The 107,356-nt window shown below is 70.0% G+C and carries 94 protein-coding genes and 1 pseudogene; 48 read left to right on the top strand and 47 right to left on the bottom strand.

What is annotated here, in order from left to right; all coding sequences use genetic code 11:
- On the top strand, positions 1 to 264 hold a 264-nt coding region (locus ACWGDB_RS32910; RefSeq protein ID WP_453825792.1), incomplete at its 5' end, for a chitinase.
- 13 nt (positions 265 to 277) lie between these two features.
- A complete protein-coding gene (locus ACWGDB_RS32915) occupies positions 278 to 1,045 on the top strand; it encodes an NPP1 family protein (RefSeq protein ID WP_453825793.1) in 768 nt (255 codons plus the stop codon).
- Between the two features lie 65 nt (positions 1,046 to 1,110).
- Here the strand turns inward: ACWGDB_RS32915 and ACWGDB_RS32920 are convergent, their stop codons facing one another.
- From ACWGDB_RS32920 to ACWGDB_RS32930, 3 genes are all read right to left on the bottom strand, one after another.
- A complete protein-coding gene (locus tag ACWGDB_RS32920; RefSeq protein WP_453825794.1) occupies positions 1,111 to 2,466 on the bottom strand; it encodes an MFS transporter in 1,356 nt (451 codons plus the stop codon).
- Between the two features lie 65 nt (positions 2,467 to 2,531).
- A complete protein-coding gene (locus ACWGDB_RS32925) occupies positions 2,532 to 4,007 on the bottom strand; it encodes an NAD-dependent succinate-semialdehyde dehydrogenase (RefSeq protein ID WP_453825795.1) in 1,476 nt (491 codons plus the stop codon).
- 165 nt (positions 4,008 to 4,172) lie between these two features.
- Positions 4,173 to 4,970 (bottom strand): IclR family transcriptional regulator, encoded by a 798-nt coding sequence (locus tag ACWGDB_RS32930; RefSeq protein WP_453825796.1) that lies wholly within the window; start codon positions 4,968 to 4,970, stop codon positions 4,173 to 4,175.
- Positions 4,971 to 5,191: 221 nt separating this feature from the next.
- Between ACWGDB_RS32930 and fae the strand changes: the two genes are divergently transcribed.
- The 5 genes from fae to ACWGDB_RS32955 all read left to right on the top strand — a co-directional run bounded on the left by fae (position 5,192) and on the right by ACWGDB_RS32955 (position 10,683).
- On the top strand, positions 5,192 to 5,731 hold the full coding sequence (gene fae / locus ACWGDB_RS32935; RefSeq protein ID WP_453825797.1) for a formaldehyde-activating enzyme: 540 nt from the start codon (positions 5,192 to 5,194) through the stop codon (positions 5,729 to 5,731).
- Positions 5,728 to 6,840: a mandelate racemase/muconate lactonizing enzyme family protein gene (locus ACWGDB_RS32940; RefSeq protein WP_453825798.1), complete on the top strand. Its 1,113-nt coding sequence runs from the start codon at positions 5,728 to 5,730 to the stop codon at positions 6,838 to 6,840. Before fae ends, ACWGDB_RS32940 begins: the two co-directional genes overlap by 4 nt.
- Positions 6,837 to 8,357, top strand: a complete 1,521-nt coding sequence (locus tag ACWGDB_RS32945) for an aldehyde dehydrogenase (RefSeq protein WP_453825799.1) — start codon at positions 6,837 to 6,839, stop codon at positions 8,355 to 8,357. The genes ACWGDB_RS32940 and ACWGDB_RS32945 overlap by 4 nt, the downstream gene beginning before the upstream one ends.
- A gap of 80 nt (positions 8,358 to 8,437) precedes the next feature.
- Positions 8,438 to 9,376 carry an NAD(P)-dependent oxidoreductase gene (locus ACWGDB_RS32950; protein ID WP_453825800.1) on the top strand — a complete coding sequence of 313 codons (939 nt, stop codon included), beginning with the start codon at positions 8,438 to 8,440 and terminating at the stop codon, positions 9,374 to 9,376.
- A 146-nt stretch (positions 9,377 to 9,522) separates the two neighbouring features.
- Complete coding sequence (locus ACWGDB_RS32955) at positions 9,523 to 10,683, top strand: iron-containing alcohol dehydrogenase family protein (protein ID WP_453825801.1); 1,161 nt, start codon at positions 9,523 to 9,525, stop codon at positions 10,681 to 10,683.
- A 45-nt stretch (positions 10,684 to 10,728) separates the two neighbouring features.
- On the opposite strand, the gene rph is transcribed toward ACWGDB_RS32955, so the two are convergent.
- The 4 genes from rph to ACWGDB_RS32975 form a co-directional block, all read right to left on the bottom strand.
- Positions 10,729 to 13,332 carry a rifamycin-inactivating phosphotransferase gene (gene rph / locus ACWGDB_RS32960; protein WP_453825802.1) on the bottom strand — a complete coding sequence of 868 codons (2,604 nt, stop codon included), beginning with the start codon at positions 13,330 to 13,332 and terminating at the stop codon, positions 10,729 to 10,731.
- A gap of 203 nt (positions 13,333 to 13,535) precedes the next feature.
- Positions 13,536 to 14,144: an exonuclease domain-containing protein gene (locus ACWGDB_RS32965; protein WP_453825803.1), complete on the bottom strand. Its 609-nt coding sequence runs from the start codon at positions 14,142 to 14,144 to the stop codon at positions 13,536 to 13,538.
- Positions 14,145 to 14,243: 99 nt separating this feature from the next.
- Positions 14,244 to 14,693 carry an SRPBCC family protein gene (locus tag ACWGDB_RS32970; RefSeq protein WP_453825804.1) on the bottom strand — a complete coding sequence of 150 codons (450 nt, stop codon included), beginning with the start codon at positions 14,691 to 14,693 and terminating at the stop codon, positions 14,244 to 14,246.
- Positions 14,694 to 14,802: 109 nt separating this feature from the next.
- Positions 14,803 to 15,303: a DinB family protein gene (locus ACWGDB_RS32975; protein ID WP_453825805.1), complete on the bottom strand. Its 501-nt coding sequence runs from the start codon at positions 15,301 to 15,303 to the stop codon at positions 14,803 to 14,805.
- Between the two features lie 166 nt (positions 15,304 to 15,469).
- On the opposite strand from ACWGDB_RS32975, the gene ACWGDB_RS32980 reads away from it, so the two are divergent.
- Positions 15,470 to 16,078 (top strand): helix-turn-helix domain-containing protein, encoded by a 609-nt coding sequence (locus ACWGDB_RS32980; protein WP_453825806.1) that lies wholly within the window; start codon positions 15,470 to 15,472, stop codon positions 16,076 to 16,078.
- 354 nt (positions 16,079 to 16,432) lie between these two features.
- Here ACWGDB_RS32980 and ACWGDB_RS32985 read toward each other — a convergent pair whose 3' ends face one another.
- Together ACWGDB_RS32985 and ACWGDB_RS32990 are read right to left on the bottom strand one after the other, a co-directional pair.
- A complete protein-coding gene (locus ACWGDB_RS32985; protein WP_453825807.1) occupies positions 16,433 to 16,867 on the bottom strand; it encodes a subtilase-type protease inhibitor in 435 nt (144 codons plus the stop codon).
- A gap of 319 nt (positions 16,868 to 17,186) precedes the next feature.
- The gene (locus ACWGDB_RS32990; RefSeq protein ID WP_453825808.1) at positions 17,187 to 18,161 is read right to left on the bottom strand and encodes a helix-turn-helix transcriptional regulator; all 975 of its coding nucleotides are present in this window, start codon (positions 18,159 to 18,161) and stop codon (positions 17,187 to 17,189) included.
- A 136-nt stretch (positions 18,162 to 18,297) separates the two neighbouring features.
- Here ACWGDB_RS32990 and ACWGDB_RS32995 point away from each other — a divergent pair, with 136 nt between their 5' ends.
- The 4 genes from ACWGDB_RS32995 to ACWGDB_RS33010 all read left to right on the top strand — a co-directional run bounded on the left by ACWGDB_RS32995 (position 18,298) and on the right by ACWGDB_RS33010 (position 22,913).
- Entirely contained in the window at positions 18,298 to 18,693 is a 396-nt protein-coding gene (locus tag ACWGDB_RS32995) for a RidA family protein (protein ID WP_453825877.1), read from the top strand.
- A 220-nt stretch (positions 18,694 to 18,913) separates the two neighbouring features.
- Positions 18,914 to 19,630, top strand: coding sequence for a FadR/GntR family transcriptional regulator (locus tag ACWGDB_RS33000; protein WP_453825809.1), 717 nt, complete (start codon positions 18,914 to 18,916; stop codon positions 19,628 to 19,630).
- Between the two features lie 23 nt (positions 19,631 to 19,653).
- The gene (locus tag ACWGDB_RS33005; protein ID WP_453825810.1) at positions 19,654 to 21,060 is read left to right on the top strand and encodes a hypothetical protein; all 1,407 of its coding nucleotides are present in this window, start codon (positions 19,654 to 19,656) and stop codon (positions 21,058 to 21,060) included.
- Positions 21,061 to 21,173: 113 nt separating this feature from the next.
- The gene (locus ACWGDB_RS33010; protein WP_453825811.1) at positions 21,174 to 22,913 is read left to right on the top strand and encodes a GMC family oxidoreductase N-terminal domain-containing protein; all 1,740 of its coding nucleotides are present in this window, start codon (positions 21,174 to 21,176) and stop codon (positions 22,911 to 22,913) included.
- 49 nt (positions 22,914 to 22,962) lie between these two features.
- Here the strand turns inward: ACWGDB_RS33010 and ACWGDB_RS33015 are convergent, their stop codons facing one another.
- The 3 genes from ACWGDB_RS33015 to ACWGDB_RS33025 all read right to left on the bottom strand — a co-directional run bounded on the left by ACWGDB_RS33015 (position 22,963) and on the right by ACWGDB_RS33025 (position 24,268).
- Positions 22,963 to 23,277 (bottom strand): DUF4326 domain-containing protein, encoded by a 315-nt coding sequence (locus ACWGDB_RS33015; protein WP_453825878.1) that lies wholly within the window; start codon positions 23,275 to 23,277, stop codon positions 22,963 to 22,965.
- A 17-nt stretch (positions 23,278 to 23,294) separates the two neighbouring features.
- Positions 23,295 to 23,849 carry a PaaI family thioesterase gene (locus ACWGDB_RS33020; RefSeq protein ID WP_453825812.1) on the bottom strand — a complete coding sequence of 185 codons (555 nt, stop codon included), beginning with the start codon at positions 23,847 to 23,849 and terminating at the stop codon, positions 23,295 to 23,297.
- Positions 23,850 to 23,968: 119 nt separating this feature from the next.
- On the bottom strand, positions 23,969 to 24,268 hold the full coding sequence (locus tag ACWGDB_RS33025; RefSeq protein ID WP_383605677.1) for a putative quinol monooxygenase: 300 nt from the start codon (positions 24,266 to 24,268) through the stop codon (positions 23,969 to 23,971).
- 167 nt (positions 24,269 to 24,435) lie between these two features.
- Here ACWGDB_RS33025 and ACWGDB_RS33030 point away from each other — a divergent pair, with 167 nt between their 5' ends.
- Positions 24,436 to 25,395 (top strand): GlxA family transcriptional regulator, encoded by a 960-nt coding sequence (locus tag ACWGDB_RS33030; RefSeq protein ID WP_453825813.1) that lies wholly within the window; start codon positions 24,436 to 24,438, stop codon positions 25,393 to 25,395.
- Positions 25,396 to 25,523: 128 nt separating this feature from the next.
- Here ACWGDB_RS33030 and ACWGDB_RS33035 read toward each other — a convergent pair whose 3' ends face one another.
- The 6 genes from ACWGDB_RS33035 to ACWGDB_RS33060 all read right to left on the bottom strand — a co-directional run bounded on the left by ACWGDB_RS33035 (position 25,524) and on the right by ACWGDB_RS33060 (position 31,790).
- The gene (locus tag ACWGDB_RS33035; protein WP_453825814.1) at positions 25,524 to 26,216 is read right to left on the bottom strand and encodes an LPXTG cell wall anchor domain-containing protein; all 693 of its coding nucleotides are present in this window, start codon (positions 26,214 to 26,216) and stop codon (positions 25,524 to 25,526) included.
- A 265-nt stretch (positions 26,217 to 26,481) separates the two neighbouring features.
- Positions 26,482 to 27,360 (bottom strand): PhzF family phenazine biosynthesis protein, encoded by an 879-nt coding sequence (locus tag ACWGDB_RS33040; RefSeq protein WP_453825815.1) that lies wholly within the window; start codon positions 27,358 to 27,360, stop codon positions 26,482 to 26,484.
- Between the two features lie 71 nt (positions 27,361 to 27,431).
- Entirely contained in the window at positions 27,432 to 28,268 is an 837-nt protein-coding gene (locus ACWGDB_RS33045) for a carbohydrate ABC transporter permease (protein ID WP_453825816.1), read from the bottom strand.
- On the bottom strand, positions 28,265 to 29,248 hold the full coding sequence (locus ACWGDB_RS33050; RefSeq protein ID WP_453825817.1) for a carbohydrate ABC transporter permease: 984 nt from the start codon (positions 29,246 to 29,248) through the stop codon (positions 28,265 to 28,267). Before ACWGDB_RS33050 ends, ACWGDB_RS33045 begins: the two co-directional genes overlap by 4 nt.
- Positions 29,249 to 29,250: 2 nt before the next feature.
- The gene (locus ACWGDB_RS33055; protein WP_453825818.1) at positions 29,251 to 30,552 is read right to left on the bottom strand and encodes an ABC transporter substrate-binding protein; all 1,302 of its coding nucleotides are present in this window, start codon (positions 30,550 to 30,552) and stop codon (positions 29,251 to 29,253) included.
- A gap of 17 nt (positions 30,553 to 30,569) precedes the next feature.
- The gene (locus ACWGDB_RS33060) at positions 30,570 to 31,790 is read right to left on the bottom strand and encodes an aminotransferase class V-fold PLP-dependent enzyme (RefSeq protein ID WP_453825819.1); all 1,221 of its coding nucleotides are present in this window, start codon (positions 31,788 to 31,790) and stop codon (positions 30,570 to 30,572) included.
- Between the two features lie 238 nt (positions 31,791 to 32,028).
- Here ACWGDB_RS33060 and ACWGDB_RS33065 point away from each other — a divergent pair, with 238 nt between their 5' ends.
- The 5 genes from ACWGDB_RS33065 (at position 32,029) to ACWGDB_RS33085 (ending at position 37,633) form a co-directional block, all read left to right on the top strand.
- The gene (locus ACWGDB_RS33065; RefSeq protein ID WP_453825820.1) at positions 32,029 to 32,754 is read left to right on the top strand and encodes a FadR/GntR family transcriptional regulator; all 726 of its coding nucleotides are present in this window, start codon (positions 32,029 to 32,031) and stop codon (positions 32,752 to 32,754) included.
- A gap of 86 nt (positions 32,755 to 32,840) precedes the next feature.
- A complete protein-coding gene (locus ACWGDB_RS33070) occupies positions 32,841 to 33,746 on the top strand; it encodes a hypothetical protein (protein ID WP_453825821.1) in 906 nt (301 codons plus the stop codon).
- Positions 33,747 to 33,798: 52 nt separating this feature from the next.
- Positions 33,799 to 34,212: a hypothetical protein gene (locus ACWGDB_RS33075; RefSeq protein WP_453825822.1), complete on the top strand. Its 414-nt coding sequence runs from the start codon at positions 33,799 to 33,801 to the stop codon at positions 34,210 to 34,212.
- Positions 34,213 to 34,493: 281 nt separating this feature from the next.
- Positions 34,494 to 35,321, top strand: coding sequence for a class I SAM-dependent methyltransferase (locus tag ACWGDB_RS33080; protein WP_453825823.1), 828 nt, complete (start codon positions 34,494 to 34,496; stop codon positions 35,319 to 35,321).
- Positions 35,322 to 35,539: 218 nt separating this feature from the next.
- Positions 35,540 to 37,633: a SpoIIE family protein phosphatase gene (locus ACWGDB_RS33085; RefSeq protein ID WP_453825824.1), complete on the top strand. Its 2,094-nt coding sequence runs from the start codon at positions 35,540 to 35,542 to the stop codon at positions 37,631 to 37,633.
- A gap of 105 nt (positions 37,634 to 37,738) precedes the next feature.
- Here the strand turns inward: ACWGDB_RS33085 and ACWGDB_RS33090 are convergent, their stop codons facing one another.
- Positions 37,739 to 39,163, bottom strand: coding sequence for a Gfo/Idh/MocA family protein (locus ACWGDB_RS33090; RefSeq protein ID WP_453825825.1), 1,425 nt, complete (start codon positions 39,161 to 39,163; stop codon positions 37,739 to 37,741).
- Between the two features lie 366 nt (positions 39,164 to 39,529).
- Between ACWGDB_RS33090 and ACWGDB_RS33095 the strand changes: the two genes are divergently transcribed.
- On the top strand, positions 39,530 to 40,318 hold the full coding sequence (locus tag ACWGDB_RS33095) for an endonuclease/exonuclease/phosphatase family protein (protein ID WP_453825879.1): 789 nt from the start codon (positions 39,530 to 39,532) through the stop codon (positions 40,316 to 40,318).
- A gap of 52 nt (positions 40,319 to 40,370) precedes the next feature.
- Here the strand turns inward: ACWGDB_RS33095 and ACWGDB_RS33100 are convergent, their stop codons facing one another.
- Positions 40,371 to 40,748: a MerR family transcriptional regulator gene (locus ACWGDB_RS33100; protein WP_427843088.1), complete on the bottom strand. Its 378-nt coding sequence runs from the start codon at positions 40,746 to 40,748 to the stop codon at positions 40,371 to 40,373.
- A 116-nt stretch (positions 40,749 to 40,864) separates the two neighbouring features.
- Here ACWGDB_RS33100 and ACWGDB_RS33105 point away from each other — a divergent pair, with 116 nt between their 5' ends.
- Positions 40,865 to 41,938 (top strand): alkene reductase, encoded by a 1,074-nt coding sequence (locus ACWGDB_RS33105; protein ID WP_453825826.1) that lies wholly within the window; start codon positions 40,865 to 40,867, stop codon positions 41,936 to 41,938.
- Between the two features lie 27 nt (positions 41,939 to 41,965).
- Here ACWGDB_RS33105 and ACWGDB_RS33110 read toward each other — a convergent pair whose 3' ends face one another.
- The 3 genes from ACWGDB_RS33110 to ACWGDB_RS33120 form a co-directional block, all read right to left on the bottom strand.
- Entirely contained in the window at positions 41,966 to 42,418 is a 453-nt protein-coding gene (locus ACWGDB_RS33110) for an SRPBCC family protein (RefSeq protein WP_453825827.1), read from the bottom strand.
- A 169-nt stretch (positions 42,419 to 42,587) separates the two neighbouring features.
- Complete coding sequence (locus ACWGDB_RS33115; RefSeq protein WP_453825828.1) at positions 42,588 to 43,931, bottom strand: carotenoid oxygenase family protein; 1,344 nt, start codon at positions 43,929 to 43,931, stop codon at positions 42,588 to 42,590.
- A gap of 38 nt (positions 43,932 to 43,969) precedes the next feature.
- Entirely contained in the window at positions 43,970 to 45,256 is a 1,287-nt protein-coding gene (locus ACWGDB_RS33120) for an MFS transporter (protein WP_453825829.1), read from the bottom strand.
- Positions 45,257 to 45,406: 150 nt separating this feature from the next.
- On the opposite strand from ACWGDB_RS33120, the gene ACWGDB_RS33125 reads away from it, so the two are divergent.
- Positions 45,407 to 48,073: an AAA family ATPase gene (locus ACWGDB_RS33125; protein WP_453825830.1), complete on the top strand. Its 2,667-nt coding sequence runs from the start codon at positions 45,407 to 45,409 to the stop codon at positions 48,071 to 48,073.
- Here the strand turns inward: ACWGDB_RS33125 and ACWGDB_RS33130 are convergent.
- Positions 48,035 to 48,415: a DUF2255 family protein gene (locus ACWGDB_RS33130; protein WP_453825831.1), complete on the bottom strand. Its 381-nt coding sequence runs from the start codon at positions 48,413 to 48,415 to the stop codon at positions 48,035 to 48,037. The two genes, ACWGDB_RS33125 and ACWGDB_RS33130, sit on opposite strands and share 39 nt — an antisense overlap.
- 107 nt (positions 48,416 to 48,522) lie before the next feature.
- Here ACWGDB_RS33130 and ACWGDB_RS33135 point away from each other — a divergent pair, with 107 nt between their 5' ends.
- Positions 48,523 to 48,816 (top strand): hypothetical protein, encoded by a 294-nt coding sequence (locus ACWGDB_RS33135; RefSeq protein ID WP_453825832.1) that lies wholly within the window; start codon positions 48,523 to 48,525, stop codon positions 48,814 to 48,816.
- Positions 48,817 to 48,877: 61 nt separating this feature from the next.
- On the opposite strand, the gene ACWGDB_RS33140 is transcribed toward ACWGDB_RS33135, so the two are convergent.
- Positions 48,878 to 50,605, bottom strand: a complete 1,728-nt coding sequence (locus ACWGDB_RS33140; protein ID WP_453825833.1) for an FAD-dependent monooxygenase — start codon at positions 50,603 to 50,605, stop codon at positions 48,878 to 48,880.
- A 262-nt stretch (positions 50,606 to 50,867) separates the two neighbouring features.
- On the opposite strand from ACWGDB_RS33140, the gene ACWGDB_RS33145 reads away from it, so the two are divergent.
- The 9 genes from ACWGDB_RS33145 to ACWGDB_RS33185 all read left to right on the top strand — a co-directional run bounded on the left by ACWGDB_RS33145 (position 50,868) and on the right by ACWGDB_RS33185 (position 57,883).
- On the top strand, positions 50,868 to 51,290 hold the full coding sequence (locus tag ACWGDB_RS33145; protein WP_453825834.1) for a PPOX class F420-dependent oxidoreductase: 423 nt from the start codon (positions 50,868 to 50,870) through the stop codon (positions 51,288 to 51,290).
- An 85-nt stretch (positions 51,291 to 51,375) separates the two neighbouring features.
- Positions 51,376 to 52,185 carry a MerR family transcriptional regulator gene (locus ACWGDB_RS33150; RefSeq protein ID WP_453825835.1) on the top strand — a complete coding sequence of 270 codons (810 nt, stop codon included), beginning with the start codon at positions 51,376 to 51,378 and terminating at the stop codon, positions 52,183 to 52,185.
- On the top strand, positions 52,182 to 53,186 hold the full coding sequence (locus ACWGDB_RS33155; protein ID WP_453825836.1) for a BtrH N-terminal domain-containing protein: 1,005 nt from the start codon (positions 52,182 to 52,184) through the stop codon (positions 53,184 to 53,186). The genes ACWGDB_RS33150 and ACWGDB_RS33155 overlap by 4 nt, the downstream gene beginning before the upstream one ends.
- A gap of 107 nt (positions 53,187 to 53,293) precedes the next feature.
- Positions 53,294 to 53,803 carry an SRPBCC family protein gene (locus ACWGDB_RS33160; protein ID WP_453825837.1) on the top strand — a complete coding sequence of 170 codons (510 nt, stop codon included), beginning with the start codon at positions 53,294 to 53,296 and terminating at the stop codon, positions 53,801 to 53,803.
- Positions 53,796 to 55,415, top strand: a complete 1,620-nt coding sequence (locus ACWGDB_RS33165; protein ID WP_453825838.1) for a phytoene desaturase family protein — start codon at positions 53,796 to 53,798, stop codon at positions 55,413 to 55,415. The genes ACWGDB_RS33160 and ACWGDB_RS33165 overlap by 8 nt, the downstream gene beginning before the upstream one ends.
- Positions 55,416 to 55,463: 48 nt before the next feature.
- Positions 55,464 to 55,952, top strand: coding sequence for an MSMEG_6728 family protein (locus tag ACWGDB_RS33170; protein ID WP_453825880.1), 489 nt, complete (start codon positions 55,464 to 55,466; stop codon positions 55,950 to 55,952).
- 68 nt (positions 55,953 to 56,020) lie between these two features.
- Positions 56,021 to 56,860 (top strand): oxygenase MpaB family protein, encoded by an 840-nt coding sequence (locus tag ACWGDB_RS33175; protein WP_453825839.1) that lies wholly within the window; start codon positions 56,021 to 56,023, stop codon positions 56,858 to 56,860.
- 331 nt (positions 56,861 to 57,191) lie between these two features.
- Positions 57,192 to 57,614: a CBS domain-containing protein gene (locus ACWGDB_RS33180; RefSeq protein WP_383605589.1), complete on the top strand. Its 423-nt coding sequence runs from the start codon at positions 57,192 to 57,194 to the stop codon at positions 57,612 to 57,614.
- 47 nt (positions 57,615 to 57,661) lie between these two features.
- The gene (locus ACWGDB_RS33185; RefSeq protein WP_453825840.1) at positions 57,662 to 57,883 is read left to right on the top strand and encodes a DUF6480 family protein; all 222 of its coding nucleotides are present in this window, start codon (positions 57,662 to 57,664) and stop codon (positions 57,881 to 57,883) included.
- Between the two features lie 41 nt (positions 57,884 to 57,924).
- On the opposite strand, the gene ACWGDB_RS33190 is transcribed toward ACWGDB_RS33185, so the two are convergent.
- Positions 57,925 to 58,161 carry a hypothetical protein gene (locus ACWGDB_RS33190; RefSeq protein WP_453825881.1) on the bottom strand — a complete coding sequence of 79 codons (237 nt, stop codon included), beginning with the start codon at positions 58,159 to 58,161 and terminating at the stop codon, positions 57,925 to 57,927.
- A gap of 173 nt (positions 58,162 to 58,334) precedes the next feature.
- Here ACWGDB_RS33190 and ACWGDB_RS33195 point away from each other — a divergent pair, with 173 nt between their 5' ends.
- The 3 genes from ACWGDB_RS33195 (at position 58,335) to ACWGDB_RS33205 (ending at position 63,716) form a co-directional block, all read left to right on the top strand.
- Positions 58,335 to 59,540 carry a carboxylate-amine ligase gene (locus ACWGDB_RS33195; protein ID WP_453825882.1) on the top strand — a complete coding sequence of 402 codons (1,206 nt, stop codon included), beginning with the start codon at positions 58,335 to 58,337 and terminating at the stop codon, positions 59,538 to 59,540.
- A 193-nt stretch (positions 59,541 to 59,733) separates the two neighbouring features.
- On the top strand, positions 59,734 to 61,518 hold the full coding sequence (locus ACWGDB_RS33200; RefSeq protein WP_453825841.1) for an N-acetylglutaminylglutamine amidotransferase: 1,785 nt from the start codon (positions 59,734 to 59,736) through the stop codon (positions 61,516 to 61,518).
- On the top strand, positions 61,491 to 63,716 hold the full coding sequence (locus tag ACWGDB_RS33205; protein WP_453825842.1) for a prolyl oligopeptidase family serine peptidase: 2,226 nt from the start codon (positions 61,491 to 61,493) through the stop codon (positions 63,714 to 63,716). Before ACWGDB_RS33200 ends, ACWGDB_RS33205 begins: the two co-directional genes overlap by 28 nt.
- Before the next feature lie 7 nt (positions 63,717 to 63,723).
- Here ACWGDB_RS33205 and ACWGDB_RS33210 read toward each other — a convergent pair whose 3' ends face one another.
- The gene (locus ACWGDB_RS33210) at positions 63,724 to 64,359 is read right to left on the bottom strand and encodes a hypothetical protein (protein WP_453825843.1); all 636 of its coding nucleotides are present in this window, start codon (positions 64,357 to 64,359) and stop codon (positions 63,724 to 63,726) included.
- 216 nt (positions 64,360 to 64,575) lie between these two features.
- Between ACWGDB_RS33210 and ACWGDB_RS33215 the strand changes: the two genes are divergently transcribed.
- Positions 64,576 to 66,696: a SpoIIE family protein phosphatase gene (locus ACWGDB_RS33215; protein WP_453825844.1), complete on the top strand. Its 2,121-nt coding sequence runs from the start codon at positions 64,576 to 64,578 to the stop codon at positions 66,694 to 66,696.
- A 46-nt stretch (positions 66,697 to 66,742) separates the two neighbouring features.
- Here the strand turns inward: ACWGDB_RS33215 and ACWGDB_RS33220 are convergent, their stop codons facing one another.
- From ACWGDB_RS33220 to ACWGDB_RS33240, 5 genes are all read right to left on the bottom strand, one after another.
- Entirely contained in the window at positions 66,743 to 67,276 is a 534-nt protein-coding gene (locus ACWGDB_RS33220; protein WP_453825845.1) for a hypothetical protein, read from the bottom strand.
- 110 nt (positions 67,277 to 67,386) lie between these two features.
- Positions 67,387 to 67,632 (bottom strand): hypothetical protein, encoded by a 246-nt coding sequence (locus ACWGDB_RS33225; protein WP_453825846.1) that lies wholly within the window; start codon positions 67,630 to 67,632, stop codon positions 67,387 to 67,389.
- A gap of 268 nt (positions 67,633 to 67,900) precedes the next feature.
- On the bottom strand, positions 67,901 to 68,458 hold the full coding sequence (locus ACWGDB_RS33230) for a Dps family protein (RefSeq protein WP_453825847.1): 558 nt from the start codon (positions 68,456 to 68,458) through the stop codon (positions 67,901 to 67,903).
- 136 nt (positions 68,459 to 68,594) lie between these two features.
- Positions 68,595 to 71,096, bottom strand: coding sequence for a SpoIIE family protein phosphatase (locus ACWGDB_RS33235; RefSeq protein WP_453825848.1), 2,502 nt, complete (start codon positions 71,094 to 71,096; stop codon positions 68,595 to 68,597).
- A gap of 76 nt (positions 71,097 to 71,172) precedes the next feature.
- A complete protein-coding gene (locus ACWGDB_RS33240) occupies positions 71,173 to 75,441 on the bottom strand; it encodes a HAMP domain-containing protein (protein WP_453825849.1) in 4,269 nt (1,422 codons plus the stop codon).
- A 319-nt stretch (positions 75,442 to 75,760) separates the two neighbouring features.
- Here ACWGDB_RS33240 and ACWGDB_RS33245 point away from each other — a divergent pair, with 319 nt between their 5' ends.
- The gene (locus ACWGDB_RS33245; protein ID WP_453825850.1) at positions 75,761 to 75,991 is read left to right on the top strand and encodes a hypothetical protein; all 231 of its coding nucleotides are present in this window, start codon (positions 75,761 to 75,763) and stop codon (positions 75,989 to 75,991) included.
- Positions 75,992 to 76,064: 73 nt separating this feature from the next.
- On the opposite strand, the gene ACWGDB_RS33250 is transcribed toward ACWGDB_RS33245, so the two are convergent.
- On the bottom strand, positions 76,065 to 77,168 hold the full coding sequence (locus ACWGDB_RS33250; RefSeq protein WP_453825851.1) for a hypothetical protein: 1,104 nt from the start codon (positions 77,166 to 77,168) through the stop codon (positions 76,065 to 76,067).
- 289 nt (positions 77,169 to 77,457) lie between these two features.
- Positions 77,458 to 77,691: a hypothetical protein gene (locus ACWGDB_RS33255; RefSeq protein ID WP_453825852.1), complete on the bottom strand. Its 234-nt coding sequence runs from the start codon at positions 77,689 to 77,691 to the stop codon at positions 77,458 to 77,460.
- A 148-nt stretch (positions 77,692 to 77,839) separates the two neighbouring features.
- On the opposite strand from ACWGDB_RS33255, the gene ACWGDB_RS33260 reads away from it, so the two are divergent.
- Positions 77,840 to 78,583 carry a class I SAM-dependent methyltransferase gene (locus ACWGDB_RS33260; RefSeq protein WP_453825853.1) on the top strand — a complete coding sequence of 248 codons (744 nt, stop codon included), beginning with the start codon at positions 77,840 to 77,842 and terminating at the stop codon, positions 78,581 to 78,583.
- Positions 78,584 to 78,735: 152 nt separating this feature from the next.
- Here ACWGDB_RS33260 and ACWGDB_RS33265 read toward each other — a convergent pair whose 3' ends face one another.
- Positions 78,736 to 79,218, bottom strand: coding sequence for a hypothetical protein (locus ACWGDB_RS33265; RefSeq protein ID WP_453825854.1), 483 nt, complete (start codon positions 79,216 to 79,218; stop codon positions 78,736 to 78,738).
- A gap of 258 nt (positions 79,219 to 79,476) precedes the next feature.
- Here ACWGDB_RS33265 and ACWGDB_RS33270 point away from each other — a divergent pair, with 258 nt between their 5' ends.
- The gene (locus tag ACWGDB_RS33270) at positions 79,477 to 79,959 is read left to right on the top strand and encodes a GNAT family N-acetyltransferase (protein ID WP_453825855.1); all 483 of its coding nucleotides are present in this window, start codon (positions 79,477 to 79,479) and stop codon (positions 79,957 to 79,959) included.
- Between the two features lie 28 nt (positions 79,960 to 79,987).
- On the opposite strand, the gene ACWGDB_RS33275 is transcribed toward ACWGDB_RS33270, so the two are convergent.
- A complete protein-coding gene (locus ACWGDB_RS33275) occupies positions 79,988 to 80,389 on the bottom strand; it encodes a DUF3662 domain-containing protein (protein ID WP_453825856.1) in 402 nt (133 codons plus the stop codon).
- Positions 80,386 to 81,525 carry a YihY/virulence factor BrkB family protein gene (locus ACWGDB_RS33280; RefSeq protein ID WP_453825857.1) on the bottom strand — a complete coding sequence of 380 codons (1,140 nt, stop codon included), beginning with the start codon at positions 81,523 to 81,525 and terminating at the stop codon, positions 80,386 to 80,388. Before ACWGDB_RS33280 ends, ACWGDB_RS33275 begins: the two co-directional genes overlap by 4 nt.
- 181 nt (positions 81,526 to 81,706) lie before the next feature.
- Between ACWGDB_RS33280 and ACWGDB_RS33285 the strand changes: the two genes are divergently transcribed.
- The 3 genes from ACWGDB_RS33285 (at position 81,707) to ACWGDB_RS33295 (ending at position 86,549) form a co-directional block, all read left to right on the top strand.
- Entirely contained in the window at positions 81,707 to 82,273 is a 567-nt protein-coding gene (locus ACWGDB_RS33285; RefSeq protein WP_453825858.1) for a PadR family transcriptional regulator, read from the top strand.
- A gap of 86 nt (positions 82,274 to 82,359) precedes the next feature.
- Positions 82,360 to 84,078: an acyl-CoA dehydrogenase family protein gene (locus ACWGDB_RS33290; protein WP_453825859.1), complete on the top strand. Its 1,719-nt coding sequence runs from the start codon at positions 82,360 to 82,362 to the stop codon at positions 84,076 to 84,078.
- Between the two features lie 305 nt (positions 84,079 to 84,383).
- On the top strand, positions 84,384 to 86,549 hold the full coding sequence (locus tag ACWGDB_RS33295) for a SpoIIE family protein phosphatase (protein ID WP_453825860.1): 2,166 nt from the start codon (positions 84,384 to 84,386) through the stop codon (positions 86,547 to 86,549).
- Between the two features lie 99 nt (positions 86,550 to 86,648).
- Here ACWGDB_RS33295 and ACWGDB_RS33300 read toward each other — a convergent pair whose 3' ends face one another.
- Positions 86,649 to 87,836: a type III polyketide synthase gene (locus ACWGDB_RS33300; RefSeq protein ID WP_453825861.1), complete on the bottom strand. Its 1,188-nt coding sequence runs from the start codon at positions 87,834 to 87,836 to the stop codon at positions 86,649 to 86,651.
- Between the two features lie 468 nt (positions 87,837 to 88,304).
- Between ACWGDB_RS33300 and ACWGDB_RS33305 the strand changes: the two are divergent.
- Positions 88,305 to 88,496, top strand: a pseudogene (locus ACWGDB_RS33305) (transposase); the annotation flags it as partial.
- Positions 88,497 to 88,601: 105 nt separating this feature from the next.
- Here ACWGDB_RS33305 and ACWGDB_RS33310 read toward each other — a convergent pair.
- Positions 88,602 to 89,300 carry a TetR/AcrR family transcriptional regulator gene (locus ACWGDB_RS33310; RefSeq protein ID WP_453825862.1) on the bottom strand — a complete coding sequence of 233 codons (699 nt, stop codon included), beginning with the start codon at positions 89,298 to 89,300 and terminating at the stop codon, positions 88,602 to 88,604.
- A gap of 77 nt (positions 89,301 to 89,377) precedes the next feature.
- On the opposite strand from ACWGDB_RS33310, the gene ACWGDB_RS33315 reads away from it, so the two are divergent.
- Entirely contained in the window at positions 89,378 to 90,619 is a 1,242-nt protein-coding gene (locus ACWGDB_RS33315) for a choice-of-anchor Q domain-containing protein (protein ID WP_453825863.1), read from the top strand.
- Between the two features lie 100 nt (positions 90,620 to 90,719).
- Here ACWGDB_RS33315 and ACWGDB_RS33320 read toward each other — a convergent pair whose 3' ends face one another.
- Positions 90,720 to 92,279 carry a mucoidy inhibitor MuiA family protein gene (locus ACWGDB_RS33320; protein ID WP_453825864.1) on the bottom strand — a complete coding sequence of 520 codons (1,560 nt, stop codon included), beginning with the start codon at positions 92,277 to 92,279 and terminating at the stop codon, positions 90,720 to 90,722.
- A 4-nt stretch (positions 92,280 to 92,283) separates the two neighbouring features.
- Positions 92,284 to 94,458 (bottom strand): DUF4139 domain-containing protein, encoded by a 2,175-nt coding sequence (locus tag ACWGDB_RS33325; RefSeq protein WP_453825865.1) that lies wholly within the window; start codon positions 94,456 to 94,458, stop codon positions 92,284 to 92,286.
- Positions 94,459 to 94,782: 324 nt separating this feature from the next.
- On the opposite strand from ACWGDB_RS33325, the gene ACWGDB_RS33330 reads away from it, so the two are divergent.
- Positions 94,783 to 96,012: an MFS transporter gene (locus ACWGDB_RS33330; RefSeq protein WP_453825866.1), complete on the top strand. Its 1,230-nt coding sequence runs from the start codon at positions 94,783 to 94,785 to the stop codon at positions 96,010 to 96,012.
- A 96-nt stretch (positions 96,013 to 96,108) separates the two neighbouring features.
- Here the strand turns inward: ACWGDB_RS33330 and ACWGDB_RS33335 are convergent, their stop codons facing one another.
- From ACWGDB_RS33335 to ACWGDB_RS33345, 3 genes are all read right to left on the bottom strand, one after another.
- On the bottom strand, positions 96,109 to 97,173 hold the full coding sequence (locus tag ACWGDB_RS33335) for a glycoside hydrolase family 5 protein (protein WP_453825867.1): 1,065 nt from the start codon (positions 97,171 to 97,173) through the stop codon (positions 96,109 to 96,111).
- A gap of 440 nt (positions 97,174 to 97,613) precedes the next feature.
- A complete protein-coding gene (locus tag ACWGDB_RS33340; RefSeq protein ID WP_453825868.1) occupies positions 97,614 to 99,203 on the bottom strand; it encodes a hypothetical protein in 1,590 nt (529 codons plus the stop codon).
- Positions 99,204 to 99,442: 239 nt separating this feature from the next.
- A complete protein-coding gene (locus ACWGDB_RS33345) occupies positions 99,443 to 100,261 on the bottom strand; it encodes an SAM-dependent methyltransferase (RefSeq protein ID WP_453825869.1) in 819 nt (272 codons plus the stop codon).
- 319 nt (positions 100,262 to 100,580) lie between these two features.
- On the opposite strand from ACWGDB_RS33345, the gene ACWGDB_RS33350 reads away from it, so the two are divergent.
- The 4 genes from ACWGDB_RS33350 (at position 100,581) to ACWGDB_RS33365 (ending at position 104,358) form a co-directional block, all read left to right on the top strand.
- Entirely contained in the window at positions 100,581 to 101,921 is a 1,341-nt protein-coding gene (locus tag ACWGDB_RS33350) for a ferredoxin reductase family protein (RefSeq protein WP_453825870.1), read from the top strand.
- A 235-nt stretch (positions 101,922 to 102,156) separates the two neighbouring features.
- A complete protein-coding gene (locus tag ACWGDB_RS33355) occupies positions 102,157 to 102,699 on the top strand; it encodes a DUF4240 domain-containing protein (protein ID WP_453825871.1) in 543 nt (180 codons plus the stop codon).
- 166 nt (positions 102,700 to 102,865) lie between these two features.
- Positions 102,866 to 103,651 (top strand): hypothetical protein, encoded by a 786-nt coding sequence (locus ACWGDB_RS33360; RefSeq protein ID WP_453825872.1) that lies wholly within the window; start codon positions 102,866 to 102,868, stop codon positions 103,649 to 103,651.
- A gap of 365 nt (positions 103,652 to 104,016) precedes the next feature.
- Positions 104,017 to 104,358, top strand: a complete 342-nt coding sequence (locus ACWGDB_RS33365) for a hypothetical protein (RefSeq protein ID WP_453825873.1) — start codon at positions 104,017 to 104,019, stop codon at positions 104,356 to 104,358.
- 389 nt (positions 104,359 to 104,747) lie between these two features.
- Here ACWGDB_RS33365 and ACWGDB_RS33370 read toward each other — a convergent pair whose 3' ends face one another.
- The 3 genes from ACWGDB_RS33370 to ACWGDB_RS33380 form a co-directional block, all read right to left on the bottom strand.
- Positions 104,748 to 105,455: a hypothetical protein gene (locus tag ACWGDB_RS33370; protein WP_453825874.1), complete on the bottom strand. Its 708-nt coding sequence runs from the start codon at positions 105,453 to 105,455 to the stop codon at positions 104,748 to 104,750.
- A gap of 62 nt (positions 105,456 to 105,517) precedes the next feature.
- Entirely contained in the window at positions 105,518 to 106,183 is a 666-nt protein-coding gene (locus ACWGDB_RS33375) for a uridine kinase family protein (protein WP_453825875.1), read from the bottom strand.
- 191 nt (positions 106,184 to 106,374) lie between these two features.
- Positions 106,375 to 106,827: a VOC family protein gene (locus ACWGDB_RS33380; RefSeq protein WP_453825876.1), complete on the bottom strand. Its 453-nt coding sequence runs from the start codon at positions 106,825 to 106,827 to the stop codon at positions 106,375 to 106,377.
- Positions 106,828 to 107,356: the final 529 nt, after the last annotated feature.

Below are 107,356 nucleotides of genomic sequence, written 5' to 3' on the forward strand. Positions count from 1 at the left end.
AACAACCCCTGGCGGGTGCAGAACGAGGCCGCGGTCGCCTGGAAGACGGGTCTTTGGTACTGGAACACCCAGTCCGGCCCGGGCACCATGACCCCGCACAACGCGATGGTGAACCAGGCCGGCTTCGGCCAGACCATCCGCAGCATCAACGGCTCCCTGGAGTGCGACGGCAAGAACCCTGCGCAGGTCCAGAGCCGCGTGGACGCCTACAACCGGTTCACCTCGATCCTCGGCGTCTCGCCGGGCGGCAACCTCTACTGCTGAGCCGGGAGCCGTGATGCGCAAGTTGAGATCCCTCGCCAAGGTCGCCCTCGGCGCCCTCGGCGCGATGACGCTCGTCGTGGCCCTCCCGGCGAGTGCCCACGCCAACGTCCTGACCCTGCTGCCGCAGAACGCCGACGGTCTGGAGCAGACGTTCTCCCCGGCCTACGACTACGACGGCGACGGCTGCTACGCCACGGCCGCCATCGGCGCCGACGGGACCCTCAACCCAGGTCTCAAGCTCGGCGGCGACGTCAACGGCAAGTGCCACGACTACGCGCAGCTCGCGAATGCCAACACCTACTCGCGCGCGAAGTGCAACAACGGCTGGTGCGCGGTGATGTACGCGAGCTACTTCGAGAAGGACCAGATCACCCTCGGTCCGGCGGCCCTCGGGCACACCCACGACTGGGAACACGTCATCGTGTGGATCAGCAACAACCAGGCCGCATACGTGTCCGTGTCCCAGCACAACACCTACCAGGCGGCGGCTCGTTCGGCGATTCGCTTCGACGGCACCCACCCGAAGATCGTCTACCACAAGGACGGCATCTCCAGTCACTGCTTCCGGTTCGCCGACACCAACGACGAACCGGCGGAGAACGCCACCGGCAACTGGTTCTTCCCGCGCCTGGTGGGCTGGGAGGGCTATCCGGCCGGATACCGCGACAAGCTCATGAGCGCCGACTTCGGCTCGGCCACGATCAAGATCGACGACGGCGACTTCCAGTGGGCTCTCAACTACGCGAAGCCCTCCGGAATCCCCTTCGACGCCTACGCGTGACGCTCGACAGTGCACGGCCCCGCAGGCGCTCGCCCGCGGGGCCGTTCCTCTGTGGCGTGCGGTGGCTATGCCCCTCGTGCCTTGCGCGCCGCCCGTGCGAGGTCCATGTCGGTCGTCTCCGGGGCCAGGAACTGCGAGACCAGACCACCGAGGGCGAGCACACCCGCACCGACGAGGAGCACGAACTCCGCCCCGAACCGTTCCAGTCCCATCGGCAGCAGGAAGGTGCCGATGGCCGCGCCGACCCGGCTCATCGCGGTGGCGAAGCCGACGCCCGTGGTGCGCAGGGCGGTCGGGAAGACCTCCAGGGGATAGACAGCGGTCAGTGCGCTCGAAGCGGCGTTGAGGAAGATGAAGAACAGGAATCCGCCGACGATGACCGGCGTCGACGTCGGCCACAACGCGACCAGGGCCAGACAGCCGGCGGTGATCCAGAACGGCGGGATGAGCAGCCTGCGCCGGCCGATCCGGTCGACGACGAGGCAGCCCGCCGTCACGCCGGCCACAGCGGTGAACGAGTAGACGAGCAGCGCCGCGACCGCGTTGTCACCCATGTTGAGGGCCTCGAAGACCTGGGTCCAGAACGTGCCGATGGCGAAGTACGGCAGCACCAGAGCCGCCCAGAAGACGCTCGCGAACACCGTGCTGCGCAGGTGCCGGCGATGGAACAGCGCACCGAACCCCTCCTTCGCGGGGGCATCACGCTCCTCGAGTTCCGCGTCGACGTCGACTTCGATGCCGTACTTCTCGATCAACACCTCCGCTTCCTCGCGGCGCCCCTTGCTCAGCAGCCATCGTGCCGACTCAGGGATGCCGCCACGCAGCGCCACGCACACCACGGCGATGACCGCGCTGCTGGCCAGCGACCAGCGCCAGCCGCCGTCGACCTCGGCGAAGAGAGCGCCGACGACGGTCGCCAGCGCGTAGCCGACGTACCAGCTGATCTCCAGGCTGGCCAGCAGCCGGCCGCGGCCCTGGCGAGGCGCGTACTCGGACAGCAGCGGCGCGCCGATCGCGTACTCGCCGCCGATCGCCACGCCCATCAGCAGGCGGATCAGGAACAGTTGGAGTCCGTCGGCGACGAAGAACTGCAGGACCGAGCCGATCAGGAAGATCAGCATGTCGACGAGGAACACGGGGCGGCGGCCGAACCGGTCCGCGAGCCGCCCGAAGAGAGGCCCGCCGACGAAGATGCCGATCAGTGGGGAGGCGCCGACCAGTCCCTGCATGAGGGGGGAGAGATGGAGGTCGGCGGTCAACGCGGTCATCGCCATGCCGATGCCGCCGATGATGTAGCCGTCGATGCCCTGCCCGATCTGGGTGGCGAGTTTCAACTTGGTGTGCAGACGGCGGCGTTCACGCGTGAAGTCGGGGACTTCCGGGGTGCTGGGCTGGTTCTGGGTCGCAGGCGTCATTGCCATGGGCGGTCCTTGTCCTGAGCGACGTGAGCAGAGGGGAGAGCGGGGGGAGCGGGGAAGGGCAGGGATCAGAGCGGCCAGTCGAGGGCGATGTACTGCGTCTCCAGGAAGGCCTCGATGCCTTCGCGGCCGCCTTCCCGGCCGAGACCGGACTGCTTGACGCCGCCGAACGGGGCCGCGGGGTCGGACAGCAGACCGCGGTTGACGCCGACCATGCCCGCCTCGAGGCGCTCGGCGATCCGCAGGGCGCGGCCGACGTCGCGGGAGTAGACGTACGAGGCGAGACCGTGCACCGTCGCGTTGGCGCGCGTCAGCATCTCGTCCTCGTCGGTGAACGTGGTGAGGGGCGCCACCGGTCCGAAGACCTCCTCGTGGAGGATGCGGGCGTCGTCGGGTACGTCGACGAGCACGGTCGCCGGATGGAAGTGGCCGGGCCCGTCGGGCGTGGTGCCCTGCGCGGCGATCTGCGCGCCGCGCCCGAGCGCGTCGTCGACGAGCGAGCGGATCTTGTCGACGGCCGCCCGGTTGATCATGGGGCCGAGCGTGACGCCCTCCTCCAGGCCGGGGCCCGTCCGTACGGCTGCCATGGCGGCGCCGAACTTCTCGGTGAACTCGGCGGCGGCCGACTCGTGGACGTAGAACCGGTTGGCGGCGATGCAGACTTCGCCGCCGCCGCGCATTTTGGCGTCCATCGCGCCGCTCACCGCCGCGTCGATGTCGGCGTCCTCGCAGACGACGAAGGGGGCGTTGCCACCCAGTTCCATGGTCACGTTGACGACGTTCGCCGCGGCCTGCTCCAGGAGCAGCCTGCCGGTTGCGGTGGAGCCCGTGAACGAGAACTTGCGGACCCGTTCGTCGCCGAGCCAGGCGGACACCACCTCGGGGGCGCGGTCGGTCGGCAGGACGTTCAACAGCCCGTCGGGCAGACCGGCTTCAGCGAGGAGAGCGGCGATGGCGAGAGCGGTGAGCGGGGTCTCCGGCGCGGGCTTGAGCAGGACCGGACAGCCCGCCGCGAGCGCCGGGGCGATCTTCCGGGTGGCCATGGCGGCCGGGAAGTTCCAGGGCGTCACGAAGGCGGTGACGCCGACGGGGTGCTTGCGTACGACATGCCGGAAACCGCCTGCCGGTGCGTCCGCGAACGAGGAGCCGATCCGGACCGCTTCCTCGGCGAACCACCGGAAGAACTCGGCGGCGTAGGCGACTTCGCCGGCCGCGTCACGGTACGCCTTGCCGTTCTCCAGCACGATCAGCCGGGCGAGGGTGTCGGTGTGTTCGCGCATCAGCTCGAAGGCCGTGTGCAGGATCTCGGAACGGCGCCGGGGTGGTGTCGTACGCCAGCCGGCCGCGGCGGACCGGGCCGCCTCGATCGCCGCGCGGGCGTCCTCCGGTCCGGCCGAGGAGACCTCGCGGACCAGGTCGCCGGTGGCCGGGTCGAGGACGGGGTAGGTCCGTCCGTCGGCGGCCGGGAGCCAGCGGCCGCCGAGGAACACATCGCCTTCGGCGAGCGGGGCCTTGGCCAGGAGGTCGATGCCGGCGAGGTTCATGAGCTGCTCTTTTCTCCGTTCCGGACGGGGGCTCGTCCGATGCGCGGTGAATTTACGAGGGCGTCATGGGGCCGACAAGACAACCTCGGCGGATCGCAACCGTGGTTGCTGTGAGGGCAACTCGCTCGCAGCCCTTGCGCGGGGGAACGGAGAGTGGTGGAGCCGTCAGGTCAGCCGGGCCCGCACCTGCGGAGTGCGCCGGGGTTCCCAGCCCAGCAGCGACGACACCCGTCCCGCGGCCCGAGCCGTCGTGCGCCCCGCCACGTCGAGACGGTCGCCGAGCCGGGACTTGGGCGCGGAGATGTTGATGGCCGCGACCACCCGGCCCCGGAAGTCGCGCACCGGCGCCGACACCCCGACCAGGCCCTCCTCGAACTCCTCGCTCACCCGCGCGTAACCCTGCCGTTTGGCGTCCTGGATGAGGGTCCACAGCTCCTGCACCGGCATCTCACCGGTCGTGCCGAAGCGGACGTACAGCTCGTCCGGTGTCGCGTCGGCGAGCAGGACGCGGCCCGCGGACAGCCGCCAGGCGGGCACCCCGCGTCCCTCCCAGCCATGGACGCGGAAGGAGTGCCCGGAGATCGACAGCAGGGTGAGGACCTCACGGTCGCTGAGCACACACAGGTGGCTGGTCTCCTCCAGATCCGCCGACAGGGTGTGCATGACCGGCTCGGCCACCCGCACCAGGCGGCTCTCGGAAGTGCGGGCCACAAGGGAGAACAGCCGCCAGCCCAGCCGGTACTCCAGGGTGTCGGGGTCACGCTCGACGATGCCCTCGGCGGCGAGCGCCTTCAGGGCCCGGGAGACCTGCGTCTTCTCGCGACCCACCAGTTGTGCGAGGCGTACGACGCCGAGCCCGCCGGCGTTCTGCGCCTCGTCGGACGCGAGCGCCTCCAGCAGGTCGATGTCGCGGCGCAGGCCATGTCCGCGGGAAGCCGAGGAAGAGTCGGTCACGGAGGTCATCGTATGCGGGCACACCGGCTGAGGAACCCCCAGGTCAGGCATGAAGTTGTCAGGAGAGCAACCGGCATTTCGATTCCCGCGACCGCCTTGCGGGGGGATGGCGGCCGACCTAGATTCGCCGCATCGAGCCGGATGAACTGCGAGGTATGCGAGCTTTGCTCTCGCTCGTCGGATCCACCGGCCCGCCACAGCTCCCCGCTCCCGGAGATCCAGGAGATCCCATGCCTTCGCCCTTTGCCCCGACCGCGCTCATCGGCGAGTCCTTCGTCGGTGAGGGCGCCAACGCCGCCCACACGAATGTCGTGATCGGACGCAAGGGCGGCCCCGTCGAGACCGCCTGGGCGACGGCGCTGGCCACACCGAGCGCAGGGCACGTCCCGTTCATGACGGTGGTACGGCCGTCCGTCCCCGTGAAGCCGCTGACCCTGTTCGTGGCCAAGGCCGCCGCGGAGGGCGAGCTGCACCAGCGTGCCACCTGGGGTTCCGCCCAGGCCGGACTCGCGCAGGGGATCTCGGACGCGGTCGACGCGGGGCTGATCCCCGCCGAGGAGGCCGACGATCTGCTGATCATCGCCGCGATGTGGATCAATCCCGCGGTCGACGACCTGGACGAGTCCTTCCGCAACCAGCGTGCCGCCGCCCACGACGCGATACGGGCCGCGGTGACCGGCACCCCCACCGTCTCCGACGTACAGACCGCCGCCAAGCAGGGGCCGACGAACCCGTTCTACACGCCGACCGCCGAGGTGCTCGCCCGATGAAGATCACAGACATCACCCTGGACCGGCTGCGCCTCGAACTGGACCCGCCCTTCCGCGCCGCCTGGGACCCCGAGCCGCGTCGGCACTTCGACGCCACGATCGTCCGCGTCCACACCGACGAGGGCGTCACCGGCATCGGCTCCGGCGACCTCATGGACGGCTTCGAGACGTACAAGCACCTGTTCGTCGGCGAGGACCCCCTCGACATCACCCGGCACGTCAAGGCGATCGAGACCGCCAACTTCCACGGCGCCCACTACTGGCCCCTGGAAGCCGCCCTGTGGGACATCATCGGCAAGGTGCACGGCCGCCCGGTGTCGGAGCTCTTCGGCAACGCGGCGAAGCGGCTGCCCGCATACGCCTCCTCCGGCGAGCTCAAGTCACCCGAGGAGCGCGTCGCGACGGCCCTGAAGGTGCGCGAGGCCGGCTTCCGCGCCCTGAAGATCCGTATCGACCGCAACCGGATCGACGAGGGCGTCGCGGCCGTACGTGCCGTGCGCGAGGAACTCGGGGCAGGCTTCGAGATCATGGTCGACCTCAACCAGTCCTGGCGGATGGCCGGCGACACGGCGAACGCCTCCGACCTGGCCAAGACCCGCAGGACCATCGCGCGGCTCGCCGAGCTCGACGTGTTCTGGGTCGAGGAGCCACTGCCGTACGCCGACCTGAACGGCTTCAAGCGGCTGCGCGCCGAGAACCCCGGCGTCCGCATCGCCGCCGGGGAGATGCACCACTCGCCCACCGAGTTGCTGCGCTACCTCGAAGAGGACGCCCTGGACGTCTACCAGATGGACGTGGTGCTCGCGATCGGCATGCACCGCGCCCGCACCCTGGCCGAACTGGCACAGCTGAAGCACCGTCAGTTCACCCCGCACAGCTGGACCAACGGCATCGGCGTGCTCGCCAACCTGCACGTCGCGGCGGGCGTCGGCGGCGGCCCCTTTTTCGAGTTCCCCTACGACCCGCCCGGCTGGACGCCCGAGCGCCGCGACTTCATGCTCGCCGAGCCCGTCCGCGTCAACGCCGAGGGCGACCTCGAGATCCCGGACAAGCCCGGCCTCGGCGTCGAACTGGACGAGGACGCGATCGACCGCTGGAGGATCAAGTGACGTACACCATCGACGAGTTGCTCAAGCGCTCGCACGACGAGTGGCTGACCGCGGCGAGCAAGCTCACCTTCGAGACACGCCCCTTCATCGACGGCGCCTTCACCGACGCCACCTCCGGCGACAGCCTCACCAGCGTCTCGCCGCGCGACGGCGCCGTGCTCGCGGAGGTCCAGGCCGCCGGCGCCGAGGACGTCGACCGGGCGGTACGTTCCGCACGCGCCGCCTTCGAGGACGGCCGCTGGCGCGACCTCGCGCCGAGGGAACGCAAGAGCGTCCTGCTGCGCTGGGCCGACCTGATCCGGGCGAACGCCGAGGAACTGGCGCTGCTGGACACCCTGGAGATGGGCAAGCCCATCACCGAGTCGGTGCGCATCGACGTGGACAAGGCCGCCGAGACCATCGCCTGGTACGCCGAGGCCATCGACAAGACGTACGACGAGGTGGCCCCGACCCCGGGGGACGCGCTGGCGCTGATCACCAGGGAGCCGCTGGGTGTCGTCGGCGCGGTCGTGCCGTGGAACTACGCGCTGCTGATCGCCAGCTGGAAGCTTGCCCCGGCGCTCGCCACCGGCAACAGCGTCGTCCTCAAGCCCGCCGAGCAGACCTCCCTCTCCGCCCTCCGGCTGGCGGCACTGGCCACCGAGGCCGGGCTGCCCGACGGCGTGTTCAACGTGATCCCCGGCCGGGGCGAGGTCGCCGGGCAGGCCCTCGGCCGCCACTGCGAGGTCGACAAGATCGCCTTCACCGGCTCGGCCGAGGTCGCCCGGCTCTTCCAGGTGTACGCGGGCGAGTCCAACGGCAAGCAGGTCGCCGTGGAGGCCGGCGGCAAGTCGCCGCAGCTCGTGCTCGCCGACGCCGACATCGAGGCCGCCGCGTCCGCCGTGGCCTGGGGGATCTTCTACAACGCGGGGCAGACCTGCAACGCCGGTTCGCGTGTCGTGGTCCACGCGTCGGTGAAGGACCAACTCCTGGCCGCTGTACAGCGGATCACCGCCGACACTTTCCGCGTCGGCGACCCGCTCGACCCCGCCACCGTCATGGGCCCCATCGTCGACGAGGCCCAACTGGCCAAGATCCTCGGCTACATCGAGCGCGGCAGGACGGACGGGGCGCAGGTGCTCCTGGGCGGCGGACGCACCCTCACCGAGACCGGCGGCACCTTCGTCGAGCCGACCGTGCTCGACGGCGTGGCGAACACGTCCACCGTCGGCCAGGAGGAGATCTTCGGCCCGGTCCTGGCCGTCGTGTCGTACGACGGCGACGTCGACGAGGGCGTACGGCTGGCCAACCAGAGCGACTTCGGCCTCGTCGCCTCCGTCTGGACCCGGGACATCACGATCGCCCACCGCACCGCCAAGCGGCTGCGGGCCGGCACGGTCTGGATCAACACGTTCGACGCCAGTGACGTCATCACCCCCTTCGGCGGCTTCAAGGCCACCGGCGCGGGACGCGACAAGTCCCTGCACGCGCTGGACGCGTACACGGCGCTGAAGACGACCTGGATCAACCTGGCCTGACCGGCCCACCACCGCACCGCACCCCTTCACCAGAGCACCTTTCACCTGCACATCCCTACAGAGCCGTAGCGAGGACAACGATGAGGATCGGTTTCATCGGACTGGGCAACATGGGAAGCCACATGGCCCGCCACCTGATCCACGCGGGACACCTGGTCACCGTGCACGACACCCGGCCCGAGGCCGCCGCCGAGCACCTGGCGCTCGGCGCACGCTGGGCCGACACCCCGGCGGCGTGCGCCAGCGACGCCGAACTGCTCGTCACGATGCTGCCGAATCCGCGCATCGTCGAGGACGTGCTGCTTCGTGGCCGGGCTGCCGAGGCGCTCCCCGAGGGCGCCCTGTGGATCGACATGTCGACCTCCACGCCGGCCGCCGCGGAACGGGTCGCCGCCGAGGTGCTCGACCGGCGCGGCGTACGCCGTCTGGACGCCCCCGTCAGCGGCATGGCGCGCGGCGCAGAGGCCGGACGGCTGCAGATATTCGTCGGCGGGACGGCGGACGACTTCCGCATGTGCCTGCCGGTGCTCGAAGCCATGGGCGACCCCGACAAGGTGCTGCACGTGGGCCCGCTCGGCGCCGGCTACACCGTCAAGCTGATGATCAATATGCTGTGGTTCAGCCACCTCGTCGCCACGTCCGAGGTGCTGGCCATGGGCGTGAAGGCGGGCGTGGACCTCGGTGTGCTGCGCAGCTCGCTGCTCGCCAGCCCGGCCGCCTCGAACTTCCTCGAGAACGACATCCTGTGCGTCCTTGCCGACGGCGACTACGACGACTCCTTCGCCATGGCCCTCGCCTGCAAGGACCTCGGACTCGCCATCGACCTCGGCCGCGACATCGGCGTCTCCACGGAACTGTCCGCGCTCGTGGAGCAGATCTTCCGCCGCTCCAAGGCGCACCACGGAGACCTGGCCGGCGAGATGAGCCCGGTACGTCTCTACGAAGCCCTGGCCGGAGCGGAGTTCCGCCTCCCGAACCCGGCCGCCGCCCATGACGACGCGGCACTGAGCCCTGTGTGATCCGCTGGATCCGTTAGCGTCCCGCCGGGCCGGTCAGGCCGGCTCGGCGGGACCGGCCCCCACTCCGTCTCCCTCTGCAACACCTCCCTCTTCCCTCTTCCTTCCGAGCACCGCACGTCCCGCCGCGTCTTCAGGAGCCGAACGCCATGGGCGAGTCCCGCACCGACCAGCTGACCATCGACCCGACCTGCCGCATCGAGTTCGGCCCCGGCCGCCTCGCACACCTCCCGGAGCTGGTCTCCTCCCTCGGCATGAACCGCGCGTTCGTCGTCACCGACCGGGGTCTGCGGGCTGCCGGCATCGTCGACCAGGTGCTCAAGGTCCTGGACACGGCGGGCCTGGAGCACGGCGTGTACGACGGCGTCGGCGCCAACCCGTCCACCGGCAACGTCGACGAGGGCGCCGCCCGGGCCCGTGCCTTCGGCCCGTCGGTCGTCGTCGCCCTCGGCGGAGGCTCGGTCCTCGACGCGGCCAAGGGCATCTCGCTGCTCGTCGGCAACACCGACGCGGCGGCGGCCGACGCGGACGCGCTGTGGGATGCGCTCGACGGCCTGCCGCTGATCGCGATCCCCACCACTTCGGGCACGGGCGCGGAGACCAACGGCTTCGGCGTCATCGAGGACGCCGCCGCCTGCCGCAAGGTGTACATCGGCCACGCCTCGGTCAAACCCCGGATCGCGCTCCTCGACCCGGAGCTGACGCTCGGCCTGCCGGCCCGGATCACGGCCGCGACCGGCATCGATGCCCTCGTCCACGGCATCGAGTCCCTGGCCTCGCGCGGCGCCAACCCGGTCTCGGTGGCGTACGCGACCCAGGCCGTGGCCATGGTCGGGCGCCGGCTGCCTGCCGCCCACCGTGACGGCTCGGACCTGGAGGCCCGCGCCCAGCTGATGCTCGGCGCCCACCTGGCCGGCCAGGCACTGACCATCTCCGGCCTGGGCCTGGTCCACGGCATCGGTCACGCTCTCACCGCCCACACCGGCACCCCGCACGGCATCGCCCTCGCCGCCGTCCTGGAGGAGGTCCTGGAGTTCAGCGCCCCGGCCGCCCAGGACGCCTACGAGCAGACCGCCCGCGCACTCCGTCTCGCCCCGCCCGCCGACGGCGACTGGGCCCGCGCCGCGATCGACGCCGTACGCGAGATCTCCGGCGCCCTCGACATCAAGCAGCCCCTGCGCGACCTGGGCGTCCGCCCGGACATGCTGCGCCCGATCGCCTCCGGCGCCCTCGCGGACGCGGTGACCCGCAACGCACCGCGACAGCCGACGGAGGAGGAGATCGTGGGGATCCTCGAAGCGGTGCTTTAGCCTCGGGCTTTCACGAAGGGCGCTGTCCGGGCCCGGAGCGGTCGGTCACGGCAGGATCTCGACGTACCCGTCGGTTCCGTGCACGCGGATCCGCTGCCCGTCACGGATCAGCCGGGTGGCCTGCTCCACGCCCACGACGGCCGGCAAGCCGTACTCCCGGGCGATCACCGCGCCATGGGTCATCAGGCCGCCCACCTCCGTCACCAGGCCCGCGATGCCGACGAACAGCGGCGACCAGCTGGGGTCCGTGAAGGGCGTGACCAGGATGTCGCCCGCTTCGAGATCGGCGTCCGCCATGTCCAGGATGATGCGGGCCCGTCCCTCGACGGTCCCGGCGGAAACCGGCAGGCCGACCAGGGCGCCGGCCGGCACGTCGTCGCGCCGGTACGCCCCGGTGAGGGCCTCACCGTCCGAGGTGAGCACCCGGGGCGGTGTGAGCGCGTGGTACGAGCGGAACGCGTCCTTGCGCTGCTGGACGAGCCGGCCGTCCACCCGGTGCGAGCGCGAGACGTCGCGGAGTTCCTGGAACGTGAGGTAGAAGATGTCGTCCTTCTCAGGCAGCACACCTGCCGCCACGAGGCTCTCGGCCTCTTTCAACAGGGCCTGCTTGTAGACGAAGTAGCGGCTGATGATGCCGTACTTCGGGTACTCCCGGTACCCGATGAAGGCTCGGACCCGGTCGATCATCCGCTTGGCCTCGTCGGCCTTCCGGTCCCCGTCCGGCAGGGCCCGCAGGCGTGACAGCACATCCTGTTCCTTGTGCTGCGCCTTCTGCCGCCCTTGCTCGAAGCGCCGCTCGGCGGCGCCCGGCTCGAAGTTCCTGACGTGGTCGAGGATCACGGGCACGAGCGTGGTGGGGTGCTCGCGCCAACGCGGCCTCGTGATGTCGATCTCGCCGACGCAGCGCATGCCGTACCGGTCGAGGTAGGCCTCGATGGCGTCGCGCGCCTCGGTCCCGCCCGCGAGCTTCGCAAGGTCGTCCAAGAAGCCGTCGTCCTCGACTCCCTGCAGGAACGCCACCACCTCCGCATGCGGGCGGATCACGTCGGCGACATCGAGCAGCGCGAGGCCCATTTCCGAGGTGATGTTGTCGGGGGCGGACAGCGTCAGTGTGTCAGCGACGTTCTTCTCGTCCAGCCACTCCTGCAGCTTGTCGTTGAGCCACCATGTGGCCTCCATCCCCGCCATGATCGCCTGCAGGTTCAGCGGATCGCCGAGGACTCGCTTGTGCTCCTCGAAGGCCTCCAGCAGGAAGTCGAACAGCGCCGGTCCGCTCCTCGTCCGGATGTCGCGCTCCAGGGCGGCGATGGACTCCTGGCTGCGCGTGATCAGCTCGGTGACGATGGCCGGGTCCGGGTCGGTGTCGATCGGGGAGGGCGCACCGCCGGCCGGAGGCCTGCCGGGATCCGCGTCCGGGACCGACGGGACGAAGTCGTCGCGGTCGAGGACGGTCTCCAGGGCGTCCCTGACCAGCGGATCGCCCTTCCCCAGCACGTCCAGGAGGCCGGCGCGGCTCGCGGGCGATGCCAGGCGCCGGGTGACGTCGACGAACAGCCTCCCGCCGGCCTCGTGCATCGGCACCATGGCCGTCAGCTGCCACATGGAGAGCCCCAGGGGCTTCATGGGGTCGGTCATCATCTGCCCATGACCGACGGAGACGTAGACGTGATTCTCCTGGTCGCCGGTCTCGGGGATGGGAAACAGCGTCGTGATCGGTCGGCTCTGAACGATCCGGAAGTCATCGTCGCCCAGGCACCATTCGATGTCCTGCGGGCGGCCGAAGTGCGCTTCGATCCGCCGCCCGAGCTGTACGAGCCGCAGGACCTGAGCATCCGTCAGCGCCGGTTGCTCCTGCTGCTGTGCGTCGATCGCCACTTCCTGCGTACCGCCGGCCGGCAGGGCGTGCACGGCACGGTGTTTGGCGGCGATCGCCCTGGCGACGACTTCGCCGCCCCGCACCGTGAAGACGTCCGGGTTCACCAGGCCGGAGACCAAGGCCTCGCCGAGGCCGAATCCGGCGTCCACGGTGGCGACCTTCCGGTTGCCCGTGACGGGGTCGGCCGTGAACAGGATGCCGGCGGCATGCGGGAGGACCATCCGCTGCACGACCACGGCCATGTGGACCGTACGGTGGTCGATGCCGTTGCGCTGACGGTAGGTCACGGCCCGCTCGGTGAACAGCGAAGCCCAGCACCGGCTGACGTGCTGGAGGATCGCCGTCGGTCCCACGACGTTCAGGTAGGTGTCCTGTTGTCCGGCAAACGAGGCCGTCGGCAGGTCCTCCGCCGTCGCGCTGGACCGGACGGCGTAGGCGGCCTGCTCGCCGAGGCGGCCGAGCGCGCGGGTGATCGCCGCCGCGAGATCGACCGGGATGGCAATCCCCTCGATGGTCCGCCGAATCTGCCCGCTGAGGGTGCGGATCGCCTCCCGGTCGTCCGGGCTCAGTCGCGACAGCTGATCGATCCGCTCGTCGACCGACGGGGCTTGCGCCATGATCCGCCGGAAGGCGTCCGTCGTCACGCAAAAGCCCCCCGGCACACGGATGCCTTCGATCCGCGACAGCCCGCCCAGGTGCGCGCCCTTGCCGCCGACGACCGCGACCTGCTTCTCGTCGACGTCCTGAAGATCCAACACGTACTGCTCGGTCACTTCGCTACCAACTTTGTCGTCGACAACAACACACGCACGTCGTGCCCCGTTTCCGCAGGTTGTGGCATCGGCCGACGATTCTGCGCCGTGACCCCGGTCTTGCGGCAAGCCCCCCGTCGCGCTATAAGTTGAGAGTGGCAAGGAGAGAGCTCTCCTTGCCTTTTCTGTTGGCCCTCCAAGGGAGCCGACACCCAGGCTCCGGCTCAGCTGTAAGGACGCCGCAGACAGCCGTCGGGCAGGGCGGCGCCGGTGCCGCGCAGGTATGCAAGGGCGGCGGCGAAGGAATAGCAGTCGAAAAGCGCGGAGTGCTCTTGACCCGCTGCGGGCTTGGGGAGACCGAGCACCTGCCACAGGCGGCCCACGTTGACCGTCGCCGTCTCCGGCGCGAGAGCATTCAGCCAAGGTCGGATATTCAGGAAATGCGCAGCGAGGTAACCGTTCTTGACCTCTTCGCCCCGCGCTCGCGCCCAGCCCACGTTCTCCCCGAGAACCACCATGTCGTTGCCGTAGGAGAGCACCGACTCGCCCCGGCAGAACCCCAGGAACTCGCCAAGTGCCTCTGCCGGGGAAATCGCCTCGCGATCCAGCGTCTCCTGGTCGATGCCGGTGAGATCGGTGAAGTACGCGGAAAGTCGGGGATTGGCGATGGGCTGCACCAGCGCCTCGAACTCCTCGACGACGGAACAGTCCTCGCGCAGGCGCAGTGCCCCGATCTGCACGATCTCGCGAAGCTGGCCCGGCGCCCCCCAATCCTGCTCAAGTGCCCCCGCCCATGACGTGAATTCAAGATCGAACACAATGAACGTGGACACGATGGGTCTCCCTCTGGCGCAAGTCGCCGTCAGATTACCCCGGCTATGGCATGGCCTATGCGCCGAACAATTGGCTGAATGTGCGCCGCTGCGTAGCCATCACCGAGCCGGCTCGGACTCCTCGGCGTAGCGGGCCAGTCCTTCTGCCATGCCCTGCATGAACTTCTGGAGGTAACGCGGCATGACCCAGCCCATCAGCCAGCTCGTCTCGTATGTGCCGTACCAGTGGATGACCGTGCCCGAGTGTGCTGTCGGCTTCAGTTCGATACGCGCGTGATAGTTGCGCATCGGGGTGTTGAACGCGTCTTCGTAGGCCAAGAGCCGTTGCTCGATCTTTTCGGTCAGCCGCTCCCCGGTCACGGTGCGCCCCGTCCGGAAAGCACGGACAGCACCGACGCCGTCGTCGCCGCCGGGATCGAGGTCGACCGACCGTGCCGTGTCCAGACTGTCCACCTTGGACCACAGCGGCCAGCTTGCCGCGTCGACCAGCAGCTTCCAGACGACATCCGGCGAGGCGCTGGTGGTCACTGTGACGTCGTATTTGTGCATGGTGAAGTTCTCCTGTCGCTGTCACCCGGGCCGGGCAGGTCGACGGCGTAGACGGTGTGGTGTTCGGCGAGTTCCGGCATGATCGGCAGCCGTACCAGAGAAAACTGGATCAGCGGCCCGTCGTGCCGTCGATGAGTTCGCGGAGGATGTCCGCCTGGCCCGCGTGTCGGCCGGTCTCCTCGATCATGTGGGTGAGTGCCCAGCGGATGCTGGGCGCGGGGCGGTTCGGCTGCGGGCGGGGGACCGGGGCGCCGAGATCGGTGCACCCGTCCAGCACGTCGTTCGCGCGCTTGACCGCGTCCTGGTAGCGGGCGACGACATCGGCCACGGTGTCCGCCGGTGCGGCTCGGAACGTCGCTTGCCAGTTGGTGACGTCCTCCCCGAGGAACATCGAGCGCTCGACGAACGTCAGGTGGTTGAGCAGGCCGAGCAGGTTCGTGCCCGACGGCACGGCGGCTGTCCGCACCTGCGGTTCGGGGGCGCCCTCGACCTTCGCGGCGATCGAGGTCCGGAGGTAGTCGAGGAACTTGCGCAGGATCTCGCTCTCGTTGCTTCCGGTGCGAGGCGGCGGGGTGTCGCGGCGGCGGTGGCGGCGCGTGGTGCTGGGCACGGTGCGCTCCTTCCCTGGGGCAGGTCGATACGCGCGGCGACTCTCCGCGCGTCCGGGGCGTGGACGCAGTCCCGGAGCGCGACCGCATCGGTGGTGCGATGCATTCAGTCTTGCCAGGCACCCCTCGACCTGGCACGGAATCTTGCGGTTACGGCAAGATGGCCTGGTGGAACGCAAGACGGACGACGACGTGCTGGACGGGGTGGGGCCGCGCCTTCGTGCGCTGCGTCGGGCCTTCGGCATCACCCTCGCCGAGCTCGCGGCGACGATCGGCGTGTCGGAGAGCACTCTGTCCCGGCTGGAGAGCGGACTGCGCCGGCCGAGCCTGGAATTGCTGCTGCCGCTGGCCCGTACCTATGACGTTCCTTTGGACGAGCTCGTCGGCGCCCCGCGCACCGGCGACCCCCGGATCCACCTCAAGCCGATCAAGCGGTTCGGGATGACGTTCGTGCCCCTGTCCCGGCGACCGGGTGGGGTGCACGCGTTCAAGATGGTCATCCCCGCCTCACCGGAACCATTGGAACCGACCCCGCAGACCCATGAAGGCTTCGAATGGCTCTATGTGCTCAACGGACGCCTGCGGTTGGTGACCGGTGAGCGCGACCTGACGCTGCCGCCCGGTGAGGCAGCCGAGTTCGACACGTCCTTGCCCCACTGGCTGGGCAGCGCCGACGGCGGTGCGGTTGAGCTTCTCATCCTGTTCGGCCTGCAATGGGTGCGCGCGCATGTACGCGCCGACTCTCATAGATCGCCGCAGGACGGGGGCCGGCGGTGACTTACCGATGAGCGGCGTGCACCAGTCAGGCAACGACCGCTGACCGGAAACGGTGGAGCTTGGCCCGAACCCGGGTCTCGGTCCGGCGGCCCCGGTCCCATGCCGGTGTACCCGCAGGTCGAACTCCATTCCGGGCAGGAGTCGTTGACCCGGGTCAACCCTGATGGTTGAGCAGATGGGTCAATAGCCCACGGCACGGATGGAGATGCCGGCATGGAACCACTGCCACGCGAAACCGTCATCGACGTTCTTCAGACACGGTTTGCGCGAGGAGGTTCGCCCGAGCGTGAACTCGCCGACGAGTTCACGGGCTCAAGGGCGAGGGGCCCGTAGACGCCGTGCGGCCGTAGTGGCTCAGAACGCGAATGCCGAAGCGCCCTGCGTTTCCTTGATGCAAGGATTCGCGAAGGTGTGCTCATAGTTCACGCGTATACCGCGCCATACACCTTGAACGGTGACGACAATGGGGCGGTATTCCCTCGTGCAGGCTCGCCCGGTCTCATTTCCGCGGAGTGTGGCCAAGCGGTCGAGGTCGCCGTTCACGCGGTCCAGTTCCCCACATGCCTGTCGCGGGTCGGGGTGAGTACCGGACGTGGTGTACGCACAGTTCAGCGTCACCGCACGCTCGGGTGCTGTCGTGGCCGCACTCTCGCCGTGACCGGTCGTCAGGACCAGGGCCGACGGGGCGTAGAGCGAGGCGGGGGCGCTGTGGGCGGATGTGCTCAGAGGACCCACAAGGGTCGCGGCGAGCAGCGCTCCTGTTCCTGCCCAGCGTGTCATTGGTTGCATGGTGTATCTCCCTTCTGTTTGCGGTGCTCGTGCCCCGAAGTACCCACCTGGTTGCTCTCATCTCAGGGGGGAAGAGTTGCAGCGCTTTCTGTCACTGCAATTCAGACTCAGTTGCTCGGTCAATCAGTGTCTTGATTGACCGGGGTGGCGCACATGATGGAGGAGGTGAGCGGTTCTCCATTCTGAGCGCTGCTTGAATGCGTGGCCGATGTGCCCGGGTGTGAAATGGCCTGAAGTTAGTGAGCAGGTGGGTGGGCGCGATGGTGCACGACACGGCCCCAGTTCGTGTCGGCGGCCGCCCGCAGAAGGGCGGCAACTCTCAGGCCGACTCCCCATAGCGGCCGGCGATCGCGGAGGCGCGGTCGCGCAGGGAGTTGCGCAACCACTGTGGGGCCAGGGCTTCCGCCTGCGTGGCGAGCTGCCACAGCGCCCATTCGGCATGTCGTGAATCCTGGAAGGAAACCTCCAGCCGCAGCCAGCCGTCTGCGTCGGCTTCTTCGGCGTGGACGGCCAGCGCGGTGCCCGCCAGGTCCTTCCGCCGCGCCGGGTCCACCCGTACCAGCACGGTGACTTGGTCGCCGCCGGTCCGAAACTGCGTGCTGCGCTCCTGCCATATTCGGTCCAGGTCGACACGGTCCGGTCGCTGCGCGGGTTCGTCGAGTTCCTCGGCGGCCAACACCCGGGACAGCCGGTAAGTGCGGTCCTCACCAGACCTCGTGGCCAGCAAGTAGCCCTGGTCGCGTACGGTGACCAGGCCGATCGGGTCCACCGTGCGCCACTTCGGGGTCTGGTCCACGGCCGCATAGTGGATGCGCAGCTTGTGTCCGGCGAACACCGCGCGCCGGACCTCGGCCACAACGCTGTCGGGCACCTCCTCAGCGACCGAGCGGCGCGAGAGAAGATCCGTCTCCGGGTCGATGAGCAGGCGCTGCGCGGCGCCTGCCGCGGTGTCCCGATAGCTCTCGGGAAGCGCGTCAACCACCTTGAGCATGGCCGAGGCGAGCGCGGAGCCGAGGCCGAACACCTGGGCGCCGCGCCGTGATCCGGCGACCAGGAGGGCGAGCGCCTCGTCGTGGTTCAGGCCGGTGAGCTCCGTCTGGAATCCCGGCAACAACGCGAAACCGCCGTGCCGGCCGCGTTCGGCGTAGATCGGAACCCCGGCCGCGGACAGCGCCTCCACGTCGCGCAGCACGGTGCGCGTGGACACCTCCAGCTCGCGGGCCAGTGTGGCCGCTGACAGTCGACCGCGTTGGCGCAGCAGCAGCACCAGCGATACCAACCGGTCGGCGCGCATATGAGAAACCCTATCGAATACATGACACAGGGTGTCGTGGTTGGTTGAGAGGCTCTCAACACGACGTCAGGGATGGGCGGCCACGGAGTCGGTGGACGTACTCACTGTCGATGAATCGAGTGGAGCTGATGTGGCTGTGGAGCGCACGACGATCAACCCGTGGACGTGGTCGGTGGAGATGGGTTACAACCAGGGTGAGATCGTCTCTGGGCACACCCGGACCTTGTACTGCTCCGGACAGACAGCGATGAGCGGCGACGGCAAGCCCCAGCATGACGGTGACATGGCGGCGCAGTTGGCGCTGAGCCTCGACAACCTGGAGGCCGTGCTCGGGGAGGCCGGCATGTCCCTCTTGAACCTCGTCCGGCTCAATGTCCACACCACCGATGTCGATCTGCTCTTCCAGCACTACGGGGTGCTGGCGTCCCGGTTGGGAGCCGCCGGGGTGGCGCCGACCACCACGATGCTCGGGGTGACACGCCTGGCGATCCCCACCCTGATGATCGAGCTCGAGGGCACTGCCGTCGCGTGAGGTGACCTCGCCGCCTCGGCTGCTCGTGCCGACCGGCACGAGCAGCCGAGCACCGTGGCGGTCGACGGATCGTGCGGCGGGAAGAGTACGCGTGCCCAAGCACGATGGCGGCCCCGGCTCCCCGGTAGAACTCCTGTCCATGGAGCATCCGTTGACCCGAGGTCAGCCTTGGTGGTTCAGTGGATGAGTCACTGATCCACCGTGCGCTTGGAGATACGGGATGGAAGCACTGCCACGCGAGACCGTCGTCGACGTCCTTGAGAAACGGCTGCGCGAGGACATTCTCGCCGGGCGGCATCCGGCGGGGAGTTATCTGCCTCCCGAGCGTGAACTCGCCGACGAATTCGGGGTCAACCGCACCACGCTCAAGCATGCGTTCGGCCGACTGGCGCAGTCGGGGCTGCTGGAGACGCGGCACGGAGTGGGGACACGCGTCCGGGACTTCCTGCGCCTCGGCGGAGCCGATCTTCTGCCGATGCTCGTGCGGCACAGTCCGGACTGGATCGGTGAGATCTTCGAAGTGCGGCGCAGCATCGGGGCGTTGATCGCGGAACGTGCCGCGAACCGGGCCACCGAGGCCCAGGTCGCCGAGCTGAGGGCGCTGCTGGCAGCGGTCGGGGACGCGGACGGCGGCGACGACGTGCAGCTCGCGGACGCCGAGGTGCACCGGGCGCTCGCCCGAGCCACGGGCAATCGCGTGTATGTCCTCCTGACCAACACCCTGTTCAACGCCTACCTGCCGGTGCGCGCAGCGCTGGTCGGGCCCTTCACGGAGGCCCGGGCGGCCCACGATCGTCTGGCACCGGTCGTCGAGGCCGTGGCCGCCCGCGACTCCGAGGCGGCGCGCGTCGCTGCGGGCGCCTATCTGTCGGCGACGGAGCGCATCATGCTCGAAGGACTGGGGCGCTCGCGCGAACGCCGGGACGGTGCACTGTGACCCCACGCGGAACGGTGTTCGCTGTGACCCCACGCGGAACGGTGTTCCAGGAGGCGATGCTGGGTCGCGTGCGCCTTAGCGACGAGGACCATGAGCGCCCTGTGCGCCTGGACCTCGTGGTCCGCTCCGATGACCTGATGCTGCCTCACCGCACGACTCAGGCGCGCCTGACGGGAAGGGTCCGCATAGCCGGGCGGGCGGACGATGCCGAAGCCGTTGGTGAGTTGGAGATCTCGCCCCTGGCCCGCCGCAGGATCCGCTACCGGATCGCGTTCGCCATGGAGGGCCGCCGCCTGGAGCTGGACGGCTGGAAGTCCATCTCGCCGGCGCGCCCGCTCTCTTCGATGACCACGCTGCCGTACACCCTCTACGAGGACGGCGAACCGGTGGGCGAGGGCACACTCCGCTTCCCCCTCGCCACCGGCCTGTTGCCCTTCCTCGCGAGCTTCCACTTCCCGCGCGCTGCGCAGTCCTCACCGGCATCCGACCGGGGGCAGGATCTGGCCCCGCGCTGGGACGGCAACCCGGGGCGCACGGAGGTCTGGTACACGACGCTCACCGATCCGGCGACCGGCAGCGGAGTGTGGCTGCACCACGAAGTCGTGGCGCCCACCGATGGCTCCGGCGCCTACGCGCACGGCTGGGTCGCCGTCTTCCCGAAGGACGGCCCCGCCGAGCACGCACGCTTCGGCCCCGTGCCGTGGTCGGAGGACCAACAGGGCTTCGCCACCGAAGAGATCAGCGCCCGGCCCGGCCGTCTCACCGGTTCCGCGGGGCCGTTCACCTGGACGCTCACCGAGACGCCCCTGAGCGGCCCGGTCCACACCTTTCCCCGCTGGTCCTGGCGGCGCCCCTGGCTGCCGGCCAGCCACATGCTGCCGGCCGCCCGTTGCCACTACAGCGGAACCGTCCGGTACGGAGCCGACGAGCTGCGGCTGGACCGCGCGGTCGGCGCGAGCGCCCGCATCTACGGCCACGGCAACGCCCGACGCTGGGCGTGGCTGCACGCGGACCTGGGCGGCGGCGACATCCTGGAGATCGTTGCCGCGGTGTCCATGCGCCGCGGACTCGACCGACTGCCACCCCTGGTGTTCCTGCGCCTGCTGCAGAACGGGCGTGCCTGGCCCCGTCGTGCGGAGCGCGCCGCCGTGGGCTGGGCGGGGCTCGGCCGGTTCCGGGCGGACATCGGCCTGCCCGAGTGGCACGTGACCGGCCGCGCGGGCCGGCGCCGCATCCGGGTGACGGTGACCCAGCCGCCGGAGCGGACGCTGGCCCTCGACTACACCGACCCCGACGGATCTCCCGCGGTCTGCCGCAACACCGAGACCGCGGACGCCGTGGTCAGCGTGGAACGCTGGTGGGGCACATGGCGGCAGGAGGCCACCTGGCGGCTCTCCGGCACCGCCCACGCGGAGGTCGGCGACCGATGACGCCTTCAACTTCCCCTGGGCTTACGGCACTTGCCCAGGCGCTGCTCGCGGACGACGGCACGGCCGAATGGACCCGGGCCGTGCCAAGGCGCCTCGAGACGCTCCTGGCAGCCATGCCTGCCCCCGCCCGCACCGCGATACACGGCGCGACCAAGGCCATCAACGCCTACGCCGTCGCCCGCACCGGCCGACGGCTGCCCGCACTCGGGCCTGCGGAACGCGAGCACGTCATGGCGTCGCTCGCCTCCCACCGGTCCCTGCTGCCCCTGCTGGACGCGGTGAAGGTACCGGTGCTGCTGGCGGCCGGTACCGAACGGACGGCGTACCAAGGCCCCGCAAGCCCAGTGGTCGCCGCCGACGATCCGCCGCTCGACTGCACCCCTTCGCGGGAGTGGCCGACCCGTTCCACCGCCGACGCCGTCGTCGTCGGATCGGGAGCGGGCGGCGCGATGGCCGCCCGGACGCTGGCCCGCGCGGGGCTGCGAGTCGTCATGGCCGAGGAGGGGGAGCACCACACCACCGCGTCGTTCGGGCGGAGGGCTCCGCTCGACCGCTTCACCGACCTCTACCGGGACGGCGGCGCCACGATCGCCCTCGGGAACCCGCCGCTGGTCCTGCCCGTCGGCCGCGCGGTCGGCGGCACCACCGTCGTCAACTCCGGAACCTGCTACCGCACTCCGGACCACGTCGTCACCCGCTGGCTGAGCCACCACGGCTTCGACGTCGCCGAGGGCTTCGACACACGCCTCGACGAGGTGGAACGCTCCCTTCGGGTGGCACGGCAGCCGTTGGACGTCCTGGGCAACAACGGACTGCTCGCCCTGGCCGGAGCGAAGGAGCTCGGCTGGGCCGCGGCGCCCCTGCGCCGCAACGCCCCCGGCTGCCGCGGCTCGTGTCAGTGTGTCGTCGGCTGCCCCACCGGCGCCAAGCAGAGCGTCCAGCTGTCCGTGCTTCCGGACGCCTGTGCGGCCGGCGCCACGATCATGACGGGGGCCCGTGTCCTGCGGATCCTCACCGACCGCGATCGGCCCGGCGGTCCCAGGGCCGCCGGAGTGGTGGTCAGCCGCCCCGACGGCAGTGAACTGGAGATCCTCAGTTCCCTGGTCGTGGTAGCCGCCGGCGCCCTGCAGACCCCGCAGCTGCTGCGCCGCTCGGGCCTCGGCGGTCACCCCCGGATCGGCCGGAACCTCAGCGTGCACCCGGCCATCAGCGTCGCGGGCCGCTTCAGCCGCCCGGTCACCGGCTGGAAAGGGGTCCTGCAGAGCGTCGGCGTGGAGGAACTCCACGCCGACGGCATCCTGATCGAAGCCACCGCTGCGCCCCCCGGCATGACTTCCTTCGTGCTGCCGGGCGTCGGACGCGAACTGCGCCGCGAAGTGGAGGAGACCGAGCAACTGGCGACGCTCGGGGCCATGGTCGCCGACCGCCCCTCGGGCCGGGTCCTCGGCCGGGACCACACGCTGCTGCGCTACGACCTGGCGCCCCGCGACGCCCGCCGCCTGCTCCGAGCCCAACGCGCCATGGGCCGCCTGCTGTTCGCCGCCGGCGCCGAGGAGGTACTCACCGGCGTCCCGCACGCCCCACGCGCCCGTACCCCCGAGCAACTGGAGGCGCTGCTCGACACGGTGACCGCGCGGCACCTGCACATGTCCGCGTTCCATCCCACGGGTACGGCCGCCGCCGGGACGGACCCGGAGCGGTCGCCGGCCGACGCCGAGGGGCGCCTGCGTGGCGTGCACGGTGTGCTCATCGCCGACGGGTCCGTGCTGCCGAGCTGCCCGGAGGTGAATCCGCAGCTGAGCATCATGGCCGCCGCCTTGGGCGTTGCTGAGCGCTTCGTGGCGGAGGCGTGAAACACGGACCGGGCCGCGCCCTGGACCTGCCCGCGTCCGGAGCTGCGCTCTACGGCGCGAGCGAGTCGGCCAGTTCGGCGATGACCTGCGCGTGGCACGGCTGCGGGACACACCAGCAGCCGAGCCTGCGGCCACGCAGGGCGGGCAGCAGTTCGAGCAGGTCCGGACGGCTCAGCAGATGGGCCCGGTACTTGTCGATCACCGCCTCCCGGGTGCCGTCCCGCCCGGGCCGGAAAGGACTCGCGAGCGGTGAGGCATCGAGGTCCCATCCGCCCCGGCGCATCGCGCGGCCGACGTAGACGACGTCCGCGTAGTCCGGGTCGTCGCGATGCCCTTTCATGTTGACGACCGTCGTCCGGTTCACCTCGTTCATACGCTCCCTCAGTCCGCGCCGGGCAGCGGAAAGACGGCGCAGGTGGCGGTCCCGTGCGCATACAGCTTCCCGTCGGCTGCTCCGACGAGCCGCGCCTCAGCGGTCGCGGTCGTGCGGCCGACATGGACGACGGTGCCCTCACAACGCAGCGTGGGAGTGGTGTCGAGCACCGGCCTGACCATGTTCACGCCGAGCTGGACGGTCGTGTAGGCGCGGCCGGCCGGCAGGGCGCTCAGTACGGCGGTGCCGAGCGCGGAGTCGAGGAGGGTGGCCATATAGCCTCCGTGGACCGTGCCCATGGGGTTGAAGAGGTGTTCTCCGGGCTCGCCCTCGAAGACGGCCTGCCCCTCCTCGACCGCCACCAGGCGAAATCCGAGGGTCGTGCAGATCGGGGCCTCGGGCAGACGGCCGTCCAGGCTCATACGGGCCAGCTCGATGCCCGTATGGGCGCCGGCGGCCGCGTAGCTCGTCGGCGGTTGCCAGGTGTGCGTACGTGAGCGGGACCGGGCGGACGGCACCCCGTCGCCGCTGATGCCGCCGCGCTTGGTGGCGGGCTGTGCCATGGTGTCTCTCTTCCTCAAGTCTGCCTCGGTCGGCCCGGTCGGGACCGTGGTCGATGCGCAGGTGTGCGGAGGGTGCCGGCCGGCAGCGCGGGTCAGGACGCTGCCGGCCGGCGGTGGGATCAGGGAAGCTTGACCGCCAGGAGGTCGACCGGACGGATGTCCGGCGCCTCACTGAGCATGGTTTCGGCGGCCCCCATCAGCGCGGCGGCGATCTTTCCCTGCAGGTGTCCCTGACGCCCCTGCTCGTCGGCGAAGGTGTCGAAGACCCCGAAGGTGGTCGCGCCCTGCCGGAACGCGTACCAGGTGACGGTGTGCTCCTCCTGCTGCGCCAGTTGGACGGCGTCCCGCAGCAGCGCCTCCACCTTCTCGGCGTACTCCGGCCTGGCCTCGATCCGGGCCAGCAGCCCCAGCTTCGTCATGCTGCATTCCTGTCTGTGGTCATGGGCGAACGTGCGGTTGTCTCTGGTCATCGGTGAGCGTTCGGTGCTGGTACCGGGCACCGGATGTCGTCCGGACACCACAAAGCTAGGCCGCCGCAATCGCCTCGCCCAGCGTCGGAAACGACGCGTCCGATATCGTTTCCGTCATGGATGTGGCTGTGGTGGCATACGACGGTGTGTTCGACTCCGGGCTCTCCGCCCTGCTCGACGTGATCGACGGGGCGAACGCCATGCGCGAGGAACTCCCCAAACCGCCGCCCGCCTGGAAGGTCTCCACGGTCGGCTTTCGCCGCCGGATCCGCACCGGAGCGGGGCACGTGGTCGAGACCCTCCCCATGGACACGGCCAAGGACGCCGACCTGCTGCTGGTGCCCGCGCTGGCCGAGCGACGGCCCGATGCGCTGATCGCCCATGTGTCGGGTTCGGACACCGAGCCGGTACGGCGACTGGTGGCCGAGACACGCGGACGTCGCATCCCCATCGCGTCCGCCTGTACGGGCACGTTCCTGCTGGCCGAGTCGGGGGTGCTGGACGGGCGGCGGGCCACGACGAGTTGGTGGCTCGCGCCGTACTTCCGTAAGCGCTACCCGGCGGTGACCGTCGACGAGACCCGCATGGTCACCATGTCCGACGGGGTGACCACGGCCGGCGCGGCGTTCGGGCACGTCGACCTCGCGCTCGCGATCGTACGGATGAGCAGCCCGGCCCTCGCGGATCTGGTCGCCCGCTACCTCGTCGTCGACGAGCGGCCGTCGCAGGCGGCGTACACGATCACCTCGGCCCTCGCGCAGAGCGACCCCACGCTGGCGGCCTTCGAGCGCTGGGCCCGGGCGCACCTGGACCAGCCGATCTCGATCGCCGACGCGGCACGCACCCTCGGCGTCAGCGAACGCACGCTCCAGCGCATCGTGCGTCGCACGCTCGGTACCTCCCCCGTCCGTTTCGTCCAGGACCTACGCGTCGAGCACGCCTCGCACCTGCTGCGGACCACGGACCTCCCCCTCGAAGCGATCGCCCGCAAAGTCGGCTACGAACACGCCAACACCCTGCGCATCCTGCTCCGCGAACGCACCGGAGCGACGGCGAGCTCCCTGCGGGGGCGATGAGTTCCAGGCCGGTGGAGGGGGAGTGGGCGTGCGCGTGGAGGCAGCGCGGCTGCTGGTGCACACACCCGCGGCGGCGCGGAGCAGACATCGGCTCCACGCCGCCGCGATGGCGTCCGGCTGGTGATGCGCTAGCGGCGGGACGCCGCCCGGCCTCGCCGGTACAGGAAGGTTCCAGCGGCCAGCAGGGCTCCGCCGCCGGCCGTTGCGGCCAGGACACCCCCATTGATGCCGGTGTCGGGCAACTCCCCTGCGGGGATCGGCTTCTCGGGTGCATGCCTGGTTGGCGTCGGCGAGGGTGAGGCCGGAGGGGTGGTGTGCGGAGGCGGAGACGTCGGCGGCTCTTCGGGGCCGTATCCGGCTGGTTCGTCCCGGCCGTACCCCGCTGGTTCGTCCGGGCCGTATCCGGCCGGTTCGTCATGGCCGTACCCGGTCGGTTCGTCCGGGCCGTACCCGGTCGGTTCATCGTGGCCGTACCCCGACGGTTCCGACGGCCCGTACCCGGACGGTTCCTCGGGTCCGTATCCGGATGCTTCCCGCGGGCCGTGCGACTCCCCCCGGTCGTGCGTGGACGGTTCGCCTGTGTGGTGCCCGGACGTGCCTTGCCGGTCCTGTCCCCGCATCTTGTCGAACCGGGACATGGTGTCTTCGACCTTGGAGTGCATGGCGTCAAATTGCTTGACGTCGAACGGCTCGTCCGGGAAGTCCCACTGGAACGCACGGCTCGACGGCGCGACGGGCGCATCCGTCTCCGTGCCTTGTGGATCGTGGGCCGCGAACGCCCATGTGCCGCACAGGGACAGGGCGCTTGTGGTGGCGGCCACGGCCAATGCCCTGCTGAGGATCTGTCGCACTCTCGTTGTCTTTCTCTCGGACGGCAGGGTCGCGGCCGGTGCACACATGACGCTGCACCTTCACACTCGCCGCGACGCGCAAATTGTGCACGAACGGTGAAGGTTCGCAGGTGCTGAAATGCTTGTACTGCTCCGGAATTAACCCAATCGTCCGCCTGTAGGGCCAGAGGCCTCGAAGCAAAAAGGCCCTCCCGTGCCGGAGATGAACCCGGCGAGGGAGGGCCTGTGAGGTGCTTCAGCCGATGCGTGTCCCCGCGCCACCGACTCGGACCCGCGGGTCACCCGCGCGCAGCGTCACGGTGAGTTGACCAGGGCGGCCCAAGTCGGCGCCCTGGTGCAGCGTGAGGACGGTGTCCTCCTCGACCAGGCCCAGCTCGCGGGCGTACGCACCGAACGCGGCGGCCGCGGCGCCGGTCGCGGGGTCCTCGACGACGCCGCCGACGGGGAAGGGGTCACGGACGTGGAACACGGTGGGGGACTCCCGCCACACCAGTTGAACCGTGGTCAGGTCCAGGCGGTGCATCAGGGCTTCGAGGCGAGTGAAGTCGTACCTGAGATCCGCGAGGCGGGCGCGCGTCGCCGCCGCGAGAACGAGATGGCGGGCGCCGGCGAAGGCGACACGGGGCGGGAAGGCCGGGTCCAGATCGGCGGCGGGCCAGTCGAGCGCGGCGAGGGCCTCCGTGAGGTCGGCGTCCGCGATCTCCTCGATGCGCGGCTCGACGCTGGTGAGCGTGGCCCTGATCGTCCCGCCCTCCTCGGTGACCTCCACCGGCACGGTTCCCGCGCGCGTCGCGAACACCAACTCCCCGGAGCCGATCCGTTCGGCGAGCGCGACGGCGGTCGCGACGGTGGCGTGCCCGCAGAACGGCACCTCGGCCTTGGGGCTGAAGTACCGGATGGTGTACGCCCGTCCGGCCTGGCCGGCGAGACCCTCCGGGGGCGCGGTCAGGAACGCGGACTCCGAGTATCCGAGGTCGGCGGCGATGGCCAGCATGTCGTGGTCGTCCAGGGCACTGGCGTCCAGAACGACGCCGGCGGGGTTTCCACCGTCGGCGGTGCTCGAGAAGGCCGTGTAGCGCAGCACCTCGGGCTGCTGCGGCGTGTTCGTCGTCATGGTCGTGGCAACGCGGGGCGAGCCCGCAACCATTCCCGCGACTCGCCCCGTCAGGCCGGACCGCCGCTCTCTCAGCCCTTCACCGCCCCCGAGGTGAGGCCTTGGACGATGTGCCGGCTGGCGAAGGCGAAGAGGAGCATGGTGGGCAGGATCGTGAGCACGGCCGCCGCGGACATCGAGCCCCAGTCGATGTTGAAGCTGGAGATGAAGCCGTTCAGGGCCGTGGGCACGGTCTTGTTGCTGTCGCTGTTCATGAGCGTCACGGACAGGAACAGCTCGTTCCAGCAGTTGACGAAGTTGAAGATGAAGGCGGCGACGATGCCCGGCCGCATCACCGGCAACAGGACGCGGAACAGCGCCGCGAACCGGGACAGGCCGTCGATCATGGCGGCCTCCTCCAGCGCGTCCGGGATGTTCTCGAAGAAGCCGCGGAGCATCACCGTGCAGAAGGGGATGCACACCGCGATGTAGACGAGGGTCAGGCCGAAGCGGTTGTCGACCAGCTTCAGGTCGGTCATCAGCAGGTAGAGCGGCCCGAGCGCGATGAACGAGGGGATCATCTGGGTCACCAGGGCGGCCATCAGCAGCGCGGACTTCGTGCGGAACTCGAACCGGGCCAGCACATACGCGGAGAGCATCGAGATCACCGTGGCCATCGCGCCCGCCACGGTGGAGACGACGAGACTGTTGGTGAGGTACGTCCCGAAGTCGGCCGTGCCGAACAGGCCGCTGTAGTTCTCCAGGGAGAAGCGCTCGGGCCAGTAGGCGAGCGGGAAGTGGAAGATGTCGCCGGGTGCCTTGAGCGAGGTGACGGTGATCCAGTAGAGCGGGAAGACGGTGAAGAGCAGCCACACGCCGAGGAACGTGAACTTGACGACGCGGCCGACCGTGGACTCCTTGCCGATCACGACCGCACCCCCTTCTTGTCGCGCGTGGCCATGAGGAAGAACACCGCGAACACCAGCAGCGCGGCCACCACGAGGAGACCGAGCGCGGAGGCCCTGCCGTAGTCGCCCTGCTGAGTGATCTTGATCATCCAGGTGGTCACGATGTGCGTTTCGTTGTTCGGCCCGCCGCCGGTCATGCCGAAGATCAGGTCGGGGAAGTTGAAGATCCAGATCACCCGCAGAAGCACGGTCAGGGCCAGCGTGGTGCGGATGTACGGGATGGTGATCTGAAAGAGCGTGCGTGACTTGCTCGCGCCGTCCAGCGCCGCCGCCTCGTAGAGCTCGTCGGGGATCGACTGGAGGGCGGCCAGGATCATGATCGCGAAGAAGGTGACGCCGTACCAGATGTTCGCGATGAGTACGGCCACCATGGCCGTCTTCGGATCCGCCAGCCAGGCGATCGGCTCGTCGATCAGACCGGCCTTCTGCAGCAGGTCGTTGACGACGCCGAACTCGCTGTTGAACAGCCAGCGGAACAGGATGCCGATGAGGAACCCGGAGATCGCCCACGGGAAGAAGATCAGCGCCTGATAGAGGCCACGAAAACGGAAGCGCCGGCGCAGCCACAGGGCGAGGGCGAAGCCGATCACCAGCTGGGGGACGATCGAGCCGACCACCCAGACCCCGGTGTTGCCCAGTACGGTGCCCCAGGCGGGGTCGGCGAATACGTCGCTGAAGTTCTTCAGCCCGACCCATGAGGTGTCGGTGAGGTCGGTCAACTTCCAGTTACGGAAGGCCATTTGGCCGCCCGCGATCATGGGGTAGTAGGTGAAGACCGCTACGAAGACCGCGGCCGGTGCCATGAAGGCGGCGATCTGCAGGCCGCGCCGGGTGGTGAACTCCCGCCTCCGGCCGCCCCGTTGGGCGAGACCTCGCTTGCGGGAGGTCTCCCCCCTGCCCGGCCCCGTCGTCTTCGCCGTAGGTGTGGACGTGACGGACATGCCTACTGCTCCTGCTGCCACTTCTCGGTCCAGTACGCGTCCCAGCCGGCGAGCAGCTCCTTGGGCGTCGTCTTGCCCAGGATCAGCTTCTGCACGTCGGCGTCCGCCCTCTGCTGCCATTCGGCCCACCAGGTCACGCCGCGCGGCTGGGTGACGACCAGGTACTTGTCAGGCTGCTCGGTCATGGTGACGTAGCTCGACCAGGGGCCGGTCTTGTAGAAGGGGTCGCTGGTCGCGGACTTGAGGATGGGCACGAGGCTGTTCTTCTTGGTGAACGTCGTCGACGCCTCGCCCTGCGAGAGGAACTCGACCAGCTTGACCGCCTCGGCCTTGTGCCCGCTGCCCTTGGCGACACCCCACCCGGCCGTGGCCAGCGGCTGCACGGTCTTGCCGCCCGGCCCGGCCACCAGCGGCGCGGTGCCCCACTGGCCCTTCGAGATCGACTTGGACTCCGAGACCGTGGCGATCACCTCGGGGTCCTGGAGCAGGAACGCCGTCGAACCGTTGGAGAAGGCCTCGACCATCTCCGGGTAGCCCCAGGAGACGGACGACTTGGGCGACGCCTGCTTGAAGAGCTTGAGGTAGTTCTCCATGGCGTCCTCCGCCTCGGGGGCGGAGAAGATCGTACGGCCGCTCCTGAGCTTGAAGCCGTTGGCCGGGTCGACCTGGTCGGCGAGGTAGGCCTCGATGGCGGCGGTGGCGTTGCTGTTGGAGTTGGCGCCGCCGCGGAACGCGTAGCCGTAGCGGCGCTTGGCCGGGTCGTGGATGGCGGAGGCCTGCTCCACGAGTTCCGCCCAGGTCGCCGGCGGCTTGCTGAAGCCCGCTTCCTTGATCAGGTCGGTGCGGTAGAAGAGGCTCAGGCCGTAGAAGCCGTACGGGACGAAGTACGTCCTGCCCTTGGCGTCCTGCGAGGCGTTGACGGCGTTCTCCGTCATCGCCTCCCAGCCCTTCCAGCCGTCGAGGTCCTTCTTCATGTCGTGGAGCCAGCCGTTGTTCGACCAGGGCCCGACGGTGATGTCGCGTACCTCCAGGACGTCCACCCCGCTGCCGGACTGGAGCATCTGCTGGAGCTTCTGGTCGGCCTGCTCGGTGGGCGGGGAGACCAGGTTGACCTTGATCTTGGGGTTCTGCTGCTCGAAGTCGGCTATGAGGTCCTTGAGCAGGTCGGTGCGGGTCGGGTTCGTCAGGCTCTCGACCATGTTGAGGGTGACTGTTCCGCTCGCCTCGGGGCTCATGGTGGAACAGCCGGTCAGGACCATCGCGGCGGCGGTGCCGAGCGCGAGAGCTGCCGTCCTTCTTCTCATTGTGCTGACCTCTTCCTTCAGTTTTCTCGTGCCCACCTGCCGAGGACGGGGACGCATTCCTCGGCGAAGTACTCGTAGTCGGCGGCTGTGTTGTAGACGTGGGCGGACAGGCGCATGTAGCCGACGCCGTCGAAGCTGGTGAACGCCGCCTCCACGCCCAGTTCGAGGGCCACCCGGTCGCGCAGTGCGTCGGCCTCGATGCGGTCGGTGGCGAGTCCGTCCGGGAGGCGCACCAGGCGCATCCCGGGCACGGGCATGCCGACGTCGACCGGGGTGTCCGCGCCGGTCAGTTCGGCGAATGAGGCGCCGATGACACGGGCGCCGTAGTCGGCCAGGTCGTCCATGTAGCGGCGGGCGGCGGGCCAGCCCCAGGTGCGCTCGATGAAAGCGAGGGATGTCGGCGCGGCCAGGTAGGCGGTGGCGTCGATGGTGCCCTGCTGGTCGAACCGGTCGGGGTAGGGATCGGCCGCGGCCCACGAGTCGATGAGCGGGTACAGCCGCTCGCGCAGCGGGCCGCGGGCGACCAGCGCCGCGGTGCCGCGCGGGGCGCAGCCCCACTTGTGCAGGTTGCCGGTCCAGACGTCGTAGGTCGCGTCGGCGAGTGGGGCGGCGAGAAGCCCGGGCGCGTGCGCGCCGTCGACGAGGACGGGGATGCCGCGCCGCCGGGCCTCCGCCCCGATGCGTTCCACGGGCAGCCGCCGCGCGGTCGCCGAGGTGATCTGGTCGACGACGACGAGCTCGGTGGCCTCGCCGAGTTCGTCGATCACGGCCTCGTAGGCCTGATCCGCGTCTGCGCCGAGCGGCACCCGGGCGGTACGGACCCGGCCGCCCCACCGACGTGCAAGCCGCTCGGCACCCATGGTCACAGCCCCGTAGCCGTGGTCGGTGACGACGATCTCCCCGCCCCGGCGGAGGGCGAGAGCGGCATAGACGACGCTGGCGCCGGCGCTGGCGTTGGGCACCAGGGCGAGGTCCCCGGGGTCGATGCGCAGGAAGTCGGCGAGCTCGACACGGGTGGCGGCGAGCCGCTGGGGCAGTGCCGGGAACCACACCACGGGCGAGCGTTCCATCTCCACACGCAGCAGTTCCTGCCGCTCCTGCGCCTCCAGTGGAACCGCCCCGAAGGAGCCGTGGTTCAGGTGCTTGAGGGCAGGATCCAGCGACCACGCCCGGTCGGCGGGCCGGCCGTCCGCCAGCAGCAGAGGGCGCGGCGCCGTGGTCACCTCGGTCTCGCTCACAGGACTCCAGATCTGGGCAGGGGCGGGCCGACGGAAGGTCGGACTCCGCCGGACACATCTGATGACTCGGCATCCTGCACACCTTCTCCGGCGGAAACAAGGGTCGTACAGTGAAAGTCATCAGATGACTTCCGGGCGGTATGCATCCGACACATCTGATGACTCGCCACACCTCGCTACAGTGCTCCGAGGGGGCCGCGGCATGATCGCGTGCCCGTCAGGGGAGGAAGAGGGACGGATGTCCGCAGTCGAGAAGGCGTTCCACGGCCTACGGCACATGATCGCGTCGGGGCGCCTCGGTCCGGGCGAGCGCATTCCGCCCGAGGGCGACCTCTGTGAGGAACTGGGCGTCTCACGGGGATCGCTGCGCGAGGCCGTACGGATGCTCGCCGCCCTCGGCGTCATCGAACCGCGGCACGGCTCGGGCACCTACGTCTCACAACTGAGACCCGAGGACGTGATCGGCAGCCTCTCCCTGACCCTCGAACTCCTCCCGCTGTCGGGCCTGTTGGAGGTCTACGAGATCCGGCGCGTCCTCGAGGCCCACGTCGCCGCCCAGGCGGCGGCCCGGTGCACACCGGAGGCGGTGCGCACGCTCTTCTCGCTCATCGAGGACATGGAGGCCACGAGCGACCCCACCAAGGCATCCGAACTCGACCACCGCTTCCACGCCGAGATCGCACGCGTCGGCGGCAATCCCACCCTGGCCACCCTCCTGGCGGTCTTCCGCGCCCGCTCCCGCAAGTACCAGGTCTTCACCCTGCCCGAAGGCCCCGAACTGCGCAGGAAGAGCGACGACGACCACCGCGTCCTGGCCACCGCCATCGCCGACCGCGACCCCGTCGCCGCGGCAGGAGCCGCGCAGGCGCACGTCGCCCAGACGGAACGGTGGCTGCGGGCGTTCATGCCGCCGATCGAGGAGACGCACGTCCCGGACGGGACGGACGCCGCGGACGAGGCTTAGAGTGCGATCAGCGGAAAACAATGCGCAAACGATCCGGTCCTCGAATTCATGAGGTTTCTGCATGATGCCGATCCCGATGGGTCACCGTGACTGACGCCGCCGCTCGCGCACGGCAGCGGGTGGAACTCGCGCGGAGCGACACGGCTGAACGTCTTGCGCTGGCGCGTGAGTTCTATGACGCGGTGCCGGGCGGCTTCTCCCGATACGGGTACGCCGAGTTGAGCTTCATGCGCTGGTCGGCCGCTCGCGGAGTGCTGGAGCCGGAGACCGCGGCTGCGGCCGGCAGCCCGTGGTGGCGCAAGGTCAATGAAATGCTGCTGCGGGACAAGGTCGAGGCAGGTCTCTTGGCCGCCGGCAATTCAGGAAATGCCGGCGGCCACAGTGTTTGGTACTGGATGGATTTCATTGCGGAACCGTCGCCGACCCGGTGGTACCGGGCGCATAACGCCAGCATTGTCGCGGGTTATCTGAAGTATGAAGGCCTGGCGTCCGAGGAACTCGAAGTAGAGCGATTCATGATGAACGTCGCGCTGATTCGAGTTCTTTACACCCATGCCATGCTGGCGAATCCGCGCCTCGCGCTGGGGCGACGGCTGGCCTTCCTCGGCCCCAGGCTGGTGGACCCGCGCCACCGGAGCGTCAAGATGTTCCTCGACCTCGGCCGGTCGTTCCCGAGGGAGTACCCGGTGGCCGGGTCCCTCGACGAAGTCGTCCTCGCCGAGCACGCCCTCGCCCGCATGCTCGACTACGGCCTGATCGCCCCGCGTCTTCCCGCGCTCTACGAGTTCGCGGCCGAGGCACTCGAGGAGCCGCGGCTGACCTCCCTCCTCGATGACGGCGTGCCGGCCTATGTGTGGCCGCACGCCGATCGTTCGGTCTGGTTCATCGGAAACACGGGACCCCATCTGCGCGCCATCGCGAGGATGACGGGGGCACGTCTGCTCTGGGCGCCCTCTCCGTACCGTCGGCCGTACCGGAGGACGCGGGGGTGAGGCCGGTTCGGTCCGGTTGGCACGGTCCGGGGTTCGCGGGCAGGATGCTGCCATGCGCAAGCCGTACCAGGCCCAGGCCCCGAACCGTCCGGGCGCCTCCGTCGGCGCCACCCATGCAGTTCTGTCCCTGTGGTCGCAGGACTCCGTGCTGTCGATCGGTTCGGTCGGATCGGTGCTGTCCATCGGCTCCGTCGGGTCGGCCCTCTCCATCGGCTCGATCGGCAGCGCGCTGTCGGTCGGCTCGATCGGTTCCAGCCTGTCGCTGCTGTCCTTCGGGTCGTGGCTGAGCACCGGGTCGGTGCTGTCGGCCCAGTCGACCTGGTCCGCGCTGTCCTGGCGTTCCTCCCGCAGTTTCCTGTCCTCCGAGGGCACGAAGGTCGCCGGAGTACTGGGGGTCGCGGGCGCGGCGGCGGGAGCGGCGGTGCTGCTCGCGCGGACTACGCGATCCGGGCGTCCAGTGCATTGATTCGCTGAGAGGCAGCCGCGCCGAGCACCCGTGCCGAGGCCGTTTCGAGCAGCGGCCTGCTTGGGCCGTTCGGCTCGGGGCCCGGCGCGCCTGTGCGGCGCAGGCGGCCTGAGGTGGAGGATCGGTGGAACGGAGGCCACGAGGCGGGCCGCCCCGGTATCGCTCGACTGCGCGAGGAGGTCGGTCATGAAGCCGTTCGACGACGCCATCCTCGCCGCTCGGGCGCGGGGCACGGACCCCTGTGAGCCCGGTCGTACGCTCGGTGACGCGCGGGCGGCGGCGTGACTGCCGCGCCGGGAGGGGGCGCGTCCGGCGGTGGCCGTTACGGCGAGGATGTCTTCCGTCCCGAGCAGGCGGGGGAGGGCGAGCGTATCGACTTCGGTGCACTGGCCTACGACGACATCACCATGGGGCGGCTGCGGGCGCTGGGGGTCGGCCCCGGCTGGCGCTGCCTGGATGTCGGTGCCGGAACGGGCACGGTCTCCCGTCGGCTGTTGGGCGAGGCCGGGGTGGACGGCGTGCTGGCCGTGGACCGGGACGTACGTTTCCTCACCGAGCGGCCCACGCCCGGGCTGGATGTGCTGGAAGCCGACCTCACGGCCCCGGATTCCGTCCGCGGCACGTTCCGGCTCGTCCACGCGCGGTTCGTGCTGATGCACCTGGCCGAGCACGACCGGCTGATCACCAGGCTCGCCGAACTGGTCGCGCCGGGCGGTTTGCTGGTGCTCAGCGACGCGGTCGACCTGACGAGTGACCGGGCGCCCGGCACGCCGTACACCGCGGTGATGCGGGCGATGTGGCAGGGGCTGCGGGCCACCATCGGGACCGACGTCTCCTGGGTGCCGTCGTATCCACAGCTGTTGCGCGGGGCGGGGCTCGTGCCGGTCGCCGCCGAGATCCACGTGCCGCCGCTGGTGCCCGGCAGTCCCATCAGCCGTTTCTGGGCGGACACTTGGGAGCGGAGCAGGGCGGCGATGCTCGCCACCGGCCTGGTCGACGACGCGGGTATCGATACGGCGATCAGGTACCTGGGCTCGCAGGAGTGCGCCGCGCTGTCGGCCGGCATGCTCACCGCGTGGGGATGGAAGCCCGAGGCAGGAAGGCCGTAGGAGCGCATTACGTCCCTGTCCCGGACGACCACTGGCCTGACTCGGGCCAGTGGAGCTCCGCGACCTCGCCTGCCGCGGGGTCCAAGATCGGTGGGCGGCAGAGCCCATGATGTCGGCAAGGGAGACATCTGCGGGTGCGGTCCCGCCGACCGTGGAGCACGCTGGGACATGGGGCAGCCGTACCCCCGGGCGATCGCAGTACCTCGGAGGTGGGTCCCGTGACGGACAGGGATCCCGGCGGGCCGGTCGACGAGGCGGCCGCCCTGATGCTGGAGGCGCTGTTCACGCAGTCCCCGGTAGGGCTCCACCTCATCGACACGGACCTGCGGGTGCTGCGTGTCAACACCACCACTCCGCTCATGCGGAACGTGTCCATGGACGACCTCAGGGGGCGCCCGGTCCGCGAGGTCTACGGCCTCGTGGATGACGATGTGGAGGCGGTGCTGAGAGGAGTACTCGACACCGGGGTCCCCGTGCGGCAACGCATCGTCCGGGCGCATGTCGCGGGGGATGCGCAGGAGCGGAGTTTCGAGGTCAGCGCGTTGCGCCTGGAAGGCTCGCAGAGGTCGGTGCTCGGGGTGGCGGTCACGTCGGTCGACGTCACCGAACGCGAGAGAGGACTGGCCCGCACCAGAATGCTCGACGTGGTGCGGGAGCGGGTGGGACGCACGATGGAGCCGGCCTTGATCGGCGAGGAGCTCGCCGCGGCCGTGGTCCCCGCGTTCGCCGACGTCGCCGTCGTGGACGTGGTGGACGCCGTGCTCCGCGGCGACGATCCCCCTTTCGCCCCGCCGCCCACCGGCACGCTGGTCATACGCACCGCATTGCACGGCGCCGGTATCAGGCCGCCGCATGCCCGCGCGGTGGGCGACGTCCGCCGCCTCGCCGGTCCCACGCCCTTCACCCAGGCCCTGACCGACCTGAGCCCGAGGGTGGTCCAGCTGCAACAGGACACTTCGTGGCTGGACGCCGATCCCGCACTCGCGGAGGCGATCCGGTCAGCCGGAGCGCATTCGCTCCTCGTGGTTCCCCTGACGCTGCGCGACGCCGCCCTCGGGATCGTGAGCCTGTACCGCACGGAGCACTCGCCGGCCTTCGACGAGGACGACCGCGCGTTCGCCGTCGAGTTGGCCACGCACACCGCACTGTGCATCGACAACGCCCGGCGCTACACCCGTGAACACACGATCGCCGCCACGGTGCAGCGCCAAATACTGCCCCGTCGGCCTGAAGCCCACGCATGGCTGGAGACCGCCTACCTCTCCCTCACGGGTGCCGACCCCGGCGCCTGGTACGACACCACCACCCTGTCCAGCGCCCGCACCGCCATCGCTGTCGGCGAGGTGTCGGGACGCGGTGTGCACGCAGCCGCGATCATGGGCCAGCTCCGCACCGCCGTACGCTCCCTGTCGGTGTTCGACCTCACCCCCGACGAACTGCTCGCCCGTCTGCACGACACGGCGGGGCGCCTTGCCACTGAACGGGCCCACCTCCCGCTCGGCGATCCGCTGCGCCAAGAAGCGCTCACCGCCGACTGTGTGTACGCGGTCCACGACCCTCTGACCGGCACGTGCACGATGGCGGCGGCCGGCGGGCTGGCCCCCTTGGTCGTACGTCCGGACGGGTCGGTGTCCCTCTCCGGCGCACCGGCCGGGCCCAGGCTGGGGAGTACGGAGGGCGCGCCCTTCGCGGCCGTCGAGTTCGACGTTCCGGCCGGCAGCGTCCTGGTGTTCGCCAGTGACCCGCTCCTCACTTCGTATCTGGCCGAATTCCCGGGCCCGTTGGCCGCGGTGTCCCACTACGCCGACCGCCCGCTCCAGGAACTCGGCGACGCCCTGGTCTATGCTCTGCCGGCCGATCTGCGCGTCAGTGACGCCGCGGTGATCGTCGCGCGCACCCGGGCGTTCCCCGCCGACCGCTGCGCCGCATGGCCGCTCGACCCCGACCCGGCGGCCGTGGCCGACGCCCGACGCCGTGCGCGCCGGCAACTCGCCGCGTGGAACATCGACGACGAGACCGCCTACAACATCCAGCTCATCGTCAGCGAACTCGTGACCAACGCCATCCGGTACGGCAGTCCACCGATGGAACTGCGACTCATCCATGACCGCACCCTGACCTGCGAGATGCGTGACGCCGGCTCGGCCACCCCACACCTGCGCCACGCCGGCACGGTCGACGAGGGCGGGCGAGGCCTGTTCATCATCGCGCAGTTGGCCCAGGCATGGGGGACGCGGTTCGGCCCGCGGGGGAAGACTATCTGGGCCGAGCAGGCGCTGTCCGGCGACGCCGGGTCTGAGGGCTCACCCTGATCGGCGCTCTGACCCGACCGCGGCCCAGGACGTCGACGCCCGGGCACGCCCATGCCGAGCCCGGGCCGCGCCGACCGAAGGGCACCGGCGCGGCCCGGCGTGGGATCAGCCGACGGGTGGCATGTCGGTGGGGCCGGAGTCGAGTCCGGGGCGTTTGCCGGCCCAGGCGCCGCGGGTGAAGTCCGGGATCTCGACCGGGCGGCCGTTCCTCGCCAGGGACGCCGCGCTCAGCGGGACCGCCGAACACCAGGCAGCCGAGTCGTACACGTCGATGTCGGGCACCAGCCCCGCGCGCATCAACTGGACGGTGCGCCACTGCAGGACGTAGTCCATGCCGCCGTGGCCGCCGTTGTTCGCGGCGTCGTCACCGACCTTCTGCCACAGCCAGTGGTCGTACTCCTTGCGGTAGTCGGCGAAGTCGCGCCAGGTGTGGCCGCCGTGGTCCGGTTCGAGATAGACACGTGCGCCGGTCGGGGCGGGCCCGGTGTAGTCCTCGACGATGCCCCGGCTCCCGGCGAGGCTGTTGATCCTGCTGTACGGCCGGGGTGAACTCACCTCGTGCTCGGCCCGGATGATCCTGCCCTTGTCGGTCTCGATGAGGCAGGTGACCAGGTCACCGTTGATGTACGTCTCTTTCCAGGACGGGTGGTCGCGCGGGACGAAGCGTTCGCGGTAGTCGGCGAGTCCCTTCGGGGCGGTCGCGGTGGCGGCGAGGGTGGTCATCCGGTCGCCGCGGTTGATGTCCATGGCGGCCGCGATCGGCGCCAGCCCGTGCATGGGGTAGAGGGACGCGGTGCTGCGGGTGTGCCACAGGCGCCGCCAGGAGTCGGTGTAGTAGGTGTCGGAGAACAGGAGTTCACGCAGGTCGTGGAGGTAGCCGCCGTGGCCGTTGGTGATGTCGCCGAACAGGCCGGCGTGCGCCATCCTCAGCATGGCCAGTTCGTTGCGGCCGTAGCTGCAGTTCTCGGCGAGGAGCAGGTGCCTGCGGGTGCGCTCGGAGGTGTCGACCAGGTCCCACAGCTGGCGCAGTTCGGTCGCGATGGGGAGTTCCACCACCGCGTGCCTGCCGCTCAGCAGGGCGGCCCTGCCGTGCTCGTAGTGGAACTCCCACGGCGTGGCGACGTACACCAGGTCGATGTCGTCGCGCCGGAGCATCCGCGCGTAGGAGTCGGCTGATCCGCCGTATTCGGCGGGGCGGGGCTTGCCCTTGCTCACCAGCCGGTCGGCGGCGCGGCGCGCGCGGTCGGCGCGGATGTCGCAGACGGCGGTCACGGTGCAGCCGGGCACGGCCGCCCAGCCCTCGACCATGCCGCTGCCACGGTTGCCGAGCCCGATGACACCGACGCGGACGGTTCTGTGGGCCTCGAACGGCACTCCGATCATCGACTTCTGTCCGGGACGGCGGCGGGGCGCCTGCTCGGTCGCGGCGGCCGCAGCCGGAGCCGCGGAGGCCATCCCGACCGCGGCCGCGCCGGTGGCGACGGCTCCGCCGAGGAGCAGTCGGCGGGAGACAGCGGGTGTTTCGGACATGACGGCAACACTCCTCGCTGGGGTGGCTTGCATCACTGCCGGGGCACTGTGGGGACTGTCGGGGCATGACTCTGCGGGCTTCGACGGTTCATGTCAATACGTGCTCGATAGAGAGCAGTTCCGAGCAGGTTCAAGCATTGGCGCGTGGTCCACGTACGGCAACGTCGGCTCGGTGATGGCGGATTCGGGCCCGGCGCCGGGGCCGGGCCAAGAGCCTGGTGAAGAGGCGGAAGCGGGTGCTGCCGACAACCCCGTCCCATAACCTCTTGTAAGGAGACGTCAGATGCCGTGGGCATCGGGATCGAGGAGGCGACGGTGTTCGGAAGGGGCACGCGGTTGTTCGCGGGCGCCGTGATCGTCGCCTGCATGGTGCTCGTCGGCCCCAGTGCACCGAGCGGCGGCCTCTTCGCCAGGTCGATGCCCGTCGAAGCCGTCAAGGATGTCGCACCGAACCGGGTCATGACGTGGAACATCTGCAACCCGTGCGAGGTGAGCAACGTCGACCGGGCTGCGGAGATCGCCGCGTACGCGCCCCAGGTCATCGGCATGCAAGAAGCGTGCGTGCGGGACGTCGAGAGGATCCGGGAGTATCTGGAGAGCCTTCACGGGCTGGTCTACCACGTCGAGTACGGGACGGTTCTCAGGAGTTGGGGCCGTTGCGGGGGAGTGCCGTGGAGTCCGGGGGCCTACGGCCAGGCGGTCCTCTCGGCGGCACCGATGACGGACCGCGTCAGCGTGGAGTACCCCGAAGGAGGGTCCGAGGACCGTGGGTACATGGCGGTCACCACACTGGTGGGCGGCCAACCGACCCGGGTCTTCAACACCCACCTCGCCCATCGACGTCAGGAGGAGGTCCGGGCGGCTCAGGTCGGCGTGCTGGCCGCTGAGGTCGCGCGACACGACCGCGCCATCGTGGTCGGTGACTTCAACGCTGTGCCGGACGCTTCCGAACTCGCCCGGATGTGGGCGCTGGCCGCGGACGCGGACCCCCAGTGTCATCCCTCCGCTTCGCCCGTCGGCACTTGCGAGACAACCACGGACTGGCACACCAAGTTCGACTACATCTTCCTGCGAGGGATCGTCCCGCTCGAGCACCGCGTGCGTCCCAGCGCGTACTCGGACCACGACTTGCAGTACGCCGACCTGGACGACTAGGGGCCGTCCGCGCCGCTCGATCGCGATACGCAGTCCGGCCTCCGGCCCGGGGTCAGCCCGTCGCGGCCGACTTCAGGCGCCTTCGGTGGGCCCGGTTCGTGGCCATCAAGGTGTCGAGGGCTTCCCGGGTGCGGATGAGGTCCTCGATGTGCTCCGAGAGCCGATCGCGCTCCTCGGCCATCCGTTCCAGCGCGGCGTCGGACGTCTCCTCGCTGGGCGAGTCGACGCAGGGCAGCAGTTCGGAGATGGTCCGGCTGGACAGGCCCGCGGCGTACATCCGCTGGAGGAACGTGACGCGCTCGACGTGGCTCTCCGTGTAGTGCCGCTGCCCGCTGGCGCTTCTGGTACTCGAGAGCAGGCCCTGTTCCTCGTAGTAGCGCAGGGACCTGACGCTGACTCCGGCCTGTGCCGCGAGCTCACCGATACGCATGCTGCCCCTCCCGGTTGTGATCCGGAGCACAACCCTTGCCTCTGACGTCAATGTCAGGTTTTAGCGTAACCGTCGTGACCCCATCCGGGCACGACGGATCACGAAGGAGACATGACGTGACGACCCTCTTCTCCGGCTACCGGCTCGGCACCCTGGCGCTGCCCAACCGCGTGGTGATGGCGCCGATGACCCGTGTCCGGGCCGCCGCGGGTGGTCTGGCGACGCCGTCGATGGCGCGCTATTACGCCCAGCGGGCCACGGCCGGCCTGATCGTCACCGAGGGAGTGCAGCCGAACCTGATCGGGCAGTCCAACCCCGGCACGCCGGGGCTGCACACCGACGAGCAGGTGGCAGCGTGGCGCCCGGTGACCGATGCGGTGCACACGAACGGCGGCCGGATCTTCGCCCAGATCATGCACGGCGGACGGGTCTCGCACCCTGACACCACCGGTATGCAGCCCGTCGGCCCCTCGGCCGTCGCGGCCGTCGGCGAGGTGTTCACCCCCAACGGACCGCTGCCTGCGCCGACTCCGCGCGCCCTGGACACGGCCGAGGTGCCCGACCATGTCCAGTCGTACGCGGACGCCGCGCGCCGTGCCGTGGACGCCGGTTTCGACGGTGTGGAACTGCACGGCGCCAACGGCTATCTGATCTCGCAGTTCCTCTCCTCCAACGCCAACCTGCGCACGGACCGGTACGGCGGCTCGGTGAGCAACCGGATCCGGTTCGCCGTCGAGACGGCCGCCGCGACCGCCGAAGCCATCGGCGCGGACCGCACCGGGGTCCGACTCTCCCCCGGAGGCGCCTTCTGGGGCATCGAGGAGACCGACGTCGCCGAGCTCTACACCGCGCTCCTGACCGAGCTGTCCCTGCTCGGCCTGGCCTACGTCCACCTCGAGGCCACCACCGACGAGGAGACGCTTCTCGGGCTGCGCCGGACGTGGTCCGGTCCCCTCGTCATGAATCCGGTTCTGCCGATGGGCCCGAAGCAGACCGGCCAGGCCGACGCCGACCACTGGCTGAGCCTGGGAGCAGACCTCATCAGCTTCGGCCGCGCCTTCATCGCCAACCCCGACCTGGTGGAGCGTCTGCGCACCGGTCTCCCCATCGCTCCCGCCGACGACGCGACGTACTTCCAGGGCGGCGACAACGGCTATCTCACGTACTCGGCGTACCAGCACTCGGCGTAAGACCCGAGGATCGGTGTCCGGCAGGACCTACCGCGTCGCCGACTCCGCCGCCTTCTTCAGGGCGTCGAGCCAGGACCTGAGCGAGTCGTCCAGCGCCGCGGCGAGGTTGTCCCGGTCGGCGTCGATCGGAGCGCCGGCCCAGGACTCGCGGGTGCGGACCACGACGCAGTCGCCGTCCTCGGTGAACGTCCACTCGTGCACGCCGGTGATGCCGTGCGCGGGTCCGCCCCACACGATGCGGTGCCGGGCGTCGACCGCGTAGATGGTGGAGTCGATGGTCAGGCCCGCGGTCGCCCAGTGGAAGGTCGCGCCGGGCGCGACGGGGCCGTCGAACCGGGCCTCGGTGATGGCGTGCTGCCAGGTGGGCCAGGAGGCGATGTCGGTGTGCAGGCGCCAGATCCGCACGAGGGGAGCGGCGATCCGGATGGAATGGTCGGCGACGACCGGGGCGTAGTAGTCGATGGTCGTGGGGTAGGTCATGGCAGTTCCTCCTTGTGGGGCCCGGGCCGCCGTGGGGGAGTGGGCGGCGGCCCGGGCTGCTCGGGTGGGTCGGGGGCGGAGCGGGGGATCCGGCGGACTTGGCTGCCGGACGGCGTGGGCCCCGTTCGGGGCGTACGGGTGAGGCGGCGGACCGGGTGACCGGGGTGGGTCAGGCGGGCAGTTCGGCGTCGGGGATCCAGTGGCCGTGGATGCCGGCGGGCACCCGGCGGGGGAGTTCGACGGCGGCCACGGTGCTCAGGTCGCTCGCGTCCAGGACGAGCAGCTCCGAGGCGTCGGCAGTGAGGTCGCTGACGATGGTGAGCAGGTAGCCGTCGTCCTCGCCGGTCGCGCCCTCGGCGGGAGCGAAGACGGCCTCGCCCGGCATCCGGCCCTCGCCGTGCGCCAGCAGCTTCTCCTTGCCGGTGAGGGTGTCGAACTTGACGGTGTGGTAGCCCGACAGGCCCGCGCCGGGGAAGGCGATGGCGTAGCTGTAGCGGTGGGCCGCACCGGTGTGGGCGTCGTTGATCGACGGGAACTCGGTGGCCAGGTCGTTGAGGGACTCGGTGGTGACCTTGCCCGTGGCCGGGTCGATGATCCACCGGTACATGGTCGAGCCGGCGTCGGGGCTGGTGCCGTAGCCGGGGGCGCCGACCCACCACTTCCAGGAGTTCTCCCACGCGGACCGGTCGAAGCGCGGTGCTTCGAGGACGATCCGGCCCCGCGCGTCGGTGTAGGCGTTGGCGACGTGCAACAGCGCTGCCTGGTCGGCCACTTCGAACCAGGTGGTCCGGCCCCCGGCGCGCGGCATCACGCCGATGCGCAGCGGGACGTCGTCGTGCCAGCGGTAGGGAATGCCGGAGTGCTCGGCGTGGTCGAAGACGACGGGCGAGTTGATGAAGACGACGTGCTCGCGGGTGATCGCGAAGTCGTGCATGAGGGACGGACCGGAGCCGTCGATGACCTCCGACTTCACGATGTCGCCGGAGGCGTCGGCCACGTAGTAGGTCAGATACGGCGGGAAGGGGCTGTAGCTGAAGAAGTGCAGTTCACCGGTTGCCGGGTCCTCCTTCGGGTGGGCGGTCATCGCGCTGGTGAGCTTGCCGCCGAAGTCGTGGACGCCGATCGTGTCGAGGTCGGCGCTGACCTCGTAGGGCAGATTGGCCTCCTGCAGGGCCAGGTAACGGCCACCGTGGAAGATGATGTTGGTGGCGGCGGCGCTCACTTCGAGTTCGGTTCCGGTGAACGGCACGCCGTCCAGGAAGGGCGTGCGCACCCAGCGGTTGCGGTACCACTCGGCGCGGCCGTCGGTGAGGCGGACGCCGTGGATCATGCCTTCGCCGCGGAACCAGTGGGTGGGAGTGATGCCCGGCTTGGGGTTGTGGCCGTTGCGGAAGTAGCGGCCGTTCAGCTCGGGCGGGAGGGTGCCGCGCACCTTCAGGTCGCGACCGGTGATCTCGTCGGTGACAGGGGTGAAGTGGCCACTGACGTACGGCTTTTCAAGGTTCATGGTCATGCCTTTCAAGTCAAGGGGAGTGAGGGGGGCGAGACAGTTCAGCGGACCCGGAGGGCCGAGAGAGCCGAGATGAGGAGGGCCAGGGCGGCGCAGGCCAGGAAGGCCGCGCCGGGGGAGGGGAGCAGGGTCAGGAAGGACAGGCCGATGGCTCCGCCGATCTGCCGGGTGGCGTTGACCAGCCCGCCGGCCAGGCCGTTGTCGGCGGCAGCGACGCCGGTGGAGGACATCGTGGTGAGCCGGACGAAGGCCACTCCCAGCCCGGCGCCGATGAGGAGCGTCGGGCCGAGCAGGTCCACGGGGAAGGTGCCGTCAGCCGGAGTACGGGACAGCCAGGCCAGTCCGGCCGCGAGGACCATCAGCCCCACGGGGAGGACATGGCGGCCGGTGACCTTGCCGGTGGCCCACGAGGAGAGGGTGATCGTGAGGGCGAGGGGCAGCTGGGTCAGCCCGGCCTCCAACGGCGAGTAGCCGAGGGCGCGTTGCTGGTAGAGGGGGAGGAAGTAGAACAGGCCGAGCCAGACCGCGCCCAGCAGAGCCATCAGTACGTTGGGCACGGCCACCACGCTCATGCGCCCCGGCAGCAACGGGTCGGCGCCGCGGCGCTGGAGCACCACGAACACACCGAGCAGCACCAGACCGATCACGGCGAGCGGCCAAGTACCTGACAGGCCGTACGTGAGCGCGACCAGGCCCGCCGTCACCGTCACCGCGCCCACCGCGTCCAGACTTCCGCCGCGTGGCCGGTCGGCCCGGACCAGCAGTCGGGTGGCCGCCAGAACGGCCACGGCGAGGGGCACCATCACGACGAACACCGCCCGCCAGCCGTAGAGACTGGTGAGCAGCCCGCTGAGCAGTACGCCCGCCGCGCCGCCGGCGCCGGACACCGCGCCCCACACCCCGAGCGCGGTGCCACGCCGCTTGCTGTCGGGATAGAGCGTCAGCACCAGGGCCAGCGCCGTGGGCGCCAGCAGCGCTGCACCGATCCCCTGTACTGCCCTGCAGACGATCAGCACGCTCGCGGTGGGCGCCAGTGCCGCGCCAAGCGAGGACAGGGCGAACAGGCCGATGCCGAGCAGGAACACGCGGCGAAGGCCGTACACATCGCCGGCGCGCCCGCCGGGCAGCAGCAGCGCGCCGAAGACCAGTACGTAGGCGTTGACCGTCCACGCCTGGCCCGCGTCCGACAGATCGAGCCCGGCCCGGATCTGGGGCAGAGCGACGTTCACGATCGACGTGCTCAGCACCACCAGGAACTGGGCCGTGGCCAGGACCGCCAGCGGTGTCCAGCCGGTGGTGGTCGTCGTGTGCGGTGCGGTGCGGGTCATGACTCGACACTCGCAGCGGGCACCTACCGCTCGCGTCGGTAGTCATCGCCTATACGGCTGCCTGGTACGACTGGAGGCTTTCGCGTCCCTGGTACGGCTGAGGGATTTCCCGGATTCCCCCGCGCCGCACGACGGCATAGGTTGTCGATCATGCCCGAGACAAACGCGGATGTGCTGATCGGTCGTCAGGACGAGATACGCCGGCTCGACGCCCTGCTCCATGAGGCGCGTCAGGGCAAGGGCGGTGCCCTGGTCCTGCGGGGTGAGCCGGGCATCGGCAAGAGCGTGCTGCTCCGGCACCTGGATGAGACCGCGACCGGATTCCTCGTAGTGCGGGCGACCGGGGCGGAGTTCGAGATGGAACTGCCGTTCGCCGCGCTGCACCAGTTGCTCGCGCCCGTCACCGGTCGGCTCATGGAGTTGCCCGCACCGCACCGCAAGGCGCTGCAGATCGCTTTCGGTCTCGACACGGGCACACCCGATCCGTTCCTGGTCGGTGTCGCGTCACTGGGCCTGCTGGCGGAGACCGTGCAAGACCGCCCGCTGCTGTGTGTCGTGGACGACGCCCAGTGGCTGGACCAGGCGTCCGCCAAGGCGCTGGCCTTCCTGGCCCGCCGCGTCTCAGCCGAACGCATCGCCCTCGTGTTCGCGGCGCGCGAGCCGAGCCGCCTGCCCGAACTGGACGAGCTGCCCTCCCTTCCACTCCAGGGACTTGGCGAATCCGATGCCCGCGCGCTGCTGGCCGCGGCGGTCCGCGCCCCGTTGGACGAGCGGGTGCGCGACCGCATCCTGGCCGAGGCCCGCGGCAATCCCCTCGCGCTGGTGGAACTTCCCCGGACCGCCGGTCTCGCCGGGATGGCGGGCGGGTTCGCCCAGCCCGACTCGGTGCCCGGCGTGATCGAGCAGAGTTTCCGGTCCCGGCTGGAGCTTCTGCCGCCGCAGGCCCGGCTGCTGGTGACCGTCGCCGCCGCCGACCCGATCGGTGACCCAGGTCTGCTGTGGCGTGCGGCCGCACTCCTGGGCATCGACGCGGCCGCCGCCGAACAGGCGGTCTCGCTGGTCGAGTTCGGCACCCGGATCCGCTTCAGCCACCCCCTCGCCCGCTCGGCCGCCTACCGCGCCGCAGCGCCGGAGGAGCGGCGCAGGGCGCACGAGGCGCTGGCCTCCGTGACCGACCCGGCCACCGACCCCGACCGGCGGGCCTGGCATCGCGCCCAGGCCAGTGCCGGCCCCGACGAGGAAGTCGCCGCCGAGCTCGAGGTCTCCGCCACCCGCGCCCAGGAACGTGGTGGCCTCGCCGCGGCCGCGGCCTTCCTCGAACGCTCCGCCGCGCTCACGATCAGCCCGGTCCAGCGTGCCGAGCGGGTCCTCGCGGCGGCCTCGGCCAAGCTCTCGGTGGGCGACTTCGACACGGCGTCCGACCTGCTCACCACCGTCCCCACCGACGAACCTGGCCAGGTCGCCAGGACCGACCTGCTGCGCGGCCGGCTGTCGTTCGTTCGCCGCCGTGGCGACGAAGGCCCCACCGCCCATCTCCTGCGCGCCGCCGCCCGGTTGGCGGCCACCGACCCGGCCTGGTCACGGGAGTGCTATCTGGACGCCATCGAAATGGGGCTGCTGCTCGGCGGCCTCGACCAGGTGGTGGAGACCGCCGGAAAGGAGGCCCCGCCGTCGGGCGATCCGGTATCGAGCGCGGCGACGGTCCTGACCGGCCTTATCAGCCTGGTCAGAGACGGCCATGCGGCGGCGGGAGAGATCCTCCGTCCGGTCCTCGGCGAAACCGATGACCAGGTGTGGGCGAGCCGTCCGTCCCTGGGCTTCATGGTGGCCACCGAACTGTGGAACTTCGACGCCCTGCACGCCATCGCCACCCGCGCGGTCGCGGCCGGCCGCGAGTCGGGCTCCTTCCACGCGCTGCCCATCGCACTGGCCATGCAGGCCACCGCGAACGTCCACACGGGCGACTTCGGTACGGCGATGGAGCTGATCTCCGAGGAGGAGGCGATCGCCGACGCCACGGGCGCGGCCCCGCTCGTCTACCCGCGCCTGCACCTGGCTGCGCTGCGCGGACGGCACAAGGAGGCCGCCGAACTGTTCGCGTCGGTGGACCACCGGATGAGTCTGAGCGTGCAGTGGGCGACGGCCGTACTCAACAACGGCCTGGCCAACTACCCCGCGGCGCTGAACGCGGCGCAACAGGCCATCGAATACGGCGCCGTCGGCACGGCCGGCCTCGCTCTGCCCGAACTGGTCGAGGCCGCCACACGCTGCGGCGACACCGAGGCCGCCGCCGCGGCCCTCGCCTGCCTGCAACAGCGCACGCAGGCAGGCCGCGACGCGTGGGGACTCGGCGTCGAGGCCTACGCGCGGGCCCTGGTCACCGAGGACGAGTCCGCCTACCAGGAGGCGATCGCCCTGCTCGACGGCAGCACACTGGTCGTCTACCGCGCCCGCGCCCATCTGCTGTACGGGGAGTGGCTGCGCCGCCAGGGCCGACGGCGTGACGCCCGGTCCGAGTTGCGGCTGGCGCACGAGCCGCTGTCCGACCTGGGGTTGGAGGCGTTCGCCGAGCGCGCCGCCGGCGAGTTGCGCGCCACGGGCGAGCAGGCCCGCAGCCGCACGTCGAAGGCATCGGACGAATTGACGATGCAGGAAGTGCACATCGCACGCCTGGTCGCCGACGGCGCCACCTCCAAGGAGGTTGCGGCGAAGCTGTTCCTCAGCCCGCGCACCGTCGACGCGCACCTGCGCAACATCTTCCGCAAGCTCCAACTCACCTCACGCAGGCAACTGCGAGACCTGCCCGGCCTCCGTTAGCCGCATGGTGGTGGTCGCGGCCTCGGGCCCGTTCATCGACTCGACCGGGCCGGGCCACCGCAGCCCGTACTTGGCCCGATAGGCACCGGAGACGCGCCGGACGAGGCCGGGGCCCTCCACCGGCTGCAGGACGACGGCCTGCCGGACCCCGGCCACTTCCACCTCGACCTGTGTGTCCGCGTCCCGCAGGACCCGCCGGTACCAGGCACTGCGCCGCCCGAAAGCCGAGCGGACATACGCCTCCCCGTCGACCACCACCACCCAGACCGTCCTGGCCGACCACCGGCCGTCCGCATGCCGTACCCGCAAGACGATCTCCGCCTCGTCCATGACCGTGTTCATGGCCCCACCTTCGCCGTGGCGGCACTACCTACGCGTCGGTGGTCATCACCTACATAGGCGGGCTTCGCCGACGCGAGGGCGGTGCTCCCGGGGCGAGGGTGAGTGCCATGACGAACACCGACATGAACGCCGCAACCGACACTGCGACCACGACCGTGATCGACACCGAACCCGGCATCGTCGAGGCTGCCCTTGACGCAACGGCACCTCACACCAAGGACTCCAAGAAGTACACAGGCTTGAAGAAGAACAAGGGGACGAAGAAGACCAAGACTCAACGGCGCGTCGCCAAGTCACTGGCGTACTTCGCCCTGATCTTCACCGGGCTCGCGGTCCTGGCCGAGCCGTGGCTGCTCATCCCGGTCGCCGCACTGATGCTGGCGATCTCGCTCTGGGACTGACCCGGGCGCCTCGGGCCTCGTGCGTCAGAACGGCGACTGTTGCTCTCCGGGTCTCTGAGGGCTACGGCAGGCGGAAGACGCGTCCGAGTGCGTCGGACAGCGCGGGCACCGTCCCCAGGTCGGTCAGCGGGGACAGCCGGGCACTCAGATATCCGTCCGGGCGGATGAGGAAGCCCGTCGGGCCATTGACGCCGTACAACTGCTCGAACTCCGCGGCACCGTCGCTGAAGACGGGCAGGTGCCAGCCGCCCGCGTCGCTCTGCCCGCGGGCGGCCTCTGCCGTGGTCTCGTGCCGGGCGACAACGAACGCGGCCACCATGCCGCCTGCCAGCCGGTGGGCAGCGGCGGCCGCCTCGCGGCACGCGGTGAGCGCGTCGGCCGAGTCGGCGTAGAGCACGAGGACGTGACCGCGGTCGCGCAGCAGGTCGTACAGGCGCAGCGGTGTCGCGGCCACGCCTGCGGTGAGGCCGCGGCAGTCGGGCGCCCGCTCACCCGGCCCGGGCCCACGCCCTGGCCCCGGCCTCGACCCTGGAGATTCCGAGGCGCCGTCACCTGCCCTGGCGCCCGCCCCGTCGCCCGCCACCACGGGACTGTCCGGGTAGGCCACGAGCAGCTGCGCCTCTCGCAGCATCGTCGTCGTCATGTCCTGCGGTGCGGCCCGGATGCCCTCGGTGGCGTGCCGGACGGTCCGGCCCACCACTTCCTCGCCGACCGGCCGGCGCTCGGCGTCATAGCTGTCGAGGAGCCGGTGATGGGCGCCGCCCTCCAGCGTGAGCGCCAGCTTCCACGCGAGGTTGTAGGCGTCCTGGATTCCGGTGTTCATGCCCTGAGCGCCGGTGGGCGGGTGGATGTGCGCGGCGTCCCCGGCGACGAAGACCCGGCCGACGCCGTACCGGTCGACGAGGCGGTGACTGATGCGGAACACCGACGACCAGCGCATGGCGGAGGCGGTGGTGGGCTGCGGGGCCAGCCGGTCGAGGACCGCCTGGACGTGCTCGATGCGGGGCGCCCGTCCGCCCTCCAGTCCGTGGGCCACCGGCTCCCGCGAGGCGGTCCCACCGGTGCCCTCGCCACTCGCCGACAACTCATCAGGTACCAGCATCGACATGCGGTAGCGGCGATCGCCGGGCAGCGGGATGCAGACCAGGGCATCGTCGATGCGGCCCTCGGCGTCATGGTGCATGGCCCGCACGCCGTAGCCCTGGGGGAGATCCCAGTCCACCTCGACGTCGGCGAGCATGTACTCCTCCGCAAAAGCGCCGCCCTCGAAGGCGAGGCCGAGTTGCTTGCGGACGGTGCTGTGCGCCCCGTCGCAGCCGACCAGGAAGCGTGACCGCAGCTCCTGCGCGGCACCGGAGGCCGTGACGACACGGCTGACGACCCCGTCCTCGTGCTGCGTGAATTCCAGCAGCTCGGTGCCCCGCTCGATCCCGGTACCGAACCGGGCGAGATGCTCCTCGAGGATCCGCTCCGTCTCGTACTGGGGCAGGGACGCGAAGACGTACGGAACCTCGGGCGGCAGCCTCAGCTCGATGCGGGCCTGCTCGACCCCGTCGTCGTACATCAGCTGTCCGCGCAGCGGCACCGCGACTTCCAGGGCGGCGCGCACCATGCCCATCCGGTCCCAGATCTCCAGCGTCCGCGGCTGGACGCCCACCGCCTTGGCATACGGCAACCGGGCCGGAAGCCTGTCGATGAGCCGGCAGGCAACCCCTTGCCGCCGCAGCTCCGCGGCCGCGGTCAACCCGACCGGTCCCGCACCCACGATCAGCACATCCGTGTCCACCACAGGCGTCTCCCGCCAGGAGAACCCCCCTTCTGCCTTGCCTCAATCGTCCGCCGTCGGCACGGGACGAGCGAGTTCAGCGGCGGTCCGCCCGCTTTCACGCACCGATGGGCACCGATGCGCGTCGAAGACCGCTGCCACAGTCGTTGCTGCAGATCGGTTCGGTCCGGCGTGAGCATCGCCGGGAAAGGGCACCCGATTGATCAAAGAGAGGGTCCCGCGAGAACGTCCCGCCCGTACGATCCAACGATCCAAGGAGCACCAGATGTCCAAGCCGCCGCTGCCCTCGGAGGCCGTGGAGTTGCTGCGCCGAGCCAACCCGTGCGTGATGGCGACCCTGCGTTCGGACGGCACACCGGTGTCCACTCCCACGTGGTACGTGTGGGACGACGGCCGCGTCCTGATCAGCCTCGACGAGGGCCGCGTCCGTCTGAAGCACCTGCGCCGCGACCCCCGTGTGACCCTCACCGTTCTCGACGGCGACGACTGGTACACGCACGTCACCCTGATCGGCCGCGTCGTCGAGACGCACGACGACGAGGGCCTGAAGGACATCGACCGCCTCGCCACGCACTACATCGGCAAGCCCTACCCCGACCGCGTCCGGGCCCGTGTGAGTGCCTGGATCGAGATCGACCGCTGGCACGGCTGGGGCGCGATGCAGGACAGCGACCAGGCCTCCAGCTGACGACCGCGCGCGGAGAAAGGCTTCGACCCGGGCCGAAGCGCCAAGGGGTGGACTCTCCCACCGTGGGAGGGTTCACCATGAGGGCGTGCGCGACGAACTTCTCACCATCGGGCGCTTCGCCCGTCTGTGCCGGCTCAGCGTCAAGCAGCTGCGCCACTACGACGAGACGGGGCTGTTGACCCCGGTCCATGTGGACGCGGCCTCCGGCTATCGCTACTACGCGCCCGAACAGGCACGCGACGCCCTGACCGTCGCCCTGCTCCGCGACATGGATCTCCCGCTGGCCGTGATCGCCCGGGCCCTCGCCGCCGAACCCGAGTCCAGGGCACAGATCCTGCGCGCCGAACGGGACCGGCTGGCCAAACGGATCAGCAAGGACCAGGCACGGCTGACGATGCTGGAGCGGCTGGCGGAAAGCGGCCTGCCCGGCTACGAGGTGACGATGAGTCAGGAACCGGAGCGGCGCCTGGCAGTCGTACGTGCGGCCTGCGCTCCGGCGGAGATCGGGGACGAGGTCGCTGGGTGTGTGGCTCGGCTGCTGCCCGGGCTCGGCCGGGCCGGGATCGCCTGGGAGCCGCCGCTGTGGGCCCTGTACCCGCTGGATCTGCAAGAGCCGATGGAGATCGCCGTAGGAGTGCAGACGCCGCCGGGGGAAGTGACGGCAGTCGTTGCGGACTTCGAGGTGCTGTCCGGCGGGCCCGTGGCCGAGACCGTGCACGTCGGGCCGTACGCCCAGCTGCCCTTGGCCTACAACGCCCTCTTCGCCGCCATCCACGAGCGCGGACTGCGCCCGAAGGCACCCGTACGCGAGGCCTATCTCGTCGGGCCGGCCGAAGCGCCGCCGGAAGAGCTGCTGACCCGGCTGGTCATCCCGATCCAGGAGAGCGCTGCATGAAAATGCTGGACATCGATGCTCGCGGTATGAAGCACTGCGAGACGACAGCTCTGGGAGTGCTGCTGCGCGGCCAAGGGCACGATCTGTCCGAGCCCATGCTCTTCGGCCTCGGCTCGGGTCTGTCCTTCGTCTACTGGGACAGCAAGAAGCTGACCTTCCCTTTCCTGGGCGGACGGGTGAAGCCCTTCGACCTCACCAGGAACCTGGCCGCGGGACTCGGGCTGGAGCTCGTGGTGCGGGAGACCGCCTCCCCCCGCAGGGCATGGGAGAACGTGGCAGCCCCCATCGATGCCGGCCACCCCGTCGGACTGCAGCTCGACAGCTGCCACCTGGAGTACTTCGGCTCGAAGGTGCAGTTCGGCGGGCATGTCGTCGCGATGTACGGCTACGACGACCACGACGCCTACCTGGTGGACACCGACCAGCAAGGCGGAGCGGTGACCACGAGCCTGACCAGCCTCGCGCAGGCAAGAGCCGCGCGCGGCCCGATGACCGCCGAGCACCGGTCCTTCACCCTCACCGCCCCGACGAGCCTGCCCTCCCCCCAGGTCCGCATCACAGCCGCCATCACGGCCTGCGCCGACGCCTTCCTCAATCCGCCCATCGCCAACCTGGGCCACCGTGGCATCGAGAAGGCGGCCAAGCTGGTCGGCACATGGCTCCAGCGCACCGACGCCCCACATCGGGACCTGCCGCAAGCGGCCCTCTTGATGGAGCAGGCCGGCACCGGCGGCGCACTGTTCCGCAACCTCTACCGCGACTTCCTCGCCGAATGCACCGACCTGCTCGACAGCGGTCACCTGCGCGCCGGACACAGGCTGTACGTCGAGGCGGCCACGCTGTGGAGGGAGGTAGCGGCGCTGATTGCGAAGGCCGGTGAATCGGGCGACGCACAGTGGCTCGCCCACGCAGGGACGGTCCTGCACGAGCTCTCACGCATCGAGCGCGAGGCCATGCAGTCCCTGAGCTGCCTGACCGTGCCGGCGGCGGGCAGGGGGTGACGTGAGGGTGATGGGGGGTTGATACGGAGAGGGCGGTTCGACCCGTGATGCGCGGGCACTCGGGCGTGACCGACGGGTAATCCGGTCGAGGCACCCTGGAGGTCTCCGTGGCCGTTCGTCACCGTCTGATCCAAGCCGGTCCGAGTGCCGTGTGGGCCGTACTCGCCGACGGCAACCGATACGCGGAGTGGGTGGTGGGGACCTCAGGGTCCGAGCCGCTTCGCGGGCGGTGGCCGGAAACCGACGCGGCGATCCGCTACGAGGTCCGGCTCGGCCCTGTCAGGCTGTTCAACGAGACGGTCGTCCGCCGCTGCGAGCCAGGCGTGTCCATGGAGCTGGAGGCGCACGCCGGCGCGTTGGGCACGGCACGTATCGCGATCGAGCTGCGGCCGTGGGGAAGGAAGTGCCTGGTGCTCGTGGACGAGCACCCCCTCCAGGGAGCGGGCGGCCGACTGCACAACGTCGGCTTCGAGGCGCTGATCCAGCTGCGCCACCGGGCCATGCTCGCCCGCCTCGCCCGGCTCTGCGAGAGCGAGGCGAAAGACGCCCGCCGCGCCCCACAGAGGGCGCCCGCCACGTCGGCGGTACCGGGCGCGGACGGAGCGCGCCGTGCCTGACGCTGTGGTGATCGGCGCCGGCCCCAACGGTCTGGTGGCCGCCAACGTGCTGGCGGACGCCGGGTGGAGCGTCGAGGTGCTGGAGGAGCAGCCGGAGCCGGGCGGCGCGGTGCGTCACGACCGCGGCGTCGACCCCGACTTCGTCAACGACCTCTTCAGCTCCTTCTATCCGCTGGCAGCCGCCTCGCCGGTCCTGACCGCGCTGCGTCTGCAGGACTACGGGCTGCGGTGGAGCCACGCGCCCAGTGTGCTGGCGCATCCCCTCACCGACGGCAGCTGCGCCGTGCTGGACCGGGACGTCGGCACCACCGCCGCGTCCCTCGAGGCCTTCGCGCCGGGTGACGGAGCCGCGTGGGAGCGGCTGCTCGGCGTGTGGCAGCGCCTGCACCCCGACCTGCTGAACTCTCTGTTCACCCCCTTCCCACCCGTCCGCTCGGCGGCGCGGCTGGCGCTGCGGCTGCGGGCCGCGGGCGGTCTGCGCATGGCACGCTCCCTGGTCCTGCCGGTGCGTCGTCTGGGGGAGGAGGAGTTCGGCGGTCAGGGAGGCCGGCTGCTGCTGGCGGGCAATGCCCTGCACGCAGACCTCGCCCCGGAGTCGGCCGGCAGTGGCGGCTTCGGCTGGCTGATGGCCATGCTCGGGCAGACGTACGGCTTCCCCGTCCCCGTCGGCGGCTCGGGCGCCCTGACCCAGGCCCTGGCCCTGCGCCTGAAGGCCCGGGGCGGGCGGGTGCGCTGCGGGCAGCGGGTCGAGCGGATCGTCGTGCGCGGCGGGCGGGCCGTCGGCGTGCGTACAGCGGTCGGCGACGCGGTACAGGCACGCCGGGCGGTACTGGCCGACGTGTCGGTGCCCGCCCTGTACGGCGATCTCCTCGAACCCGAGCAGGTCCCCGAGCAGCTCCTGGACGACCTGCGTCGCTTCCAGTGGGACTTCGCCACCTTCAAGGTGGACTGGGCGCTCGACGGCCCGGTGCCCTGGCAGGCGGAGCAGGCGTCCCGGGCCGGCACCGTGCACCTCGCCGACGGCATGGACGAACTCACCCGCTTCACCGCGCAGATCGCCATGCGGCAGGTCCCGGACCGCCCCTTCCTGCTGTTCGGCCAGATGACCACCGCCGACGCGACCCGTTCCCCGCTGGGCACCGAATCGGCCTGGGCCTACACCCACATGTCCCGCGAGATCGCCGGGGACGCCGCCGACGAGGGCATCACCGGCCGCTGGGACACCAAGGACCAGGAACTCATGGCGGACCGGGTCGAACGCCAGGTGGAACGCTTCGCGCCCGGCTTCCGCTCGCTGATCCGCGCCCGCCGCATCCTGGCGCCCCCCACCCTCGAGGCCCTCGACGCCAACCTCTGCGGCGGCGCAATCAACGGCGGCACGACCGCGATCCACCAGCAGCTCGTCTTCCGCCCCGTGCCCGGCACCGGGCGCCCCGAGACCCCCGTCCCGGGCCTCTTCCTGGCCTCCGCCGGAGCCCACCCGGGCGGCGGCGTGCACGGCGCACCAGGAGCCAACGCCGCCCGCGCCGCGCTGCACCGCCACCGGCCCCCCGGCCTCGCCCGCGCCCAACGCCTGCTGAGCCGACGCGACCGCACCGGAACCGCACGCTGACCCATGCCGCGCAAGGAATCGCGATGACGAAGAAGTGAGCGGGTGCTGATGCAGACGTTTCTGCCCGACCCCGACTTCGGGAAGACGGCGCTGCTCCTGGACCGACGCCGGCTGGGCAAGCAGCGGGTCGAGGCACTTCAGGTCCTGCGCGGTCTGACGGTCCCCGGCTACGGGTGGCGCCGGCACCCGGCCGTAAGGATGTGGACCGGGTACGAGGAGGCCCTCGTCCGGTACGGGCTGGAGATCTGCCGGGTCTGGCGGGAGCAGGGACACCAGGACAGCTGCGCGGCCTCCCTGGTCGCCGGGCTGGCCGCGCACCGACCGGGCGCCGCAGTGCGCGACCAGGCGGAGCTGGCGGTCGCCGGTGAGCTGCCGCCCTGGCTCGGAGACGAGGCCTTCCACGAGAGTCACCGTTCGGCACTGGTCCGCAAGGACCGCGACGTGTACGCCGTCCTGTTTCCCGGCGTCGCCGACGACCTGCCCTACGTGTGGCCGGCCTCGGACCGTGAACCCCGGTACGTGTCCACGGGCAGGTGAGGCCCGACGGCCACGACCGGTTCGGGCCGGCATCGCGGACACTGGCAGCAGGAGAGGGGAGGCCGACCGTGCTGACCTCAGTCCGTGAGCAACTGGGCCAGGCCCTGTTCCGCCGGGTTGCCGGCCCCGACGGCCCGGCGACGCGTGCCCGTATCCACGACACTCCCGGCCCGCGCTGGTTCGGCCCTGATCGCCCGATCCGCACGGTCCATGGTGACGCCTCGATGTTCATCGGTGGGCTGAGCGCACTGCTGCTGCAGTCCCTGCATCCGCTCGCGATGGCGGCGGTGGCGGGGCACTCCGGCTACCGCGGCGACCCGTGGGGCCGCCTGCAGCGCACCAGCGCCTTCCTGGCGGTGACGACGTACGGCACCGCCGAGGACGCCCAGCGCGCGGTCGACCACGTCCGCGGCATCCACGAACGGATCCGCGGGACGACGGCCGAGGGCTTGCCCTACCACGCGGCTGATCCACACCTGCTCGCCTGGGTGCACGCCGCCGAGACGGACAGCTTCCTGCGCGCCCACGAACGCTACGGAGCACACCCCCTGGACGCCGCCGCCTACGACGCCTACGTGGCCGACACCGCGCGAGTCGCCGAAGCACTGGGGGTGAGCGAGCCGCCACGCGACCGGCGCGAACTCGCCGAGCGGCTGTCCGCCTACCGGCCCGAACTGCGGGCCGGACCCGAGGCCCGCGCCGCCGCCCGCTTCCTGCTCTTCCAGCCTCCGCTGCCCCTCGCCGTGCGTCCCTTCTACGGCGGGCTGGCCGCGAACGCCGTCGCCCTGCTCCCGCCCTGGGCCCGCGGCATGCTGTGGCTGCCCCGGGTCCCGGTCGTGGAGGACCTCGCCGTGCGCCCCACCGGCCAGGTCCTGACCCGGACCATCCGCTGGGCCATGAACCGCTGACGACCGCGTGCGCCGGGCCGAGCCCACGTCGGTTCCAGGACCTGGGTCGAGATCGCATCCCCCGACGGCAGCGCCGGGCTGCCGTTTCAGACAGAGCCGCTCTTCACCGGAAGTCCCAGGCCGGCGTCCGCGTCCTGTGCGACCCGGCCGGGCACCCGTTCTGCCTCTTTGTCGGCGCCGGCCCGCACGCGGCCTGACAGGTCGGGGCACGCTGTGCACCCGCGACAGCCGATGAGGGACGGCGCGCATGTGGCAGCCGGGCCGCCCACGGGTACTCGGGCGCTGCACGGCGGTGAACAGCGCCGCCCCGACCTCTCGGAGGGACGTTCCCATGACTCGGCATGTCCGCGACGTCATGACGACCCACCCGATGACCGTCGAACCGCAGGCATCGGTGCAGTCGGTGGCCCAGATGATGCGCGACGAGGACATCGGCGCTGTACTGGTCACCGAGAGCGGGCGGCTGCGCGGGCTGGTCAGCGACCGTGACCTGGTGGTCCGGGCGATGGCCGAGGGCCGTGACCCGGACCGTACGACCGTGGCCCAGGCGTGCAGCGAGGATCTCGTCACGGTCGGGCCCGACGACGACCTGATTCTCGCGGTGCAGGTGATGCGCGAGCATTCCGTCCGGCGGGTACCCGTCGTCGACCGGGAAAGTCACCCGGTCGGCATCGTCACCATCACCGACCTGGCCATCGAACGTGATCCCGACTCCGTCCTCGGCGACATCAGCGCCGCCCGCCCCGATCAGTGACCCTGCAACGCCCCATGGCCTGCCTGTGACCGAGAGGAGGGCGCGCCATGACGAATCCCGAACCCGAGCCGACACGAAAGCCGGGAAGCGAACCCGGCCGCGGCGTACCACCCGGTGAGACCCCGCCCGCCGAGGCGGACACCACGTCCGCCATCTCCTATCCGCAGTCCGAGCTGCGCAGGGGCTGGGGCCCCATGCCGATCGCCTTGATCATGGTGGTCGTGGCGCTGGTGGCGATCGGGCTGATCGCGATGGCGGTGGCCCTCTGATCGCCCGGCGTCAGCCGGCCGGCGTCGCGCCGGCGGCAGAATTAGGGCCGGGGATCGGTGCGGTGCCACCGGGGCCGCGCGTCGTGTCCGCGGCGTCCCGCCGCCGACGCGCACCGTGGGCACACCCGCTGGACCCGGTCCGCCGCGCCTCCGGATGCGGGGAAGGTGTCCGGCCAGGCGGCATGCGGGAAGCGGACCCTCCGGGAGCGGCTGAGGGACAGCCCACAGATGGTCTCGTTCAGGCCGGGCTCCCAGGCATGGACCTCGCCGGGGCCCATGGATTCCCTCACGTTCGTACGTTTGTGCTATCCCCATGTCAAACGCGCAGGCGACAGGCTTACGTCCGTGGGGACTGGGAACTCAGAGCACACCACAAGCCGCCCCACCGCCCGGGGTCGGGTCGCCCCCTCCCTTGCGGCAGGCGCCGGGATTCGTAGGAGTGAACGTGAGCATGCGCATCGGAGTGGAGGAAGAGTTCCACGTCCTGGAGGTGGAGAGCGGACTGCTGGTGCCGCGAGCCGACGCGATCCTGCGACGACTTCCAGGACAGACCTACACCACCGAACTGCATCAGTGCACTGTCGAGTCCAACAGCTCGGTACACACGTCCCTGCACGACCTCTACGCCGACCTCATCGGCATGAGACGGCGGCTCGACGCGGCAGCCTCCTCTTTGGGGCTGGCCGTGGTGGCCGCCGGCACGGCCCCGCTGGCGCCCGCGGGTTCCGCGCGCCCCACGGCCGGGGCGCGCTACCGCCGCATGACCGAGGAGTACCGCAAGGTCGCCGACGAGCAGCTCATCTGCGGCGCCCAGGTCCATGTGGACATACCCGACCGCGACACCGCCGTACGGGCCATGTGCGAGGTGTCGCCCTGGCTGCCCGTACTGCTGGCCCTCTCCGCGAGTTCGCCGTTCTGGCAGGCGTCCGACACGGGGTACGCGAGCTGGCGCACCCTGCTGTGGCAGCGCTGGCCGACGGCGGGGCCGGTCGGCTGCTTCCCGAACGCGGCCGAGTACGACGCTGCCGTCGAGGATTTCGTGCGGGCCGGGATCATCACCGACGCGGGGATGATCTACTACGACGTCCGCCCCTCGGCCCATCTGCCCACGCTGGAACTGCGCACATGTGACGCATGTCCGCGCCCGGAGACCGTGGTGCTCATCGCCGGACTGTTCCGTGCCCTGGTGACCGACGCCCGCGAACGCCTCGGCCGAGGCGATGCCGCCGAGTGCGCGGGGCGGCACGAGTGGCTGCGGGGCGCGTCATGGCGTGCCGCCCGGTCGGGACTCGAAGGGACGCTGGTGGACCCCGAGACCCACGAGGATGCACCCGCGCACGCGGTGGTGCGGAAGCTGCTCGTCCGGCTGCGGCCCGCGCTGGAGGCCCACGGGGACTGGCATACCGTCCGGGAGCTCACCGAGGCTGCCCTCGCCGGCGGAAGCGCTGCCCGGCGCATGCGCCGGGCAGCACAGGACGAGGACCTGCTGGCCTGTGTCGACATGCTGATCGCCGAGACCCGCGGCGAACACGGACGCCGTACGTCCCCACCGCCCGGCCGCAGTCGCAGTCGCAGCCGCGGTCGCAGCCGCGCCCGTGCTGTCGTCCCGAACGGCTCGCCCTCCACCGTCGTCCCGGGCGGACCGTTTCCTCCGTAGTCCCGGGGCGCCGGACGGCATCGGCCGCTGACGTGCCCGTGACCGCCCCGGCGTACGGCGACGTTCCTCTCCCCGCGCAGAAAGGTCTCGTGATGTCTCGCACCACCACCCAGGCCCTCCTGACCGGCGTCCGCGCACCGGCACCACCGTGCAGGCGTGCGCACGCCGACGCGAGTGAGGGAGGCGGGACGTCATGTGCGGTCTGACCGGCGAGGTCCGGTTCGACGGCAGGCGAGCCGACCTGGCGGCCGTCGAACGCATGGCCGACCGGCTCGCCGCCCGTGGACCCGACGGGCAGGGCACCTGGTCGAGGGGCCCTGCCGCGCTGGGACACCGGCGACTGAAGATCATCGACCTCTCGGACCGTGGAGCCCAGCCGATGACCGACGCCCGCGGGGAGGTCACCGGCGTCTTCAACGGCTGCGTGTACAACCATCCGGAGCTGCGCGAAGAGCTGCGCGGCCTCGGGCACCGATTCGAGTCGACGTCGGACACGGAGGTCGTCCTCAAGGCCTACCAGCAGTGGGGCACCGCCTGCGTCGAGCACTTCCTCGGCATGTTCGCCTTCGCGCTCGTCGAGCACCGGACCGGCCGTGTCGTCCTCGCCCGGGACCGGCTCGGAATCAAGCCCCTGTACCTGGCGCGGACACCGGACCGGCTGCGGTTCGCCTCGACGCTGCCCGCACTCCTCGCCGCCGGAGACGTGGACACCTCGCTCGATCCGGTCGCCGTCCACCAGTACCTGAGCTGGCACGCCACCGTCGCGGCGCCGCGCACCGTCCTCAAGGGGGTGCAGAAGCTCCCGCCCGCCACCGTGCGGGTCGTCGAACCGGACGGCACACACCGGGATCACTGCTACTGGCAGCCCTCGTACACGCGCCGGGCCGAGTACGCCGGCATGGGTACCGACGAATGGCGCGACGCGGTGCTGGAAGCGCTCCGCACGGCTGTGCGCCGCAGGATGGTGTCCGACGTGGAGGTCGGTGTCCTGCTCTCCGGCGGCCTCGACTCCAGTCTCATCGTCGCGTTGCTGGCCGACGAAGGCCTCCACGACCTGATGACGTTCAGCGTCGGATTCGAGACGGAAGGCGGCGAGAAGGGCGACGAGTTCCACTACTCGGACCTGGTCGCCCGCGAGTTCGCCACCGACCACCGACAGCTGATGGTCCCCTCCGACCGGGTGTCCATGGCTCTGGACGGCGCGGTCGCGGCGATGAGCGAGCCGATGATCAGCCACGACGTGGTCGCCTTCTACCTGCTGTCCGAGCAGGTGTCCAAGGAGGTCAAGGTCGTGCAGAGCGGCCAGGGGGCCGACGAGGTCTTCGCCGGCTACCACTGGTACCCGAAGCTCGCGGAGGTCTCCCGCGAGGACGAACCGGAGCGGTACGCCGCGACGTACTTCGATCGGCCGCACGCCGACCTCGCCAGGGTTCTGCGGCCGGACATGCTGCCGCGCGACGACGTGTCGGGCAGCTTCGTCCGCAGGCACATGGCGGACCCGGGGGCCGAGACCGCACTCGACGCGGCTCTACGGCTGGACACGCACGTCATGCTCGTCGACGACCCCGTCAAGAGGGTCGACAACATGACCATGGCCTGGGGCCTGGAGGCACGCGTTCCGTTCCTCGACCACGAGCTGGTCGAGCTGGCGGCGGCCTGTCCGCCGGAGCTGAAACTGGCCGACGGCGGCAAGGGCGTGCTGAAGGAGGCGGGCCGCAAGCTCCTGCCACGCGAGGTCGTCGACCGGCCCAAGGGCTACTTCCCCGTGCCGGCCATCCGCCACATGGCGGGCCCGGTCCTGGAACGCGTACGTGAAGCGCTCGAAGCACCCGAGGCGAAGCAACGGGGCCTGTTCCAGGAGTCGTACGTGACCGAGCTCCTCGCGGCGCCCGACGAGCACCGGACCAACCGGGGTGCGAACGCCCTGTGGCAGATTGCTTTGCTGGAGATATGGCTGCAGACCCACGGAATCAAGTGACCGACGACGGGGGCATGCGGGTGGCGCACGGCCCGGCGCCCGTGTTCGCACGTCCCGGGTCACTCACGGCGGCCACCATGCGGGCGCCGGACAGCCGGCCGGGCGACGTGCGCGGCACCACCCGCGCCGCCGCTCCGGCACCGGTGCCGTTGCCCGAGGCCGGCGGCCCCCGGGACGCCGTGACCCGGTTGCGCGCCCACGGCTGCTGGTATCCCTCGGCCAACGCCGACGGCACCGAGGTGGCCTTCATCTGCGACCGGGGCGGCGTCCCCCAGCTGTGGTGCGGCTCCGTCGACGGTGACGAGGTGCGGCTGCTCGACTCCTCACCGGATCCCGTGAAAGAGGTGCTGTGGTCGCCGAACGGACAGTGGATCGCGTACACCACCGCGCCGGGCGGCGGTGAGCACACCCGGGTCCTGTGCGTGCGGCCCGACGGCACCGGCCGACGCCTCCTGGCAGGGGCCGACCCGGCCAGTTCCGCCTATCTGGGCTGCTGGGCCCACGACGGCTCGTCCGTCGCCGTCACGTTCGCCGCGCCGGCCGCTCCGCAGTACGGGATCACCACGGGGCACGTCGTGGCGGCACCGGACCTCGCCGATGGCCTCCCCTCCGACTGGGCGGACCGCGGCGGTCGCGCGACACTCCTGGGCCCGGCCGCGTACGACGGGGCGCTGGGGGAGGAGCCGAGCCGAACGCCGACCGATGCCCGGGCTCCGGCGGCGCCGACGGTACGTCGCGACGGCGGCCTGTCCGTCTACCTGATCGATCCCGACGGTCTGGTTTCCCCCGCCCTGCTCACCACGGAGACCCACGCCGCCTCCCTCCGCGTGTGCGACCTCAGCCGCGACGGCAGCCTCGCGCTGCTGCGCCGCGGGCCGCGGGGACGCAGGGAGGCGGTCGTCCGACGCACCGCCGACTCGGAGAGCACCTTCGCCATGCCGGTCGCCGACGGCGACCCCTGGATCGGCCGGTTCTCTCCCGACGGTCGGACCCTGTGGCTGCGCAGCAACGCCGACCGGGAGTACGCGGCGCTCCTCGCGGTCGCTCTGGACGCCGACGGCGGCCCGCGCGGTGTGTCCCTCGTGACCGAACGCGAGGGCGTCGACCTCGAACTCCTGACACTGGCGCACGACGGCCGCACGGCCGCGCTGGCGTGGAACGTGCAGGGCGCGAGCGACCTGGAACTCGTCGAGACGCACCCGACCCGACAGCCCCCGGACGTCACGGGCCCGGCACGGCCCGTTCCCCTGCCCCACGAGGTCGCCACCCGCGTGACGGCCGCCGGCGTGGGGGGCCTGCTGCTCGCGCTGTCCGGGTCGCAGCGCCGACCGGGCCTGTGGCGGGCCCACGAGGGCGTGTCCATGCTGCGCACTGCCTGGTCCTCCAAGGACGAGGACGCCGTCCCGCCGGGCCGCCCCCCGGTACGCCCCGTCCCCTTGCGCCTCACGGCGAGGGACGGGCTGCCCCTCAGCGGTTGGTACTACCGGGCGCCGGGCCGTGCCCGGGACGAACCGGCGCCCTGTGTGATCCACCTGCACGGCGGTCCCGAAGAGCAGGAACGGCCGGTGTTCAGCCCGCTCTACCACGAGTTGGTCGGGCGTGGCCTGGACATCTTCGCCCCCGACGTCCGAGGCTCTCTGGGACACGGCCGGTCGTTCGTCGACGCCGACCTGGGCGCTGGGCGCTTCGCTGCGCTCGACGACGTCGCCGACTGCGCGGCCCACGCGGTCATCGCGGGCCCCGCCGATCCGACGCGGCTGGGGGTCATGGGCCGCTCCTACGGCGGCTACCTGACGTTCGCCTCCGTCGTATGGCACCCGGAGCTGTTCCGTACCGCGGTGGCGGTCTGCGGCATGTCGGACTTCCTCACCTTCTTCGCCGGTACGGAGCCCTGGATCGCGGAATCGGCCGCTCACAAGTACGGCCACCCGGACCGCGACCGAGAGCTTCTGCGCAGCCTGTCGCCGATGAGCCGCATCGACGCGCTGCGTGTCCCGCTGCTCGCCGTCCACGGCGAACACGACACCAATGTGCCGCCGGGGGAGTCCCAGCAGTTCGTACGCGCCGCGCAGGAACACGGCATCGAAGCCGAACTGCTGACGCTGCGCGACGAGGGCCACGACTTCCTGCGTGCGGACAACCGGCGACTGTTCCGCCGGGCCGCGGCGGACTGGTTCGAAGGCCACCTCCACTTGTGAACCGGCCTCATTCGGGACCCAGCTCCACCGTGGTCGTGACCCGGGTGACCGCGGGCCTGGCCGGCACAGAACCGAACCCGAAGCGCACCGGCGGTTCGACGGGCGCCAGCGCACCGAGGCCGTGGCCCTCCAGAGCGGCCCGCAGAGCGCAGACCGGCCGCAGATCCCGTGCCCCGTACCACTCGCGGCGACCCGCACCGGCGCTACCCCGCGTCCGCACTCCGGGCAGGAGCACACCGGCAGCCCGGTCCGTCAGCGCACACCATGCCGGACGGTGCGCGAGAACACCGGGAACGGCACACAACAAGAGCCCCAGCGCCCCTCGCCGGCCAGTGGTGAAGCACAGCTCGACGGGCCCCGCCGTGACGGTCCAGATGTTGTCGGCCACGCGTACGTCGACCGGGGCGATACGTACCGTGTCGAACGTGTAGGTGCCGCTGATGAAACCGGCCGTCTCCGGCGTGGGCGCGAACAGGAGCCGTTCCCCGTCGGCACGCTCCACCATTACATCGCTGAACCGTCCGAACGGTGACCTCTCCCAGCGCCCGAGCACGATCCGCGTTCCGGAGGCCGTGCCCAGCCCGGCGATCCAGCCGTCGAAGCGCAGCCGCGACCGCCCGGCTCCGCCGAGGATCCGGCTCATCCGCCGGTCACCGGCGCCCGCGCTCCGTACGCCACCACAGCCCGCGAGTCCCCCGCACAAAGCCACTGGAAACGGACGGCACAGACGGCCACGGGCGACCCTGCCGACGCCCCCACCGGGCCGTGTGCCTATCGCCCCGCATGGGCGTAGCGTCCTCATATGGCCAGCACGGGTGCGTGCGCCGTCCAATGCCGCGCCCCGAGGGGAGCGGTCGGCATGACCGGTACGAGTGATCCGGCCCCGCACGACGGTGCACTGGATGCCGCGTTCGCGGAAACGGTGCGCCGAACCGGTGCGGCCATCGGCGCGCTGTACCTGCTCGCACCGGACCAACGGCTGCTGTGTCTGGACGTGCTGTGCGGGGTGCCGATCGAGTTCGCCGCACCGTGGGCCAGGGTGCCGCTCGCCTCCCCGGCGCCGGTCGCCGACGCCGTCCGTGAGGACCGCCTGGTGTGGGTCGGCAACCAGGATGAGATGGTTCGCTTCTACCCGCGCACCGCGCTGGTGCTTCCGTACCCGTTGGCGCTGGCCGCCGCACCGGTCACCGGCGTACGGCCGCGGGGATCCCTGCTGCTGATGTGGCCCGCCACGCGCCCGCCGTACATGACCCAACGGGAGCGGGGCAACATCACGTCCAGTTGCCGACGGCTGGCCCGGCTGCTGGAGGAAGCCGCCGAGCAGGCCGGTACCCCCGCCCGCCGCGAACAGCCACGCGTCGTCCCCGTCGGAACCGGCCGCCGATCCGCGAGCACCGATCCGGCCGTCGCCGACTTCGTCGAGCGTCTGCCCGGCGGAAGCTGCGCCCTGGACCTGGAGGGACGCTTCACCTACGTCAGCGCCGGTGCCTGCGAACTGCTGGGCTGCGAGGCCGGCCGGCTGCTGGGCACACGGCCCTGGCAGTCCCTGCGCTGGCTCGACGACCCCACCGCCGAGGACGGCTACCGCGCCGCGCTGATCAGCCGGGAACCCGTTTCGTTCACCGCGTGCCGCCCGCCGGACCAATGGCTGGACATCCACCTGTACCCGGACGCGAGCGGCATCAGCGTCCGCATCGTCCCCACCGGTGGGTCCGCGCCGCCCTCACCGGCACCCCGCCGGGCCACGCGCACCGCCACGCCGGCCCGCGGCGGTCAGCTGTACCAACTCACACACCTTGCCGCCGCGCTGACCGAAGTCGTCGGCGTCCAGGACGTCGTCGACCTCGTCGCCGACCAGATCATGCCCGCCTACGGTGCCCAGGGGCTGGTCATGTCCACGGCCGACGCCGGCCGACTGCGGATCACCGGCCACCGCGGCTACGCCGCCGACACCATCAGACGCCTCGACGGCCTCCCCCTCGACACCTCCTTCACCCCGGCCGGCAAGGCCTTGAGCAGCGGCATCCCCGCGTTCTTCGCCAGCGTGGAGGAGATGCGGCGCGACTATCCCGAGGCACCGCTGGTCAGCGGCAAGCAGGCCTGGGCATTCCTGCCGCTGATCATCTCCGGCACGCCCGTCGGTGTATGCGTCCTGTCCTACGACAGTCCTCACGAGTTCCCCGCCGAGGAACGCGCTGTCATGACCTCGCTCGCCGGACTCATCGCCCAGGCCTTCGACCGCGCCCGCCTCTACGACATCAAGCACGAACTCGCCCACGGCCTCCAGCAGGCGCTGCTCCCGCGCAGCCTGCCCGCCGTCGCCGGCCTGCGCGTCGCAGCCCGCTATCTGCCCGCCACCCGCGGCATGGAGATCGGCGGAGACTTCTACGACCTGATCCGGCTCGGCGACACCGCGGCCGCAGCCGTCATCGGCGACGTCCAGGGCCACAACGTCGCGGCCGCCGCCCTGATGGGCCAGGTACGCACCGGTGTCCACGCCCACGCGACCCTCGGCACGCGCCCCGACCAGGTCCTCCACCGGATCAACCGGGTCCTCATCGACCTCGCCCCCGACCTGTTCACCAGCTGTCTCTACGCCCACCTCGACTTCGCCCGCGCACGCGTGACCCTCGCCAGTGCCGGCCACCCGCCGCCCCTTCTGCGCCTCCCCGACGGGGACACGCGACCCGTCGCCGTCCCGCCCGGACCCCTGCTCGGCATCGATCCCGACGCCGTCTTCCCCGTGACGGGGATCCCGCTCACCGCCGGGACGTTGCTCGCCTTCTACACCGACGGCCTCGTCGAAACACCGGGAACCGACCTCGACGACTCCATCGCCCAGCTCGCACACCATCTCGCCGCCACCGACGACCGAGACCTGGACGCGCTCATCGACACGCTGCTGAGTAAGGCCGCCAGCACCGCGCAGCGCACCGACGACATCGCCCTGCTCGTCCTGCAGCACGAAACGCACCACTGACGACAGGGAATGACAGCGACTGCCGGGCCACCCCGGCCTGGCCTCTTCAGGAACGCTCGTCGGAGAAGCCGGCTTCGTCGTGGTGTGCCGAGGCCTTCGCGACCCGCTTGAGCCCCGATGCCGTGGCCGGGTCCCCGACCTTGGCGGGTTCGTCGTGCACCGGGCCCGCAGGACTCTCCTGGCGGAAGTGGGAGGAAGCCAGTTTGTTGCCGGGACCGTGGGGCTCCGGATGGGCGTCGGCGGCTTCCGTGGCGGCAGGGCCGGATCCGGCCGCAGGGCGCGGCCTGCCGTCCTGGGCGGTCTCCGCCTGGCCGACCTGTCGCGGACGCGGCTGGGTCAGCCAGGCGACGGCCGCGCCGGTGATGGCGACGGGCCATTCCACCACCCCGGCCACGCCGAGCACTCCGGCTCCGGTGTAGACCGCGATCCGACGGCCCCGAGGGGACACCGCGCCGATCCGGTCCAGGGCACTGCCGGCGACCTTGCCCACCTGCTCGGCCCCGGGCAGACGCCGGAGCCCGGAGCCGACGACCCGCAACGGAAAAGGCAGATCCGACGCACTCGTCCTGACCTGGCTCATCTCGAACTCCCTCCGCAGGTCTCCAAGGGTCTTCGCCCCGGGTTTCCACTCTCACACCGCCTACCCGGTGTTCAGGAGGTTTGTGCGAATGACGGCCTGACCAGGCACTCTCAGTGCTCGCTCCGCTGCCTGAGAGTGGGCTTGGCCGTATGGCGGATCCGTTTGGTACGGCCGCCCGCGGCGAGGATCTCCATGGCCTCGGTGCTCGTCCCGGCGGCGGCCTTCAGCTGAAGCCAGTCGGAGGACGCGAGCAGGTCGCCCTGGCGCCACGGCTGCTCCAGGGCGATGGCTCGCAGGAGGGACCACTCCCGCAGCCGCCGGGTCAGGAAGGGCCGGCTGAGAACAACGTGCTTCATCGTCTCCGCCACGCCGGACAAGAAGGTTCGAGGCAGCGGCCCGCGGCACGGCGATCCAGGTGCCGTAGCACGGCGGGTGGGCCATCGTCTGATCCGCGTCGGTGAGGACGAGGCCGACCAGCTCCACCTCATCCGCGTCGGGAACCCGCTGCAGCTCGTCCACGTAGACCGCGTAGCGGACGTGTTCGTCCGGCTCCTGCATGGCGTCGTGGACCTTCACCCGGCTCCTCCCGTCGCTCGCCCGAATGCCACTCTCGCCCCCGGCTTGTCAGCCCTTGGCAGCCTTGGCGCCGTCCTGCTCGTTGTCGGCACGAGAAGTCGACAACGCGCCGCCCGCACTCTCGAGGTGCGCCCGGACGAACCACTGGAACTGCTCGAGATCCCGCAGCTGTTCGATGAGCAGGTCCTCCGTCGCCGGGTCGATCTCCCCGACGACCTTGATCGCGGCGCGCACGTCCTCGATCACACCCGTGTAGACGACGTCCAGAGCCCCGAGGTGAGCGATGGCGTCCTCACGGCCGATCGAGTAGTCGTCCCAGGTCCGCTCCTCGACCAGAGAGCCCGGCGTGCCCTGCGCTACTCCGCCGAGCGCGGCGATGCGCTCGGCCACGTCGTCGGCCATGTCGCGCACCCGGTCGACCTGAGGGTCGACCATCTGGTGCACGGCGATGAAGTGCGGCCCCACCACGTTCCAGTGGACGTGCTTCAGCGTCAGATGGAGGTCGTTGAGGGCGTGCAACCGCAGGCGGAGGACGTCGATGATCCGACCGGCCGCCGCGCGCTCGATGCCCGGCACCGTGTACTCGGGGGTGAAATCCTTTGCCATGTCCGCAACTCCTTCTCCGTAGCGTGAAGTCGGAGTTCAGGTGCCCTGCTTTCGCGATCACAGACCTGTGATCTGGCTTGCATGCACGGAATGGACCGTTGCGCCGGGCCCGGTCGAGTGTGGCGGTCGGCGCGGCTCAGGCCACTCGGACGCCCACGATGCAGGTGTCGTCGTCGGTGTCGGACTTGCTGTAGGTGAGCAGACGGTCCAGCTGCTGTTCGAGAGTGGGTGGGACGGTGCGCGCAGCTGCAAGCAGCTGGGTCAGCGATTCCTCCACGGAACGGTCACGGCGTTCGATCAGACCGTCCGTGTACATCAGCAGCGTGTCGTCGACGGCCAGTTGGACCTCGTGTTCCTGGTAGGCCGCCTCCGGTACGGCACCGAGCAGCATGCCCTTCACCAGTGGTAGTGGCGTCGCTTCGCTGTCGCGCACCAGGACCGGCGGCAGATGGCCGGCCCTGGCCCAGCGCAGGGTTCGGCGCTCGGGGTCGTACAGGCCGCAGACCGCCGTGGCCGTGACGGCGCCCGTCAGATGGTGCGCCACCATGTTGAGCCAGGACAGCAACTGGGCCGGTCCGGCACCTGTCACGGCGAGTCCGCGCAGCGCGTTGCGCAGCACGACCATGGTGGTGGCCGCCTCGATGCCGTGCCCGGCGACGTCTCCCACGCACAGCAGCACCAGCCGGGACGGCAGCACGACCGCGTCGTACCAGTCGCCGCCGACGAGCTGCTGGGTCTCCGCGGGCCGGTAGCGCACGGCCACGCGCAGGCCGGGGGCCTCCAGCGGGGCCTGCTCCGGCGGCATGATCGCGTGCTGCAACTGGAGGGTGAGGCGCGCGCGTTCGATGGCCTGCTGCTCGGTGTGGGCGAGTTGGTCACGCGTGGCGGCGAGCGCGACCTCCGTCCAGTGGTGGGCGGAGATGTCCTGGTAGGCGCCGCGTACGACGAACAGCCGGCCGTCGGAGTCGAGTTCCGGCTCGGCGACCACGCGGATGTGCCGGGTCACCCCGTCCGGCCGCTGGAGCCGGAAGGCCGTGGACGCGGGACGGCGGTGGTGCATCAGAGTGCGCAGAAATCTGCCGATGGCGACCGCGTCGTCGGGGTGGGCATGGACCGGCAGGTCCTCCAACGGGATCGGCCCGCTCGCGGAGGGCTTGCCGTAGAGACTGTAGAGCTGGACGTTCCAGGTGATCTCGCCGGTGAGGAGGTTCTCCTCGAAGCCGCCGATGCGGCCGAGGCGCTGGGCGTGCTGCAGCAGGCTCGCCAGCCGCGCTGTTTCGTCCTCTATGCGCCACAGGAGCAGGACGCTGCCGCCATGCCGACTGATGTTGATGTCGGCGACCGCGGCCAGCGGGACATCGTCGACCAGTGCGGTGAGCCGCATACGGTGGGCACGGAACGGCTCGCCGGTGGCGTAGACACGCTCGATCTGCCCGAACAGTTCGCTCTCGCCGGCGACCATCGGGTAGGCCTCCAGCAGCATGGAGCCGTTGACGACACTGCGCGGCCGGCCGGTCGGGTCCAGGAAGCGGCTGTTGGCGTGGTGGATGTGGAAGTCGACGAGTTCCCCGGCGGTGTCCAGTCGGGGGACGAGCACCAGCGCCGGGTCGTGGAGGCCGTCGGCCAGGTCCATCAGCTCGGCGACGTCCGGCAGGACAGCGGGCCGCGCGGCGCTGTCGGGGTGGTGTGGGGCGGACGTCTCCAGGGTGTGCGCGCACAGCTCTGCCAGGGCCTCGACCTGGCGTACGATTTGCGGCGGCTGAGGCTCGAGCTGTGTAGGCCAGACGATCTCCAGTACGCCGTGGATCCGGCCGCCGGTGCCCGCCGGCACGGCGACCCGCCCGCCGTCGGGGTGCTGGTGCCGGCCGATGGAGGGCAGTCCGGTCTCCGAGAGACAACCGATCCACTGGCCCGTTCGCTCACCGAGCCCACGACGCGCCACGGTCGCCACACCGGGCGGCACATATCGCCAGCGCCCCGCCTCCGCGAGCGAGAATCCCGCGCTGCCCGCCAAAGTGAGCGACCCGTCGCCGCCCAGCGCCCAAATGGCCACTGCTTCGGCGCCCAGCGGCCTCAGCGCGTGCTCCATCAGGGAGTCGGCCACGGCTTGGGCGTCGCGGGCGGCCAGCGCCCCGCTCTCGGCGGCCCGGAGCCGTATGGCGGAGGAGTCGCTCCTGAGCGCGGCGGGGGCCTCGGTGGCGCCCGTCGTGGTCGCGAGGAAGGCGGAGGTCACTTCGGAGAGCCGGTCACGCGAGGCCTGGTTGATGACCTCGACGGCGAACTCGAGCGGTGTCATGCCCGCCTGCTCGGCCAGTTCGGCGAGCTGTCGCGCAGCCTGCGCCGGCCCGCACCTGAGCCGCTCGACGAGGATGCCCTTGGCCAGCTCGGTCAGGGCCCGCCCGTCCGCCTCCGCCTGAGCCGCCCGCACCTCCCGGCGCAACCGTTCCACGGTCGCCGCGAGCCTGCCGACGGGGGAGGGGTGACCGTCTCCGATCTCTCTTTCCACGTCGGCCCCGGCAGTGAGGTCGCCGCGGCCGGCGACGGGTACGGGCACGGAACGGCCGATGGGAAGCCGTTCGCTGTCTTCCGCCGGAACACCGGCGGGTTCCGGGTCGGGCGGCTGGTGGGGATGGGTCACGGTTGACCTGTTCCTCGGCTCGGACGTCCGGGGACGCCGGATGGTCGGCTGACGCGGACTGCGGTGTGACGGCCTGTCACACGGACAGCCAGTGCTGCACGCGGCCGATGAGCTCGTTGGTGTCGACAGGCTTGGTGACGTAGTCGTTCGCGCCGGACGCGAGGCTCTTCTCCTGGTCCCCGGGCATGGCCTTCGCGGTGACCGTGATGATGGGCAGGTTCGCGTACTGGGGCATCGTGCGGATCTCCGCGGTGGCGGCGTAACCGTCCATCTCCGGCATCATCACGTCCATCAGGACCAGCGAGACGTCTCTGTGAGCCAGGAGCGTCTCGATGCCCCTGCGGCCGTTGTCGGCGTGCAGGACACGGAAGCCGTGCAGCTCCAGCGCCCCGCTCAGCGCGAAGAGGTTGCGCGCATCGTCGTCGACGACGAGCACCGTACTACCGACGAAAGCCTTGTCGACGACGCGTGCGAGCGGCCGCTGGGGTTCCTCGACACGTACCAGCGACAGCACGTCTCCGGGCTCCTCGGCGGACAGGTGCAGGGTGATGCGTTCGCGCAGATCGTCGAGGCTGGCGAGGAAGTCCAGCGGGCGGCCGTCCGCGCGGGAGCGCAACATCTGCTCCTGTGCCAGGTCCCCGTGATGACCGGTGTGCACGAGCACCGGCACGCTGGCCAGCGCCGAATCGCCCTCCATGGCCTGCAGCAGCCGCGCGCCCTCGTCGTCGGGCATGTCGAGCTCCAGCACGACGCAGTGGCAGGGTTCGGCGGCCAGGGTGCTCGCCGCTTCCTGCGCCCCGACCGCCGTGATCACGTCGATCGCCCCGAGCGGATTGTGGGGGTCGGTGGTGATGTCCGCCACCGCGCGCTCGGCGACCAGGGTGAGCAGTCCGCGTGGACGGCCCTCGACGACGAGCAGGCGGCGCCTGCGCTGCTCGGGAGTCTTGAGGGCGGCGGCGTCCGAGGGGGAGGACGGCAACAGCTCGGCGGCGGTGGCGTGCGGCTGGTCCGCCCCGAGGTGGCCGCCGTCGAGCAGATCCTCGAAGTCGGCGCGTGTCACCGGAAGGTAGAGCGTGAAGGTGCTGCCCTGGCCGGGCGTGCTGTCGACCGTGACGGCGCCGCCGAGCAGATAGGCGATCTCCCGGGTGATCGACAGGCCGAGGCCGGTGCCGCCGTACTTGCGGCTCGTCGTGCCGTCCGCCTGCTGGAACGCCCCGAAGATCGTCTCCAGCTGCTGCTGAGGGATGCCGATGCCGGTGTCCTTCACCCGGAAGGCCACCACGGGGGCACCGCGGAGGACGCCCACGGGCACCTCTCGGTCCGCGGCGGGTTCGATGCCCAGCTCGACGCCGCCCTGCTCGGTGAACTTCACCGCGTTCGACAGCAGGTTGCGCAGGATCTGACGCAACCGGGAGCCGTCGGTGAGCAGATCGGCCGGGGTGCCCGGCGCGGTGGCCACCGTGAAGGCCAGACTCTTCTGCGTCGTCATCGGCCGAAACGTCGCCTCGACGTACTCCAGGAGCTGGCGAAGCGGAATCCGCTCGGGGGCGACGTCCATCTTGCCGGCCTCGACCTTCGACAGGTCGAGGATGTCGTTGATCAGCTGCAACAGGTCCGAGCCCGCCGAGTGGATGATCCCCGCGTACTCGACCTGCTTCGGAGTGAGGTTGCGCGAGGGGTTCTGTGCGAGCAACTGAGCGAGGATCAGCAGGCTGTTGAGCGGCGTACGAAGCTCGTGGCTCATGTTCGCCAGGAACTCCGACTTGTACTTGGACGCCAGCGCCAGCTCCTGCGCCCGGGTCTCCAGTTCCTGCCGCGCCTGCTCGATCTGCAGGTTCTTGGCCTCGATGTCGCGGTTCTGCGAGGCCAGCAGGGAGGCCTTCTCCTCGAGTTCCTCGTTGGAGCGCTGCAGTTCGTCCTGCTGGACCTGCAATTCCTCGGAGCGCGCCTGAAGTTCGGCCGTCAGCCGCTGGGACTCGTCCAGCAGCTCGTCCGTGCGGGCGTTGGCCACGATGGTGTTGAGGCTGACGCCGATGGTCGGCATCAGCTGGGCGAGGAAGTCCTGGTGGATCTGGGTGAAGCGAGCGATGGACGCCAGCTCGATGACACCGAGGACCTGGTCCTCGACGACGATGGGCAGGACCACCAGGGCGCTGGGCACCGCCTGCCCGAGGCTGGAGGAGATCGTCACATAGCCGGGCGGCAGTTCCTCCACGCTGATGGGACGGTGGTTGCGTGCCGCCTGCCCGACCAGGGAGCGCCCGACGCGGATGCGCTCGGGACGGCCGGTGTCGTCGGGATAGCCGTACGAGCCCACGAGCCGCAGGTCGGAGCCGCGCTCGGTGTCCTCGGCGAGGTAGAAGGCGCCGTACTGCGCCGAGACCAGTGGCGCGAGCTCGCCCATGACGAGCTCGGCGACGACGGGCAGGTCGCGGTGACCCTGCATCAGCGCGGAGATCCGGGCGAGGTTGGTCTTCAGCCAGTCCTGCTCCTGGTTGGCCCGCGTGGTCTCACGCAGGGACCCCACCATGGAGTTGATGTTGTCCTTGAGCTCGGCGACCTCGCCCGACGCCTCCACGGTGATGGAGCGGGTCAGGTCCCCTTCGGCGACGGCGCTGGCGACCTCGGCGATCGCACGGACCTGGCGGGTGAGGTTCCCGGCCAGTTCGTTGACGTTCTCCGTCAGCCGCTTCCAGGTCCCCTCGACACCCTCCACCTCAGCCTGTCCGCCGAGCCGTCCCTCGCTGCCGACCTCCCGGGCCACGCGGGTGACCTCGGCGGCGAACGACGACAGCTGGTCGACCATCGTGTTGATGGTGGTCTTCAGCTCCAGGATCTCGCCGCGGGCGTCCACGTCGATCTTCTTCGACAGGTCACCGTTGGCCACCGCGGTCGTGACCAGGGCGATGTTGCGGACCTGCCCGGTCAGGTTGTTGGCCATGGAGTTGACGTTGTCGGTGAGGTCCTTCCACGTGCCCGCCACGTTCGGCACGTGCGCCTGACCCCCGAGGCGGCCCTCGGTACCGACTTCACGGGCGACGCGGGTGACTTCGTCGGCGAAGGCGGAAAGCGTGTCGACCATCGTGTTGATGACGTCCGCCAGGGCGGCGACCTCGCCCTTGGCCTCGACCGTGATCTTCTGCGAGAGGTCGCCGCGCGCGACGGCCGTGGCGACCTTGGCGATCGAGCGGACCTGGCCGGTCAAGTTGGACGCCATCACGTTGACGTTGTCGGTGAGGTCCTTCCACGTCCCCGACACGCCCCGGACGGTCGCCTGGCCGCCCAGATTGCCCTCGGTGCCGACTTCGCGCGCGACGCGGGTGACTTCGTCGGCGAAGGCGGAGAGCTGGTCGACCATCGTGTTGATGGTGGTCTTGAGCTCCAGGATCTCGCCGCGGGCGTCCACGGTGATCTTCTGGGAGAGATCGCCCTGCGCGACGGCGGTGGCCACCTGTGCGACGTTGCGGACCTGCGCGGTGAGGTTGCCCGCCATGAAGTTCACGGAGTCCGTGAGATCGCGCCAGGTGCCCTTCACGCCCTTGACGTCCGCCTGTCCGCCGAGGCGCCCCTCGGTACCGACTTCACGGGCCACACGGGTGACTTCGTCACCGAAGGCGGAGAGCTGGTCGACCATCGTGTTGATGGTGTTCTTCAACTGGAGGATCTCACCGCGGGCGTCCACGGTGATCTTCTGCGACAGGTCACCCTGCGCGACCGCGGTCGTCACCTGGGCGATGTTGCGGACCTGGGAAGTGAGGTTGCCCGCCATGAAGTTGACCGAATCGGTCAGGTCGCGCCACACACCACCGACCCCGGGCACCCGGGCCTGTCCGCCGAGGCGTCCCTCGCTGCCGACTTCGCGGGCGACGCGGGTGACTTCGTCGGCGAAGGCGGAGAGCTGGTCGACCATCGTGTTGACGGTCTCCTTCAGCTCCAGGATCTCGCCGCGCGCGGGCACGTCGACCTTCTGCGACAGGTCGCCCTTGGCCACCGCCGTCGCCACCTGCGCGATGTCACGCACCTGCGTGGTGAGGTTCCCCGCCATGGCGTTGACCGAGTCCGTCAGATCGGCCCAGGTCCCCGAGACGCCCGGTACCTCGGCCTGGCCGCCCAGCGTGCCTTCGGTACCCACCTCCCGCGCCACTCGCGTGACTTCCGAGGTGAAGACGGACAGCTGGTCCACCATGCCGTTGAAGACGGTGGCGATGTCACCGAGGAGACCGTCGCCGTCCGGCAGCCGGGTACCGAAGTCACCGTCCCGGACGGCTGTCAGTCCCGCCAGCAGTTGCCGTAGCTCCTGCTCGCCCGGGGGTCCGTCGACGGCCTCGATCGTCTTGCTGGTCATGCGCACCCTCGTTCCGCTCCCCAAGAGCCCTCACCCCGAGGACTCGGAACCGCGCCGGGGCTGTGAAGGCCCCCTCACCGTCCGGTTTCCGCTGTTCACATGGCTCGACCGGATGAGAAAATCCCGTGAAGATTAACTCAGTTGCCGGGCGACAACAAAAGGCCGATGCGGACGTTCCGGCTGGAAGAAAACCCTCCCTTCCGGGAGGCATGTCCAGCGGGATACGAGGTACTGGAAGGGGTTCGCCCGGCCTTCGGGCCTGCGAGCCGGTCTCCACGTGGCGTCGTGTGCACCGGCTTCGGGGGGTACCCGGACCGGTATGCCGAAGAGAGTGAAGTATGCGGGTCTTGCTCTGGTGTTCTTTGCGCTGCTGGCCGTGGTGATCCGGTTCGGGGCCGGGGGCGTCGGCTGGGGCCATGCCTTGCTGGGTGCGCTCGTGGCGACGCCGCTCGGTCTGTGGATGATCTGGTTGCGTCGTCGCATGACGGAACAGGCGCAGGAGTGGGGACGACGGAGGTTCCGGCCGTGGCCTGAGGAGCGGCGCCGCTGAGTCCTTGGACCGCGGAGACATGCGCGCCCCTGCGGGAGGTACGACAGTCTGGCACTGTTCGATTGCCGGACGACTAGAAGATGTCGGCCGACCTGCCCTGGAGATTCTCGAGGATCGTGCGTATCCATGGGCTGCGAACGGCCGGTAGCCGGACCAAGGTGTGGTGGAACCCTCCTCGGTCGGCCCGGAACAGGTAGGCGGGGCGCGGCGGGAGCGGGTCGTCGCGGAGTACGTCTTGGGGTATGCCGCCCGACGCGGGAACAGGCAAGTACGGCTCGGGAGAGACCAGCCACAGCCACACCCCCAGCGGCAGGGGCACCAGGTATGCCGATGCAGCCGGGGCGGCGGGGGTCCAGGTCTGCCCCGTCCGGGGATGGACCGGTACGAGGAGGATGTCGACGTCCGCACCGGCGGAGGGTTCTCCCGGTCCAGCCAGGACGGCGCGTCGCGTTGGGGGGCCTGCGGGCAGCAGGGCATCGAGCGCGCGTTGGAACACGTCCGCGGTCAGACCGTCGGGGACCTTCACCGGCTGCCCTTTGGAGGCCACCAGCAGGTGGGCGAGCGCCTGGCCGGCTGCCGCCTCCCATTGCGGACTCCACGACCAGTAGTGACTCGGCCCCAACCGTCCTCCCCACGTGCCGATCGCCTCGAACGGGGGCCTGCTCTCCCCCCTCTCGACCAGTTCCGCCCAGGAGTACGGCTCCGCGTGGACACCCTCGACGAGGATGCGGCGCACGCCGTTTGAGCTGAGCCGCACTGCCTGCCACAGCGAGCAGTCGTCGACCCTGGTTGCCACGGGCAGGTCGCACGCCTCGCAGGCCATGTTGGGCCCGTCGGCCCCGTCGAGGCCACAGCAGGAACCGCCGCGCTTCTCGGGAATCAGCCGGGTACCGCGGATGTCACCGGGAGCGATGACGATCGCCCCGGGCGTGCCGTCCGACAGGGCGTGAACCGGCGCGTAGATGCCGCGTGCTTCCGCCTCGCCCGGATCGATCTCGTCCCACATCCGCCACGGTCCTCCCCAGGGGTCCGGGTCCACGGCAAACGTCCCTGACTCCATGAGCACCGGTAGTTGGGCCCCGTTCCCGTACGTCTGACGGGCGTGAGGGGGAAGGGCTGTCTGAGACAAGGGGACTGTCAGCTCGGCACCGCAGCCCGCACAAATGAAGACGAACAAAGGCCCTCTCCGTAAGCGAAACAGCTGCATGGTCGCAGCTCGGCGGCGGCCCGCCAACGCATTTTCTTCATGCGCCGTGGGAACGGCACCCGCCAACCGCGTTTTTGTCGGCGGCGGCCCCTCTTCTTCGGACTCGCCGCGGGTTGTTCAGGGTGAGGGAGCGGGTTTCTGAACAATCGGCCGGCCGCTGGAATCGGTGCAGCGGGGCACCAGTCGGCCACCTCGGACCCGAGCCCATCAGGGCGTTCGGGTCCGCGGCTGCAGGAACTCCCGCCGTACCGTTTCCGACTCATCGAAGGGCGACGACGTGAACCGTATCCGCCGCATGCCAGCCGCCAGCTTGCTGAACACCGCCGGTATGGGCCGCCGGCCCCGCGACGACGGCCGTGACGCTGACCACGGCAGTCACGCTCGGGTTCGGGAGCTTGAAGATCACGAGTGTCAGCTCGCGATCAGTGAAGATGTCGGCCGCCGGCGGGAGCCTCAGAGATGTCTGCTGGAGAAGTGTCCGGTGTTTGCCCACTCACGGGCGGACTTCTTTGTGTCATCGGTCTGTAGGGCGGCCGAGCAGCTGCGCAGAAGACTGTCTGTCACGACCACGACCCGGCGAACCTGTGGATCAGGCGGGCCGGTGTGGCCGTGTACACGACGACGAACAGGGGAGCGCAGCCGTGAGTGTGCAGCAGTACGACGAGATCGGCGAGGCATTCGAGGGGTTCAAGTCCCTGCCGCTGACGCGCTTTGGGGAGGTGCCGAGCTTCCTGGGTCTGGTCGGGGACGTGAGCGGCAGGTCGGTTCTCGACCTGGCGTGCGGCACCGGTTTCTACAGCAGGGAGTTCAAGCGGCGCGGCGCCACGGATGTGTTTGGTGTCGACATCTCCGTCGAGATGATCGCCGCCGCGCGGGAGTTCGAGCAGCGGGACCCGCTGGGTGTGCGCTACGAAGTCGGTGACGTGGCCGAACTGCGGCCTTTCGACCGGCATTTCGACATTGCGGTGGGCGTGCAGTGCCTCAACTACGCGGAGGACATCGCGGCGATGGAGCGGATGTGCCGCAACATCCACCGAAGTCTCGTGCCGGGCGGAGAGTTCTTCGTGTTCGCGCAGAAGCCTGACTACCGGTTCGACTGTCCGTCCCTGGACAAGTACGGGTTCCGCTGCGAGCCGACCGGCGAGGAAAGCGAGACGGGTCCGCAGGTGCGGGTCACGGCGCTCCTCGACCCGCAGCCCGTCAGCATCGTCGCCAACGCGCCGCGCCGCGAGGTCTACGAGCAGTGTCTGCAGACGGCCGGATTCAGCGAGGTGGAGTGGGTTCCGGTGCAGGTGGCCGAAGCCGGCATCCGTGAGTTCGGCGAGGACTTCTGGGCTGACCTCCTCGCCTACCCGCCACTGGAGATGCTGCGCTGCCGTGCCTGACCGGCTGACTGGCCGGGGATAGGGGCGGTTCGCCGCTCGCACGCTCGATCCCATGGGGAACGGTCACTCTCTGCGCCCAGCCCCGCTCCGGGAGGGCAGTGTCCCTACCGTCAGCGGGGTGGGGCGGGGCGGGGCCGAGCGCGCGGGCGTGATCAGCGTCGCAGCATGCCGCACCACAGGCCCCGGGCATGGGCCGCGGGTCCCCGGCGGCAGGTCACGCCCTCGGCGATGAGGGCGATACCGATGCCCAGCAACCAGACGTCCTTGGCCAGCACGGTTCCCGGCTCAGTGGGGCGCAGACTTCCTTCCTGGCGCATGCCTGGCGTGCGCAGGTACAGCCCGAGAGTGCCGCAGGAGAATGCGGTCAGCGCAGTCCCGGCGACAGCGGCTGGGACGACCGGCAGGAGCAGCGCGGCGGCAACGGCGATCTCCTCGGCGGAGAGCTGTCGAGTGAACTTCTGGGCGTCGAGCTTGCCCAGGAAGGGGTAGGTGGTGGCGGCGAGCTGCTGGAGTCGCTCGGCGGTGGCCTGATCCGCGTTGCGTTTCGACAGTCCGGAGTTGAGAAAGAACGCACCGACGGTGAGCCTGAGCGGCAGTTGTCGCGCAGCGGAACGCCAAGCCGAACCGGATGCCATGCCGAGCCTCCTGACCCTCACCCCCGCCTACCACCATGCCACCGGCCCGAACCATGTCAAACGGGAGTAATCGCCGCGCATGACCGAGTGGCCGCGTATGGCCGGGTGGCCGTTGCGGGCGGGGACGGCGGTGGCCTCGGTCGGTGGGCGTGCCGTGACTCCGACGCCACTCCTTCCGAGGAGGACCGCGCCCGTTACTGCGCGCATTGGGACGGTTAGGATCAGGAGCCCAACCCCTCCCGCCAGAGCTGGATCTTTGTGCCGACTGGACAACACCTCCCCACCATCCGCCCCGCGACCGGGGCAGATCTTGATGATCTCCAGGCTCTCGCGCGTCGCACGATTGACGCCCGCTACCGCGCGTTCCTCGGCGACGAGGCAGTGGACTGGTTCATCGGCAGCGGGGCTTCGGACGCTCACGTCGAGAGTCAGCTGGCGAAGGGCGGAGTGGACTGCCTCAGCCAGGAGGGCCGGATCATCGGCTTCTCCATACTCGATGACTCCACGATCGACCTGATGATGATCGACCCGGATCATCATCGCCGAGGGCTCGGCCGACTCCTGCTTCGTCACGCGGAGGAAACGCTCTTCGCCCGCCATGCCGCCATCCGGCTGGAAAGCTTCGCTGACAACGCCGCGGCCAACTCGTTCTATGAGGCGTGCGGATGGCGGCGCGGGGAGAGGCTTGAGGGTGAAGGGCCGACCAAGGTCGAGTACGTCAAGAACGTAAAGCGCGACTGACGGTCGAACCCAATGAACCCATCCGGCGTCAGTGGTTCGAGGCCGGAAAACCCTCGGCCCTGACGTTGGGCATCACCGTGCTCGTCACGCGGTAACGCCCGTTGGGGACGTCGCAGGACTTGGTGACGTGCACAGCCAGTGGTCCGGCCCACTCATACCCTTGGTGCTCGCCGTGCTGTGCCAGCCTGTCGGTGAGAACCTGCCCCACCTGGCCCGCCTTGGGGGCAAGTTCGTCGTGGACGTGTTCGGCCAACTCCACGTCGTACGCGTTCGGAACCACGACCCGGCTTTCACTGCACACCACGGCGTTGCTGTCACATTCACGCCGCAACGCATCCACCAACTCGACCGGGTCCCTGCGGAAGAACTGTGCCCAAAGCGCCTCTCCGGCGCGCTCGAGAGTCCGTTCCCATCCGGTGAGCGTGCTCATCGGCTCGTCACTCCTTCTTCCTCGTCATCATTCGTCAAGCGGTACCGGTCTTCGTCGTTCCACGAGCGGGTGTCACGCGGCTCGACGTACGGCTCCTGTTCCGGCGGGTACCCTCCGGCGATGGCGCGCTGGCGGGCGGTCTCGGTGTCGAACTCAAGGCCCAGCAGGACGGCGATGTTGGTGATCCACAGCCACACCAGGAAGACGATCACGCCGGCGAACGTGCCGTAGGTCTTGTTGTAGGACGCGAAGTTCGCGACATAGAACGCGAAACCGGCAGAGGCGATCATCCAGACGGCCAGGGCGAGGATGCTGCCCGGCGTGACCCACTTGAAGCCGCGGATCTTCGCGTTGGGGCTGGCCCAGTACAGGATCGCGATCATCAGGGTCACCAGGACGACCAGGACCGGCCATTTCGCGATCGACCACACCGTCAGAGCGGTGTCACCCACTCCGAGCACGTCGCCGGCTCGGCGGGCGACGGCGCCGGTGAAGACCACGATCAGGGCGCTGAACACGGCGAGGATCACCAGCACGATCGTCAGGGCCAGCCGCAGCGGCAGCACCTTCCACACCGGGCGGCCTTCCGGTACGTCGTAGACGGCGTTGGAGGTGCGGATGAACGCAGCCACGTAGCCGGACGCCGACCATACGGCCAGGGCCAGCCCGACGATCGCCATGATCGACCCGATGCCGGAGTTGGCCTGCAGCTGGTGCACCGCGTCGCCGATCACGTCGCGGACGGCGCCCGGGGCGAGCTGCTGGACGTGGTCCAGCACCGCACTGGTCGCCGACTGCCCGGCAACCCCCAGCAGGGACACCAGCACCAGCAGGGCGGGGAACAGCGACAGGATGCCGTAGTAGGTCAGGGCTGCCGCACGGTCCGTCAGCTCGTCGTCCTTGAACTCCTTGAGCGTGCCGCGCAGCACCGCCCGCCACGACTTCTTCGGCATATCGGTGGGTGCGTCCGGTTCTTTGCGTTCCACGTCCGGCCCCGGGCCGAACCTCTCCGGCTCGCTCACGCGGCCGTGCCTCTCGCCGCGGTCTTCCTGTTCGCCGGTCTCCACGCCTTGCACGGGGCCACGGCCCGGCCGGGCGTCCTCGCGTCTGTGTCCTGGTCCGATGAGCTCCGCCATACGCGGCGAGTAACCACAAACAACGCAGTCACCCGGCTCGCGCCCTTTTGGGGGGATGCCGGCACGGTGTTGGCGCGTTGAGGGAGCCGTCCATCGCGCACGGCCACTGCCTGGCGTGACCCCTGTCTCACCTGGGCGGCGCCCCTTGGCTATGCAACGAGTTGCATACAAAGATCGAGGCATGGCGCTCGAGCACGCGATCCTCGTCTCCCTGCTGGAGAAGCCGGGCACCGGCTATGAGCTGGCCCGGCGGTTCGACCGGTCCATCGGATACTTCTGGACCGCCACGCACCAGCAGATCTACCGCGTCCTCAAGCGCATGGAGAGCGACGGCCTGCTCGCCGTCCGCGGGTTGCCGCAGCAGAGCCGGCCGGACAAGAAGGAGTACTCCGTCGTGGGGCCCGGCCGTGCCGCCCTCTCGCGGTGGCTGCACGAATCGATCGAACCCGAGAGCATCCGGCACGAACTCGCCGTGAAGATCCGCGGCGCGGCCTTCGACGACCCGTCCGTGCTGATCCGTGAGGTCGAACGGCACCGGCAGGTGCACAGTGACCGGCTGGCGCACTATCTCGCCGGGGAACAGCGCGACTTCACCGGCCCGGCGGCCCCGGCCCCGCTCGACGCGGGTCAGGAGCTGCAGCATGTCGTGCTGCGCGGCGGCATCGCGTACGAGCGGATGACTGTCGCCTGGCTCGACGACGTACTCGCCACCCTCCGTCGACTCGGCACGTCGGACTCGCATCCCTGAACTGTCGGCCACGGCCGCTCGCACTCCACGACCTTCAGTTCCGCACCATCGACCCTCACCCCTCAACCTTCGGAAGGCGGACCTCCATGGCCGACTCCCTCCTCTTCAACCCGCGCACGTACGACCCGGCGCAGTTCGACCCCGAGACCCGCAGGTTGCTGCGCGCCACCGTCGACTGGTTCGAGGACCGGGGCAAGCGGAGGCTGATCGAGGACTACCGTTCCCGCGCCTGGCTGGCCGACTTCCTCGCGTTCGCCGCCAAGGAAGGGCTGTTCGCCACCTTCCTCACCCCGGCGTCCGCCGCCGGCGACAAGGACCAGCGCTGGGACACGGCCCGGATCGCCGCCCTCAACGAGATCTTCGGCTTCTACGGTCTCGACTACTGGTACGCGTGGCAGGTGACCATCCTGGGTCTCGGACCGGTCTGGCAGAGCGACAACGCGGCGGCTCGCACCCGCGCCGCAGAACTCCTCACCCAGGGCGAGGTGTTCGCCTTCGGTCTCTCCGAGAAGACCCATGGCGCCGACATCTACTCCACCGACATGCTGCTGACGCCGGACGGCAACGGCGGCTTCACGGCGGACGGTTCCAAGTACTACATCGGCAACGGCAACGCCGCCGGGCTCGTCTCGGTCTTCGGCCGACGTACCGACATCGAGGGCCCGGACGGCTACGTCTTCTTCGCCGCAGACAGCCGCCACCCGGCGTATCACCTCGAGAAGAACGTCGTCGACTCCTCGAAGTACGTCAGCGAGTTCCGCCTCGAGAACTACCCGGTGGGACCGGACGACGTCCTGCACGCCGGCCGTGCCGCGTTCGACGCCGCCCTCAACACCGTCAACGTCGGCAAGTTCAACCTCTGCACCGCCTCGATCGGCATCTGCGAGCACGCGATGTACGAGGCGGTCACCCATGCGCACACGCGCATCCTGTACGGCCGCCCCGTCACCGCCTTCCCGCACGTGCGCCGAGAGCTGGCCGACGCTTACGTCCGCCTCGTCGGCATGAAGCTCTTCAGCGACCGCGCCGTCGACTACTTCCGCTCCGCCTCGCCGGACGACCGCCGCTACCTGCTCTTCAACCCGATGACGAAGATGAAGGTGACCACCGAGGGCGAGAAGGTCATCGACCTGATGTGGGACGTGATCGCCGCCAAGGGCTTCGAGAAGGACACCTACTTCGCCCAGGCCGCCGTCGAGATCCGGGGGCTGCCCAAGCTCGAAGGCACGGTCCACGTCAACCTCGCTTTGATCCTCAAGTTCATGCGCAACCACCTCCTGAACCCGGCCGAGTTCGCGCCCGTGCCGACCCGCCTCGACGCGGCCGACGACACGTTCCTCTTCGAGCAGGGACCGGCCCGTGGCCTGGGCTCCGTGCGCTTCCACGACTGGCGCCCCGCCTACGACGCGTACGCCGGCGTTCCGAACGTCTCCCGCTTCCGGGAGCAGGCCGACGCCCTGTGCGAGTTCGTCACCACCGCAGCCCCCGACGAGGAGCAGAGCCGCGACCTCGATCTCCTGCTCGCCGTCGGCCAGCTGTTCGCGCTCGTGGTGCACGGCCAGCTGATCCTGGAGCAGGCCCGCCTGACGGACCTCGACGAGGATGTGCTCGACGAACTGTTCTCCGTCCTCGTCCGCGACTTCTCCGCGTTCGCCGTCGAACTGCACGGCAAGGACTCAGCCACCGCGGATCAGCAGCGTTGGGCGCTCGGTGCCGTCCGGCGTCCCGTCATCGACGCAGCGCGTTCGGCGCGCGTCTGGGAGCGTGTCGAGGCGCTGGCCGGGGTGTACGAGATGGCCCCGTGACAACGTCCCCGGGGTGCTCGTCGACACGTGACGGGCATGGTCTCCCGGAGCAGTGACGCCGTACGCCGACGTCGCCACGTACCCGCCGTAGCCCTTGCCGCGGCGGGTACCGCGCACGGGACGAAGAAACAGAGACGAGTCGGATCGTCTCGCAGAGCCCCCTCGTAAAGCCTTCTCGAGGCGCCGATGTGGGCGAAGCCGCCCCCGGTGTTATTCAATGAGGTGTGCGGTCAGGGATCTCGGGGCCCCGTCGCGCGGTCCGAGTACGGCCCCGGCGCTGCGCCGGGGATTGCTGAGAGAGTCGTATGGACTCCACACCCTCCCGCTCATCCTCGTCGGCGTTCCACCTGGTCAGCCGAGCCCTGGGGCGCTACATCCCCCGCGGTGGAGCGGCCGCCGGACCCGCCGGTCCCGCCGACGAGCAGGGCGACCGCACCCCGCGCCACCCCGTACCGGACAACCCGGCAGCAAGCCAGCAGGAGCAGATCCTCGGCGCGGTCAACGTGGACCGGGATCTGATCATGACCCGCTGCAATCTGGACGCCCCCGTGTTCGCGGGTCTGGACGCCGTACCCGGGAAAGCGCTCATCGATCTCCTGCCCCCCTGGGACGTACCGACGGTCACACGGCGGTTGCGGCAGGTCCTGGAGAGCGGTGAGGCACACGTCGCCCGAATCCAGCGCCTGCGCCGCAACGACGGGTCGGAGCTGGTGGTCTCGCTGAGCATCCTGCCCGCCGCGGCGCCCGAGGAGGGCCTGACCGTCTCCATGATCGCCATGGCCCGGAGGCTGCACCTCTACGCCGCCGAGACCGCGATCGGCACCTCGCTGGACATCGGCGAGACCGCGCAGTCGCTGGCGGAGTCCCTCTTGGCCTGGGGAGACGTGGCGGCCGTCGACCTCGACTTCGCCGTGTGGACGGGCGAGGGGGTCACCGGGCAGGTGCAGCGGCGCATCCGACTGCGGCGGGCAGCCCTGGTGCCGGACCGGGTATGGCCCGAGGGCTACATCACACCCGGCGGTGACCTCCCCAGCGACGCGAGCCGCCTGCTGGCGCAGGCAGTGCTGCAAAACGATGCTCCCCAGGCCATCGTCATACCCGACCGGGAAGCCGTCGAGCGGGTGCTCGACAGCCCGCGGGTCGTGCGTGCCCTCGTGCCCGTCGACCGGTCGGCGGGCGTGGCGTGCATACCACTGGTTCTGGACGGCGCGCCGCCCGTCGTACTCGGCGTGGCCGAGGTCTGGCGGCGAGCGGACCGCCCCTTCCGCGACAGCGAGCTGTTCGACTTGCAGGAGCTGGTGGCCAGGACAGCCCACCACGTCGACCTGGCCCGCCAGCACCAACGCGAGCACACGCAGGTGCTGGCACTGCAACGCCGACTCCTGCCACGTACCGGCGGCGACACCATCGAGATCGCCAGCGTCTACCAGCCCGCCACCCCCGACAGCGCGGGCGTCGGCGGCGACTGGGTGAACAGCTTCCCCCTGTCGGACGGCCGTACCGCGCTCGTGGTCGGTGACGTCGTCGGGCATGGCCTGGGGGCCGCCGCGACCATGGGCCAGCTGAGCATGGAAGCCCGCGCGCTGCTGTCCGCCGGGCTCGCGCCCGACGAGGTACTGGAGCACCTGGACGAGACCGTGTCGCTGCTGGACGACGCCGAATCGGGGCTGGCGGCCGGCTACAGCGCCCTCGGCTCGACCTGCTGCATCGCCCTCTACGACCCGGTCAGCTACCACGTGGCACTGTCCAGCGCCGGCCACCTCCCCCCGATCCTGGTCACCCCGGACGGGCACGCCGGCCCGCTCCCGCTGCGTCCGCACCCCGGCCTGGGTGCCGAGTTCGCACTGCGGGAGCCGTTCGACGTCCACACCTTCGTCGCCGCCCCGGACTCCCTGCTGGCTCTCTACACCGACGGCCTGGTCGAGGATCCCGCCCTCTCGATCGACGAAGGCATCGACAGGCTGGCGGCCGCCGTGTCCACGGTGCACCCCTGGGACACCCTGCAGCAGGCCGCACGGCACGTCGTCTCCGAGCTGGCTCCCGCGCGCCAGCGCGACGACGTGACGCTGCTGCTCGCGCGCATGATCGGCTACCGCAAGGGGGACACCGCGACCTTGCGGCTGGCCGCCCGCCACGACGCCCCCGCTCGCGCCCGAGCGCAGGTCTTCGCGCTGCTGACGCAATGGCGCACCAGGGACGCCACCCGGGACAAGGTGGTGCTGCTGGTCAGCGAGCTGGTCACGAACGCGGTCCGGTTCGCTGCCGGCCCCATCACGGTGCGGCTGATCAGGTCCGCCAACGGGCTGCTGTGCGAGGTCGGCGACACCGGCAACGGCAGGCCACGCCTGAAGCGGGGCGATCTGCTCGACGACGGCGGTCGTGGCCTGAGCATCGTGCACCGGCTCACCACCCGGTGGGGGGTGCGGTGGACGGACACCGGGAAGGTTGTCTGGGCGGAAGTCGCGAGGTGAACAGGCTCACTGTCGGGGAGGCCACAGGCGTGCGGGAGTGCTAGGGATTCCTCTGCGCGAGGGTTCTTCGGGTACGCCCAGCGCGGCCCCGTGCTCCCGCTACAGCCACTGCCCCTCCAGAGCCGTGGCGGTGAGACCGGGTGCCGCCGCGTACAGAACGGCGCGGTTGCCGGGCTTCTGCTGCCCGGCGTCGTGCGCCCGCCGCAGGATGTCGAACACGGCGGCGCCTCCGCGGTTGCCGCTGGTGTAGCTGTCCCGGCTGTAGTCCAGCAGTCCCGACGGCCACGCGTCGGGCATCGTCTGCTCCATGTACTCCAGCACCCGGGTACCGCCGGGGTGGGCGAGCAGCACGTCGGGGTGCCAGGCGTCGGGGTCGTCCTGGTAGCGCAAACGCAGCCACTCCCACATGGCCGTGACCGTCTCCTGCACGGCGCGCGGTCCACGCCGGTCCATCACGAAGTGGGTGCCGTCCGCCCGCGTCTCCAGGCGGTGCAGGTCCTGGGTGCCGGGCAGGGTGTGATTCCATGCGGCGTCCAGCCGCAGCACCGACTCGGGCCTCGGGCGGCCCGTGACCACCGCGGCGACCGCCGTATCCGCGAACAGCAACCGGACGATCAGGGACTCGAGGGTGTCGTCTGCGGGCTGGTAGGTCGTGCTCAGCGCCTCCGCGATGACGATCAGGACCACCCGGTCGGGGTCGGCGGCGACGAGATCCGCCGCGAGCGCCAGGGAGCGGGTGCCCGCGATGCAGGCCCACTGCGTGGCCGGCAGCAACATCACATCGTTGCGGAGCGGGAGCTTGTTGGCCAGGGCCATGTCCAGTCCGGGCAGCGCCGGGGTGGTGGAGTGACTGGTGATCAGGCAGTCGACGTCGGCGGCGTCCAGACCGGCCGCCTGTAGCGCCCCGCGCGCCGCACGCTCCCCGTAGGACTGCACGGCCTCCCAGGCCGGCGCCGTGCGCTCCTGGACGGTCTGCGGTGCGGGTATGGACTCGAGGGCGGCGATCACGCGGTCCACGTCCGGCTGTGTGAACCCGTCGCGCATGAGCGCCTCTTGGGCCGGCGCCACACCGACGGCGTCCAGGCCGTTGCCGCTGCCGGGCGCGACTGCGGACTCCAACGGCAGCATCCAGCCGCGGCTCTCGATGCCCGTACTGGCCGCAATGCTGTCGATCCGCGGCGCCCACGCCGCGCCCGGGTGCCGGGCGCTCACCTCCGCCACGATCTGGCTGGTCTTCACGGCGTGCTCGCCGTGTATGACGGCAGGAAGCGAGAGGTAAGCGGCCATGATGGTGCACCTTCCAAGGGAGGGGAGGGGGGACGCGTGAGGAGGGAGAACGGGGGAGCGTCACAAGTGCTGTGTCATGGGCCACGTCGGAACTTGGCGCCCAAGACGATGCAGTTGGACTCCACTTCGGGAGTGTGTGTCCGGATCGAGCCTGGCGCTAAATGGACATTTGCGCTGTGATGCAGACAACTTAGGCGTGGGCTGGATTGCGTGACACGGCACACACCGCTGAGTCGCGGGTGCCGACAGGGGCGGTTTCATGGATTGCTGTGGCGAAGTCTCGTCGCCCGCGTGGCGGAGGTGCTCCAGGAGGCGAGGGCCCTGGGCGCTCACGGGGGCAGCCACAGCGGCCACGGTCTCTGATCGTCACGCCGGGACAGGGGGTCGACTGCACCCAGTTCAGGCCGTGCTGGAGAAGATCCGTGTCCCTGGAGTCGGGCCGGGCGGGCCCGCAAGAAGTCCGATGGCCTCGCGGCGGACAAGGGCTACAGCAACGGTCCCTGCTGCGACCACCTGCGGCGAAGAGGGATCCGGTACTTGATCCCGGAGAAGACCGACAGCCAGGCCGTCCGCCTGCGGAAGGGATCGCGCGGCGGTCGTCCACCCGGCTTCGACGAAGAGCGGTACAAGAAGCGCAACACCGTCGAACGGACCATCAGTAAGCTGAAGCACCCCAGGCCTGCGGCCGCCAAGACCTGGTTGGAGCCATACGGGTTCCGCCGCCCGGTTGCCCGTAACGCCAGGGGGTCCGGTGGGACCTGGCGCTCACGCCTCTCCCGGCTCACCCTTTCCGGCGTTCTCTGCCAGATTGGGCACGCCCAGCAGGGCGAGGCAGATGTGCAGCACGGCGTCCTCCAGGGCGGGGACTTCGCCGATGCGCCCCTGGCGCAGACAGCGGCAGACGGCTTCGTGTGTGGCGTCAGCCGCGGCCATGTAGTTCTCATGGGGGACACGGCGGTGACCTGGAATCCTGGCGTGCCAGGCGCGCATCGACTCGGCGAACCAGGAGCGGCAGGAGTCCTGGTGCTCCTGCGCCCGGCCGCCGGCCGTCGCCGTCTCCAGGAAGAACGCTTTGGCGAATTCGGGCTCTTCGGCGATCAGCTCGAGAAAGGCACGGATGGAGGCACGAAGCGTCGCCACGGGGGAGAGCGACTGTGCCGACGAGCGGGCGAACGACGCCCCTAGCCGCTTGACCATCAGTTCGCGGCCCGTCTCCGCAGCGGCGATGAAGCACTCCTCCTTGTCCGCGAACAGCTCGTAGAACGTCTTGCGGGACACGCCAGCCCGTGCCGTCACATCGGCCACGGTCGCGGCGATGTAGCCCTTTTCAGCCACGACGACCGTCATTGCGTAGAGCAGCCGCTGGCGTTGCGAACCCGTCACACGCTCCCGCGCGAGCCCGTGCGGCCCGCGCGGAAGGTCGGTCAGGCTCGGCTGCAGCAGCGGCCAGATTGGCTCTCTCATGAGTGAGAAACAGTCTGGTACACGTTATAGACGCGAGCGTTTCTCACTATCTTCCCCCGAGTAGGAGCGCACCCCCCATGAGAAGTTCGACTGCCCTTTCGGCTCTGACCGCCTCGCTGGCGGCCCTAGCAGGGATCGTGGCCGCCACCCCGGCCGCTGCGCAAGCAGCCTCCGCGTCGGCGACTTTCACGGTCAACTCCACGGAAGACGCCGTGGATGCGGACGCGTCCGACGGCATCTGCCGCACCGCCACAGGAACCTGCACCCTGCGAGCAGCGGTCATGGCCGCGAACGCCCAGCCCGGCAGCACGATCGAACTACCCGCCGCCCACTACCGGCTGACCATTCCCCCCAATCCCGACCAGCTCAACGGGCGCACCGCCGACCCGACCAAAGGCGACCTGAACGTCCTCGAGCCGACCACCATCCGGGGGGCCGGGGCGCGGGAGACCATCATCGACGCCGACCACATCGACCGGGTCTTCCGCATGGGCGCAGACACGCAGCTGTCCGACCTCACCATCACGGGAGGAGACGCCAAGCAGCGGGAGGTGCCCATCACCGACCCCGGCGGAGGCGGTATCGCCAACAGCAAGCACATGACGCTGCGCCGGGTAACGGTGACGGGGAACCGTGCCGGCTATGGAGGCGGCATCTTCAACATCCCCAACTCCCACCTGTCGCTGATCGACAGCACCGTCAGCCGCAACATATCGGGCGAGGCCGGAGGCATCCGGTTCGACGACACCGGCACCGTGGTCAATTCGACGATCGCGGACAACCGCGTGACCGACGACTGGGACCGGCCGGGCAGCCTGTCCGGCTACGGAGGCGGCATCGACATCCGCGGCACCGGCCTGGTGGAGATCCGCAACTCCACGATCACCGGCAACACCGCCACCGACGGCGGCGGCGGAATCAACATCGCCCCCGCCTACCTGGACAGCCTGCCGGGACCCATAACCGACCCCATCAACCTGCCGCTGGGTCACCTCGCCCTCCAGAACACCATCATCGCCGGAAACACCATCGGCCAAGCCACCAGCGACTGCAAGAACGTCTTCGCCACCATCGAGTCACGGGGCAACAATCTCGACAGCGGAAACAACTGCCACCTCACGGCCGAAGGCGATCTCCCCAGCCGTGATCCCCACCTCGGGCCCCTCGGCGAAAACGGTGGGCCGACAAACACCGTGGCCTTGCTGCCCGGCAGTCCCGCCATCGACGGCGGCGCCGACTGCCCGTCCGCCGACCAGCGCGGCGTGCTGCGGCCTCAAGGCCCGGCGTGCGACATCGGAGCCTTCGAATACCAGCACTGACTCCCGCCCTGCGCTTTCCTCGCACCAGCTCAAGGGACTCCACGAACGCATGGTCTGCCCGCCCTCTCAGCTCACGACAGTCCAGGGCGGAAACGCTCGCTCACAGCCCCGCGACCTTGCCGCTCGCGGAGATCTCGTAGACCAGGGTGACCGTGCGGTGCGCGCCGGGCGTCAGCCGCAGGTCCCAGCGTGCGATGCCGTCGGCGTCGACCGCGTCGGGCTCCGGCGCGCAGGCTTCCTTGCGCAGGCGTACCTCGACCGCCGACACCTCGGAGACCGGGATCCGCTCCCGAAGCGTGACGACCTGGTCGATCCGGTCTTCGGGCGCGGAGAAGCGGGAGAGATGCAACCGGACCGTGCGGGTGATCACGGTTCGCTGGGTCAACGTCGCAGTGTCGCGGGACTCTTCGGCTTGCCGGATCACCCGGTAGTCGTCGTGGCTGCCGAAGGCGAGCTCGACAGGGGCACCCGGTGCGGTGAAGCTCAGCGTGCCGCGGCCGGTGAATCCGCTGCCGCGGACGAGGTCCACAGGCCCGGCCAGCAGCGCGTGGCCGGAGGTGTTGTCGAACCGCACGACTTGGGTGACCAGCGGCGACAGTTCTGGTGAGCAGGAGTACTCGCTGCTCGCGGTGGCGGTGACGGCGGTGAGCGACACCCGGTGGCCGCGGCCGTCCGTGGGGACGGAGACGGGCGCGGGGGAGTGCAGCACACGCGTCCGGCCGCCGTCGTCCACTCCAGGAAGGCCGAGTACCGGGGCCGGCCCGAGGTCCGCGGTCTCCTCCTCCCGCCATTCCACGTCGACGGTCCGACGCTCAGCGGCGGAGCGATCCTTGAGGGTCAGCCGGTCCTCGGTCAGCTGCGGCGGGTCGGTGGTCTGTGCCGAGCGGGCCGTCGACAAGGTGAGGCGTACGTCCGACCAGTCCTCGCCGGTGCGCTGCCAGACCATCGCGTCGGTCTCCAGCGTCAGCGAGTCCGCGTCGAGTACGGCCCGGTAGGCCGGGCGCCACAGAGCGCACGAGGTGAGGTGGGTCAGACGCAGCCGGACCGGCTCGGCGACTGCGGCCTGTACGGTCAGCTCCACATGGCCGACCAGTTCGATGGGCTGCTCCTCGGCGAGGTCGATGGCCTGGCGAGTCTCCATCAGTTCTCTGGAGAGGGTCGTCAACCGTGCTTCGGCGGTGCGGAGTTGCTCGGCGTACGAGTCGCGCTCGGCGTCGATCCGGTCCAGTTCGCGGGTCCAGCGGGTCTCGTCGGTCTCCCCATAGCCGGTCCCTTCGGCGATGTCCCGCAGTAGATCGGCGGCGAGGCGGCCGAGGAGGTCGAGGCGGGTGCGCAGCCGGTCGCGTGCGTGGCCGAGGGTGAGCTGTTCCTCTTCGAGCGCGCGCGTCCGCCTCCGCAGGGCGGAGTCGTCGGCGGACGGCAGCGGCGCCCGCGGTGTCCAGGTGCGGACGACACGCACGTCGAGGACGGTGGGCCGGTGGTCGCCCGTCAGTTCCGCGTGGAGCGTGCGGTCGACCGCGAGTGCGCTGATCGGCCCGAGGCGCAGTCGCTGGATGCCTGCGTTCAGGTCGAGTTCGGCCGTTCGCTCGATATGGGCGCGGTCCTCCAGGCAGGTGACAGCGGTGACGGGCAGGGGGATCGGCCGGGTGTCCGTGGGCATGGTGTCAGCTCCTGCGGTTGCCGCCGACCAGGGCCTTGGCGGCCGGGACGCGGATGTCGTAGCCGCCGTCGAGGGTGGTGCTGCCGCCGGCGGGCAGGTCCACTCGCCAGACGCGGGTCCCCGGGGCGTGCCGGTCGGGGCCGCTGTCCTGCTCGGGCGCTGTCCAGTCGGCCCGTTCCTCGATACGGACGTCCGGGTCGGTCGTGACCGGAACTTGTTCGTGGACCTCGACGGTGACGGCATGGGCCAGCCGGTTGGCCAGTTCCACGTGGACCTGGTGGGCGAGCACGGTCGTGTTGCTGCGCAGCCCCGATGTCGACTCGCGCAGGTTCGTGCGGCGGGTGACCCGGATGCCCTCGGCCGGTCCCAGCCCCATCCGGCGCACTCCGCCGGGAGCGAGCGTGGGCAGAGCAGCGGTCGTCAGGAAGTCGTCGTCGCTGGTGACCTCCACCGGCCCGGCGAGCAGGGCCTGGTCGGTGGCGTTGGAGAGCACGAGCGTGGCGTAGACCGTCTGCTCCACGGACGGCACGCACAGGTACTCCGTGCGCAAGCCGACCGGGATGTCGGTGACGGTGATGGTGTGCCAGGTGCCGTCGGAGGGGATGTCGGCGCGGGCGACGGCGTCGTAGCGGTGGTCGAAGGAGCGCGCCGACTCGCGGGGCCGCACGGCGTGTCCGGGCAACGGCAGCGCGGCGACCGCATCGGCGCGGCGGCGGTACTCGTCCGCCACCGCGTCGTAGGGCGCGTGAGGGAAGAGCCTGCCCCGGCTGCCGGCGTTCTCCTCGGCGCCGGACAGCACGAGCGCGGCGTAGTCGAGCTCCACGCCGCTGGGTTGCGGCGGACCGACCGCCACCGGCGGTGACGGTGGCGGGCCTGCCTGGACCGCGGCCTCCGGGGCCATGGCGGCGGGAGCGGCGCCGCGCCTGGCAGCGGGCCCAGCCCCACCGCTCGGTCGTCCCGACGGCCTCCGCGGCGCCGCCGGGGCTGCCACGGCGGTGTCGAACGCTGCCGGCGCAGCACCGGCGAAGCCCGTGGGCTCAGCGGGTGCGGCGGGCGGCATGCCGTATCCCTGCGGTGTCGGAGGCGGAGGGACGGGACCGGGCATGGCGGGCGGCATGCCGTAACCCAGCGATGCCGGCGGTGGGGCGACGGGCGCGGGTGGGGGCACGGCGGGCATGCCGTACCCCTGCGGCACCGGCGGCGTGGGGACGGGGCCTGCGGCGGCCACGGGCACAGGCACCGCTGCCGACACAGGACGGGGACCTGCCGCGTCGTAGCCGGCGAAGAGATCGGCGAGCCCCACGGGAGGCTCCCGCCAGCCGGTGGGCGCGGGGGCGGGCTGCCGCCGTCCTACCCGGATCGAACGCAGAGAGGGCAGGTCGGTGCGGCGCCGTAGATCCGCGGTGGCCAGACCGATGCGGACCCCGGTCCAGTCCTCGCCGGTGCGCTGCGCGATCGAGGCACGCAGTACCAGGGTGCCGCTGTCGTCGCCCTGACGGTGCGTAAGTCGGTAGGCGGGGACCCAGACGGCCCCCGGCACGCCGTACTCGAGCTCCAGCTCCACAGTTCCGCTTCCGGTTCCGGCCAGCGTCAGGACCGCGACGACCGTGGTCGCGACGTGCTCGGACTGCACGTCGGTGGAGGCGCGGACCCAGCGGTCCGTGGCTATGGAGAGTTCGTGCTCGACGCGGCGCAGTTCCTCCTCCAGCTCGACGAGCCGGAGGTGCAGTCCCCGCAGCCGCTCGTCGACGAATTCGGCGAGTCGCAGCCACGCGTCCGCGGGTGTACGGCGGGGCGGGTCTTCGGGATTGCGGGGCGGCGGAACCGGGCGCAGCGCCGTCACTTCGGAGATGAGGCCCAGCTGGCGGTCACGGCGGCCCTGTGCCGCGCCACAGGCGTCGCGCAGCCTCTCCATCTCGTGCCGCAGGCTGTCGGCCGTGTCGGTGCCGGAGGGTTCGGCATCCACTTCCATACGCACCTCGGTGACACGTACGCCATGATCACCGACGACTTTGGCGCGCAGCGAGCCCGGGTCCATCGACCGGGGCAGTCCCGTCACCCGTACCCTGCCGTCCATCGGCACGGTGCCCCGCGCCACCCGGGTACAGAGCGCACCCTGCGCGTACACCACGACCGCGTCGAGCGACGACGCCCATCGCTGCGTTTCCCCAGACTCCATACACCCGCCCCCGTTGTGTCCGTGCCGACCGAAGCCTACGCCCAGGCCCCGGCCGAACCAGTCCGGACCGGTTGACCTCCACCGGCGGTGGGCGGCACCGAGGCGGCATGACATAGGTCACGTCAAGACGTGGCCCGATCTTGGAATGCGCTGTCTCTGCCCGGTGCTGCACTGTTCATGGGCTCGCCCTGTGTGGGGGCGCGCTGGGCAACGGTGCTCGACGCGGCCGGCCGAGGTGGGTGGGTGTCCCCCCGACCTCGGCCTTCTCTGCTCCCTCGTCCTGCTCGTCCTCGGACCGTTGTCTTCGAAAGGTTCTCCCGCACCATGCCTCTGGCTCTGCTTGCCCTTGCCGTTGTCGCCTTCGGCATCGGCACGACCGAGTTCGCCACGATGGGGCTGCTGCCCCAGATCGCCGACGGGGTCGGGGTGTCGGTGCCCCAGGCCGGCAACCTCGTGTCGGCGTACGCGCTCGGTGTCGTCGTAGGTGCCCCGGTTCTGACCGGCATCGGTGCACGCATACCGCACAAGAAGCTGCTGCTGCTGTTGTCGGGACTGTTCGTGGTCGGCAACATCGCCTCCGCGCTCGCCCCGAACTTCGGCCTGCTTTTCGCCGCGCGTTTCCTGGCGGGGCTGCCGCACGGCGCGCTGTTCGGAGTGGGCGCCGTCGTCGCCTCCCGGCTGGTCGCCCCCGAACGGGCCGCACGCGCCGTGTCGATGATGTTCCTCGGCCTGACGGTCGCGAACATCGTCGGCGTCCCGGCCGGCACCGCGCTCGGCCAGCAACTGGGCTGGCGGTCCGCCTACGTCGCCGTCGCCGTCATCGGGCTCGTCGCGCTCGCCGCCCTGGCCGCTTTCGTCCCGCACCAGCCCCGCGGTCAGCAGTCCGGCATCCGCCACGAGGTGCGGGCCATGAAGAACCGGCAGGTCGCGATCGGCCTGGCCACGGCAGTGGTCGGGTTCGGCGGCTTCTTCGCCGTCTACAGCTACCTCGTGCCGATGCTGACGCACCTGACGGGCATCTCCGACACGTCTACCACCCTGGTCCTGGCGCTGTACGGGGTAGGCATGACCGTCGGCACGCTGATGGCCGGCCCCCTCACCGACCGCGCCCTGCGCCCGACTCTCTACGCGGGCCTCGCCCTGCTCGCGGCCGGCCTGGTCACGTTCTACTTCACCGTCCACAGCACCGTTCCGGCCCTGGTCACGATCACCTTCATCGGCGCGATGGGTGCCCTCATCACCACCCCCGTGCAGATGCTGCTCATGGCGAAGGCCAAGAACGCCCCGACGATGGCCGCAGCCTCCAACCACTCCGCGTTCAACCTGGCCAACGCGGGCGGCGCCTGGCTCGGCGGACTGGCCATCTCCGCCGGCTGGGGCTGGGCGTCACCGAACCTCGTCGGCGCCGCCCTGGCCGTAGCAGGCCTCGGACTGGCCTTCACGGGCGGCCTCATGGACCGGCGCGGCGGACGCTCCGCGACCTCCGAGGTGATCACGTCATCCGCTACGGAGAACCCGACGGAGGCGGCATCCACCACACCGGCCAAGGGATGACCGGCCGGCCACGTCGCTCCGCAAGGTGAGGTGGCCTGTGTGAGACACACAGGCCACCGGTTCGATCACGCTGATCCACGTTCGCTCATTCGCTCATCACCAGTTGTCCGGCGACATGATGCGCTCGCGAATCCACGCTCCGGCGGGCTTCAGCGGCGAGGTGCCGGTCCACGGGCCGGACCTGTCGCACGTCCCGGTCTTGAAGACGGCCCCGGAGCGGTTGTCGTCGGAGAAGTTCCAGTTCGTCCAGCTGATCTTCTTGCTGGCCATGAGGTCGAGGTAGCGCTGCGACATGGCGAAGTCGTTGCTGCCCTCGCCGGCGTAGTTCTGGGTGCCGAACTCGGTGACGAACACCGGGAGCTTGTCGGCGGCGCGGGAGAGGGTCGCCAGGTACTCGTCGCGGTGCGAGTACGCGTAGAAGTGGAAGGTGTACATGATGTTGGACGCCCTGACGGGGTTGTTCACCACCTCCGACTCGTTGGCCCCCTCGGAGACACCGAACGAGGACCACGCGCGGGTTCCGACCAGTACGGGAGCGTCGGAGTCGATGTTGCGAATGGTCGGGATGATCTGCTCCGCGTAACTCTTGATCCGCGACCAGCTCACGCCGCTGGGCTCGTTCGCGATCTCGTAGAGGACGTTGTTCTTGTCCTTGTTGCGGTTGGCGATGTCGGTGAAGAACTGCCGGGCCTTGCTGAGGTTCGTGTTGGGGTCGCCCGGGGTGAGCATGTGCCAGTCGACGATCACGTACATGCCGCGGTCGGTCGCCTGCTGGATGAGGGAGTTCGCGAGGTTGGTGAAGTGCTGCGGGTTCGTCTCGTAGCCGCCCTCCTGGACGTAGGTCGAGACGCGCAGGATGTCGGCCTTCCAGTCGCCGGCCAGGGCGTCGAGTGAACCGTTGGTCAGGCAGTGCGGGTACCACTGGGTGCCGTGGGTGCTCATGCCTCGCAACTGGATGGGGTTCCCGCGGCTGTTGCACAGCTTGGTGCCACAGACTCTGAGCTGGCCGTTCACGGAGACCGGCGTGGCGGCCGCGGCACGCTGATCCGCGCCGGCGGCTCGGGCGGAACCGGTCGGGATGACGCTGAGGAGGAGCAGGAGGATGCTGCCGAGCGCGGCGGCTACCGCACCCCGCCGAAGCGACAGAGGTGATGCCCTCATATGAACCTCGTTCAGGTGGGGGATTGATAGGAAACTTTCCTAACCAGGAAACCAGAGCCCACTTGGGGCTACAAGAGCCCTGTCGTCATCCACAATTGCTTCGGCATTCACAGAGACGCGGTTCGCGTATGTGATTGAGGATGTGTGCTCGGAGCCGGGGCCTCGCCGGGCCGCCGTCGAGGAACGAGCCTGGCGGACGGCCCGGTTGCGGGTGTGCCGGTGCTGCTCGCCGGTGCTGCTCGGCGAGCCAAGGAGAGTTTGTTGCGGTCTGGTCCCCGCCGGTCCGGCGTGCGGAGTGGTCACGCACCTGGCTTTCGGAGGACCCTGCGATGCGCCGGCCCCGGGCCGACAGTCCTGCGGGAACGCCGATCGGTCACCGGGGCGGCGTCCACCGCCGTACGTTGGTCGCAGCCATCAACAACCGGCTGCGACCAGCACGTTCATCGCCGGCCCTGGCCCCCGTCGCGTACGGAGGTCAGTCCGTTGAAGACGCCCGTGTACGCGGTGCCGTCGGGGCCGATGGTGACCGGTGCCCAGTTGTTGTCGTACAGAAGGCCCGTCCCGACGAGCTGCTTCCACCGAGTGGCGCCCGTGCGGAAGTCGACGGCCGTCAGATACCAGGCGGCGACGCCGATGGTGTTCGGATCCTTGGTGTACAGGTAGATCAGACCGTTGGCGGTGGAGAGCTTCGGCACGACGGACGGGGCTCGCTCGCTGCTCTCCCAGACGGTGTGGCATCCGCTGCCGTCGGGGCGGACGTCGATGCGGGTGACGCCGCCGACGACGCTCCGCCCGAAGGTGAGCGATCCGACGTTCTCGTAGCCGTAGTTGTTCTCGACCACGAGGCTGTTTCCCCAGCTGATCAGGGAGTTGTCGGTCGTGGATGCGCCGGAGCCGAAGACCGGAACCTTGCACACGACCCGCTCACCGGCCGGCACGTCGGTGCCCCGCCGGTAGACCAGCACGTTCATGCGGTCGTCGGCGTTGTCGGTGATCGCGACGTACTTCCCGCCGGGGCCGAAGATGTCCGGGGTGGTGCCCGAACCCTGGTTGACGGAACCCGGCTTGCTGCCGGTGCCCCTGTCGTAGGCCTGCCGCCACACCACGGAGGGTGTTCCGTCCGCGGTAGCGGTGAGCTCGTACAGGGCATGGTCGGAGACGATCGACACACCGTCGTCGGCGACGGAGAAGGAGTTCTGGATCTCCTCGCCCGCCAGACGAATCGAACGGACCGCGCCCGTTCCCGGCTCGACGGTACCGACACGGCCTTGCCGGGTGACCCACCAGATGCGGCCCTGCCAGTCCGGCATCACCGATGTGATGGGGTCGCACTCCCCACTGGGGTACAGGTTGGTCCAGGTCACGCAGTCGTGCGGGATGTGGCCGGTCAGGTCCCAGTCGTCGGCGACGGTGAACTCCCAGCTGCCATCGGGCTGTTGCCGGTGAGCGAGACGGATGACGTGCTGCCGCGAGTCCGCGAGCACCAAGCGGTCTTCGTTGTCCAGGTACGAGTACGCGCCTCCGGACGTGTCCTTGAAGATCCGGGAGAAGTCCAGCCGGGTGATCGCTTCCACAGTGGACGGGCGCTGCGGAAGCTTGTACTCCGCCAAGGTCGCGAGCGTACGGGGATCGAGCAGCTTGACCAGAAACCCGGTGAACGTCCCGCACACCGTGACGATCCGTCCTGCCCTGTCGAAGGTCACGTTCGCACACTCGCCGCCGAGCGCCGCCATCTTCTCGCTGCTGACTTCCGGCGCGTTACCCAGAGGGCCGCTCCATGGGTACGTCGCGCTGCCCCAGGCGTCGGCGTGCATGCCGCTGCGGCCATTGGCTGCCATGTGGGGATGCTGGGGTGGCCGCTGCCCGGGCAACGGGTCGGGCTCGGCGGGTTCGCCCGTGTAGGAGGCGACGAGACGGTGGCCGGGTGCCTTCGGAATCGGGTCCGCGTGCGCGGACCCCGTGGCGGCCAGCAGCGTGGCCGCCACGGTCAGTGCGACAGCCGGGGCACGGCTGACTGCTCGTATGGACATACGACTCCTTGGTTGCGTACGACGATGCCGCGCCGACGGCGACGGTAGGAGCCGGCCCTTGAGGTGTCCACGCAGATGCGGAACTTTTCAAAGGACTGCAATCAATGCCGGGCCCGGCGATCGCACTGACTCGGGTTTCCGGGCTCTTGACTGCACGTGCCGGCGTGCCCACGTACCGGTTCGACAGGCGCCCCGCGCTGCCCCTCGCCGGCCGAATACACCGAATACGCCGAATATGCTCAGGTCTTGAGCCCCACGCCACCGAACATGGCCACCTCGGCGGGCAGACCGGTCTCGCTGTCATCCGATCGCCAGCGGTTGCAGGACACGACGCCCGGCTCGAGGAGCTCCAGCCCGTTGAAGAACGAGGCGATGTCGGCCGGCGTGCGCTGGGTCAGTTTCGGCGTGCCGTGCTCGTTCCAGAATGCGACCGCTGCGTCGACGTCCGGCATGTCCGGCCGCGTGATCGTATGGGAGAGGGCGAGGTGGCTGCCCGCAGGCAGGCGGTCCATCAGACGCCGCACGATGCCGGACGCCTCGTCGTCGTCCTCGACGAAGATGACGACGCCGAGCATCATCAGCGCCACGGGCTCACTGAAGTCCAGGGTGCGCTCCGCCTGCTCCAGGATGGTGTCGACGTTGCGCAGATCCTCGTCGAGGTAGTCGGTGCGGCCCTCTGGCGTGCTGGTCAGCAGGGCTTCGGCGTGGGCCAGCACGATGGGGTCGTTGTCGACGTAGACGATGCGGGAATCCGGCGCGATGCGCTGAGCGACCTCGTGGGTGTTGTCGGCCGTCGGCAGGCCGGTGCCGATGTCGAGGAACTGCCGTATCCCGCGCTCGCCGGCGAGATACCGTACGGCCCGCCCGAGGAACTGCCGATCGGCGAGGGCGTAGTCGCCGATGCCCGGGTGCAATGTGCGGATCTGATCCCCTGCAGCCTGGTCGACCGGGTAGTTGTCCTTGCCGCCCAGCCAGTAGTTCCAGATCCGGGCCGTGTGCGGCTGGTCGGTCCTGATTCGCTTGTGCGCCTCGGCCGAGGCAGCGGGAATCCCGGTCACGCGATGTCCTCCAGATCAGCCCGATTCAGGGGTCGTTCAGGGTCAAGGAGCAACCTAGCGGCTGGAGTTGGGGAGAGCAGAGGCACCCGGGACCCGGCGCTCGATTCACGACGAGCGAGTCTGCCCTGACCAGGGAGAGCCTCAGCCGCCGAACGCCCAAAATGGCGGTCGGATTGGAAGGGTTCCGGCATGAACGGATCGGGCTCACGCGCCGTATCCTTACCCGATCGAGGTGCGCATTTGGTCGAATTCCTCGGTCTTCATGGGGTTTGTGCACACGGGTCGTGAGTAGTGCGGCCATGGGGGATGAGAGGCAACCATGACGGCGGCGAGTAACACGGTGCGTACGGGCACCATGCTTCCGGTAGACGCGGCGCGCTGGGCGATGTGGACGTTCGTCATCGTCAATGTGGTGATCGTCGAGGCGCTGTTCGTCAGCGCCGGGTCGGGCAAGAACGAGGTGCTCACGGTCGCCAAGTTCTTCGGCCTGCACGCAGCCCTGCTGATGCTGTTCCAACTGCTGCTGGTGGCCCGGCTGTCGTGGCTGGACCGCCGCATCGGCATGGACCGGCTCACGGTGTGGCATCGCTGGGTCGGCTTCACCTTGCTGTGGACCGTCCTCACCCACGCCACTTTGGTGGTGCTCGGCTACGCGACTCTCGACGACGCGTCCATGGGGAAGACGTTCGTCGCGCTCAGCGGGGTGCCGGCCTCCCTGCTGGGCATGCTCGCAGCGGCGATCATCGTCGTGATCGCCGTGATCTCCACCCGGGGCCTGCGGCGCCGGCTGCAGTACGAGGTCTGGCACGGCCTGCATCTGCTGCTCTACGTGGCCCTGGGCCTGGCGTTCGTCCACCAGTTGCAGGAGACGACGACGTTCACGTCCTCCGCGTTCGCCACGGCCTACTGGTGGATCCTGTGGCTGTTCGCGTTCGGCGCGCTGCTGACGGGGCGCCTGGCCGTGCCGTTGTGGCGCAACGCCTACCACCAGTTCCGCGTCGCTGCCGTCGTGCCCGAGTCGGACAACGTGGTCTCGGTGTACGTCACCGGCCGGCACCTCGACAAACTCCCCGCCCGAGCCGGCCAGTTCTGCATCTGGCGGTTCCCCGGGCACAACCACTGGTGGCTGGCCAACCCCTTCTCCCTGTCCGCGGCGCCCGGCGGTCAGGGACTGCGCCTCACGGCCAAGGCGGCGGGCAGCGCCAGCGCGGGCCTGCGGGACGTCCCGGTCGGCAGCCGCGCCTTCGTCGAGGGGCCGTACGGGGCGTTCACGTCGTTGCACCGGTCCCGCCCCGGCGTCCTGCTGATCGCCGGGGGCGTGGGGATCACACCCGTGCGGGCCATGCTGGAGGAGCAGACGACCGGCGACGTCGTCGTCCTGTACCGGGTACGCAGCGAGGCCGATGCCGTGCTGCTCAACGAGGTGCGTCACCTGGTCGCGCTACGGGGCGGAAGGTTGCAGCTGCTCACCGGCAGGACGGGCGAGTGCGGCGTCCCGCCGTTCGACCCGAGCAGCTTGTACCGGCTGGTGCCCGACATCACCGAACGCGACGTGTACGTCTGCGGGCCGCCGGCCATGACCAGGGCTGTGCTCGGCGGGCTGCGAGAGCTGCGGGTTCCCGCTCGACAGGTGCACGCCGAGAGGTTCGGTCTGGCCTGACTCGGTCGTGGGCCGACTGTCCATACCCGCCGGGGCTACGAGAGAGGTGGGCGCGGGCGGACCCTTCTTGGCCGCGACCCGGGTCGGTGCGTTGCCGTAGGGGAGAGGGCGGAGGCTTTCCGGTGCCCAAGTCAGCTGGGGCAAGGCTTCGCGGGAGATGGAGACAGCGGCAGCGGTACAACTGGCCCCGCGGCAGCCATCGGGCTGTCAGTGCCAGGTGGCATGCTCCGCCACCATGAATAGACAGGAGTTCTGGCAGCTCATCGCGGCAGCCCGCAACGAGGCGCCCGACCCGGACGACAGTGAAACGATCGCCCGCGAGACGACCTCACTACTGGCGATCCGCCCGGTCGGGGAAATCGTGGCTGCCCAGCAGGTGTTGTGGGACCTGATGGCCGAGTCATACACGACCTCTCTGTGGGCCGCCGCCTACGTCATCAACGGGGGCTGCTCCGACGACGGTTTCGACTACTTCCCAGGCTGGCTCATCGCCCAAGGGCGTGATGTCTTCGAACGCACGGTCGCCGATCCTGATGCCCTGGCAGAACTGCCCATCGTGCAAACATCGGCGACCGACGGCCTCGACCTGAACGGTGAGGAAGCGCTGAGCATCGCCTGGAACGCACACATCACGTCGACGGGCGAGCAGCTCCCTGCCGACGCATTCACCATTCGATACCCGGAGCTGGACCCTGCCTGGGACTTCGACTTCGATGACGAGGACGAGGTCGCTCGCCGGCTGCCGCGATTGGCGGCCCTCTACTTGAGCAAGACGTGACGGTTGCGGCACCACATCGACAGTGCGGCTCTCTGGCGCTGCGGACATCGCAGGAAGGCCGCGATCCAAATGTGCCGTGCCCTGGGGCGAACCTCTGTGCGAACCCGGTCCGGCTGGCTCCGCCTCGGCTGTGTAATCTCGCTTCCCACATCACAGGGGAGGAATCATGCGAGGTAGAACGGCCAGAGCGGCCTGGATCCTGGCGAGTGGGGCGGCGGCCCTGACGCTGCTGTCCGCGACGGGGGCCCATGCGGAGGGCAGGGGGGACATCCGGGTCACCAAGACGGTCGTGAACGGTGGGAACAACGTCATCATCGGCACTTCGGCGCGCGTCACCTATCCGATCGCCATCACGATCCGGGACAACTCCGGAGTGAAGGGCCTCTCGGACGTCAGTGTTTTCAACAAGACGAACGGCTGGGGCTTCAGCGACTGGGTCGACACCCGGTGCGAGAAGAAGAGTTCCACCACGTCGGTGTGCACGGCCACGATGACGATCGCCCCGGCCTGGCTCCCGGGCAGCATGCCCGAGGATGTGAACCGCACGGCCGGCGTCTGGCAGGTCAACGCCACCGTCAAGGCCAAGGACGGGGACTACTGGATCTCCGACCACATCGCCGAGTTCCAGATGAAGCGCGCTTCCAAGCTCACGACGAACGCCGCCCCCGAGCCCGTGGCCAAGGGCGCCAAGCTCACCGTCACCGGCAAGCTGGCCCGGGCCAACTGGGAGGACCTGAAGTACCACGGCTACCCCGGCCAAGACGTGAAGCTTCAGTTCAAGAAGGCCGGCAGCGCCCACTACAGCACCGTCAAGACAGTGAAGACGGGCGACACCGGCCAGCTGAGCACCAAGGTCACCGCGACTTCGGCCGGAAGCTGGCGCTGGTACTTCCCCGGCACGACGACCACCGCGCGGGTCGTGTCGGCCGGAGACGCCGTAACCCTGAAGTAGCAGCCGCTCAGAAAGGGTTCTGCGCCCAGGTCACGTCGCCATCTGGCGTGACCTGTGGCTTCTGCCCTTCAGCTAGGTCGTCCCCGTTTCGGTCTCCGGAGCGCAACCGGAGTCCGTCTCCTTGCGCAATCAGGCTCGCAGCATGTCGGGCACGCGAACGCCATATCGCCCGGAGCCCACAATGGCCGTGGGGAGCTACTCCACGTACACCATCCAGTGCTCACCGGTCGAAAGTTCCGGACCACCATTGGTAGGCCGGCGGGATCAACGACCTCCTGACGAGGTACAAGGGGAGCCAAAGGGGCGCCGCCGTAGGTCGCTACTAGCGCCTGGGGTGGGAGCACGGGGAAGGGACCGGAGGACGCATGGGGGAAGGGACGCCGGCGGAGCAAGCTCTGGGGCGCTCGTACACCACCGTTGACGGAGTCGAGTTCCACATCACCCAACTGACCGTCGCGCACCGTCCGGACCGCACGGTGACGTTGACGTTTGGACTCACCGTGCAACGACCGGACCACCCGGACCAAAGCTGGGTGGTCACCCTTCCATGGGACGACAAGTCCTTGGTGGACGTGCTCACCTCGACCGCCCCCCAACCGGACCGGCTGCAGCAGCTGGTTCACATCGTCCACGCCCTGCTGGAAGAGTGGTGGGACACCAAAAGCCACAACAGGCGGTCGGCGAGGATGGGCCGACAGATTTTTTGAGGCGGCTTCATCCTCCTATGCCGGTGTTGCTGGGCCGAACCTCGGGCCGCGTCAAGGTCGTTCGTCTGCGGCTTCGCCTCGGTGCGCAACAGGTTTGATGGAGTGGTGCGGTAAGCCAACGAGCGGCCTGAGAACCAGCTGAAGCAAGTGAATGTGGCGGGTGTCGGGCTGGACTGGAGGTCCGGGCTGGCACGCAACGCTGGCTCTTCGAGCGCACGTTCGCTCACCTGCACCAGCCTCGCCGCCTGCGGATCCGCTGGGAGATAGGCGACGACATCCACGAAGAGTTCCTCACCCTCGGATGTGCCCTGATCTGCTGGAGGTGTTTGGCCGCGTCAGGACCGCAGCCGGTCCCTGCACCAGAGGGTCGTCTGAAGGACTGGAGTCAGTCAGTGCACGCGTTCTCCGCATGCTGCCGGAAACAGCATGGCGCCTGGTGGCAGTTGGCTCGGATGCCGGGTTTTCACGCGCAGGCATGCGTCGTGGGAGTCCTCTGCGGGTGGGTATTCGAGGGTGAGTTCGCTCAGGATGGTGATGGCTCCGGCGTGGTGCATTTCCGCCGCGTGGACGCCGTCGGGGAGACGGCCGGCCAAGGTGCCGAAGGCTGCCGTGTCGCTGCCGTCGGCGATGCATTCGCGGATCTCGAAGCGCCAGTGCGCGGCCGCGTCGGCCAGCAATGACTTGCCGCTCTTTCCGCGTCCGGCAAGGAAGTCGGCGCGATCCTGGAGGTGGTGGGCGATGGCACAGCAGATGGGAATCGCGGTGCCGTCTGGAGCCGTCACCCGTGTGTACCCGGCATGCGGGTAGCTCGACAGAGCTTCATCGAGCAGCCCCAGCGCGGTATTTTGTGCCGCCGGGTGACCGTGCTGGGCGATGTCCAGGAGCAGCGGGGTCGCAACCACAGCTGCTGGGAACACCGCGCCACTGTGGCCATGAACGATCCCACCGCCGCCGAGCTGCGAGCCCGCCTCCGCCGCCTGTACCGGGTTCGCTGCCTCGGCCAGGGCGCGTAGACCATGGGCGGCCCGATCCGGTTCATACCAGTCGGGATGGCCCGGTACGGAGTCCCACTCCACCACGTCGATCTCATCCCACACAGCAGCATCCTCGCACCCAGCCGCTACCCACAGCACGAGCCTCACTCCTAACGCAGTGCCTCTCAAGACCTCGTTGCCTCAGGGCTGGTCGGCGGGGCGATGACCAACTCGGTGTCCGGGTCGTGGTCGATCTGCGGAGGGCCGGCGACGATCATGGTGGCTCCGGCCCAAGGCTGTTCTCGCAGCATGAACGGCAGTTCCTCCAACAGCCAGGCCGCTACGTGCTCTCGCTGCTCGGGGGAGACACCGTCGCGGATGGCCAACAGCCGCTCTTGCTCGTCGAGGTCACCCTGCATCCACACCGAGGCGTCCAGCCACGGGGCAAGCTCCTCGCGGATGATGCCGGTGCCCTCGACCCAGATGAAGTCGGCGCCCGCGGGGATGGTGATCGATCCGGGCCGGTCGTGGGTGGTCCAGGCAGCAGGGCGGAAGTCCACCGTCTCACCCCGGTGCAGGGGTCGCAGGATGTTCTCGGCGAGTACGGTGCCCCAGTCGAAGTAGGCGTGGTTCCAGGCGATGTCGTCGGTGTGCACGATGGCGGAGTGGGGCACCACCTTGCGTAGCCGCTCGGCGAGGGTCGTCTTGCCGGCGCCGCCACGGCCGTCGATCGCGATCACCCGCGGACGTCCGGCGACGTCGGGTGAGGCATCACGCAGCTGCTGGACAACGTCGAGCACGGCCACCACCCGCCAGCCAACGGCCTCGGTCTCGCCTGGATGAAGACGCATCGACAACCTGTCTCCGGAGGTGAGGACACTCTTCCGGCCGCGGAGTCGGCTCGCTTCCTGCGTCCCAGCTCAGCGACCGGGACGTCGACCGGCTGGTGGCGGTGGGCGGGGGAGCGGGATGCTTCCTCGACATCGCCGGTGTCTCTTGGGCTTTTCGATGGGTGTGGGCGGGGCGGTGGCCTGGTGAGGGTCTAGCTGGTGTGGGCGGGTGTGTCGGCGTATGTGCCGTGAAGCATGCCCGTGGCCTGGCCGACTTCGATGAGGTAGCCGTCCGGGTCGCGTAGGTAGCAGCGCAGTTCGGCTTTGCGGTCGATGGGTGGTGTGAGGAATTCGGCGCCTTTGGCACTCCATTCTCGGTGGCATGTTTCGATGTCGGCGACGCGGATGTTGAGGAAGCTGCTGACCGTGGTGGGGTCGGTGGGCGCGTGCAGGGTGACGTCTGGTTTGTCCGGGGTGGGGCCGCCGCCGGGATTCATGATGATCCATCCGTTGGCGAGTTTGATGGTGCAGGGGTTTTCCTCGAGTACTACTTCACCACCGAGGACGTCGGTGTAGAAGGCGCGGGATCGGGCTACGTCGGTCACCGTCAGAAAGTGGGTGAGGAGGAGCCCGGAATCCGGGGCGGGAAAGCCATCAGGGTGCACGCAAGACCTCCGGGTAGATCAGGTATTTCTCCCATAGTGGTGGATGGGTGTCCGTGGGTGCGGATGAACACGGCCGGGAGCGGGAGCCATCTGTGCGGTTCCGCGTTCGTCCCCGCCCGGCGTCCTCCTGTCGAGCGGTCGGCCGCCATACCTCGCCGAGATCCACCCGGGCAAGGGCACCTGCCGCGCCGACGGCCTCGAAGGGTGGACATCCTGCATGGAGCGGGCAGACGACGTCCCGGCTGAATGCCGGTTCGTTTTTCGATGGGCCGGATGAGGTCGGTGACAGGCCTGTCCCGGCAGCCTGCCTAAGACAGGCACACGGGGTGCGGTGCCCGGGAGGCGCGCGGGTGGTGCGCTGCTGCCGTGGCCCGTTCCGTCGGCTGGGTCGGCCGGCTCCTCGCGGCGTGGTCTTCCGCGCGCGCAGCTGTCGTACTAGGGTGCGTCTTCAAACGGATCTTGCCCAGAGTAAGAATGACGCGAGACTGACCGCTGCTTCGTAGGAGGTGGCGGTCTTGTCGTACCTGGT

This window comes from Streptomyces sp. NPDC055013 (genome assembly GCF_053608645.1).

Bases quoted from the DNA above. Each gene is read 5' to 3' on its own strand.
- ACWGDB_RS32915 (WP_453825793.1), top strand. From the start codon at position 278: ATGCGCAAGTTGAGATCCCTCGCCAAGGTCGCCCTCGGCGCCCTCGGC.
- ACWGDB_RS32920 (WP_453825794.1), bottom strand. From the start codon at position 2,466: ATGGCAATGACGCCTGCGACCCAGAACCAGCCCAGCACCCCGGAAGTC.
- ACWGDB_RS32925 (WP_453825795.1), bottom strand. From the start codon at position 4,007: ATGAACCTCGCCGGCATCGACCTCCTGGCCAAGGCCCCGCTCGCCGAA.
- ACWGDB_RS32930 (WP_453825796.1), bottom strand. From the start codon at position 4,970: ATGACCTCCGTGACCGACTCTTCCTCGGCTTCCCGCGGACATGGCCTG.
- fae (WP_453825797.1), top strand. From the start codon at position 5,192: ATGCCTTCGCCCTTTGCCCCGACCGCGCTCATCGGCGAGTCCTTCGTC.
- ACWGDB_RS32940 (WP_453825798.1), top strand. From the start codon at position 5,728: ATGAAGATCACAGACATCACCCTGGACCGGCTGCGCCTCGAACTGGAC.
- ACWGDB_RS32950 (WP_453825800.1), top strand. From the start codon at position 8,438: ATGAGGATCGGTTTCATCGGACTGGGCAACATGGGAAGCCACATGGCC.
- ACWGDB_RS32955 (WP_453825801.1), top strand. From the start codon at position 9,523: ATGGGCGAGTCCCGCACCGACCAGCTGACCATCGACCCGACCTGCCGC.
- ACWGDB_RS32970 (WP_453825804.1), bottom strand. From the start codon at position 14,693: ATGCACAAATACGACGTCACAGTGACCACCAGCGCCTCGCCGGATGTC.
- ACWGDB_RS32985 (WP_453825807.1), bottom strand. From the start codon at position 16,867: ATGCAACCAATGACACGCTGGGCAGGAACAGGAGCGCTGCTCGCCGCG.
- ACWGDB_RS32990 (WP_453825808.1), bottom strand. From the start codon at position 18,161: ATGCGCGCCGACCGGTTGGTATCGCTGGTGCTGCTGCTGCGCCAACGC.
- ACWGDB_RS33000 (WP_453825809.1), top strand. From the start codon at position 18,914: ATGGAAGCACTGCCACGCGAGACCGTCGTCGACGTCCTTGAGAAACGG.
- ACWGDB_RS33010 (WP_453825811.1), top strand. From the start codon at position 21,174: ATGCCTGCCCCCGCCCGCACCGCGATACACGGCGCGACCAAGGCCATC.
- ACWGDB_RS33020 (WP_453825812.1), bottom strand. From the start codon at position 23,849: ATGGCACAGCCCGCCACCAAGCGCGGCGGCATCAGCGGCGACGGGGTG.
- ACWGDB_RS33025 (WP_383605677.1), bottom strand. From the start codon at position 24,268: ATGACGAAGCTGGGGCTGCTGGCCCGGATCGAGGCCAGGCCGGAGTAC.
- ACWGDB_RS33030 (WP_453825813.1), top strand. From the start codon at position 24,436: ATGGATGTGGCTGTGGTGGCATACGACGGTGTGTTCGACTCCGGGCTC.
- ACWGDB_RS33040 (WP_453825815.1), bottom strand. From the start codon at position 27,360: ATGACGACGAACACGCCGCAGCAGCCCGAGGTGCTGCGCTACACGGCC.
- ACWGDB_RS33050 (WP_453825817.1), bottom strand. From the start codon at position 29,248: ATGTCCGTCACGTCCACACCTACGGCGAAGACGACGGGGCCGGGCAGG.
- ACWGDB_RS33055 (WP_453825818.1), bottom strand. From the start codon at position 30,552: ATGAGAAGAAGGACGGCAGCTCTCGCGCTCGGCACCGCCGCCGCGATG.
- ACWGDB_RS33065 (WP_453825820.1), top strand. From the start codon at position 32,029: ATGTCCGCAGTCGAGAAGGCGTTCCACGGCCTACGGCACATGATCGCG.
- ACWGDB_RS33075 (WP_453825822.1), top strand. From the start codon at position 33,799: ATGCGCAAGCCGTACCAGGCCCAGGCCCCGAACCGTCCGGGCGCCTCC.
- ACWGDB_RS33090 (WP_453825825.1), bottom strand. From the start codon at position 39,163: ATGTCCGAAACACCCGCTGTCTCCCGCCGACTGCTCCTCGGCGGAGCC.
- ACWGDB_RS33095 (WP_453825879.1), top strand. From the start codon at position 39,530: ATGGTGCTCGTCGGCCCCAGTGCACCGAGCGGCGGCCTCTTCGCCAGG.
- ACWGDB_RS33100 (WP_427843088.1), bottom strand. From the start codon at position 40,748: ATGCGTATCGGTGAGCTCGCGGCACAGGCCGGAGTCAGCGTCAGGTCC.
- ACWGDB_RS33110 (WP_453825827.1), bottom strand. From the start codon at position 42,418: ATGACCTACCCCACGACCATCGACTACTACGCCCCGGTCGTCGCCGAC.
- ACWGDB_RS33115 (WP_453825828.1), bottom strand. From the start codon at position 43,931: ATGACCATGAACCTTGAAAAGCCGTACGTCAGTGGCCACTTCACCCCT.
- ACWGDB_RS33120 (WP_453825829.1), bottom strand. From the start codon at position 45,256: ATGACCCGCACCGCACCGCACACGACGACCACCACCGGCTGGACACCG.
- ACWGDB_RS33125 (WP_453825830.1), top strand. From the start codon at position 45,407: ATGCCCGAGACAAACGCGGATGTGCTGATCGGTCGTCAGGACGAGATA.
- ACWGDB_RS33130 (WP_453825831.1), bottom strand. From the start codon at position 48,415: ATGAACACGGTCATGGACGAGGCGGAGATCGTCTTGCGGGTACGGCAT.
- ACWGDB_RS33135 (WP_453825832.1), top strand. From the start codon at position 48,523: ATGACGAACACCGACATGAACGCCGCAACCGACACTGCGACCACGACC.
- ACWGDB_RS33145 (WP_453825834.1), top strand. From the start codon at position 50,868: ATGTCCAAGCCGCCGCTGCCCTCGGAGGCCGTGGAGTTGCTGCGCCGA.
- ACWGDB_RS33155 (WP_453825836.1), top strand. From the start codon at position 52,182: ATGAAAATGCTGGACATCGATGCTCGCGGTATGAAGCACTGCGAGACG.
- ACWGDB_RS33170 (WP_453825880.1), top strand. From the start codon at position 55,464: ATGCAGACGTTTCTGCCCGACCCCGACTTCGGGAAGACGGCGCTGCTC.
- ACWGDB_RS33180 (WP_383605589.1), top strand. From the start codon at position 57,192: ATGACTCGGCATGTCCGCGACGTCATGACGACCCACCCGATGACCGTC.
- ACWGDB_RS33185 (WP_453825840.1), top strand. From the start codon at position 57,662: ATGACGAATCCCGAACCCGAGCCGACACGAAAGCCGGGAAGCGAACCC.
- ACWGDB_RS33190 (WP_453825881.1), bottom strand. From the start codon at position 58,161: ATGGGCCCCGGCGAGGTCCATGCCTGGGAGCCCGGCCTGAACGAGACC.
- ACWGDB_RS33195 (WP_453825882.1), top strand. From the start codon at position 58,335: ATGCGCATCGGAGTGGAGGAAGAGTTCCACGTCCTGGAGGTGGAGAGC.
- ACWGDB_RS33200 (WP_453825841.1), top strand. From the start codon at position 59,734: ATGTGCGGTCTGACCGGCGAGGTCCGGTTCGACGGCAGGCGAGCCGAC.
- ACWGDB_RS33205 (WP_453825842.1), top strand. From the start codon at position 61,491: ATGGCTGCAGACCCACGGAATCAAGTGACCGACGACGGGGGCATGCGG.
- ACWGDB_RS33210 (WP_453825843.1), bottom strand. From the start codon at position 64,359: ATGAGCCGGATCCTCGGCGGAGCCGGGCGGTCGCGGCTGCGCTTCGAC.
- ACWGDB_RS33215 (WP_453825844.1), top strand. From the start codon at position 64,576: ATGACCGGTACGAGTGATCCGGCCCCGCACGACGGTGCACTGGATGCC.
- ACWGDB_RS33220 (WP_453825845.1), bottom strand. From the start codon at position 67,276: ATGAGCCAGGTCAGGACGAGTGCGTCGGATCTGCCTTTTCCGTTGCGG.
- ACWGDB_RS33225 (WP_453825846.1), bottom strand. From the start codon at position 67,632: ATGAAGCACGTTGTTCTCAGCCGGCCCTTCCTGACCCGGCGGCTGCGG.
- ACWGDB_RS33230 (WP_453825847.1), bottom strand. From the start codon at position 68,458: ATGGCAAAGGATTTCACCCCCGAGTACACGGTGCCGGGCATCGAGCGC.
- ACWGDB_RS33240 (WP_453825849.1), bottom strand. From the start codon at position 75,441: ATGACCAGCAAGACGATCGAGGCCGTCGACGGACCCCCGGGCGAGCAG.
- ACWGDB_RS33245 (WP_453825850.1), top strand. From the start codon at position 75,761: ATGCCGAAGAGAGTGAAGTATGCGGGTCTTGCTCTGGTGTTCTTTGCG.
- ACWGDB_RS33265 (WP_453825854.1), bottom strand. From the start codon at position 79,218: ATGGCATCCGGTTCGGCTTGGCGTTCCGCTGCGCGACAACTGCCGCTC.
- ACWGDB_RS33275 (WP_453825856.1), bottom strand. From the start codon at position 80,389: ATGAGCACGCTCACCGGATGGGAACGGACTCTCGAGCGCGCCGGAGAG.
- ACWGDB_RS33280 (WP_453825857.1), bottom strand. From the start codon at position 81,525: ATGGCGGAGCTCATCGGACCAGGACACAGACGCGAGGACGCCCGGCCG.
- ACWGDB_RS33285 (WP_453825858.1), top strand. From the start codon at position 81,707: ATGGCGCTCGAGCACGCGATCCTCGTCTCCCTGCTGGAGAAGCCGGGC.
- ACWGDB_RS33290 (WP_453825859.1), top strand. From the start codon at position 82,360: ATGGCCGACTCCCTCCTCTTCAACCCGCGCACGTACGACCCGGCGCAG.
- ACWGDB_RS33295 (WP_453825860.1), top strand. From the start codon at position 84,384: ATGGACTCCACACCCTCCCGCTCATCCTCGTCGGCGTTCCACCTGGTC.
- ACWGDB_RS33300 (WP_453825861.1), bottom strand. From the start codon at position 87,836: ATGGCCGCTTACCTCTCGCTTCCTGCCGTCATACACGGCGAGCACGCC.
- ACWGDB_RS33310 (WP_453825862.1), bottom strand. From the start codon at position 89,300: ATGAGAGAGCCAATCTGGCCGCTGCTGCAGCCGAGCCTGACCGACCTT.
- ACWGDB_RS33315 (WP_453825863.1), top strand. From the start codon at position 89,378: ATGAGAAGTTCGACTGCCCTTTCGGCTCTGACCGCCTCGCTGGCGGCC.
- ACWGDB_RS33320 (WP_453825864.1), bottom strand. From the start codon at position 92,279: ATGCCCACGGACACCCGGCCGATCCCCCTGCCCGTCACCGCTGTCACC.
- ACWGDB_RS33325 (WP_453825865.1), bottom strand. From the start codon at position 94,458: ATGGAGTCTGGGGAAACGCAGCGATGGGCGTCGTCGCTCGACGCGGTC.
- ACWGDB_RS33330 (WP_453825866.1), top strand. From the start codon at position 94,783: ATGCCTCTGGCTCTGCTTGCCCTTGCCGTTGTCGCCTTCGGCATCGGC.
- ACWGDB_RS33335 (WP_453825867.1), bottom strand. From the start codon at position 97,173: ATGAGGGCATCACCTCTGTCGCTTCGGCGGGGTGCGGTAGCCGCCGCG.
- ACWGDB_RS33340 (WP_453825868.1), bottom strand. From the start codon at position 99,203: ATGTCCATACGAGCAGTCAGCCGTGCCCCGGCTGTCGCACTGACCGTG.
- ACWGDB_RS33350 (WP_453825870.1), top strand. From the start codon at position 100,581: ATGACGGCGGCGAGTAACACGGTGCGTACGGGCACCATGCTTCCGGTA.
- ACWGDB_RS33355 (WP_453825871.1), top strand. From the start codon at position 102,157: ATGAATAGACAGGAGTTCTGGCAGCTCATCGCGGCAGCCCGCAACGAG.
- ACWGDB_RS33360 (WP_453825872.1), top strand. From the start codon at position 102,866: ATGCGAGGTAGAACGGCCAGAGCGGCCTGGATCCTGGCGAGTGGGGCG.
- ACWGDB_RS33365 (WP_453825873.1), top strand. From the start codon at position 104,017: ATGGGGGAAGGGACGCCGGCGGAGCAAGCTCTGGGGCGCTCGTACACC.
- ACWGDB_RS33375 (WP_453825875.1), bottom strand. From the start codon at position 106,183: ATGCGTCTTCATCCAGGCGAGACCGAGGCCGTTGGCTGGCGGGTGGTG.